The 110,764-nt window shown below is 70.2% G+C and carries 106 protein-coding genes, 4 tRNA genes and 1 pseudogene (1 of these 111 cut by a window edge); 60 read left to right on the top strand and 51 right to left on the bottom strand.

The window, feature by feature from the left end; all coding sequences use genetic code 11:
- Positions 1-437, top strand: the 3' end of a protein-coding gene (locus ACZ6TI_RS04735; RefSeq protein ID WP_465343640.1) for a hypothetical protein. The gene continues 448 nt to the left of window position 1, outside the view; the window shows 437 of its 885 coding nt (coding positions 449-885); its start codon lies beyond the left edge, outside the window; the stop codon is at positions 435-437.
- A gap of 5 nt (positions 438-442) precedes the next feature.
- Here the strand turns inward: ACZ6TI_RS04735 and ACZ6TI_RS04730 are convergent, their stop codons facing one another.
- Together ACZ6TI_RS04730 and dcd are read right to left on the bottom strand one after the other, a co-directional pair.
- Positions 443-1,648, bottom strand: coding sequence for a helix-turn-helix domain-containing protein (locus ACZ6TI_RS04730; RefSeq protein WP_465343639.1), 1,206 nt, complete (start codon positions 1,646-1,648; stop codon positions 443-445).
- A 205-nt stretch (positions 1,649-1,853) separates the two neighbouring features.
- On the bottom strand, positions 1,854-2,432 hold the full coding sequence (gene dcd, locus ACZ6TI_RS04725; RefSeq protein ID WP_465343638.1) for a dCTP deaminase: 579 nt from the start codon (positions 2,430-2,432) through the stop codon (positions 1,854-1,856).
- A gap of 54 nt (positions 2,433-2,486) precedes the next feature.
- Here dcd and ACZ6TI_RS04720 point away from each other — a divergent pair, with 54 nt between their 5' ends.
- Both ACZ6TI_RS04720 and ACZ6TI_RS04715 read left to right on the top strand, forming a co-directional pair.
- Positions 2,487-2,987 carry a pyridoxamine 5'-phosphate oxidase family protein gene (locus ACZ6TI_RS04720; protein WP_465343637.1) on the top strand — a complete coding sequence of 167 codons (501 nt, stop codon included), beginning with the start codon at positions 2,487-2,489 and terminating at the stop codon, positions 2,985-2,987.
- A 25-nt stretch (positions 2,988-3,012) separates the two neighbouring features.
- A tRNA-Gly gene (locus tag ACZ6TI_RS04715) sits at positions 3,013-3,083 on the top strand.
- A 141-nt stretch (positions 3,084-3,224) separates the two neighbouring features.
- Here the strand turns inward: ACZ6TI_RS04715 and ACZ6TI_RS04710 are convergent.
- Both ACZ6TI_RS04710 and ACZ6TI_RS04705 read right to left on the bottom strand, forming a co-directional pair.
- Entirely contained in the window at positions 3,225-5,282 is a 2,058-nt protein-coding gene (locus ACZ6TI_RS04710; protein ID WP_465343636.1) for a P-loop NTPase, read from the bottom strand.
- 26 nt (positions 5,283-5,308) lie between these two features.
- Positions 5,309-5,701 (bottom strand): hypothetical protein, encoded by a 393-nt coding sequence (locus tag ACZ6TI_RS04705; RefSeq protein ID WP_465343635.1) that lies wholly within the window; start codon positions 5,699-5,701, stop codon positions 5,309-5,311.
- Positions 5,702-6,680: 979 nt separating this feature from the next.
- On the opposite strand from ACZ6TI_RS04705, the gene ACZ6TI_RS04700 reads away from it, so the two are divergent.
- From ACZ6TI_RS04700 to ACZ6TI_RS04675, 6 genes are read left to right on the top strand one after another with little or no spacing between them, the layout of a single operon-like run.
- Entirely contained in the window at positions 6,681-7,064 is a 384-nt protein-coding gene (locus tag ACZ6TI_RS04700) for a transposase (protein WP_465344281.1), read from the top strand.
- The gene (locus ACZ6TI_RS04695; protein ID WP_465343634.1) at positions 7,052-7,618 is read left to right on the top strand and encodes a dihydrofolate reductase family protein; all 567 of its coding nucleotides are present in this window, start codon (positions 7,052-7,054) and stop codon (positions 7,616-7,618) included. The genes ACZ6TI_RS04700 and ACZ6TI_RS04695 overlap by 13 nt, the downstream gene beginning before the upstream one ends.
- Positions 7,615-8,112 carry a hypothetical protein gene (locus ACZ6TI_RS04690; RefSeq protein WP_465343633.1) on the top strand — a complete coding sequence of 166 codons (498 nt, stop codon included), beginning with the start codon at positions 7,615-7,617 and terminating at the stop codon, positions 8,110-8,112. Before ACZ6TI_RS04695 ends, ACZ6TI_RS04690 begins: the two co-directional genes overlap by 4 nt.
- A 13-nt stretch (positions 8,113-8,125) precedes the next feature.
- Entirely contained in the window at positions 8,126-9,022 is an 897-nt protein-coding gene (locus ACZ6TI_RS04685) for a prenyltransferase/squalene oxidase repeat-containing protein (RefSeq protein ID WP_465343632.1), read from the top strand.
- 18 nt (positions 9,023-9,040) lie between these two features.
- Positions 9,041-10,405, top strand: coding sequence for a D-glucuronyl C5-epimerase family protein (locus ACZ6TI_RS04680; protein WP_465343631.1), 1,365 nt, complete (start codon positions 9,041-9,043; stop codon positions 10,403-10,405).
- A 28-nt stretch (positions 10,406-10,433) separates the two neighbouring features.
- A complete protein-coding gene (locus tag ACZ6TI_RS04675; protein ID WP_465343630.1) occupies positions 10,434-10,700 on the top strand; it encodes a YciI family protein in 267 nt (88 codons plus the stop codon).
- Here ACZ6TI_RS04675 and ACZ6TI_RS04670 read toward each other — a convergent pair.
- The gene (locus ACZ6TI_RS04670) at positions 10,697-11,245 is read right to left on the bottom strand and encodes a phosphoribosyltransferase family protein (protein ID WP_465343629.1); all 549 of its coding nucleotides are present in this window, start codon (positions 11,243-11,245) and stop codon (positions 10,697-10,699) included. The two genes, ACZ6TI_RS04675 and ACZ6TI_RS04670, sit on opposite strands and share 4 nt — an antisense overlap.
- Before the next feature lie 140 nt (positions 11,246-11,385).
- Between ACZ6TI_RS04670 and ACZ6TI_RS04665 the strand changes: the two genes are divergently transcribed.
- Entirely contained in the window at positions 11,386-12,498 is a 1,113-nt protein-coding gene (locus ACZ6TI_RS04665; protein ID WP_465343628.1) for a PP2C family protein-serine/threonine phosphatase, read from the top strand.
- A gap of 7 nt (positions 12,499-12,505) precedes the next feature.
- Here the strand turns inward: ACZ6TI_RS04665 and ACZ6TI_RS04660 are convergent, their stop codons facing one another.
- Positions 12,506-12,661: a hypothetical protein gene (locus tag ACZ6TI_RS04660; RefSeq protein WP_465343627.1), complete on the bottom strand. Its 156-nt coding sequence runs from the start codon at positions 12,659-12,661 to the stop codon at positions 12,506-12,508.
- A gap of 283 nt (positions 12,662-12,944) precedes the next feature.
- Between ACZ6TI_RS04660 and ACZ6TI_RS04655 the strand changes: the two genes are divergently transcribed.
- Positions 12,945-14,801: an acyl-CoA dehydrogenase gene (locus ACZ6TI_RS04655; RefSeq protein WP_465343626.1), complete on the top strand. Its 1,857-nt coding sequence runs from the start codon at positions 12,945-12,947 to the stop codon at positions 14,799-14,801.
- Positions 14,802-14,846: 45 nt separating this feature from the next.
- Here the strand turns inward: ACZ6TI_RS04655 and ACZ6TI_RS04650 are convergent, their stop codons facing one another.
- Positions 14,847-15,362 carry a SixA phosphatase family protein gene (locus ACZ6TI_RS04650; protein ID WP_465343625.1) on the bottom strand — a complete coding sequence of 172 codons (516 nt, stop codon included), beginning with the start codon at positions 15,360-15,362 and terminating at the stop codon, positions 14,847-14,849.
- Between the two features lie 116 nt (positions 15,363-15,478).
- Between ACZ6TI_RS04650 and ACZ6TI_RS04645 the strand changes: the two genes are divergently transcribed.
- On the top strand, positions 15,479-15,754 hold the full coding sequence (locus ACZ6TI_RS04645; protein WP_465343624.1) for a DUF6458 family protein: 276 nt from the start codon (positions 15,479-15,481) through the stop codon (positions 15,752-15,754).
- Between the two features lie 42 nt (positions 15,755-15,796).
- On the opposite strand, the gene ACZ6TI_RS04640 is transcribed toward ACZ6TI_RS04645, so the two are convergent.
- On the bottom strand, positions 15,797-16,633 hold the full coding sequence (locus ACZ6TI_RS04640; protein WP_465343623.1) for an NAD(P)H-binding protein: 837 nt from the start codon (positions 16,631-16,633) through the stop codon (positions 15,797-15,799).
- Positions 16,634-16,748: 115 nt separating this feature from the next.
- Here ACZ6TI_RS04640 and ACZ6TI_RS04635 point away from each other — a divergent pair, with 115 nt between their 5' ends.
- Complete coding sequence (locus ACZ6TI_RS04635) at positions 16,749-17,102, top strand: winged helix-turn-helix transcriptional regulator (RefSeq protein WP_465343622.1); 354 nt, start codon at positions 16,749-16,751, stop codon at positions 17,100-17,102.
- Here the strand turns inward: ACZ6TI_RS04635 and ACZ6TI_RS04630 are convergent.
- Positions 17,050-17,655 (bottom strand): chloramphenicol phosphotransferase CPT family protein, encoded by a 606-nt coding sequence (locus ACZ6TI_RS04630; protein ID WP_465343621.1) that lies wholly within the window; start codon positions 17,653-17,655, stop codon positions 17,050-17,052. The two genes, ACZ6TI_RS04635 and ACZ6TI_RS04630, sit on opposite strands and share 53 nt — an antisense overlap.
- Positions 17,656-17,808: 153 nt before the next feature.
- Here ACZ6TI_RS04630 and ACZ6TI_RS04625 point away from each other — a divergent pair, with 153 nt between their 5' ends.
- A complete protein-coding gene (locus ACZ6TI_RS04625; protein ID WP_465343620.1) occupies positions 17,809-18,141 on the top strand; it encodes a YciI family protein in 333 nt (110 codons plus the stop codon).
- On the top strand, positions 18,138-19,358 hold the full coding sequence (locus ACZ6TI_RS04620) for an RNA polymerase sigma factor (protein WP_465343619.1): 1,221 nt from the start codon (positions 18,138-18,140) through the stop codon (positions 19,356-19,358). The genes ACZ6TI_RS04625 and ACZ6TI_RS04620 overlap by 4 nt, the downstream gene beginning before the upstream one ends.
- 6 nt (positions 19,359-19,364) lie before the next feature.
- On the opposite strand, the gene trhA is transcribed toward ACZ6TI_RS04620, so the two are convergent.
- The 6 genes from trhA to pdhA all read right to left on the bottom strand — a co-directional run bounded on the left by trhA (position 19,365) and on the right by pdhA (position 30,176).
- Complete coding sequence (gene trhA, locus ACZ6TI_RS04615; protein ID WP_465343618.1) at positions 19,365-20,042, bottom strand: PAQR family membrane homeostasis protein TrhA; 678 nt, start codon at positions 20,040-20,042, stop codon at positions 19,365-19,367.
- A gap of 48 nt (positions 20,043-20,090) precedes the next feature.
- Positions 20,091-21,917 (bottom strand): NHL domain-containing thioredoxin family protein, encoded by a 1,827-nt coding sequence (locus tag ACZ6TI_RS04610; protein ID WP_465343617.1) that lies wholly within the window; start codon positions 21,915-21,917, stop codon positions 20,091-20,093.
- A 5-nt stretch (positions 21,918-21,922) separates the two neighbouring features.
- On the bottom strand, positions 21,923-25,585 hold the full coding sequence (locus ACZ6TI_RS04605; RefSeq protein WP_465343616.1) for a DNA polymerase III subunit gamma/tau domain-containing protein: 3,663 nt from the start codon (positions 25,583-25,585) through the stop codon (positions 21,923-21,925).
- A 750-nt stretch (positions 25,586-26,335) separates the two neighbouring features.
- On the bottom strand, positions 26,336-28,009 hold the full coding sequence (locus ACZ6TI_RS04600) for a dihydrolipoamide acetyltransferase family protein (protein WP_465343615.1): 1,674 nt from the start codon (positions 28,007-28,009) through the stop codon (positions 26,336-26,338).
- A 5-nt stretch (positions 28,010-28,014) separates the two neighbouring features.
- On the bottom strand, positions 28,015-29,037 hold the full coding sequence (locus ACZ6TI_RS04595) for an alpha-ketoacid dehydrogenase subunit beta (RefSeq protein ID WP_465343614.1): 1,023 nt from the start codon (positions 29,035-29,037) through the stop codon (positions 28,015-28,017).
- Positions 29,037-30,176: a pyruvate dehydrogenase (acetyl-transferring) E1 component subunit alpha gene (pdhA, locus tag ACZ6TI_RS04590; protein ID WP_465343613.1), complete on the bottom strand. Its 1,140-nt coding sequence runs from the start codon at positions 30,174-30,176 to the stop codon at positions 29,037-29,039. The genes ACZ6TI_RS04595 and pdhA overlap by 1 nt, the downstream gene beginning before the upstream one ends.
- 413 nt (positions 30,177-30,589) lie before the next feature.
- On the opposite strand from pdhA, the gene ACZ6TI_RS04585 reads away from it, so the two are divergent.
- Positions 30,590-32,449: a hypothetical protein gene (locus tag ACZ6TI_RS04585; protein WP_465343612.1), complete on the top strand. Its 1,860-nt coding sequence runs from the start codon at positions 30,590-30,592 to the stop codon at positions 32,447-32,449.
- Between the two features lie 4 nt (positions 32,450-32,453).
- Here the strand turns inward: ACZ6TI_RS04585 and ACZ6TI_RS04580 are convergent, their stop codons facing one another.
- From ACZ6TI_RS04580 to ACZ6TI_RS04565, 4 genes are all read right to left on the bottom strand, one after another.
- Positions 32,454-33,074: a Uma2 family endonuclease gene (locus tag ACZ6TI_RS04580; protein WP_465343611.1), complete on the bottom strand. Its 621-nt coding sequence runs from the start codon at positions 33,072-33,074 to the stop codon at positions 32,454-32,456.
- A gap of 98 nt (positions 33,075-33,172) precedes the next feature.
- Positions 33,173-34,390 (bottom strand): hypothetical protein, encoded by a 1,218-nt coding sequence (locus ACZ6TI_RS04575; RefSeq protein ID WP_465343610.1) that lies wholly within the window; start codon positions 34,388-34,390, stop codon positions 33,173-33,175.
- 35 nt (positions 34,391-34,425) lie between these two features.
- Positions 34,426-36,099 carry a GTPase gene (locus tag ACZ6TI_RS04570; RefSeq protein ID WP_465343609.1) on the bottom strand — a complete coding sequence of 558 codons (1,674 nt, stop codon included), beginning with the start codon at positions 36,097-36,099 and terminating at the stop codon, positions 34,426-34,428.
- The gene (locus tag ACZ6TI_RS04565; protein ID WP_465344280.1) at positions 36,096-37,844 is read right to left on the bottom strand and encodes a GTPase family protein; all 1,749 of its coding nucleotides are present in this window, start codon (positions 37,842-37,844) and stop codon (positions 36,096-36,098) included. The genes ACZ6TI_RS04570 and ACZ6TI_RS04565 overlap by 4 nt, the downstream gene beginning before the upstream one ends.
- Before the next feature lie 768 nt (positions 37,845-38,612).
- On the opposite strand from ACZ6TI_RS04565, the gene dnaK reads away from it, so the two are divergent.
- The 4 genes from dnaK (at position 38,613) to ACZ6TI_RS04545 (ending at position 42,850) form a co-directional block, all read left to right on the top strand.
- Entirely contained in the window at positions 38,613-40,493 is a 1,881-nt protein-coding gene (dnaK, locus tag ACZ6TI_RS04560; RefSeq protein ID WP_465343608.1) for a molecular chaperone DnaK, read from the top strand.
- Positions 40,490-41,149 carry a nucleotide exchange factor GrpE gene (grpE, locus tag ACZ6TI_RS04555; RefSeq protein WP_465343607.1) on the top strand — a complete coding sequence of 220 codons (660 nt, stop codon included), beginning with the start codon at positions 40,490-40,492 and terminating at the stop codon, positions 41,147-41,149. The genes dnaK and grpE overlap by 4 nt, the downstream gene beginning before the upstream one ends.
- A gap of 76 nt (positions 41,150-41,225) precedes the next feature.
- The gene (gene dnaJ / locus ACZ6TI_RS04550) at positions 41,226-42,422 is read left to right on the top strand and encodes a molecular chaperone DnaJ (RefSeq protein ID WP_465343606.1); all 1,197 of its coding nucleotides are present in this window, start codon (positions 41,226-41,228) and stop codon (positions 42,420-42,422) included.
- Between the two features lie 11 nt (positions 42,423-42,433).
- Positions 42,434-42,850 carry a heat shock protein transcriptional repressor HspR gene (locus ACZ6TI_RS04545; protein WP_465343605.1) on the top strand — a complete coding sequence of 139 codons (417 nt, stop codon included), beginning with the start codon at positions 42,434-42,436 and terminating at the stop codon, positions 42,848-42,850.
- On the opposite strand, the gene ACZ6TI_RS04540 is transcribed toward ACZ6TI_RS04545, so the two are convergent.
- The 4 genes from ACZ6TI_RS04540 to ACZ6TI_RS04525 all read right to left on the bottom strand — a co-directional run bounded on the left by ACZ6TI_RS04540 (position 42,837) and on the right by ACZ6TI_RS04525 (position 46,329).
- On the bottom strand, positions 42,837-43,283 hold the full coding sequence (locus ACZ6TI_RS04540) for a hypothetical protein (RefSeq protein ID WP_465343604.1): 447 nt from the start codon (positions 43,281-43,283) through the stop codon (positions 42,837-42,839). The genes ACZ6TI_RS04545 and ACZ6TI_RS04540 overlap by 14 nt on opposite strands.
- 122 nt (positions 43,284-43,405) lie before the next feature.
- Positions 43,406-44,611 carry a cation:proton antiporter gene (locus ACZ6TI_RS04535; protein WP_465343603.1) on the bottom strand — a complete coding sequence of 402 codons (1,206 nt, stop codon included), beginning with the start codon at positions 44,609-44,611 and terminating at the stop codon, positions 43,406-43,408.
- Positions 44,612-44,614: 3 nt separating this feature from the next.
- On the bottom strand, positions 44,615-45,112 hold the full coding sequence (locus tag ACZ6TI_RS04530) for a cation:proton antiporter regulatory subunit (protein ID WP_465343602.1): 498 nt from the start codon (positions 45,110-45,112) through the stop codon (positions 44,615-44,617).
- A gap of 14 nt (positions 45,113-45,126) precedes the next feature.
- Positions 45,127-46,329 (bottom strand): sugar efflux transporter, encoded by a 1,203-nt coding sequence (locus tag ACZ6TI_RS04525; RefSeq protein WP_465343601.1) that lies wholly within the window; start codon positions 46,327-46,329, stop codon positions 45,127-45,129.
- Between the two features lie 95 nt (positions 46,330-46,424).
- On the opposite strand from ACZ6TI_RS04525, the gene clpB reads away from it, so the two are divergent.
- The 3 genes from clpB (at position 46,425) to ACZ6TI_RS04510 (ending at position 51,487) form a co-directional block, all read left to right on the top strand.
- Entirely contained in the window at positions 46,425-49,016 is a 2,592-nt protein-coding gene (gene clpB, locus ACZ6TI_RS04520) for an ATP-dependent chaperone ClpB (RefSeq protein ID WP_465343600.1), read from the top strand.
- Positions 49,017-49,577: 561 nt separating this feature from the next.
- Positions 49,578-50,504: a hypothetical protein gene (locus ACZ6TI_RS04515; RefSeq protein WP_465343599.1), complete on the top strand. Its 927-nt coding sequence runs from the start codon at positions 49,578-49,580 to the stop codon at positions 50,502-50,504.
- 53 nt (positions 50,505-50,557) lie between these two features.
- Positions 50,558-51,487 (top strand): hypothetical protein, encoded by a 930-nt coding sequence (locus tag ACZ6TI_RS04510; RefSeq protein WP_465343598.1) that lies wholly within the window; start codon positions 50,558-50,560, stop codon positions 51,485-51,487.
- A 14-nt stretch (positions 51,488-51,501) separates the two neighbouring features.
- Here the strand turns inward: ACZ6TI_RS04510 and ACZ6TI_RS04505 are convergent, their stop codons facing one another.
- Positions 51,502-51,717, bottom strand: a complete 216-nt coding sequence (locus ACZ6TI_RS04505) for a hypothetical protein (RefSeq protein WP_465343597.1) — start codon at positions 51,715-51,717, stop codon at positions 51,502-51,504.
- A gap of 653 nt (positions 51,718-52,370) precedes the next feature.
- On the opposite strand from ACZ6TI_RS04505, the gene ACZ6TI_RS04500 reads away from it, so the two are divergent.
- Positions 52,371-52,748 (top strand): ArsR/SmtB family transcription factor, encoded by a 378-nt coding sequence (locus ACZ6TI_RS04500; protein ID WP_014440216.1) that lies wholly within the window; start codon positions 52,371-52,373, stop codon positions 52,746-52,748.
- A 79-nt stretch (positions 52,749-52,827) separates the two neighbouring features.
- Positions 52,828-53,517, top strand: a complete 690-nt coding sequence (locus ACZ6TI_RS04495) for a class II aldolase/adducin family protein (protein ID WP_465343596.1) — start codon at positions 52,828-52,830, stop codon at positions 53,515-53,517.
- 59 nt (positions 53,518-53,576) lie between these two features.
- On the opposite strand, the gene ACZ6TI_RS04490 is transcribed toward ACZ6TI_RS04495, so the two are convergent.
- Genes ACZ6TI_RS04490 through ACZ6TI_RS04480 form a run of 3 tightly spaced genes read right to left on the bottom strand, consistent with a single transcriptional unit; the run spans position 53,577 to position 58,271 of the window.
- Positions 53,577-54,371, bottom strand: coding sequence for a DedA family protein (locus ACZ6TI_RS04490; protein ID WP_465343595.1), 795 nt, complete (start codon positions 54,369-54,371; stop codon positions 53,577-53,579).
- Between the two features lie 55 nt (positions 54,372-54,426).
- Positions 54,427-56,874 (bottom strand): polynucleotide kinase-phosphatase, encoded by a 2,448-nt coding sequence (locus ACZ6TI_RS04485; RefSeq protein ID WP_465343594.1) that lies wholly within the window; start codon positions 56,872-56,874, stop codon positions 54,427-54,429.
- Positions 56,871-58,271 (bottom strand): 3' terminal RNA ribose 2'-O-methyltransferase Hen1, encoded by a 1,401-nt coding sequence (locus ACZ6TI_RS04480; protein ID WP_465343593.1) that lies wholly within the window; start codon positions 58,269-58,271, stop codon positions 56,871-56,873. Before ACZ6TI_RS04480 ends, ACZ6TI_RS04485 begins: the two co-directional genes overlap by 4 nt.
- 136 nt (positions 58,272-58,407) lie before the next feature.
- On the opposite strand from ACZ6TI_RS04480, the gene fbaA reads away from it, so the two are divergent.
- Both fbaA and ACZ6TI_RS04470 read left to right on the top strand, forming a co-directional pair.
- A complete protein-coding gene (gene fbaA / locus ACZ6TI_RS04475; RefSeq protein WP_465343592.1) occupies positions 58,408-59,433 on the top strand; it encodes a class II fructose-bisphosphate aldolase in 1,026 nt (341 codons plus the stop codon).
- Between the two features lie 87 nt (positions 59,434-59,520).
- On the top strand, positions 59,521-60,036 hold the full coding sequence (locus ACZ6TI_RS04470) for a hypothetical protein (RefSeq protein WP_465343591.1): 516 nt from the start codon (positions 59,521-59,523) through the stop codon (positions 60,034-60,036).
- Here the strand turns inward: ACZ6TI_RS04470 and ACZ6TI_RS04465 are convergent.
- Positions 60,033-61,196 (bottom strand): LOG family protein, encoded by a 1,164-nt coding sequence (locus tag ACZ6TI_RS04465; protein WP_465343590.1) that lies wholly within the window; start codon positions 61,194-61,196, stop codon positions 60,033-60,035. The two genes, ACZ6TI_RS04470 and ACZ6TI_RS04465, sit on opposite strands and share 4 nt — an antisense overlap.
- 19 nt (positions 61,197-61,215) lie before the next feature.
- Between ACZ6TI_RS04465 and ACZ6TI_RS04460 the strand changes: the two genes are divergently transcribed.
- Positions 61,216-61,638 (top strand): DUF3151 domain-containing protein, encoded by a 423-nt coding sequence (locus tag ACZ6TI_RS04460; RefSeq protein ID WP_465343589.1) that lies wholly within the window; start codon positions 61,216-61,218, stop codon positions 61,636-61,638.
- Here ACZ6TI_RS04460 and ACZ6TI_RS04455 read toward each other — a convergent pair.
- The 3 genes from ACZ6TI_RS04455 to ACZ6TI_RS04445 are packed head-to-tail and all read right to left on the bottom strand — an operon-like array spanning position 61,635 to position 65,795.
- Positions 61,635-63,518, bottom strand: a complete 1,884-nt coding sequence (locus ACZ6TI_RS04455; RefSeq protein WP_465343588.1) for a MinD/ParA family ATP-binding protein — start codon at positions 63,516-63,518, stop codon at positions 61,635-61,637. The two genes, ACZ6TI_RS04460 and ACZ6TI_RS04455, sit on opposite strands and share 4 nt — an antisense overlap.
- A 31-nt stretch (positions 63,519-63,549) precedes the next feature.
- Complete coding sequence (locus ACZ6TI_RS04450; RefSeq protein WP_465343587.1) at positions 63,550-64,506, bottom strand: diacylglycerol kinase family protein; 957 nt, start codon at positions 64,504-64,506, stop codon at positions 63,550-63,552.
- 5 nt (positions 64,507-64,511) lie between these two features.
- On the bottom strand, positions 64,512-65,795 hold the full coding sequence (locus tag ACZ6TI_RS04445; RefSeq protein WP_465343586.1) for an adenylosuccinate synthase: 1,284 nt from the start codon (positions 65,793-65,795) through the stop codon (positions 64,512-64,514).
- A gap of 164 nt (positions 65,796-65,959) precedes the next feature.
- Between ACZ6TI_RS04445 and purD the strand changes: the two genes are divergently transcribed.
- Complete coding sequence (gene purD, locus ACZ6TI_RS04440; RefSeq protein WP_465343585.1) at positions 65,960-67,201, top strand: phosphoribosylamine--glycine ligase; 1,242 nt, start codon at positions 65,960-65,962, stop codon at positions 67,199-67,201.
- Here the strand turns inward: purD and ACZ6TI_RS04435 are convergent.
- A complete protein-coding gene (locus ACZ6TI_RS04435) occupies positions 67,198-67,650 on the bottom strand; it encodes an SCP2 sterol-binding domain-containing protein (RefSeq protein WP_465343584.1) in 453 nt (150 codons plus the stop codon). The genes purD and ACZ6TI_RS04435 overlap by 4 nt on opposite strands.
- Before the next feature lie 131 nt (positions 67,651-67,781).
- Between ACZ6TI_RS04435 and ACZ6TI_RS04430 the strand changes: the two genes are divergently transcribed.
- Genes ACZ6TI_RS04430 through purB form a run of 3 tightly spaced genes read left to right on the top strand, consistent with a single transcriptional unit; the run spans position 67,782 to position 71,412 of the window.
- Entirely contained in the window at positions 67,782-68,306 is a 525-nt protein-coding gene (locus tag ACZ6TI_RS04430) for a helix-turn-helix domain-containing protein (protein WP_465343583.1), read from the top strand.
- Positions 68,303-69,994: an MFS transporter gene (locus ACZ6TI_RS04425; protein ID WP_465343582.1), complete on the top strand. Its 1,692-nt coding sequence runs from the start codon at positions 68,303-68,305 to the stop codon at positions 69,992-69,994. Before ACZ6TI_RS04430 ends, ACZ6TI_RS04425 begins: the two co-directional genes overlap by 4 nt.
- Positions 69,991-71,412, top strand: a complete 1,422-nt coding sequence (gene purB, locus ACZ6TI_RS04420; protein ID WP_465343581.1) for an adenylosuccinate lyase — start codon at positions 69,991-69,993, stop codon at positions 71,410-71,412. Before ACZ6TI_RS04425 ends, purB begins: the two co-directional genes overlap by 4 nt.
- A 56-nt stretch (positions 71,413-71,468) precedes the next feature.
- On the opposite strand, the gene ACZ6TI_RS04415 is transcribed toward purB, so the two are convergent.
- The gene (locus ACZ6TI_RS04415; RefSeq protein ID WP_465343580.1) at positions 71,469-72,155 is read right to left on the bottom strand and encodes a S1 family peptidase; all 687 of its coding nucleotides are present in this window, start codon (positions 72,153-72,155) and stop codon (positions 71,469-71,471) included.
- A gap of 280 nt (positions 72,156-72,435) precedes the next feature.
- Between ACZ6TI_RS04415 and purS the strand changes: the two genes are divergently transcribed.
- The 3 genes and pseudogenes from purS to purL form a co-directional block, all read left to right on the top strand.
- The gene (gene purS, locus ACZ6TI_RS04410; RefSeq protein WP_465343579.1) at positions 72,436-72,690 is read left to right on the top strand and encodes a phosphoribosylformylglycinamidine synthase subunit PurS; all 255 of its coding nucleotides are present in this window, start codon (positions 72,436-72,438) and stop codon (positions 72,688-72,690) included.
- Positions 72,691-72,692: 2 nt separating this feature from the next.
- Entirely contained in the window at positions 72,693-73,403 is a 711-nt protein-coding gene (gene purQ, locus ACZ6TI_RS04405) for a phosphoribosylformylglycinamidine synthase subunit PurQ (RefSeq protein WP_465343578.1), read from the top strand.
- Positions 73,400-75,886 (top strand): annotated as a pseudogene (gene purL / locus ACZ6TI_RS04400) (phosphoribosylformylglycinamidine synthase subunit PurL); the annotation flags it as partial. The gene purQ and the pseudogene purL, both read left to right, overlap by 4 nt.
- A gap of 804 nt (positions 75,887-76,690) precedes the next feature.
- Here the strand turns inward: purL and ACZ6TI_RS04395 are convergent.
- Positions 76,691-78,568 carry a carboxypeptidase-like regulatory domain-containing protein gene (locus tag ACZ6TI_RS04395; RefSeq protein WP_465343577.1) on the bottom strand — a complete coding sequence of 626 codons (1,878 nt, stop codon included), beginning with the start codon at positions 78,566-78,568 and terminating at the stop codon, positions 76,691-76,693.
- A 268-nt stretch (positions 78,569-78,836) separates the two neighbouring features.
- Between ACZ6TI_RS04395 and ACZ6TI_RS04390 the strand changes: the two genes are divergently transcribed.
- The 5 genes from ACZ6TI_RS04390 to amcA all read left to right on the top strand — a co-directional run bounded on the left by ACZ6TI_RS04390 (position 78,837) and on the right by amcA (position 83,515).
- A complete protein-coding gene (locus ACZ6TI_RS04390; protein WP_465343576.1) occupies positions 78,837-79,202 on the top strand; it encodes a sterol carrier family protein in 366 nt (121 codons plus the stop codon).
- 79 nt (positions 79,203-79,281) lie between these two features.
- Positions 79,282-80,844, top strand: a complete 1,563-nt coding sequence (gene purF, locus ACZ6TI_RS04385) for an amidophosphoribosyltransferase (protein ID WP_465343575.1) — start codon at positions 79,282-79,284, stop codon at positions 80,842-80,844.
- A 41-nt stretch (positions 80,845-80,885) separates the two neighbouring features.
- A complete protein-coding gene (gene purM, locus ACZ6TI_RS04380; protein ID WP_465343574.1) occupies positions 80,886-82,037 on the top strand; it encodes a phosphoribosylformylglycinamidine cyclo-ligase in 1,152 nt (383 codons plus the stop codon).
- 178 nt (positions 82,038-82,215) lie between these two features.
- Positions 82,216-83,319: a cyclophane-forming radical SAM peptide maturase AmcB gene (gene amcB / locus ACZ6TI_RS04375; protein WP_465344279.1), complete on the top strand. Its 1,104-nt coding sequence runs from the start codon at positions 82,216-82,218 to the stop codon at positions 83,317-83,319.
- Complete coding sequence (gene amcA, locus ACZ6TI_RS04370) at positions 83,288-83,515, top strand: multiple cyclophane-containing RiPP AmcA (RefSeq protein ID WP_465343573.1); 228 nt, start codon at positions 83,288-83,290, stop codon at positions 83,513-83,515. Before amcB ends, amcA begins: the two co-directional genes overlap by 32 nt.
- A 142-nt stretch (positions 83,516-83,657) precedes the next feature.
- On the opposite strand, the gene ACZ6TI_RS04365 is transcribed toward amcA, so the two are convergent.
- Together ACZ6TI_RS04365 and ACZ6TI_RS04360 are read right to left on the bottom strand one after the other, a co-directional pair.
- The gene (locus ACZ6TI_RS04365) at positions 83,658-83,873 is read right to left on the bottom strand and encodes a DUF3073 domain-containing protein (protein WP_465343572.1); all 216 of its coding nucleotides are present in this window, start codon (positions 83,871-83,873) and stop codon (positions 83,658-83,660) included.
- A gap of 147 nt (positions 83,874-84,020) precedes the next feature.
- Positions 84,021-85,100 carry a Glu/Leu/Phe/Val family dehydrogenase gene (locus ACZ6TI_RS04360; protein ID WP_465343571.1) on the bottom strand — a complete coding sequence of 360 codons (1,080 nt, stop codon included), beginning with the start codon at positions 85,098-85,100 and terminating at the stop codon, positions 84,021-84,023.
- 133 nt (positions 85,101-85,233) lie between these two features.
- Between ACZ6TI_RS04360 and ACZ6TI_RS04355 the strand changes: the two genes are divergently transcribed.
- Together ACZ6TI_RS04355 and ACZ6TI_RS04350 are read left to right on the top strand one after the other, a co-directional pair.
- Entirely contained in the window at positions 85,234-86,073 is an 840-nt protein-coding gene (locus tag ACZ6TI_RS04355; protein ID WP_465343570.1) for a DUF8083 family protein, read from the top strand.
- 281 nt (positions 86,074-86,354) lie between these two features.
- Positions 86,355-86,564, top strand: coding sequence for a BldC family transcriptional regulator (locus ACZ6TI_RS04350; protein ID WP_014687221.1), 210 nt, complete (start codon positions 86,355-86,357; stop codon positions 86,562-86,564).
- Between the two features lie 56 nt (positions 86,565-86,620).
- On the opposite strand, the gene ACZ6TI_RS04345 is transcribed toward ACZ6TI_RS04350, so the two are convergent.
- Positions 86,621-87,022 carry a PPOX class F420-dependent oxidoreductase gene (locus ACZ6TI_RS04345; RefSeq protein WP_465343569.1) on the bottom strand — a complete coding sequence of 134 codons (402 nt, stop codon included), beginning with the start codon at positions 87,020-87,022 and terminating at the stop codon, positions 86,621-86,623.
- A 54-nt stretch (positions 87,023-87,076) separates the two neighbouring features.
- Between ACZ6TI_RS04345 and ACZ6TI_RS04340 the strand changes: the two genes are divergently transcribed.
- The 3 genes from ACZ6TI_RS04340 (at position 87,077) to ACZ6TI_RS04330 (ending at position 90,074) form a co-directional block, all read left to right on the top strand.
- Complete coding sequence (locus tag ACZ6TI_RS04340; RefSeq protein ID WP_465344278.1) at positions 87,077-87,817, top strand: class I SAM-dependent methyltransferase; 741 nt, start codon at positions 87,077-87,079, stop codon at positions 87,815-87,817.
- A 20-nt stretch (positions 87,818-87,837) separates the two neighbouring features.
- Positions 87,838-88,395 (top strand): hypothetical protein, encoded by a 558-nt coding sequence (locus ACZ6TI_RS04335; protein ID WP_465343568.1) that lies wholly within the window; start codon positions 87,838-87,840, stop codon positions 88,393-88,395.
- Between the two features lie 446 nt (positions 88,396-88,841).
- A complete protein-coding gene (locus ACZ6TI_RS04330) occupies positions 88,842-90,074 on the top strand; it encodes a PrsW family intramembrane metalloprotease (protein ID WP_465343567.1) in 1,233 nt (410 codons plus the stop codon).
- On the opposite strand, the gene ACZ6TI_RS04325 is transcribed toward ACZ6TI_RS04330, so the two are convergent.
- Positions 90,075-90,323 (bottom strand): hypothetical protein, encoded by a 249-nt coding sequence (locus ACZ6TI_RS04325; RefSeq protein ID WP_465343566.1) that lies wholly within the window; start codon positions 90,321-90,323, stop codon positions 90,075-90,077.
- Positions 90,324-90,409: 86 nt separating this feature from the next.
- On the opposite strand from ACZ6TI_RS04325, the gene ACZ6TI_RS04320 reads away from it, so the two are divergent.
- Positions 90,410-90,805, top strand: a complete 396-nt coding sequence (locus tag ACZ6TI_RS04320) for a PaaI family thioesterase (RefSeq protein ID WP_465343565.1) — start codon at positions 90,410-90,412, stop codon at positions 90,803-90,805.
- A gap of 57 nt (positions 90,806-90,862) precedes the next feature.
- Positions 90,863-91,255, top strand: coding sequence for a hypothetical protein (locus ACZ6TI_RS04315; RefSeq protein WP_465343564.1), 393 nt, complete (start codon positions 90,863-90,865; stop codon positions 91,253-91,255).
- Here ACZ6TI_RS04315 and ACZ6TI_RS04310 read toward each other — a convergent pair.
- Positions 91,252-91,566 (bottom strand): hypothetical protein, encoded by a 315-nt coding sequence (locus ACZ6TI_RS04310; RefSeq protein ID WP_465343563.1) that lies wholly within the window; start codon positions 91,564-91,566, stop codon positions 91,252-91,254. The genes ACZ6TI_RS04315 and ACZ6TI_RS04310 overlap by 4 nt on opposite strands.
- Positions 91,567-91,860: 294 nt before the next feature.
- Between ACZ6TI_RS04310 and ACZ6TI_RS04305 the strand changes: the two genes are divergently transcribed.
- On the top strand, positions 91,861-92,034 hold the full coding sequence (locus ACZ6TI_RS04305; RefSeq protein WP_465343562.1) for a CsbD family protein: 174 nt from the start codon (positions 91,861-91,863) through the stop codon (positions 92,032-92,034).
- Between the two features lie 66 nt (positions 92,035-92,100).
- Here the strand turns inward: ACZ6TI_RS04305 and ACZ6TI_RS04300 are convergent, their stop codons facing one another.
- Positions 92,101-92,535 (bottom strand): YybH family protein, encoded by a 435-nt coding sequence (locus ACZ6TI_RS04300; RefSeq protein ID WP_465343561.1) that lies wholly within the window; start codon positions 92,533-92,535, stop codon positions 92,101-92,103.
- Between the two features lie 102 nt (positions 92,536-92,637).
- Here ACZ6TI_RS04300 and ACZ6TI_RS04295 point away from each other — a divergent pair, with 102 nt between their 5' ends.
- The 3 genes from ACZ6TI_RS04295 to ACZ6TI_RS04285 are packed head-to-tail and all read left to right on the top strand — an operon-like array spanning position 92,638 to position 95,111.
- Positions 92,638-93,009, top strand: a complete 372-nt coding sequence (locus tag ACZ6TI_RS04295) for a YciI family protein (protein ID WP_465343560.1) — start codon at positions 92,638-92,640, stop codon at positions 93,007-93,009.
- Positions 92,997-94,208, top strand: a complete 1,212-nt coding sequence (locus ACZ6TI_RS04290; RefSeq protein WP_465343559.1) for an RNA polymerase sigma factor — start codon at positions 92,997-92,999, stop codon at positions 94,206-94,208. Before ACZ6TI_RS04295 ends, ACZ6TI_RS04290 begins: the two co-directional genes overlap by 13 nt.
- 15 nt (positions 94,209-94,223) lie before the next feature.
- Positions 94,224-95,111 carry a DUF817 domain-containing protein gene (locus tag ACZ6TI_RS04285; RefSeq protein WP_465343558.1) on the top strand — a complete coding sequence of 296 codons (888 nt, stop codon included), beginning with the start codon at positions 94,224-94,226 and terminating at the stop codon, positions 95,109-95,111.
- Here ACZ6TI_RS04285 and ACZ6TI_RS04280 read toward each other — a convergent pair.
- Positions 95,084-95,434 carry a hypothetical protein gene (locus ACZ6TI_RS04280; protein ID WP_465343557.1) on the bottom strand — a complete coding sequence of 117 codons (351 nt, stop codon included), beginning with the start codon at positions 95,432-95,434 and terminating at the stop codon, positions 95,084-95,086. The genes ACZ6TI_RS04285 and ACZ6TI_RS04280 overlap by 28 nt on opposite strands.
- Positions 95,435-95,508: 74 nt before the next feature.
- Here ACZ6TI_RS04280 and ACZ6TI_RS04275 point away from each other — a divergent pair, with 74 nt between their 5' ends.
- Positions 95,509-96,288, top strand: a complete 780-nt coding sequence (locus tag ACZ6TI_RS04275; protein ID WP_465343556.1) for a DinB family protein — start codon at positions 95,509-95,511, stop codon at positions 96,286-96,288.
- 78 nt (positions 96,289-96,366) lie between these two features.
- A complete protein-coding gene (locus ACZ6TI_RS04270; RefSeq protein ID WP_465343555.1) occupies positions 96,367-96,582 on the top strand; it encodes a hypothetical protein in 216 nt (71 codons plus the stop codon).
- Between the two features lie 676 nt (positions 96,583-97,258).
- On the opposite strand, the gene ACZ6TI_RS04265 is transcribed toward ACZ6TI_RS04270, so the two are convergent.
- From ACZ6TI_RS04265 to ACZ6TI_RS04235, 7 genes are all read right to left on the bottom strand, one after another.
- Positions 97,259-97,332 (bottom strand) — tRNA-Phe (locus ACZ6TI_RS04265).
- 13 nt (positions 97,333-97,345) lie between these two features.
- A tRNA-Asp gene (locus ACZ6TI_RS04260) sits at positions 97,346-97,419 on the bottom strand.
- A gap of 24 nt (positions 97,420-97,443) precedes the next feature.
- Positions 97,444-97,516, bottom strand: a tRNA-Glu gene (locus ACZ6TI_RS04255).
- A gap of 133 nt (positions 97,517-97,649) precedes the next feature.
- Positions 97,650-98,588, bottom strand: coding sequence for a MerR family transcriptional regulator (locus ACZ6TI_RS04250; protein WP_465343554.1), 939 nt, complete (start codon positions 98,586-98,588; stop codon positions 97,650-97,652).
- Positions 98,578-99,177 carry an isopentenyl-diphosphate Delta-isomerase gene (gene idi / locus ACZ6TI_RS04245; RefSeq protein WP_465343553.1) on the bottom strand — a complete coding sequence of 200 codons (600 nt, stop codon included), beginning with the start codon at positions 99,175-99,177 and terminating at the stop codon, positions 98,578-98,580. The genes ACZ6TI_RS04250 and idi overlap by 11 nt, the downstream gene beginning before the upstream one ends.
- On the bottom strand, positions 99,174-100,619 hold the full coding sequence (gene crtI, locus ACZ6TI_RS04240; RefSeq protein ID WP_465343552.1) for a phytoene desaturase family protein: 1,446 nt from the start codon (positions 100,617-100,619) through the stop codon (positions 99,174-99,176). Before crtI ends, idi begins: the two co-directional genes overlap by 4 nt.
- A 31-nt stretch (positions 100,620-100,650) precedes the next feature.
- Positions 100,651-101,751, bottom strand: coding sequence for a polyprenyl synthetase family protein (locus ACZ6TI_RS04235; RefSeq protein WP_465343551.1), 1,101 nt, complete (start codon positions 101,749-101,751; stop codon positions 100,651-100,653).
- Between the two features lie 66 nt (positions 101,752-101,817).
- Between ACZ6TI_RS04235 and ACZ6TI_RS04230 the strand changes: the two genes are divergently transcribed.
- Both ACZ6TI_RS04230 and ACZ6TI_RS04225 read left to right on the top strand, forming a co-directional pair.
- The gene (locus ACZ6TI_RS04230) at positions 101,818-102,705 is read left to right on the top strand and encodes a phytoene/squalene synthase family protein (RefSeq protein ID WP_465343550.1); all 888 of its coding nucleotides are present in this window, start codon (positions 101,818-101,820) and stop codon (positions 102,703-102,705) included.
- The gene (locus tag ACZ6TI_RS04225) at positions 102,702-104,027 is read left to right on the top strand and encodes a cryptochrome/photolyase family protein (RefSeq protein WP_465343549.1); all 1,326 of its coding nucleotides are present in this window, start codon (positions 102,702-102,704) and stop codon (positions 104,025-104,027) included. Before ACZ6TI_RS04230 ends, ACZ6TI_RS04225 begins: the two co-directional genes overlap by 4 nt.
- Before the next feature lie 115 nt (positions 104,028-104,142).
- Here ACZ6TI_RS04225 and ACZ6TI_RS04220 read toward each other — a convergent pair whose 3' ends face one another.
- On the bottom strand, positions 104,143-105,009 hold the full coding sequence (locus ACZ6TI_RS04220) for a hypothetical protein (RefSeq protein ID WP_465343548.1): 867 nt from the start codon (positions 105,007-105,009) through the stop codon (positions 104,143-104,145).
- Between the two features lie 66 nt (positions 105,010-105,075).
- The gene (locus ACZ6TI_RS04215) at positions 105,076-106,110 is read right to left on the bottom strand and encodes a serine hydrolase domain-containing protein (protein WP_465343547.1); all 1,035 of its coding nucleotides are present in this window, start codon (positions 106,108-106,110) and stop codon (positions 105,076-105,078) included.
- Between the two features lie 38 nt (positions 106,111-106,148).
- Here ACZ6TI_RS04215 and ACZ6TI_RS04210 point away from each other — a divergent pair, with 38 nt between their 5' ends.
- Genes ACZ6TI_RS04210 through ACZ6TI_RS04195 form a run of 4 tightly spaced genes read left to right on the top strand, consistent with a single transcriptional unit; the run spans position 106,149 to position 108,687 of the window.
- Complete coding sequence (locus ACZ6TI_RS04210) at positions 106,149-107,501, top strand: dihydrolipoyl dehydrogenase family protein (RefSeq protein WP_465343546.1); 1,353 nt, start codon at positions 106,149-106,151, stop codon at positions 107,499-107,501.
- 57 nt (positions 107,502-107,558) lie between these two features.
- A complete protein-coding gene (locus ACZ6TI_RS04205) occupies positions 107,559-108,206 on the top strand; it encodes a serine/threonine-protein kinase (protein WP_465343545.1) in 648 nt (215 codons plus the stop codon).
- 11 nt (positions 108,207-108,217) lie between these two features.
- On the top strand, positions 108,218-108,439 hold the full coding sequence (locus ACZ6TI_RS04200) for a hypothetical protein (protein ID WP_465343544.1): 222 nt from the start codon (positions 108,218-108,220) through the stop codon (positions 108,437-108,439).
- Positions 108,409-108,687, top strand: coding sequence for a hypothetical protein (locus ACZ6TI_RS04195; protein ID WP_465343543.1), 279 nt, complete (start codon positions 108,409-108,411; stop codon positions 108,685-108,687). The genes ACZ6TI_RS04200 and ACZ6TI_RS04195 overlap by 31 nt, the downstream gene beginning before the upstream one ends.
- A gap of 263 nt (positions 108,688-108,950) precedes the next feature.
- On the opposite strand, the gene ACZ6TI_RS04190 is transcribed toward ACZ6TI_RS04195, so the two are convergent.
- On the bottom strand, positions 108,951-109,334 hold the full coding sequence (locus ACZ6TI_RS04190; protein WP_465343542.1) for an ATP-binding protein: 384 nt from the start codon (positions 109,332-109,334) through the stop codon (positions 108,951-108,953).
- Positions 109,335-109,515: 181 nt separating this feature from the next.
- On the opposite strand from ACZ6TI_RS04190, the gene ACZ6TI_RS04185 reads away from it, so the two are divergent.
- Positions 109,516-110,367, top strand: a complete 852-nt coding sequence (locus tag ACZ6TI_RS04185) for a Rieske (2Fe-2S) protein (RefSeq protein ID WP_465343541.1) — start codon at positions 109,516-109,518, stop codon at positions 110,365-110,367.
- Positions 110,368-110,764: the final 397 nt, after the last annotated feature.

Here is a 110,764-nt window from a genome sequence, read left to right as displayed (position 1 = left end):
GCTTCCCGACCCCGGACTTCTGGCAGTTCCCGCCGGCCGTGCTGCTCCTGCTGGCGCTGTGGAAGCATCGCCCGGCGCCGGTGGCCGGGGTCCTGCGGTTCGTCCCGGCGATCCCGTTGATCCTGGTGGCCGCGGACTACCTGATGCCCTATGCCTTCCCGGCCATCTCCGGGATCCTGACCAGGGCGCTTCCGCTGGCACTGTGCGCGGCGGCCCTGCTGCGGCTGGCGATCGACGAGCGGGTGGCGATGGCCCTGGGCCTGCTGTTCGCCGCCACCCTGCTGGTCCAGACCGCGATAATCCTGACGTACATCCTGGGCGACGGCGGACTCGAAAGCCCAGCGGCAGCCATCCTCTCCACCGCGGTGGCCGCCCTGCCGGCCACGGCTCTGCTGCTGTCCAGTGCCACCGCGGCCCGCCGCCAGGCAAGCCCCTGACCCGGTCAGGTGAGCTGCATGCGTTCGTAGAGGCCGCGCACCTCGGTGCCGCCGGCCGGGCGGCGGGAACGGTCCAGCAGGACCCGGACTGTTTCCGCCAGCACGGCCGACGTGCGCACGTGCTGCGGGGCGATGCGTTCCGCGGTGAGCAGGAAGCGGATCGCCTCGCGGTCACGGCCGCCGATGCGGGCCAGCGCCCGGGCCGTGTCGGCGTAGTAGAAGACCTGCCGGACGCCGGCCGTGATCGCCGCCGGATCGGTGCGGCGCGCGATCTCCACGACCAGACCCGGGTCACCGTCGTCGACCTCGATGCTCATCCGCCAGATGTCCACGTTGGTGGGGCCGAAGAACATGCCCATCGCGTCGCTCTCGCCGGTGCGGCCGGCCAGCAGGCCCGCCTCGTCCAGCCAGTCCCGGCTGTCGTCGAGTCGCTGCCGGCACCGGCTGGCCAGCGCGGCGACCAGGTGCAGCGAGCCGAGCAGCTCCGGTCCGCCGGCCCGGCCGAGTCTCCGGCCCAGGTCGTCGACGGCCCGCTCGGCGATGGTCTGTCCCCGCTGGAAGGACCCGCAGGCGGTGGCCGCCCGGGCCTGGGCATAGGCCGCGTAGGCCCGCAGCACCGGGTCGCCGACCACGTCCGCCGCGTCGCGGCACCGCTCCGCGGCCAGCCAGGCGTCCGCCGGATGCCCGAGGCTGCGTAGCACGGTGGAGGCGATGTGGGTCGTGTCGCAGAGCAGCCGCAGCGCTTTGCGGTGGTCCGGGCCGGCCGTCTCGGTGTGCAGGTCGCGCAGCAGATCCGGCAGCAGCCGGGTGGCGCCGGCGTAGTCGCACGCCTGGTACAGGGCGTCGGTCAGGGCGACGCCGCGGGCCAGCTCGGCGAGCGGCGGCGCGGGTCCGGCGGGCGGCTCGGTCAGGTCGACGTCGATCAGGGCCCGGCGCACCCCGAGCACGCCCGCGTGCGCCGCCGCGGTGGCCCGATCGGCGGCCGGCACGCCGGTGCCCGCCAGATCGGCCGGCGCACACTCCAGCGCCCCGGCGATGTCCGCCAGCATGAACCGGTTGTCCGTCGCCTGCAGCCCCCGTTCGATGCGACTCCAGGTGGCGTGCGAGACACCGGCCCGGCTGGCCGCATAACGAACACTCCACCCCCGCAGGAGCCGCCGCGCCCGAATCCGCTCGCCGACCGCCGGATCAGAGCTCCGTCGTGGGTTCATGACGCCGACGCTAACCCCGCCGCCCCTGGGGGTGGTGCATCCACGTACCACCGGAGCCGAAGTGGGTGGGAAGTGAGGGTGAGTCGCGACTGGAATGAAGGGTGGGCGCATCGGTCTGGACGCGTCAGCGGCCTTGATGTGCCCGCCCGGCCTCGGCGGGAGCTGCGGCGCGCAACCACCCACCCGGGTGCGACCTCAAAGATCTTTAGGTGGTTGGCCAGATCCGCCAGTTGTGCGCCGAGCGGCTCGCCGTGGGTCCGCGTTGTCCCTGGTAGCGGCTGCCGTAGACGGCGGAACCATAGGGGTGCTCGGCCGGGGACGACAGGCGGAAGATGCAGAGCTGGCCGATCTTCATGCCGGGCCAGAGCTTGATCGGCAAATTGGCCACATTGGACAGCTCGAGCGTCACGTGGCCGGAGAAGCCGGGGTCGATGAAGCCCGCCGTCGAGTGGGTGAGCAGGCCCAGGCGGCCCAGGCTGCTCTTGCCCTCGAGGCGGCCGGCCAGCTGATCGCCCAGGGTGATCACCTCGAGCGTCGACGCCAGCACGAACTCGCCCGGGTGCAGCACGAAGGCCTCGCCGTCGGTCACCTCCACGGCGGCGGTCAGGTCGTCCTGCTGCACGGCCGGGTCGATGTGCGTGTAAAGGTGGTTGTTGAAAACCCGGAAGAAGCGGTCCAGGCGCACGTCGATGCTGGACGGCTGCATGAGCTCCGGCGCGAACGGCTCGAGAGCGAGGTTGTCCGACTTGATCTCGGAGACCAGGTCACGGTCGGAGAGCAGCATCGCAACACCATACTTCGGTGGTTCTTTCGTACGTGTGTTCGATATGATCGCGGGATGGCAACCTGGTCCGCGTTCGTCGCGTCATCGCCCGCTCTCGCCGCCGGCGTCCGAGCGCTGCTGCAGCAATATGGCCCCGGCCTGGCATATCTGGCCACCGTGCGGGCCGACGGCGGCCCGCGGATCCATCCGGTGTCGCCGGTGATCACGGCGGACGGCCTGTTCTGCTTCGTGGTGAGTTCCCCCAAGCGGCGTGACCTGGAGCGGGACGGCCGCTATGCGCTGCATTCGTTCCCGCCGGAGGAGTGCGACGACGAGGCGATGATCACCGGCCTGGCCACGCCGGTGGACGATCCGGCGGTGATCGCGCGGCTGGCGACGGCGCTGCACGCTTCGCCGCTGATCGACTGGCGCGTGTTCGAGCTCTCCGTCGAGTCAGCGATGCTGCGCCGCCACGGCGAGTCGGGCGCACTGCCGTTCGCCACATCCAGGCCACCGATCACCCGCACGTGGAAGGACCCGGCGGCCCGCTTAGGCCGTTCACTGGTGGCAAGCTGATCCTGTAGAGTGACGACGCACCATCGCGGGTGTAGTTCAATGGCAGAACATCAGCTTCCCAAGCTGAACATGCGGGTTCGATTCCCGTCACCCGCTCTACCGAGCTTCGCCGTTAGCAGCGTTGGTGGCGGGGTACGCCTTTTGGTCTCTGGGCCGTCCAGAGGGCCTGCGGCAGCACTCGACGAGGGCTGCGTTCGCCATCTTGCGCGGACTGCGCCTCCGCGGAGCCCGGAGCCCTCACTTAGCTAAGCGGGAGACTAGGTTTGTCAACTTGACAAGAGAGTCATCCCTCGGGTCAACAGCTCGGGCACACCAGGATAGCGTTGGCTGCGTGGCCTTTAGGCCTCTTGATACTCGTAACAGCGCCGACCTCAAAGCCTCCGCACCGCCAAACTCTCTAGGCGTGATGCCGAGTTCTTCAAGGCAGCGCGTCGGATAGCGGTATTCGTCGTAGAAAGCCGATCCAATCTGGCTTGTCAATGCCGCTACCTCTGTCAATAAAGTACTGAGATCGTCTTGATTACTTGCGTGCTCAAAGGTTCGCATCGCGTTGAGAGAAATGAGACTTAGTGATACTACAACCTGATGCGGGTCGAGCTTGTTTTGAGGACGGTCCGATATAGAGACCTGCGCGGCCCAGAACGCTGGCCACCACTTCTTGCAAGTTCCGAGTGCAGTAGCCAGTTCGCACCAGGAGCCCCGGGTGTACTCGGCGTAGTCACTCCACTGAGTCACGTCATCTAGCCGAGCCGTAGTGTCCTCCCAAACTTCTCTCAACGAGGCCTCCGGCTGCTGTTGCTCCCGAAGCACCTGCGACAAAGCCGTGAAGCTGCTGAGGTCGCAAGGAGCGACGACGCAGGCCGTCCGGCACAAGTTAAGGGCTAGCTCGCCAATCAGATCATGCGAGACGCCACTGAAGGCCAATCGCCGCCCGAGATCTTTGAGCTTTCCGAACCCGCCGCGAAAGCCATTGCTTCTCCCGATGTACTGGACGTCGCCAATGAGCTTCTGCAAGCTTGACTCTACCCGTACGCCATACTCGTCACTGAGGCTCAACTCCACTAGAGCCTTCGAGATACTGGGGTGTCGAGCAAAGAATTCGCGCGACGATGTGCTTAGGAAGAATTCTCGCTTCATCGGCACTTCGACCAGTGGCCGCAAGTCCGATTCGGCAATTCCAAGAAAACGTGCGGCGACATCTCGCGGGACACCCTCAATGCCGCTGATGTCCACGGCACCAAGCGCGACAATGAATTCCGCTAAGGAAATGCCCGGCTCGCCCGAGTGTATCGTCGCCAACCTAGACAACAATGAGGACAATCTAGATCGAAGGCGTTCGGAGTCGAAACGCATGGACAGGACGCCACCCATGAATGCCTGCCGTCCTTCTGAGGCTCTGCTCGCATCCACCATCTCTCGCGCTATTGACCTAATGTCGCCAGTAGCGAGCCGCGCGGGTCGGCTTGATGAGCAGTGAACCCAATTCTGAGCAACCACTAAAGCATCGGCTGGATCAACCACGCCTACCTGAATGGGTGAACTTACTCGGAAGGAAGCTGCCCATCGGTCGGCAACGCTTCCTTTCCAGCCGAGCCGGTCGCGCTCTGCATTCCAGTCGACGTCACGACTGGCCAAAAGGAAGTGCACGAATACTTCCTCCTCGTGCAACTTCATTTTTTCGTAAGAATCGATGTCCGCCAGCAGGGCCTCGGCGTCGTCGGATGCAATCAAAACAGTCCGCTGGCATTCACGCATCGCGGCTACGACATCTGGCGTGAGTCTGGCATCCGCCGTGCTTCGCCAGAATATTGTGCCGAAGCGATCTTCTTGCGCAAGCAGGACAACGGCCTGAAGGAGGATCGTGGACTTGCCGTCGCCAGTAGCTCCACCAATGCGGACCAGAATGCTGCGGTCTTCTAGATCATCAGGCTGGAAGGCCTGGACAATCTTCATCAATGCCGGGCGAGGGCGCAATTCGGGATGGCATATGTCCTTCCAGTCTGGCGCTAGGCCGTCGAAGAAGTCCGCAAGATCTGCACGCGGCTTTCGGGTGGTTAAGAATTGCCTTGTGACACGCACCCATCCGGGCAACGGAGCCGGCGATCCCACCGGTCGCGACTTGAGAGCCTGAGCAACGTGCTCGACGAGTTTGGCGGTTTCATCCTGATCCAAGCCTGAACTCGCATAGAAGTGGTTGTGCTGAGTTCCGCCGTCACCGGTGTAGACGCCGCCGGCTCGCGACGCATCCACGCTGTAACTTTGTTCCTCGCTGTTCGAGGGCTTGCCGGTGTTCATTCGCCAATGACCAATCCTGCGGTGGGTCAGGAGAAGGTGTTCGTCTGCGTTCCGCCGTCGCCTACGTAGAGGCCTTTGGCTTGCGACGCATCGACCTTGAACTTGCCTGCCTCAGCGCTGGCAGGGTCCATGAGCGTCAGCAACCGCTGAGCAGCCGCCACAATCTCGGCATCAGCGTCGACCTGCGCCCGCGTTAGCGCCTGATGCAACCGGGCCTGCCTGATCTCAGGCTCAAGATGGTCGGCGTCGAGGATCTCAACGACTTCTGTCTCCTGCGGCGAGCCCGAGACCCGACGTACCACCAGTCCGCGCAGACCGGCGTAAGCATCCTTGACGGCCGCTGTTGCCACGTCCTTCGCCCCAGCCACCCCGCCAGCAGCCAACGCCCCCACAATCACCGACATTGCATCTACTGCCATGATCACCCTCCGTACGCTTTGCCTGACACCAGTGTGACTCGCTGACACTAGACGGCCAGCGGCCGTTCGGAGCGGACCTCCTAACCTCCAGCGGGAATTACTCGCAGAACCCGGGCAGCGTTCCTTGCCGGTGAGGACCGTCGCGCGGGCCATCTATGGGCCATTAGTTCAGGCTTCGAGAGGTCACTCCAGGCCACACGGTGCCGCCGTGACCTGCGGTGAGAGGGTTAAGGCAGGAGATCTTGTACGGTTCCCAAGCTGACAGTGCGGGTTCGATTCCCGTCACCCGCTCGTCGGCGGGGGCCTGTGTCTGCGGAGAGCGCAGACCTGGGCCTTCTCGCATATCTGCTTGGGGGCCGAGCCCCCAAACCCCCACGGTGCGGTGATTGCGGTGGGTGAGCTGCTGCCGGGTTTGGTGCCTCCTTTGACTGCTTGGGTACGGGCGGCTTTGCGCTGGGCGGTCGGGATTGTGTCGGCCGGTGGAATGGCTCGGTAGTGGTCGGCGGAGCGCTTGCTTGGGCTCGCTTGCTTGTGGGGCTTGATCTCGAGTGACTTTGGCGTTTGTTGACTGCCTGGTCCGGCGTTGGTTGCGGGGATCGCTCTTCTCATTGATTGGCATCTGAGCGGGGATCTGGGCCGCTGGTAGCGGTGTGCTTTCTTCGTTGGCAGGCGCGCTGAGCGGAACACCGCGGCGACCTTGGTCCGCTCGCGCGCCCAGACCGTCAACCGTCTACACGTCCTTCTCGCTCAGCTCATCGCGTCCGGCCTTCCTCGCAAGCTGACCGCCGAGTCCGCAGCTGCCGCTCTGCGCACGATCCGGCCGCGCACCTTGGCCCGCACAGTGCGCAGGTTGGCCGTCGAACTGCTGGCTGAGCTTCGCCGGCTCGATCGGCGCATCGGCGAGACCACTGCCACGTTGGGTGCCGCGGTCGCCGCCAGCGGCACGACACTGACCGAGCTGCACGGCATCGGTGACGTCATGGCCGCCGAGATCCTCGCCCGGACCGGGCCTGTCAGCCGGTTCCGATCCGAGTCCGCCTTCGCGTCGTTCTGCGGCGTCGCGCCGATAGAAGTTTCCTCGGGTGACGTCCAGCGGCATCGTCTTTCGCGGGCCGGTGACCGTCAGCTGAACTACGCGCTGCATGTGATGGCCATGACGCAGACCCAGCGAGGGACTACTACCAGCGCAAACGAGCCGCCGACAAGACTCACAAGGCAGCCATGCGCTGCTCAAGCGTCGGCTCGCCGACGTCGTCTTCCGAGCCATGATCAAGGACGCGGAGACGGGGCGGGGATCGGTGTCTGGCTGGGGCGGGGTTGGGGCAGGTGGGTGGCGGTCATGATGGGGTCATGCGGAAGCTGATCTACTACATCGCTGTTACGCCGGATGGGTTTATTGCTGGGCCTGATGGGGGGTTTGAGTTCTTTCCCGTTGAGGCTGACATGGTCGAGTGGGTTGTTGGGCACTGTCCGGAGACGTTGCCTACGCATGTGCGGCGGGGGATCGGGATCGATGAGCTTCCCAATCTGATGTTTGACACCGTCGTCATGGGGCGGGGGACCTATCAGCCCGCGCTCGATCTGGGGATTGCGAGCCCCTATGCGCATCTGCGGCAGGTTGTCTTTGCGCACGGGCTCGAAGCCGACGGGGTCACCGTCGTCGAGGGGGATCCCGTCGAGGTTGTGCGGGGGCTCAAGGCCGAGGACGGGCTTGATGTCTGGCTCGCCGGAGGTGGGAAGTTGGCCGCGCAGCTGCTCGATGAGATCGATGAATTCGTGATCAAGGTCAGTCCGGTTCTCGCCGGGGCCGGGATTCCGGTGCTGCCTCGCGAGTTCGCACCGCGGCGGCTCACACTCGCCGGCGTGGAACCCCTGCCCAGTGGGGTTGTCGTGTTGCGCTACGGTGCTGCCGCGTGACTGACGAAACGAGCGGCGTTCTGATTCTCGGGTCTGCCGACGCCGGCGGGGACGAGATCGCCCGGGCGCTCGGGCGGCTCGATTCTCGTTATGTCACCAGCATTCCGGTGCTGTTCGCGGAGGACGCCGCTGCCGTTTCGGCGGTCAAGGAACTCCGGCCGGACGTGGACTGGACCGTGGTGCGGTTGTGGTCCGCGCAGCGGCCGTCGGAGGACGCCGAGGCCGACCTCTGGCTCAACACCGACCACGTCAGCCCGGAGGAGGCGGCCGCCGCCATCCGGGAACCCGCGCTGACCGTCTGGTACGAGATCCTCGACAGCGCGCTGGTCGGCGGAACCGGGCGCCCGCTCGCGCATGCGGCGGACAATGGGCAGCGGCCGGACTGCCTTCCGGAGGCGAGCAAGGTCCAGCCCAGCGACGATCTCTGGGCCTGCCCGCCCGATCGCCAGGTCGACCGCTGTCCCCAATGCCTCAAGGCGCACCCGCTTCCCTGACCAAAGGAGCACGATGTCCGCGATTGCCTGGCTGCTGGAGTCGGACGAGCCGGCCGTGCGAGCCCTGGCGCGGCGTGACCTCCTCGGGGAAGAGGTCCCGCCGGTCGAAAGCGGGCCCAAGGTTGATGCGCTGCTGAACGCGCCGATCGAGGGGCATCCCTATCGGAAGTGGACGGGTGTCCATTGGCGACTCATCTCGCTCGCCGAACTCGGCGTCTCGCCCGCGCTGCCACGTGTCACAGAGCTCACCGACTATGTGCTGGAGTGGCTTTCGCACAACACGTACCCGAAAAGCAAAGGTCTTCCGCTGCGGCACGCCTCCATTGAGGGCAACGCATTGGCCGCCTGCTGCCGGCTCGGGCGCCGGGACGATCCGCGGGCGCGGCGGCTGGCCGATCTGCTCGAGGAATGGCAATGGCCGGACGGCGGATGGAACTGTGACCAGCGCGCATCCGGGCGGCGCTCGTCGTTTCATGAGACGTTCGGGCCGATGTGGGGGCTGCACGAGATGGGCCGGGCGGAACCGGCTCGCAAGGCCGCGGAACTGTTTCTCGACCATCGGCTGTTCAAGAGCGGCGATCGGGTGATCAAGAAGCAGTTCCTGGACTTCCGGTACCCGCCCTACTGGCATTACGACATCCTGCAGGGCCTGCTGCTGTTGTCGCGGATGGGATTGGCGACCGACCCGCGCGCGGCCGACGCCCTGGACGAGGTGGAGCGACGCCGGCGGCCGGACGGCAGGTGGCAGGCGAACGGCTACTGGTGGAAACCCGGAAACCCCGACGTCTATCCCGAACTGGTCGATTGGGGACGCGGCGGGCCGAACGAGATGATCACCCTCAATGCGTTGCGTGTCCTCGAGGCGGGAGGCCGGGCAACTCGCACGTCCGGCGGTGATCCTGTGCGTTAATCAAGTGTGCGTCGAAATATGGCTCTTGCCCTGATTGCGCTCCTGCTTGTTGTCGGGCCGGCCCCGGCGAAAGCCACCGCGGCGCCGGGTGACATGCCGCCGTTCAGCGACGACTTCGCGGCGATCGCCACGAGCTTCTATCGGATCGCCTGGACCGCCGATCACTACCCGGCCCGCCGCGAGCCGGACGGCTCACTCTTCGAGCACCCGATCTATCCGACGTACGTCATCGCGGACTACATCGACCAGTACGAGGCGACGCCGACCACCGAGCTCCGAAACGCCGTCGGCATCGTGGCGCACGCCGCGATCCGCCGGATGAAGGTGCACGAGGGCGGCCTGGTCTTCTGGTACGCCGAGGCCGGCACCGCCCGCGCGACCCGTCGCTACTACTCGGGCCTCACCACCGCCTACTACGCCGATCAGCTCCAGCAGGCCGCCGATCTGACCGGCGACGACACGATCGCCACCGCCGCCCGGCAGGCCATGGACGCGCTGCTGGTGCCCAATGAGCGCGGCGGCGTCCTGTTCACCGACCGCAACGGCGTGTCGATCGCCGAGGTGCCGCAGCGCCCGAACAGCTACGTCCTCAACGGCTGGCTGTCGACGCTGTTGTCGATCTGGAACTACGGGCGCCTCTCCGGCGACTCGCGGGCCCGCGACGTGGTGCTGAAGTCCACCAAGGCGCTGGTCAAGGTGCTGCCCAGGTATGACGACCCGGTTCGCCACCTGTCCCGCTACGGCCTGACCGGATACGTCGCCGTGCGGGTGGTCGGCACGACGTACAGCTCGTTGTCGGTGACGGTGCCGGGGGAGGGGACCTTCGGGCCGGCGAAGAAGCCGTACCGCTGGGAGGTCCATCGGATGAGCCCGAGCCAGGCGAACATCGTGATCTCGTACGCGTCCTGGCCGACCGCCAACACGCTCACCATCAAGCCGGCCCGCCCCGCCCGCGTCCAGGCCCTGATCGGCCGGTACGACCCGCTCACCGCCGCGCCGAACTACCTGAAGTGGGTGGACATCGGCGCGGTGACCCCGCAGCAGCCGACGATCAAGGTGCCGTGGCGGATCTTCGACACCGTGGTCTATCAGACGAACTTCGCCAAGAAGATCGACGGTCACCAGGTGAACATCTATCACACGGTGCACGTCAACCAGCTCGCCCGGCTCTACGCCCTCACCGGCGACGCGGCGCTGCAACAGTGGTCGCAGCACTGGCGCGCGGACATGTGCACGTGGGGCGGATCACCACTCTTCCGTGGTCTCTACGCGGCCCGTCCCGAAGGCGGCATGCCGCGGATCGTACCGGTGGGCCAGCTTTGCACGGAACGTCGCGCACACACTCCGGCACCCGATTCGGACCCGTTCTTCTATGGCGCGTAGGTCCGCAGTAGACCCATAGGATGGCGACATGTACCTGATGATCTCCACTTACACAGCGCCGGCGGACGAGATCGACAAAGCGCGCGAGGCGCACCTGCAGTTCCTCGACGGGCTGGGCGACGTCGTCATCTCGGCCGGCCGGCAGGACCCGCCCAAGGGTGGCGTCGTGCTGCTCCGCGCCGACTCGGAAGAGGAAGCCCAGCGGATCATGGCCGACGACCCCTACGTGCAGGGCGGCCTGGCCGACTACGTCGCCACCGGCTGGAAGCCGACCCGCGGGGTCCTGGCCGGCTAGGTCGGCTGAAAATCCAGGTCGGCGCCGGTGAGCAGCCCGCGAATGGTCACGTTCTGCGGGCACTCGTCGACGATCACCGCGGTGCCCAGCGGGATCGCGCCGAGCTCGGAGACGACCTGATAGAGCGCCCGGGACTGTGCGCCGGTGGCCGCCCAGTCGTCCACCACCAGCACCCGGTCGCTCGGCCCGATCAGCCGCGAGCGCAGGCCCAGCCGCTGCGGTTCGCCGCGATGGTCGGCGGCCACGTCGGCCCAGGTCATCGGCTCGGGGATGGGCCGCCGGGCGCGGTCTCGGTAGGCCTCCACAAAGCCGACACCGAGTGCCCGGGCGACCAGCGGGCCGACCAGGAAGCCGGTCACCTCGGGGGAGACCACCACGGTCGGCTGCTCGTTGGCGAAGAGGCTGCCGAGCGCCAGGCCGAGGCCGTCCAGAATGTGCGGATCACGCCACCAGCCGGAGCGATCGCTGACCAAGACCTCGCTGTCCGGCCCTGGGTCCGTCCACCGGAACGCGGCGATCAAGCGGTCACGCAGGTCGGATGTCACCGGGACATCCTGTCATCGAGGTGCGGGGGTTCCGCCGCCGACTGAATGAGGCCGATCTGCCGCGTGGTCAGAACCTCATCAGACTACGGGACAAGTTGATGCAGTCCATCGCCTCGATCAGGCATGCTGTGCGCGTACCCATGGCTATCTTTTCCGCGTCGGGCCGCCGCCTGTTGAGCCCAGCTTCCCGCGCCGGTCTCGGCGCGGCCCTTGTGCTGCTCACCGTCGTGTCCGCCGTGGAGCTGGTCGACAACCGCCGGGCCAGTTTTGTGGGCCTGTTCGCGGCCGTTCCGTTCCTCGCCGCCGTGTTCGCCTCGTGGCAGACCGTGCTGGGCATCGGCGCGTTGGCCACCGTGGTCGGCATGGTCTTCGCCGGCACCGACCCGGACCACGGCGTCTCCGGTGTGGTCAACGTGGTCGGCATCATGCTGGCCACCGGCATCGCGGCCGCGGTGGCGACGATCCGGCAACGCCAGGCGGCCCGCATCACCGAACTGCTGCGGCTGGCCGCGGTGACCCAGCAGGCGGTGCTGCGCCCGCTCGGCCCGCAGGTGGGTTCGCTGGCGGTGGCCGGGCGATACATCTCCGCGACCGCGGCCGCGGACATCGGCGGTGACCTGTACGAAGCGCTGGACACGCCGTACGGGGTGCGGATCATCATCGGCGACGTGCGCGGCAAGGGGCTGGACGCGGTCCGGCTGGCCAGCATCGTGCTGGGGTCCTACCGGCACGTGGCATATGAGCGGGCCGATCTGCGCGCCATCGTGACCGATCTGGATCGTGCGGTGGCCCGCAGCGTGGGTGACGAGGACTTCGTGACCGCGGCCCTGGTCGAGGAGCGCGGCGGCACCCTGACCATCGTCAACTGTGGACATCCGTCGCCGCTGCTGCTGCGCCGCGGCCAGGTGATCGCTCTGGATCCGCCGGCCACCGCCCCGCCGCTGGGTTTCATGCCGGTCGCTCAGCCCCGCGTGGAGCGGCTCGAGCCGGGCGATCGCATTCTGCTCTTCACCGACGGCCTGGGCGAGGCGAGGCGCGACGGTGAGTTCTTCCCGACCACCGACCGGGCCTGGCGACTTCTCGGGCACGGCACGGTGGGCGACGGCCTCGCGTCCCTGGAGACCGCCCTGGTCGACTGGGTGCACGGGCACCTGGACGACGACATCGCCCTGGTCCTGCTGGAATATGCGGGTCCGGGCGTCGACCCGGCTCAGCCGATGCCGAGCTGGGAAGTCGGAGCCGCGGGCTCCTAGCGGTGACTCAGACCGCGGCGGGCTGGGTTTCCTCGGCGGTCGGAGTCTCCGGCGCGGGTTCGGGCGCCGGGACGGGCTCGGGCAGTCGGTGCTTGCCGACGTACCGACGGGGTTGGTCCGCCTGGCGAGGCTCCGGAATCAGGCTCTTGATCGTGGCGAACACGGTGACCTCCTGGCCTCTGGCATACGTCCTTCGCGTACATCGGGAGCAACGACTCGATCCGACGGTCGATACGACGTTTGCGGCGCGGCAACTTGCAAATGGCCGAACGGTTGTCCCGCTTCCCACCGATCGGAGACGTTTGAGACGCGGATCGACGGACAACCACCCCCAATCTCGAGGTTTCTCACAGATCGACTCGCCGCTTGTCGACGTCTACCCGTGGGTAATACAGTGTGTGTTACTGACGGGTAACTCACGTCCGGGAGAAGCGGGGCAGTCACCCATGACGCATTACAAGAGCAACCTGCGCGACCTCGAGTTCAACCTCTTCGAGGTGTTCGGGGCCGACCAGGCGTTCGGCCAGGCGCCGTTCGACGAGATCGACGTGGACACCGCGCGCGACGTGCTGCGCGAGGTCAACCGGCTGGCTCGCGAGGACCTTTCGCTGAGCTTCGCGGACGCGGACCGGAACCCCCCGGTCTTCGATCCGGAGACGCACACCGCGCCGCTGCCGGAGTCGTTCAAGCGGGCCTATGCCAAGTTCATGGCCTCCGAGTTCTGGCGGCTCGACCTGCCCAGCTCGATCGGCGGCACGCTGGCGCCGCGGGCGCTGTGGTGGGCCATCGCCGAGCACGTCCTGGGTGCCAACGCGCCGGTCTGGCTCTATGCCAACGGCCCGTCCTTCGCCCACGTGCTGAAGGCCGAGGGCACCCCTGAACAGCAGCAGTGGGCCGAGCTGTTCGTGGAGAAGCAGTGGGGCGCCACCATGGTGCTGACCGAGCCGGACGCCGGCTCGGACGTCGGCGCCGGCCGCACCCGCGCGATCCCGCAGGCGGACGGCTCGTGGCACATCGAGGGCGTCAAGCGCTTCATCACCTCTGGTGAGCACGACCTGACCGACAACATCATCCACTACGTGCTGGCCCGCCCGGTCGGCGTCGAGGGGGTGGGCGGCCCGGGCACCAAGGGGCTGTCGTTGTTCCTGGTGCCCAAGTTCCACTTCGACCCACAGACCGGCGAGCTGGGCGAGCGCAACGGCGTCTTCGCGACCAACGTCGAGCACAAGATGGGCATCAAGGTCAGCAACACCTGCGAGATGACCTTCGGCGAGCACGGCACCCCGGCCAAGGGCTGGCTGCTGGGCGACGTGCACCAGGGCATCCGCCAGATGTTCATGATCATTGAGTACGCGCGGATGATGGTCGGCACCAAGGCCATTGCGACCCTGTCCACGGGTTACCTGAACGCTCTGGAATACGCGAAGGAGCGGGTCCAGGGCGCCGACCTGCTGCAGCAGATGGACAAGGCGGCCCCGCGGGTCACCATCACGCACCACCCCGACGTGCGGCGCTCACTGATGCTGCAGAAGTCCTACGCCGAGGGCCTGCGGGCGCTGGTCACGTTCACGGCCACCTGGCAGGACAAGGTCGCGATCGCGGACGCGGCCGGCGACACCGAGGCGGCGAAGGCCGCCGGCAAGGTGAACGACCTGCTGCTGCCGCTGGTCAAGGGCGTCGGCTCGGAGCGGGCCTACGAACTGCTCAGCCACGAGTCGCTGCAGATCTTCGGCGGCTCCGGCTTCCTGCAGGACTACCCGCTGGAGCAGTATGTGCGGGACGCCAAGATCGACACGCTCTACGAGGGCACCACCGCGATCCAGAGCCTCGACCTGATCTTCCGCAAGATCGTGAAGGATCAGGGGCAGGCGCTCGGCGTGCTGGCCGGCGACATCCAGGCCTTCATCGAGACCGAGGCCGGCAACGGTCAGCTCAAGGTGGAGCGGCTCGCCCTGGGCAAGGCGCTGACCGAGCTGAACACCATCATGGGCATCCAGATGGGCTGGCTGATGGCGTCGCAGAGCGGCGAGCCCCGCGAGCTCTACAAGGTCGGCCTCACGTCGCGTCGCGTGCTGCTCGCGCTCGGTGACGTGATCCTTTCGTGGCTGCTGCTGCGTCAGGCCGAGGTCGCCCTTAAGGCGCTCGGCACCGACGTCAAGCCGTCCGACAAGTCCTTCTACGAGGGCAAGGTGGCCGCCGCCCGGTTCTTCGCACGCGAGGTGCTGCCGCGGATCGGCTCGGACCGCCGGATCATCGAGAACACCACGCTCGACGTGATGGACCTGTCCGAGGACGCGTTCTGACCGAAAGACCGTGAGGGCCGGCTGCGAAAGCAGCCGGCCCTTTCGCTATCCCCGCGCGGTGTGCCTCAGCACCAGGTCCATCGACCCGGGCTCGGTGCCGGACCAAGGACCAGATGCCTTGTGTATGGCCAATCCGCACGTTTTGAGCCCCTCGAAGCCGTGTTCCTCCTCGTCCGGTCGCAAGAGGACAGACACATCGGACATCGTCGGGTTGTGCCCCACGACGAGCACCGTGGCCACGTCGTCCGGCACCGCCCGCAGCAGGTCGATCACCTCGGTCCGGCCGCCGTCATAGAGGCCGAGTTCGTAGTGCGCCTCCGCGGCCGGCTTCTCCGGGGCGGCCTGGGCCAGCGCGACCGCCACGCCGTGCCAGGTCTGCCGGGCGCGCTGCGCCGACGAGCAGAGCACCAGCCGCGGAACCAGCCCCTCGTCCGCCAGCCAGGCGCCCGCCGCGTCCGCGTCCGCCTCGCCCTTCTCGGTCAGTCTGCGGTCGAAGTCGCGCAGCTCACCAGGGGTCTCCGCCTTGGCGTGCCGCAAGAGGATCAGGGTCCGTTCGGTCATGCGGATCACTTTGCCTGATTACGGATTCGCTCGCCGGGGTAAACACGCCCATCGACGAACGACCCCGGTTCACCATGTCGCCTCATCCCTCGGCGGCATCCAGCTAGGAGGGCCCGATGGGCATCGGCGGAAGCATTTTCCTACTCGCGCTGGGGGCGATCCTCGCGTTCGCCGTCAATGCGGATATCAGCGGCCTCGACATCAACGTCGTCGGCTACGTCCTCATGCTGGCCGGACTGGTCGGCCTGATCGTCACGGTCTGGTTCTGGAACAGCCGCCGCCGCACGGTGGTCGAGGAGCGGCAGCCGATCATCCGCAGCGACGGTCGCGTCGTGGACGAGGTCCGGACCGTGCGCCGGGAGGACCCGCCGCCCCCCACCTACGGCAGGTGAGCAAGCCGTCCGCCTAGGCGGACAGAGCTCAGGCGACAGGGCTCAGGCGGACAGGGCCGCTCGGATCGCGTCGGACACCGGCGTGGCCGGGCGGCCGAGCAGTTCCTCGAGGTCGGCGGGGCTGACCTCGAGAGCCCCCTGCGCGGCGCCGCGGTCGGCGTCCGACAGCACCACCGCGGCCACCTCGGGCAGACCGACGCTGATCAGGAACTCCTTGTGCTTCTCCGGCGACAGGTCGGTGTAGGTCACCTCGGTGCCGGACACCGCCGAGATCTCGGCGGCCAGCCCGGCCAGCGTGAAGCCCGGGCCGCCCAGCTCGTAGACCCGGCTCTCGCCACTGATCAGCGCGGCGGCCGCGGCCTCGGCGAAGTCCGGGCGGGCGGCGGCGCTGATCCGGCCGTCCTGTGCGGCCCCGAAGATCCCGCCGTTCTGCACGGCGCCGGCGAAGTCGTAGTTCTCGTGGTACCAGCTGTTGCGCAGGAACGCGTGCGGCAGACCGGACTCCTTGATCATGGCCTCGGTCGCCTTGTGCTCGCCGGCCAGGATCAGGTCGGTGGTGTCGGCGTTCACGATGCTCGTGTAGAGCAGCAGCCCGACGCCCGCCGCGGTGGCCGCGTCGACCACGTTGCGGTGCTGGGGGATGCGCTGGCCGGCCTCGCTGCCGGAGACGAAGAGCACCTTCTCCGCCCCGTCGAAGACCCGCTTGAGGTCCTCGGGGTTGTTGTAGTCGGCCTGCTCCGCGCGTACCCCGAGGTCTTGGATCTTTTCGATCTGGCGACCGGTGGCGAGGATCTGGTCGGCGGGCACGCCCTTGGCCAGCAGCGCCTCGACGGCGTGACGTCCGAAGGGGCCGGTGGCGCCGGTGACGACGATGGTCATGGAATCTCCTAGGTTTGTCGGGTCCACTCGGCAGCAACCGCGCTGATCGAGGATCACTTCCCCACAGAGAGTGGGCACCTTGAAGTGCCATACGCACCTGAGGGATAGTGTCCTGGTGAAGACGACGCCCTATGCCAAGGATTGCCCGAGCCGGCAGGTTCTGGACCGGATCGGTGACACCTGGAGTGTGCTGATCGTCATGCTGCTGGCCGACGGGCCGGAGCGTTACACGTCGCTGCAGCGCAACATCGAGGGCATCAGCCCCAAGATGCTGACCCAGACGCTGCGCGCGCTGGAACGCGACGGCCTGATCACGCGCACGGTGCACGCGGTGGTGCCGCCGCGGGTGGACTATGCGCTGACCGATCTCGGCGAGAGCCTGTTGTCGCTGGTCGAGGCGCTGGAGAAGTGGGCGGTCAACCACATGGACGACGTGCTGGCCGCGCGGGCGACCTACGACGCAGCCTGAGCCGGTCGAAGGCCTTCGGCGCCCGGAGCCGGTCGAGGGCCTGCACGATCGTCCGCGCGCACGCTTCCGGGCCGGTCTCCGTGGTATCCACGACGATGTCCGAGTCGCCGTGGGCGAAGATCTCCGCCGCCTGGGAGCGGGCCAGGCCGACCGGCCGATCCCCGCGGGCCCGCTCACGCCGGTCGAGCTCCTGCTGATCGCAGCGGACCTCGACGAGGGTGACGTCGTGGTCACGCAGCACGTCGAGCAGATCCGTCAGCCGCCACCGCTCGCTCAGCGGGTAGTCCATGATCACGTCATTGCCGGCCGCGGCGAGACCCGCCACCGCCCGGTGATAGCCGAGCCGGGTCCTTCGCAGCATCTCGGCGACCTCCCCGTCGTCCAACAACCGGGTGTGCACGGTGGAGCGCATGGCGCCGATGGCGTCGCCCGGGACGAAGAACCAGGGATCGGGCAGCAGTGCGAGCAGTGCGTGGCCGATGCTGCTCTTGCCCGCGCTCGAGGCGCCGTTGAGCAGGAGGATCCGGCCCCTCGCCCCAGTGAGTTGATCCATCTCGTGCGACAGTCCTTCCTTGGGAGGCGGCGGCTGTGCCGCGCGGCGTACCAGAAAATCTCGGACGGCCTGTCGGATCCGGGCCGAAGCGTTCGTAGCACGGGTGAAGGGCGGCCCGAAGGGGCGGCCGCACGACGACTGGAGATGATCCCGATGGCGCAGTATCTGATGTCCGTGCTCGACAGCCGGTCCAACTCCGGCACCGAGGACGAGATGACCGCGATCCACGCCTACAACAAGCAGCTCCAGGCCGACGGCCACTGGGTCTTCGCCGGCGGGCTCGCGGCGCCCGCCACGGCCACCGTCGTCGATGGCCGGCCCGAGGAAGCGATCTTCACGGACGGGCCCTACCTGGAGTCGAAGGAGTACATCGCCGGGTTCTGGATCATCGAGGCGGCCGACCTCGACGTCGCGCTCCGGATCGCCGCCGGCGCGTCGAAGGCCTGCAACCGGCGGCTCGAGCTGCGGCCGTTCCTGGAACTGTGACCGGCCTCGACGAGCTGATCACCCAGGTCCACCGCGCGGAGTGGGCCCGGGTGGTCGCGACCCTGTGCAAACGCTTCGGCGATCTCGACCTCGCCGAGGAGATGGCCGCCGAGGCGTTCGCGACCGCCGTCGAGCGCTGGCCGGCCGACGGCGTGCCGCCGAATCCGGGCGCCTGGCTCACCACCACCGCCAACCGCAAGGCCATCGACCGGCTCCGGCGCGAGGCCAGGCGCGAGGAAAAACACAAGGCGGCGCTCATGCTGTCCGACATCCCGGAACCACTCGGCGCCGTCGACGACGATCGGCTCCGACTCGTCTTCACCTGCTGTCACCCCGCCCTCGCCATGGAGGCACGGGTCGCACTGACCCTGCGCATGGTCGGCGGGCTGACCATGCCCGAGATCGCCCGCGCGTTCCTGGTGCAGGAGGCCACCATGGGCCGCCGGATCACCCGCGCCAAAGACAAGATCAAGGCGGCCCGGATCCCCTATCGCATTCCCTCCCGGGAGGACCTGCCGGCCCGAATCACCGGAGTGCTCGCCGTCCTCTTCCTGATCTTCAACGAGGGCTACCTGACCTCGGACCCGGAGAAGGAGGCGGTCCGCGGCGACCTGACCGCCGAGGCGATCCGGCTCACCCGGCTGGTGCGCGAGCTGATGCCGGACGACGGCGAGGTCGCGGGGCTGCTGGCGCTGATGATCCTGACCGAGGCCCGGCGGACCGCACGGGTGTCGGCGAGCGGTGAGCTGGTCGCGCTCGGTGAGCAGGACCGCGGCGCCTGGGACCGGGAGCTGATCGCCGAGGGGCACGCCCTGGTCCGCGCGCGTCTCGCCTCCGGCCAGGCGCCGGGGCGCTACCAGATCCTCGCCGCGATCAACGCCGTGCACACCGACGCGCCGGACGTCCGGGACACCGACTGGTCGCAGGTCGTCGCGCTCTATGACCAACTGGTCCGCCTCGACCCGTCGCCGATCGTGCGGCTCAACCGGGCCATCGCGGTCGCCGAATTCGACGGTCCGCAGGTCGCGCTGGCGGAGCTGGACGGCCTCCCGCTGGACGGTTACCACGCGTTCCACGCGACCCGCGCGGAGCTGCTGCGCCGGATCGGCCGGAGCGGGGAGTCGCGGGCGGCGTACGACCGGGCGATCGAGCTGGCCGGCAACACCGCGGAGACGGCATATCTCATCCGGCGCCGCGACCAGCTGGGCGGCGCCTGAACCGGACTATGCGAAGAGGGCGAAGTAGATCGCGATGTGGTGGCAGAGCGCGGCGACCAGCGTGCACGCGTGGAAGAACTCGTGGTGGCCGAAGACCGTGGGCCACGGGTTGGGGCGGCGCAGCGCATAGAAGACCGCGCCGACGCTGTAGATGACGCCGCCCGCGCAGAGCAGGACCAGGGCGGCGGCGCCGCCGTTGTGCAGGATGTCCGGAAGGATGGCCACCGCACCCCAGCCGAGGGCCAGATAGAGCGGCGCGCCGACCCAGCGCGGCAGGTGTGGCCAGATGCTCTTCAGCGCCACGCCGCCGATCGCGCCGACCCAGATCAGGGCCAGCATCACATTTTGCTTCGTGCCGTCGAGCAACAGCACGATGAACGGCGTGTATGTCCCGGCGATGAAGATGAAGATCATCGAGTGGTCCATGCGGCGCATGATCTGGTAGCCGCGCTCCGACCAGATCCGCCGGTGGTAGAGGGCGCTGATGCCGAACAGGCCACAGACCGTCAGGCTGTAGATCAGGCAGCTCAGGAAGGGGCTGAAGCCCGGCCGGCTCGCCGCGATCGAGCACAGCACGATGCCGCCGGCGAGCGCGACGAAGAACGCGTACTGGTGCAGCCGGCCGCGCAACCTCGGCTTTCCGAGGTCGGCCGGCTCCATCCGGAAGGGCGTCGAAGTCGTCACGACCTCCAGGTTACGACACCGTAGGTTACTCGTGGGTAGTGAAGCTGCTCACCCGTCCAGGCCACGCAAGATCAACGGCAATCGCGTCTCGCCACCGGCGGTCACGACCACCGGCACACCCCAGTCCTGCCGGGTGAGATGGCAGGCGGCGTGCTCGACTTCAGCATCGCAGGTCGCGGCCTGAGCCACCACCGTCAGAACGCCCTCACCCTGCGCGAGGACCAGAGGACGGGACAGGTCGGTGGTCACGCCGGCGCCCTCGGCGAGCAGTTCGGGAGGCGACGCGGAGACCTCGAGGCGGGTCGACGGGCCGAACGTCTCGTCGAGCTTCTGACCCGGCGCCGGGGTGAAGACGATGTCGAGTGTCACAGCGCCGGGAGCCAGCCGGGTGGCCGGCCGCTCGGTGCGATGGCGCTCGCCGGTGACCGTTCTCACCGCGCCGGGGCTCACCGCGCCGTGGCTCACCGCGCCGTGGCTCACCGCGCCGTGGCTCATCGTGCCGGGCGCGAGCCGGGTCAGTCGGTGCGCGCCGGATTCCACCACGAGCACGTCGCCGGCGGCGGTGACCAGGATGTCGCTCGGCTCGGCGAGACCGGAGTCGACCGTCGACACCGTCTCGGTCGCCGGGTCGTACCGCCGGATGGCGCCGTTGTACGTGTCCGCGACCAGCACATCCCCGTCCGGCAGCACGGCCACCCCGAGCGGATGCTGGAGCAGCGCCTCCCCGGCCGGCCCGTCCACGTGCCCGAAGTCGAAGAGGCCCTGGCCGACCGCGGTGTGCATCTCGCCGTGCTCGATCCAGCGCAGCGCGGACGTCTCGCTGTCCGCGATCCACAGCCGGTCGCCGGCCGCGGACAGTCCGGACGGTTGCGCCATCCACACGTCCGGCAGCGGGCCGTCGCGCAACGACTCGACCGTGGTGCCGGCATAGACGCCGACCGTGCGGCGCACCGGGTCGAACCACCACAACTGGTGGATGCCGGCCATCGCCACGATCACCTTGTCGTCGAACCAGGCCAGATCCCAGGGCGAGGACAGGTCGGCGGCCAGCGCGTCGTGCGCGTGGTCGTCCACCGTGGACCGCCACGGGCGCCCGCTGCCGGCCACCGTGGTGACCTCGCCGGTCTCCAGCACGAGCCCGCGCAGCAGGTGGTTGACGGTGTCCGCGATCAGCACGTCGTAGCCGGCCACCTCGGCGGTCTTGGAAGGCAGCAGCAGGAGGCCCTGGGGCTCGGCGAAGCCCGCCTCGATCCGGCGGATCACCCGGTCGCCGTCCGGGGTCAGCTCGACGATCGAGTGCCGCGCCGAGTCGGAGACCAGCAGGTTGCCGCCGGCCAGCTCGATCGCCTTGCCGGGGAAACGCAGCGTGGTGTCGGCCGGCGCGGACGGCACGTAGGGCGAGTCGCCGATCCGCAGACCGCCCTCGGCGATCAGCTCGTCGATCAGCCGGGACAGACCCTCGGCGTGCCCCTCGCCGGCCATCGACGCCACCAGATAGCCGCGCTGGTCGACCACCGCGAGCGTGGGCCAGGCCTTCGCCGCGTACTGCTGCCACATGATCATGTCGGTGTCGTCGAGCACCGGGTGGTGCACGCCGTAGCGCTCGACCGCGGCGGCCAGCGCCTCCGGATCACGCTCGTGCTCGAACTTCGGCGAGTGCACGCCGATCACCACGAGCACGTCGCCGTACTTGTCCTCGAGTGGCCGCAGCTCGTCCAGGACGTGCAGGCAGTTGATGCAGCAGAAGGTCCAGAAGTCGAGCAGCACGATCTTGCCGCGCAGCTCGGCCAGGGTGACCGGCTTGCCGCCGGTGTTCAGCCAGCCTCTGCCGCGCAGCTCAGGGGCCCGCACCCGCGGGCCTTTCTCCACTGCCATCGGCGTCAGCTGCGTGGTTTGAGGCAGAGCACCTGGGTACGCCCGTCGCTGGTCGGGTTCAGCACATATGGCTGACCCGGGTCGGCGCACTCCTCCTTGGTGTTCGCGACCGACACCACCTCGAAGGCGCCCGCGTCGGTGCACGCCGCCTTGACCGCCTCGTCCCCGTTCCGCTTGACGCACTCGCCGGCCGCGACAGCGAATCCGCCGCCCTCGCCCGAGTCGTCGCCGGAGAACAGGTAGACCAGACCGAGCGCCAAGCCGACGATCAGCGTGGCGGCGATGGTCACACCGATCAGGATCGGCAGCATCCGGACGTGCGTGGTCTCCGGTTTGGCCACCGGGGCGGCCTCGGCCTCCGGCCGGAACTGCTCGAACCGGCTCTGGTCACCCTCCGGACCGCCCTCGGCCGTGCCCGGCCAGCTGGCCGTGTCGTCCGGCGGGGGCGGGGTGACCGTGCCGCGAGTGGGCGGGCCGGGGAAGACGCCGCCCATGCGGGGGCGGTCGCCCTCGACGCCGGGCGGGGCCTGGCGGTTCGCGGGCGGGAAGCCGTTCTCCAGAGGCGGCGACGCGTGCATGGACGGCAGCGCGGCGGCCGGGACGTAGGGCTGGTCGGGTCGGCCGCGACCGGAGATGTCGGTGGTGTGCTCGCCGTAGTGGTCGGCCGGGTTGGGCCCACCGGGCAGGGGCCCGGGCGCGCCGGGCGGGAACCCGCCGTGCTGGGGTCCGCCCTGTTGGGGTCCGCCGTGCTGGGGTCCGCCGTGCTGGGGTCCGCCCTGTTGGGGAACGCCCTGTTGGGGAACGCCGTGCTGAGGTCCGCTCTGTTGGGGAACGCCCTGCTGGGGGCCGCCATATTGAGGTCCGCCGTGCTGGGGCTCGCCGTGTTGGGGTCCGCCTTGTTGGGGTCCGCCGTACTGGGGTCCGCCGTGCTGGGGCTCGCCGTGTTGGGGTCCGCCTTGTTGGGGTCCGCCGTACTGGGGTCCGCCGTGCTGCGGCTCGCCGTGCTGGGGTCCGCCGTATTGAGGGCCGCCGGGCTGGCCGCTGGTCGGGGCGCCCATCGGCGTGCCGGGCTGGCCGCCCATCGGGCCGCCGGGCTGGTTGCCCGGCTGGCCGCCCTGGTATGGGTTGCCCTGGAACGGACCGCCGGAGCTGGGGTCCGGGCGCCCGCGGCCGGCGACGTCGGCGGTGAACTCGCTGAACGGCGGGCCGCTGTGCGGGGCGGCGTCCTGAGCCGGCGGGCCGGACGGCGGGGCGACGCGGGCACTGGCGCTCGCGCGGCCCGAGGCGCGACCCGGCGACTGCGGCGCGGCGGCCGGCGGTTCGGGGTCGCGCTGGTACATCGAGTGGTCCGGCTGCTGCTCCTTGGCGCGGTCCCAGGGCCAGGCGCCGTCGCCGGGCGGCGCGCTCTGCGGCTGCTCGTCGGGCTCATCGGCCGGCGGCGGGGTGGCCGGACGGCCGTAGACCCGGGCCTGCGGCGCCGCGACTGGCGGCGGGACCTCGTCGGGGTCGACCGGGCCGCTGCGGTTGGGCATCGGCACCGACGCGCTGGCCGAGACCGGGCGGGCGGTGCCGGTGGCCGCACCGCCGGAGCCGGGACCGCCCTGTTCACCGGGGTTGCGCGGCTGCGGGAAGGCGCCGTTGCGGGGGTCGCCGGACACCTGTGCGGCGCCGAATTGCCCGTTTCCGCCAAAGGCCGGGCTGGGACCGCCGTATGCGGGGCTCGTGCCGCCGAAGGGCTGCGGCGGGGCAGCCGGGGTGCCGCCGAGGCTGCCGGGCGGCGTGGTGCGGTCGGAATCGGTGGCGGGCGAGGTGCCACGGCCGAAGGCGCCGTCGGCGTCGGCCGAGTCACGGCCGAACGGGTCGGACTCGTCGGCATCACGGTTGCCGAACGCACTCGGCCGGCTCGGGCTGCCGTAAGCGCCCGGGCTCCCGAAGGCACCGGACTGCTGGTCGGAGCCGGACCGGGCACCGAAAGCGCCGGGCTGCTGGTCAGAGCCCGGCCGCGCACCGAAGGCGCCGGGCTGCTGGTCGTCCTCGGGCCGGGTGCCGAAGGCGCCAGGCTGCTGGTCGGAATCGGGCCGGGTGCCGAAGGGGGCACCGGACCGCTGTTCCAAGCCGGACTGCGGCTCAGCGCCGGGCCGGGCGCCGAACGGTCCGCCCTCGGGTCGCCCGCCGAATGTGCCGGGCTGCTGGTCGGAATCGGGCCGGGCACCGAAGGCGCCGGGCTGCTGGTCAGAGCCCGGCCGCGCACCGAAGGCGCCGGACTGCTGGTCGTCCTCGGGCCGGGCGCCGAAGGGGGCACCGGACCGCTGTTCCAAGCCGGACTGCGGCTCAGCGCCGGGCCGGGCGCCGAACGGTCCGCCCTCGGGCCGCGCACCGAAGGCGCCAGGCTGCGGGTCAGCGCCGGGTCGAGCACCGAAGGCGCCGGACTGCGGGTCGGAACCGGGCCGGGCACCGAAGGCGCCGGACTGCTGGTCAGAACCAGGCCGCGCACCGAACGGAACGCCCTCGGACCGGCCGAACGCTGCGGACTGGTCATCGGACCGACTGGTCTGATCCGGCACGGGCGCGTCACCGAACGCCGGCGGCGACGTCGGCGCGCCACTGGCCGCGAACGACGCCCCCGGCACCCGCTGCGCGTAGCCACCCGCCGCGGGCTGACCGGGCGCCTGCCGCGGCAACCCGCCGCCGGCCTGATCGTCGGTGGCAGAGCCGGGCCGGACGCCGAACGGGCTCGCACCCGAAGCCGGCTCGCTGTCGGCGGGCGACTGGAACGCCTGACGCTGCGGCAGCGGGCTCGACTCACCCGGCGCGGCGCTGCCGAACGTCGCCCCGCCCGAGGTCGGCCGCCCGAACGGCCCGGAGTCCGGCCCCGAACTCGGCTGGCGCGACGGCAGCGCGGGCGACTCGTCCGGCGCGGCCGCGCCGCGGTGCCCGAACGGCGACGAGCTGCCCCCGAAGGGCTGCCGGGTCGGCAGCGGTGTCTGGCCGCGCCCACCCGGAGGCTCGCCGAACGGCGACTCCGCGGGCGAGGACGTCGGCTGGGAGGGCACGTCGAAGATCGAGGGCTGGCCGGGCTGCGGGGTCGCCGAGGGCGGCGGCGCCGGTGTGCGGCGGGGCAGCGGCGCCTCGGACGGGCCGGTCTGCAGCGACGGCAGCGGCGGGCCCTGGCCGGGAGGCGTGTTCTCCGGGAGCCCGGTCAGGGTGGCACCCGGGACGCGGACCTGCTGGTCACCGAAGGCGGACCGGCCCGCGGGACGCTGACCGGCCTGGCCACGGTTGGGCGAGCCGGCCGCGAAGCCGTGGAAGTCGCCGTTTCCCTCGGCGGAGGGCGGCGGCGGAGAGGCGGAGGGCGGCGGCGCCCACACCGACTCGGGTCCGGAGGGACGTTGCGGGCCGGGCTGCTGAGGCTGCTGGGGCTGCTGCGGCTCGGCCGTGGGCACGCCGTAGCGGTTCGCGGGCGCGTCGGGGAAGGAACGCCCGGACGGCGGCACTGCGGGAACCACGAACGGCGAGCCGCCGTTGGGTGTGGCCGTTGGTGGAGGACCGTACGAGCTCGGCTCGCGACCGTCGTCCGAATCCGGCGGGAAGCCGTCGGGGGTCGCGGGTCCGCTGCCCGACGTGGCCTCGGCCGGTTGCCGACCGGCGTGCTGCCCCTCGGACGTCATATCCGCCTCCTCCGTCGCCCTTCGGCCTGCCAGCTTCGCACGAACGCGGAGCCGCCGTGATCCGTGCTCCCGGCCTGTGGACAGGGAGGCACTGGCGGCCGTGCCACTCGACCGGCCTGGCCGTGCGGGACCGCCGGCCCGTGGGGAGAGGGCGCCGGTCCCGGTCACCGGCCCGGCGATGTGACCCCCGGGCAGCGACCGGACCCAACCGTACCGGGCGTTGCGGCCGCTCGGAACTCCGGTGTACGCCCAACGGCGTCACCCGGCTCACCACATGGCGCACCGGCGGGATTCCCGGCGGAAACCGTGTCGAAGGGCATATGCCGAGGTCAGCGCCGTGCCCCGAAAGAGGTACGGCCCGCCCGGGGTGGGCCGGGCGGGCCGTGGTGCTGCGGATCGCAGCTGGGGGAGAGATAAGTCAGTCAGTTGGTGCTTCGCAGCAGCAGCTCGGCTCAGTAGGGCCGGCGCTGGGCGAAGAGCGCGATCTCGTCACGCATCGACTGGGTCGGCGCGGACTGCCAGGCGCGGTCGATCGCGCGGTTCTGACGGTTGATCAGTCGGCGGTGACGCATGCGGTCGATCATCTTGCTCATGGTGGTGCTCACATCCCTTTGGGCCTGGTCGGGCCCGGTTTGAAGCTCGCTTTCCGGTGCACCACGAGTGTGCCGCACCGGAAGGCGAGTCGCCAAACGATTAAGGGGTGATCCGGCGCACCCGCCGAAGGATCGAAGGTTGGGAAAACAATTTGCTTTACGTCCAGGCGAGCATGGCCTCTTCCGGGTCCTCCAGGAAGCGTCCGATGTCGCGCAGGAACCTGGACCCGAGCTCGCCGTCCACGATCCGGTGATCGAAGGACAGCCCGAGCGTCGTGACCTGGCGAATCTTGATCTTTCCCTTGTGCACCCACGGCGTCGGCCGGATCGCGCCGAAGGCCAGGATGGCGGCCTCACCGGGCGGCAGGATCGGCGTGCCGGTGTCCACCCCGAAGACCCCGACGTTGGTGATCGAGAAGGTGCCGCCGGCCATGTCCGACGGCGGGGTCTTGCCCGACTTCGCGACCTGGACCAGGGCGTTCAGCGCCTCGGCCAGCTCGTGCAGGGTGAGCCGGCCGGCGTCCTTGACGTTCGGCACGATCAGCCCGCGCTCGGTCGCCGCGGCGATGCCGAGGTTGACGTACTCCTTGACGACGATGGTGTCGCCGGCCCAGGTGGAGTTGACCATCGGGTGCCGCCGGACCGCGAGCAGGACCGCCTTGGCCACCAGCAGCAGGGGCGAGATCCGCAGGTCACGGAACTCGGGGCGGGACTTGAGGCGGTCCAGCGCCTTCATCGAGCGGGTCACGTCCACGGTGAGGAACTCGGTGACGTGCGGCGCGCTGAACGCCGAGGCCACCATGTTCTCCGCGGTGAGCTTGCGCACGCCCTTGATCGGGACGCGCTGCTCACGGGACTCGTCGAAGACCGCGGTGGTCGCCCTCGCCGCGACGGCGGGCGCCGGCGGAGCAGCAAGATCAAGAGCCTTCTGCTGTACGTCGGCACGCGTCACGGATCCGGCGGGGCCGGTGCCGGCCACCGTGGACAGGTCGATGCCCATGTCGCGGGCCAGTTTGCGCACCGGCGGTTTCGCCAGCACCTTGCCGGAGTGGTGCCCGTTCGCCTGCCCGCCGTCGGCCGCGGTGCCGGTGTCGGCGGGAGCCGTCGCGGAGCTGTCGCGACCGGCCTGGGCGCCCGGGGGGGCCGTGGTGCTGCCGGAGCCGGCCCGGGTGCCCGTGTGGTCGGGACTTTGTGCTGGGCTGGGCGACTGGGGGGCGGCCGTCGTAACCAGGGCGGTGGGTCCCGGCGGGGCGGCCGGAGGACGGGCTTCTGGCTGGTGGCGCGTCTCCGGTGCTGCGGTTGTGGAGGCTGTGGGCGTACCCGAGCGGGGTCTTCTCTTGGCAGTTGCGGTTTTCGGGCCGTAGCCCACCAGCACGGCCGTGCGGCCCCCCGGAGCCGGACCACCGATCATGCCGGGCTCGATCGCGCCCTCGGCCGGCGCGATCTCGACCGCGGCGAGCGACTCGGCCGACGGCACCGGACCGGAGCCCTGGGCCTGACTCGAACCCTGGGCCTGACTCGAACCCTGGGCCGCACTCGAACCCTGGGCCGGATCGTCCTGCGGGGACGGAAGCGGCCCTGCCGACGGGTCGGTGTCGATCGCCACGATCGGCGAACCAACCTCGACCGTCGTCCCGGCCTCCACGAAGATCCGCGAGATGCGCCCCGCCCACTTGGCCGGGATCTCGACGGCTGCCTTGGCGGTCTCCACCTCGACGATCGGCTGGTTGAGCTCGATGATGTCACCGACCTTGACCAGCCAGGACAGGATCTCGCCCTCGGTCAGACCCTCGCCGAGGTCGGGCAGGTTGAACTCCTTGATCCGCGACATCGGCCTCACCAGCCGAACGAGCGGTCGACGGCGTCCAGCACCCGGTCGAGATCCGGGAGGTATTCCTCCTCGACGCGCGCCGCCGGGTAGGGGATGTCGAATCCCGTGACCCGCAGCACCGGCGCCTCGAGTGAGTAGAAGCACTCCTCGCTGACCCGCGCGGCCACCTCGGAGCCCATGCCCAGGTTGCCGGGTGCCTCGTGCACCACGATGCACCGCCCGGTCTTGCGCACCGATGCAAAGACCGGACCAAGATCCAGGGGCGAGAGCGTACGCAAGTCGATGACCTCCAGACTCCGGCCGTCCTCGGTGGCCGCCTGAGCGGCGTCGAGTGCCGTGCGGACCATCGGGCCATAGGCGACGATCGTGGCGTCGGCGCCTTCCCGAACCACCCGCGAGGCGTGCAGCGGGAAGTCCGGCGCGGCGTCCAGGTCGACCGCGCCCTTCTCCCAGTAACGCCTCTTGGGCTCGAAGAACACGATCGGGTCGTCGGAGGTGATCGCCTGCCGGATCATCTGGTAGGCGTCCACCGGGTTCGAGCAGGCCACCACCTTGAGTCCCGGGGTGTGCGAGAAGAGCGCCTCGGGCGACTCGGAGTGGTGCTCGACCGCGCCGATGCCGCCGCCGAACGGGATCCGGATGACGATCGGCAGCCGCACGTTGCCCAGCGAGCGGTAATACATCTTGGAGACCTGGCTGACGATCTGGTCGAACGCGGGAAACACGAACCCGTCGAACTGGATCTCGCAGACCGGCCGGTAGCCGCGGATGGCCAGGCCGATCGCGGTGCCGATGATGCCCGACTCGGCCAGCGGCGTGTCCATCACCCGGTTCTCGCCGAAGTCCTTCTGCAGCCCGTCGGTGATCCGGAAGACGCCGCCGAGCTTGCCGACGTCCTCACCCATGATCATGACCTTGGGGTCGTTCTCCAGCGCGCGGCGCAGCCCGTGGTTCAGGGCTTTGCCCAGGGAAATCGTCTCGCCAACGGGGTTCTTCTGGGGTTTTCCGCTGCGGGTCAGCTCAGTCATCAGTGGGCACTCCCCTCGAACGAGGCCTGGTAGCGCTCGAACTGCGCGCGTTGCGCGTCGATCTCGGGCGAGCCGCCCGGATAGACGTTGTCGAACATCGTGACAGGCGCCGGGTCGGGCATGGCGAGCACGCGTTCGCGCAGGTCGAGGGCCAGCCGCTTGGCGGTCTCGTCGACCTCGCCGAAGAAGTCGTCGCCGGCCAGCTGTTGTTTCTCGAGGAACGTCTTCATCCGTGCGATCGGGTCCTTGGCCTTCCAGGACTCCACCTCGCTGGCGATCCGGTAGCGCGTCGGGTCGTCCGAGCTGGTGTGTGCGCCCATCCGATAGGTGTACGCCTCGATCAGCGTCGGGCCCTCGCCGTTGCGCGCGTGATCGAGCGCGGCCCGGGTGACCGCATAGGTGGCCAGCACGTCGTTGCCGTCGATCCGGACGCCCGGGAAGCCGTAGCCCATCGCCCGCCGGTAGAGCGGAACCCGGGTCTGGCGCTCCAGCGGCTCGGAGATCGCATATTGGTTGTTCTGGCAGAAGAACACGATCGGGGCGTGGAAGACGCTGGACCAGACGAACGCCTCGTGCACGTCGCCCTGGCTGGTGGCGCCGTCGCCGAAGTAGGCGATCACCGACTCGCCGTCCGCGTTGCCGGTCTTGCCGTCCATCGTGATGCCCATGGCATAGCCGGTCGCGTGCAGCGTCTGCGCGCCGATCACGATCGTGTACGTGTTGAATTTGAACTCGTTCGGGTCCCAGCCGCCCTGGTCGACACCCCGGAACAGGCCGAACGGCATGATCGGGTCGATGCCGCGGGTGTAGAGCACACCGTGCTCGCGGTAGGTCGGGAAGGCCATGTCCTGCGGCCGCATCGCCCGGCCGGAACCGACCTGCGCCGCCTCCTGACCCAGCAGGCTCGCCCAGATGCCCAGCTCACCCTGCCGCTGCAGGGCGGTCGCCTCGGCGTCCAGCCGCCGCACCGTGACCAGATCGCGGTAGAGCTCGCGATATTCGTCGTCGGTGAAGTCGACGGTGTAGGTCACGCCGTCGTCGGTGGTGAAGCTGTCGACGCGCTCCCCGCCGGGGGTGAGCAATTGAACGAAGCCGCCGGCCGGGACGTCTGCCCCGGGTTCGCTATCGCCGTTCGCCATCGTGTCTCCCTGTTCATCTCTGTGCCCACGGCGGGGTTGGCCCGTCCGCGCGGCGTGCCGCTGCGGGTTGTGCCGCGCCTGACCCTGGTGAGGCTGCCGCGCGGCTCGTCGGCGCGGGCGTGACCCCCGCCGGGGAGTGACGACCCGCACCTCGCGCCGCTGGTTGGCGACCGCGACGGCGGCGGTGCCGTCGTCCCCATCCTGACAGAGAACGTGAGCGTCATTACAGGTCGGGTCGATCACACTAAGGAAATTCTGCTGTTACGTCACGGAGGACTTTTGTCCGGGTACGCCGTTTTTGGCCTCTGCCTTCTGCGCGAACCCGTAGCGATCGCCGCAGCCTCTCCCCGCCCCCGTCGTTCACCCCGATAGCTGAGACAGATCTATGTTGATCTTTATTCGGGGGTGCAGTGGTGGAGCGGGAGCCGGCCGACGACGGATTGGTGCCGCCGATCAAGGTGCTCCGCAAGCGGGTGAACGGCGTCTACCGGGCCGACGGCTTCCGCGGTCCGACCCGGCGATATGTGTTGATCGTGGCACTGCTGGTCGGCCTCGCGTCACTGCCGACGCTGGCCGCGATCACGGCCGGCTCCAACGAGCTGGACGAAGGCACGACCGGCGCGATGGACGTCCCATTCCTGCCGTTGCCGTCATCGGGCCCGGTGAGCCCCACGTCGCCGTCAACTCCCGCTCTGCCCGCCCCCTCGTCGTCCTCGGCCCCGATCCGCCCGGCGCCGTCGACGGACGAGGCCCCCGGCGACGAACCAAACGGACAGGCCCAAAAACAAAACTCCAAACCCGGGTACGCAGACCCCACCCGCCCCGGTTCCTCATCCCCGAGCGGCGAGTCCTCCGGTGCCTCGTCCAGCGGCGGTTCGTCGTCGGGCGGTTCGTGGTCCGGTGGCTCGTCCAGCGGCGGCTCGGCTTCGGGTGGCTCGTCCAGCGGCGATTCCTCCTCCGGTGGTTCGTCCCCAGGTGGCTCGTCCCCAGGTGGCTCGTCCCCAGGTGGCTCGTCCCCAGGTGGCTCGCACCCGGGTGGTTCATCGTCAGGCGGCTCGTCGTCCGGTGGCTCGCAGCCAGGTGGTTCGTCCTCGGGCGGTTCGTCCGGCGGCTCAAAGCCGGGCGGCTCAAAGCCGGGCGGCACTCAGCCGGGTGGCTCGCCGTCGGGCGGCGCTCAGTCGGGCGGCTCAAAGCCGGGTGGTTCGCCGTCGGGCGGCGCTCAGCCGGGTGGCTCGCCGTCGGGTGGCGGCGACTCGCCGCAGGAGCCGTCGTCGCCGGACTCGGAGGAGCCGGAAGCCGCGGACCGCGAGTGGACCTGGCCGCCCGGCCACTCGTCCCCGCAGAACAACGCCGACGGCGACGAGCCAGGCGACTCGGACGGTGACGAGCCAGGCCACTCGGACGGCGACGACTCCGATCACGAGCCCCCCTCCACCCGCCCCCAGGAAGCACCCCGCGACCGACACGACCAAGGCTCCGACTCCGAAGACCCCGACGACGCCGACGACGCCGAGCACTCCGAAGACCCCGAGGGCTCCGAAGACCCCGAGGGCTCCGAAGACCCCGAGGGCTCCGGCGACTCCGGGAACGACGACGACCGCGGCCACCGCAGCCACCCCGGCAGCGGCTCCGCCCCCGGCTGGCACTCCGGCAACGTCTCCTGGCCCGGTTTCCCTGGCAAACCGGTCGGCGACCGCCCACCACCCAGCAAGAACCGGGACCGACCGATCCGCCAGGCCCAACCGTCCTGCCAAGACCGCAGCAAGTGCGGCGCCCGCCCGTCGCACCACCACCGCCCGGACTGGTCCCGCCACAAGCAGGCCGACAACGCCGCCCACCGCGCCCACTGGTCCCACCACCGCGAAGGCCGCGACCGCTCGATCACCGTCCACATCGAAGCGACCGGCCGCCACGGTTACGACTTCACCATCCGCGAGCGCCCGTCCGACCGTGACCGCAGCATCGCCCTGCGCCGCGACCGCACCCCGGGTTTCACCGTGAGCAGCCGGTCCACGGACCGGTCCGAATCCAGCCGGAGGTCTTCCGTGGCCGAGCGCCCGCAGAATGTTCGTCCCGCCCGCGTCGCCGAGCGGACCCACAACAGCCGCCGGCACCACACCACCGAGGCGCGCACCGACGAGCCACAGTCGGGCGGTCGTTCCTATCGCGGACACCACCGCGCCGAGCGCCAGCACCGCGCCGAGGACGCGATGGACGGCAACCGCGGCTCCCGCGCCGGTCGCCACCAGTCGGACCGCACCGGCCGCTGGTGAGCGGTCACATGTGGCCGGCCCGTTTCGCGGACAGCGCCGGCAGGTCGATCCGGACCGGCCACGGCACCTTGGTCTCGAAGACATCCGCCGTGTAGTGCGTGACGAACTCGTATCGACCCTCGTCCGGGTCGAGGATCAGCTCGGCCAGACGGATCGCCGGGTCGTCGCGACCGGCCACGATGATCCAGTAGGCCGGGACGCCGGCGCGGGCATAGAGAGCACGTTTGGTCTCGGTGTCACGCAGCACCGAGGTGGGCGACACCACCTCGCCCACCAGCGGAGAACCCTGCAACGGGAACGGGCTGTCGAAGAGGTGCCGGGTGGAGGTCACGATGAGATCCGGACGCGGCTCGCTGTGCCGGTCGATGGTCGCGGACTGATCCGTGCTGACCAGCAGATCTTTGTGCGGGCAGGAGTCCTCGAGGATCTGAGCGATCCAGCGGGCGATGATGTTGTGGTCGGTGGTCGCCGACGGCGACACTTCCAGGCTCCCCTCGATGAGCTCCCAGCGACGTCCGTCCTCCGGCAGAGCGTGCAGGTCGTCGATCGTGAACCCGTTCTCGTCGGGCAGATCGAGGGCCGGCAGCGCGGAGGCGGTCATCGGGGAGACCTCGGGAGTGGCCATGCGGAAAAGGTTACGGCGCAGCGGTTCATGCCGGGAACGCTAGAGAAATCGAAGTCTTCCCGCGGCGTGCCCTGTGGATAACTTGCCGCTGTGGATAACTACGAGGGGTCGTCGTTCAGGCGGTGGCGGTTCTGGTCTATCCAGGCGTCGATGGCGTCCGTGTCGTTCGGGTCGACGCCCTCCGAGATGAGCTGGGCCACCGCCGCCGTGGCGGGGCTGCGTCGCTCGCCCGTCGCATAGAGCCGGGCGAACTCGGGGATCATCTCCTCGACCACCGTGTCGATCTGCTCGGCCGCGAGATCCGGCAGCCCGCGCCGCCGGATCGCATAGGCCGACCAGGCCCGGGTGACCCGGGGCAGCATCGCGGCGTCGTCCATGTCCAGCACCGCGCGCCGGTGCACCCAGTCGAGCAGGAACAGCCCGGCCACCGCCGGACTCCAGCGCAGCGGGTCGGCGTCCGGCAGCCCGGCCGCGTGGTCGATGATCAGACTCAGACAGAAGTGCAGGCTGGCCAGTTCGTCGTCGGCGTGCACCTGGTCGAGGCCGAAGCGGGCCGCCTCCGGTGACGACAGGAAGTCGCGGAGCAGCTCGGGGCCGGGGCTCGCGGGCGGCTCGGTCAGCGCCGGCGTGGTGGACGCCGGCAGCAGATGCAGCCGGGACACGGCCAGCGCGCGATCGGTGGCCAGCGAACCGTCGGCGGGCAGGTCGGTCAGGCCGTCGGTGATCTCCAGGTGCCGATCGACCTCGTGCCGCAGCCGGCCCGGGTCCTCCGCGCGGAACCAGGTCAGCTCGTCGGCCGCGCACATCTCCTTGACCTGGTCCAGGATGCGCGCCGCCGGACTGCCCACATAGAGGTCCTTGGTGATGCCGATGTTGTGGTCGACCAGGGCCACCAGCGCGTGGTCGGAGCCACCCTCGGCACTGTCCTCATATGCATAGGTGACCAGGTAGGACGTCTGATCTCCGTACACGTCGCCGTAGGCATAGCAACCGGTGGCCCGGACCCGGCCGACCTGGCCGGTCCACGCCGGAGCCTGCGCGCCCACCTTGACGTCGCGGGCGCCGTCGGCCTCCGGGACCAGCGCGGCGAAGACGGATCGGATCGTGATGGCCGACGCGGTGCGCCGCCGGTTGGTCGCGCCGAGGAAGGCGCCGACGAAGTCCCGCACCGCGGAGGCACGATCGTTCTCGGCCACCGCATAGACGCTGCCGAGCAGCGCGGTGGCCAGCATCTCGGCGTCCAGGGCGCAGTCGAGCTTCGCCACGTCGCGGGCCGCGTGCAGGACCGCTTCGTACGGAGTCTGGGGAGCCGGCATGCCGCGAGCGTACCCGTCCGGTGGCAGGACAGACCCTAGTCGGAACGGACTGCGGCCAGAGCTTCACGCGCCTGTGCGTACGCGTTCAGCACCTCGCGCACCGGCGCCACCACCAACTCCCTGGCCACCCCGGTCACCGCCACCTGCAACCGCTGCTCAGCACGTCGCCGGGCGCGCCGGGCACCCCAGTTCACGATCGGTTTCAGCAGCAGCCACAGCAGCAGCCCGACGGCCAGCCCGCCGAGCAGCAGCACGGTCGGCATCGGGACGTCGCCGATCTGGGGATGGCGCAGCTCGGGCAGGCCCAGCGCGCGCACGCCATAGCCCGCCAGCAGCCACAGCAGCCCACCCACCGCGGCGAACGTCAGCATCCACTGCAGCACGCCGACCAGCCGCCACCAGATCGGCGTGCGGTTCATCCCGATGTCGGTGGAGGCGACCGCCCGGTCCAGCGCGTCCGGCAGATCCGCCACCCGGGACCGTGCCGCGTTGTTCAGCGCCGGCGCCCACACCTCGGGGATCGGCGCCGCGGCCCGGCTGGCCACCGCCCGCACGCTGAGCCCCACCGCGGACTTCTGCGCGGCGTCCGCGGTCGGCAGCGAAGTGCGCGGAACGACTTCGCCCTCGATCGTGGCGGACGAGTCGATGTGCAGCCGCTTCAGCGGATCCGGTCGCAGTTTCCGCAGCCCGCGCACCACCGGCCACCCGGTCGAGGCGGCCGCCCGATGCCGGTACGCGTTCCCCGCCGCCTCGGCCACCGCCGGCACCCCGGCCGATGCGGCCAGCGCCTCGGACAGCTGCCGCACCGTGGCCCGGTCCACCTCGTCCTCGGCGGCCGGCGGCCCGATCATCTCGGCCAGCGGCTCGCTCACCGCGTCGAGGTCACCGGAGAGCCGGCGCAGCGCGGCCTGCCGCTCGGCCACCGTCTTTTCCAGCGCCTCCCGCAGCTCGGTCAGCATGCCGGGCTGCTTGGCCGAGGTGGCCAGCACCGGCGCGCCCTCCAGCCCGTCCTCCTCGAGCAGCCGCTTGAGGTCGGCCAGCACGATCTCGGTGTCCGCGGCGGAGAGCCGGTCGGCCTGGTTGAGCGTCACGATGGTGATCTCGGCGTGCTGCTTGAACTGCTTGAGATAGGCGTTGTGCAGGATCCGGTCGCCGTACTTCTGCGGGTCGACCACCCAGATCACCTGGTCGACCAGGCCCAGCAGGCGGTCCACCTCGAGCCGGTGGCCGCGTTCGACGGAGTCGAAGTCGGGCAGGTCGAGCAGCACCAGGCCGCGCAGCGCGGCCTCGTCGTCGCCGTCCAGCGCGCTCTCCCGCACATAGCGCTGGCGTGGCAGCACCCCGACCCAGTCGAGCAGCCGGTTGGCCGGTTCGAGCGGACCCCAGACGCAGGCGTGCGCGACGCCGGTGGTCGGCCGGCGCACCCCGACCGGCGACAGCTTGAGCCGCGCCAACGCGTTGAACATGCTGGACTTGCCGCTGCCGGTGGACCCGGCGAGCGCCACCACGGTGTGGTCCTGGGACAGCTTGAGCCGCGTGCCGGCCCGTTCCACCAGCGTGTGCGCCGCGACCAGGTCGCCGTCCGGCAGATAGGGGTCGGTCACCCGCAGGAACCGCGACAGCGACTCCAGCCGGCCGACCAGCCGATCCACGTCGATCCGGCCGTCGTCCGGGGTCAGCGCGTCGCGCACTTTCTCCACGAGGCTCATGTCAGCGCGAGCTCCCCCCTGGCTCGTTCCACCTCTGCGCCGGCCCGGCGCAGGCCGGCCGCCGGCTCCAGCTCCAAACCGACCGCGGCGGTGCGCTGCGTGAACCGCGCCGCCTCCGCGTCGAGCAGCTCATCCACCCTGGTGAGCAGGTTTTCCCGGGCGCGTGCGGCGAGCGTGCGGATGGCCTGATCCCCGAAGATCGCCTCGAGCAGCTTCTGCGCCGCGATCGTGGTGCCGGCCCCGACCGCGACCTCCGCGCCGGTCGGGATGAAAGCGGTCGACGTGAACACCGCGATCATCACCGCCAGACCAACCCCATTGACGGCGTACGCGCCGGCCCGCGCCACGAACCGCTTGTCCCCGGCCTCTTCCCGGACCAGCTCGAGCACCCAGTGCTGCCAGTCGCGCACCAGGCGGTCGGCGCGCTGCGGCAGGTCCTTGGCCGGCTGTTGCAGCGTGGGATCGAGCAGCGCCGCCCCGGCCGGGTGCGCGTGCCACGCCGAGTAGGCCTGCTCGGCGGCGTCCGCGGCCACCCCGCGCAGCAGCGTGACCAGCTGGGACTCGAGCGCGGCCTGCAGATTGCGGCCGGGTGCGGGCCGGCCGGTGACCGCCGCGATCAGCCTGTCGCGCAGGTGCCCGACCCGTGACTCCAGCGCGCGCAGGAACTCGCCGGTGCCGACGAACTCCTGCCAGCGGGCCAGCACCTCGCCGCGGAGCAGCCGGCCGTCCTTGAGCCCGTCCGCCACGGTCCGTTTCGCCGTGCGGTAGGCCGCCGACACCCGCTCGTCCAGCGCCGCGGCCGCCAGCGCCTGGTCGTCCGCCGCGTCGGCCAGGCCCTCGACCGCGGGGCCGAGCGCGGCCAGGGCGCCGTCCAGCGTCTGCTTGACCACGGCGGCCCGCGCGCTCGAGTCGGCGGCCAGCTTGCCGAACCAGTCGTGCAGCGGCCGGACCACGTCCTCGGAGAGCAGGCCCTGACCGTCCAGCGTGGTCTCCGGCAGCACGAACAGCGGCGCCGCGGCCATGTCGTGCGCGGCCAGCATCTCGCCGAGGTGCGCGGAGATCTCGCCGGCCGCATCCCCGGGCACCCGGTTCAGCACCAGGGCGATCACCGTGCCGCGCAGGCGGGCGGTGGTCAGCAGCTCCCACGGCACGGCGTCCGCATAACGCGCCGCGGTGGTGACGAACAACCACAGGTCGGCGGCGGCCAGCAGCTGCGCGGCGAGCCGGCGGTTGCGGTCCACCACCGAGTCGATGTCCGGCGCGTCCAGGAAGGCCAGCCCCGGACCCAGGGCGGGCGCGGTGACCAGTTGCAACGTCTCCGGGTCCGAACTGGACACCGTGGTGCGCACCAGCCCCGGCAGCAGCTCGCCCTTGCGGAACCAGGGCATGTCGTCGGCGTGCCCGACCAGCACCGGCGAGCGGGTCGTCGGACGCAGCACGCCGGCCGCGCTCACCGGCGCCCGGACCAGGCTGTTCACCAGGGTGGACTTGCCCGCGCCGGTGGATCCGCCGACGACCACGAGCAGGGGCGCGTCAAGCCGCGCCAGGCGCGGCAGAAGATAATCGTCCAACTGCGACACGAGCGCTTTGCCGATCCGTCGCGCTTCGTCCGCCGAGGGCATCACCAAGGGGTACGCGGTGCCGCCGATCGCCGCGCGCAGCGAACTGAGCCCCGTCGCGAGCGCCCCGACGGCCGGCGGCGCCTCGACGAGTGTCGGCTCCTCCGCCGCGGGCGGCTCGACCAGCGTCGGCTCGGGCGTCTCCACCACCGCGGTCGGCTCGTCCTCGATCACCGCGGTCGGCTCATCCTGGACCGCCGCGGTCGGCTCGTCGTCGATCACCGCGGTCGGCTCGTCCTCGGCCGGCGGCTCGACGACGGTCGGCTCGTCATCCGCGACCTCGGCGGTCGGCGGCTCCGGCTCGGCCTCAGCCGGCGGTGAGACCTCGGCGGTCGGTGCGACCTCGGCGGTCGGCTCGGCCTCCGCGGAAGGTTCTACGGACGGTTTCTCGTCCGAAGGCAAGGATTCGGCGGCTGTCGATGCTCCGGCCGGCTCGGCGGCCACCGTGGGTTTGTCCTCCGGCGCCTTGCCCGGGCCGGGCTCCGGCCCGGCGGCGGGGTGCGGCCCGGCCTCCGCAGCGACCTCGTCCTCTGACTGACTGGACTTTTCGGCGCGCGTATCCAAGGCATTGGAGTTTTTGGACGGCGAGGAGTCCGCGGCGTCGGTCTCGGCGGGAGCGGCCGCGACGTCGTGTTTCTCCAGATCTGGCGCGGCAGCGGCGGCGGAGGCCGACGGACCGACCGCGTCACCGTGCGTCGTCACGGCTAAAGGGTGCCCGATCCGCCCGACTCAGACAACAGGTACCCGTGTGCCGTGACCGGACAGGTATGTAGACAGGTGACTTGCGTCCAGTCCGCTCAACTTCGAGTTGACGACTAGATCGGCCGTGGCATGATTGAGCCTGGTCCGCTCAACTTGTGGACCCGACGACATGAAGAAGCGAGGGCTACCAACATGGCACGTGCGGTCGGCATCGACCTCGGCACCACGAACTCCTGCGTCAGCGTTCTGGAAGGAGGCGAGCCCACCGTCGTCGCCAACGCGGAGGGCTCCCGGACCACCCCGTCCATCGTCGCTTTCGCGCGCAACGGTGAGGTCCTGGTCGGCGAGGTCGCCAAGCGGCAGGCGGTGACGAACCCGGACCGGACCATCCGCTCGGTCAAGCGTGAGGTCGGCACCAACTGGTCCATCGACATCGACGGCAAGAAGTACACCCCGCAGGAGATCTCCGCGCGGGTGCTGATGAAGCTCAAGCGCGACTCCGAGGCCTACCTGGGCGAGACGGTCACCGACGCGGTGATCACCGTCCCGGCCTATTTCAACGACGCTCAGCGCCAGGCCACCAAGGAGGCCGGCGAGATCGCGGGCTTCAACGTCCTGCGCATCGTCAACGAGCCCACCGCGGCCGCCCTGGCCTACGGCCTGGACAAGGGCTCCAAGGAGCAGACCGTCCTGGTCTTCGACCTCGGCGGCGGCACCTTCGACGTCTCGCTGCTGGAGCTGGGCGAGGGCGTCATCGAGGTCAAGTCGACCTCGGGTGACAACCACCTCGGCGGCGACGACTGGGACCAGCGGGTCATCGACCACCTGGTCAAGACGTTCCGCGGCGCCAACGGCATCGACCTGGGCCAGGACAAGATGGCCCTGCAGCGGCTGCGTGAGGCCGCCGAGAAGGCCAAGATCGAGCTGTCCGCGGCGACCACCACCAGCATCAACCTGCCCTACATCACGGCCGGCCCGGACGGGCCGCTGCACCTGGACATGAGCCTCAGCCGGGCCGAGTTCCAGCGGATGACGCAGGACCTGCTGGACCGCTGCAAGGGCCCGTTCGAGTCGGCCATCAAGGACGCCGGGGTCAAGGTCGCCGATGTCGACCACGTGATCCTGGTCGGCGGCTCGACGCGCATGCCCGCCGTGTCCGACCTGGTGAAGAGCCTGACCGGCAAGGAGCCCAACAAGGGCGTCAACCCGGACGAGGTCGTCGCCGTCGGCGCCGCGCTGCAGGCCGGTGTGCTCAAGGGTGAGGTCAAGGACGTCCTGCTGCTCGACGTGACCCCGCTGTCGCTGGGCATCGAGACCAAGGGCGGCATCTTCACCAAGCTGATCGAGCGCAACACCACCATCCCGACCAAGCGCTCCGAGGTCTTCACCACGGCCGACGACAACCAGCCGTCCGTGCTGATCCAGGTCTTCCAGGGCGAGCGCGAGATCGCGGCATACAACAAGAAGCTCGGCACCTTCGAGCTGACCGGCCTGCCGCCGGCGCCGCGCAACGTGCCGCAGATCGAGGTCACCTTCGACATCGACGCGAACGGCATCGTGCACGTGGCCGCCAAGGACATGGGCACCGGCAAGGAGCAGAAGATGACGATCACCGGCGGCTCCGCGCTGCCGAAGGACGACATCGAGCGCATGATGCGCGACGCTCAGGACCACGCGGACGACGACAAGAAGCGCCGCGAGGACGCGGAGACCCGCAACCTGGCCGAGCAGCTCCAGTGGCAGACCGAGAAGTTCCTGGCGGAGAGTGGCGACAAGCTCCCCGAGGAAAATCGCGGCAAGATCCAGGAGGCGCTGGGCGACCTGCGCGGCGCACTCGGCGGCAACGAGATGGAGAAGATCAAGACGGCTCACGAGAACCTGGCCAAGGTGTCCCAGGAGGCCGGCTCGCTGCTCTACTCGCAGCAGCAGGCCGACGGCACCCAGGGCGCTCCCGGCCCGGACGGCACCCAGGAGCCCGGCCCGGCCGGCGCCTCCGGTGGGCCGACGGCCGGTGCCGCCGGCGGCCAGGACGACGTGGTCGACGCCGAGATCGTCGAGGACGACAAGAAATGAGCCGCGCGGAGGACGAAAACGACGGTCAGGCGACCGAGCGGGTCGTCATCCGTGATCGGCGCAAGATCAACCCGAACGGTAAGGCAACAGGGGAGTCCGTGAGCGACGCCAAGGAAGACACGGCGAAGGAGCCGGTGAAGGGCGGTGCGCATCGAGCGGCCGACCCGGAGGAAGGTGCCACGGTGACCACGGAGGATGCCGACGCCAAGCCGCCGGTGCTCGGCGCCGAGCTCGAGGCGTTGCGCACCGAGCTGGAGGAGCGCACGCGCGACCTGCAGCGGGTGACGGCGGAGTACGCGAACTATCGCAAGCGGGTCGACCGGGATCGCGGCGCGGCCGCCGAGCAGACCACCGGCGCGGTGCTCTCCGCGCTGCTGCCGGTGCTCGACGACGTCGACCGGGCCCGCGAGCACGGCGACCTGGTCGGTCCGTTCGCGACGGTGGCCGAGTCGCTGACCGCGTCCACCGGCAAGTTCGGTCTCGTGCCGTTCGGTGAGAAGGGTGATCCCTTCGACCCGACGCGGCACGAGGCGGTCGCGCACCTGACGTCCCCGGACGTCACGGAGCCGACCTGTGTCGAGGTCATGCGCCGTGGTTACACGCTGGGCGAGCGGCTGCTGCGGCCCGCCCTCGTCGCGGTCGCCGACCCCGAGTGACGCCGTCGTCGATCGTCCCGCCCGCCGGATCTCCGGCGGGCGGGGCGGCAGCCATGTGCAGAAGGAGGTGGATGAGTTGAGTTCGAAGGACTGGCTGGAGAAGGACTTCTACGCCGTCCTCGGGGTGAGCAAGTCCGCCTCCGCCGACGAGATCAAGAAGGCATACCGCAAGCTGGCGCGCGAGCTGCACCCGGACCGCAATCCGGGCAACGCCGAGGCGGAGGAGAAGTTCAAGGCCGCCTCCGAGGCATACGACGTGCTGTCGGATGACAAGAAGCGCAAGGAGTACGACGAGATGCGCTCGTTGTTCGGCTCCGGCGCGTTCCGGCGGGGCGCCCGCTCCGGCACCGGCGGCCCCGGGTTCGACCCGTCCGACCTGTTCGGTGGCTTCTCCGGCAGCGGCGCGTCGGGCGGCGCCGGTGATCGCCGGTTCGGCGGCGCCGGCTTCTCCGACATATTCAGCTCGATCTTCTCCGGCGGCGGGGCCGGCCCGGGCGTGCGGCGCACCGGACCACAGCGCGGCCGTGACGTCGAGGCCGAGGTGACACTCGACTTCGTGCACGCCGTGCAGGGCACCACCCTGCCGCTGACCCTGCGCTCGCCGGGGGTCTGCGACACCTGTCACGGCGACGGCGCCAAGCCGGGCACCACGCCGCGCACCTGCCCGCAATGCGCGGGCAGCGGGCTGATCTCCCGCAACCAGGGGTCGTTCAGCTTCTCCGAGCCGTGCCGCGAGTGCCAGGGCGCGGGCACGATCGTGGACGAGAAGTGCCCGGAGTGCCGCGGCACCGGCGGGGTCACCAAAAACCGCACGATCAACGTCCGGTTCCCGGCCGGGGTGGCCGACGGGCAGCGGATCCGGCTCAGCGGGCGCGGCGAGCCGGGCGAGCGCGGCGGCCCGGCCGGCGACCTCTATGTGCAGGTCAAGGTGCGGCCCGACGACCTGTTCGGGCGCAGCGGCGACGACCTCACCCTGACCGTGCCGATCACCATGGCCGAGGCCGTGCTCGGCACCGACCTGCGGGTGCCCACGATGGACACCCCGGTCACGTTGCGGGTGCCGCCGGGCACCCCGAGCGGGCGCAAGCTGCGTGCCCGGGGCAAGGGCGTGTTGCGCCGCAACGGCGAGGCCGGCGATCTGATCGTCACGGTCGACGTGCAGGTGCCGGCGCAGATATCGGACGAGGCCCGGGACGCGCTCGAGCAATTCGCCAAGCTGACTCCGCCGGCCGGACGGGAGCGCCTGGACGCCCGCCTGCGGCGGTTCGGGTAGGAGGTGGGCAGATGTACGACTCCGATGCGAAGGTGCTGATCATCTCGGTCGCCGCCCGGCTGGCCGGCATGCACCCGCAGACCCTCCGGCAGTACGACCGGCTCGGGCTGGTGCAGCCCGGCCGGTCCGGCGGGGGCGGCCGCCGCTACAGCGAGCGGGATGTCGCGTTGCTGCGCGAGGTGCAGCGGCTGAGCCAGGAGGACGGCGTCAACCTGGCCGGCATCAAGCGCATCATCGGCCTGGAAAACCTGGCCGGCGACCTGCAGCAGCAGGTCGCCGAGTTGCAGGCGCAGCTGGCCGACGCATATGAGCGGATCGCCCAGCTCGAGGCGATGAGCCCCTACCCGAGCCGGGACCTGGTCCGGCAGGAGCGCCCGTCCACGGCCCTCGTGGTCTGGCGCCCTCGTCGAGGTCCTAGCGGCGGTTGAACAGACCGAGGCGTCGGGGGTGGCGCACGAGGCCGCCCTCGATCCACTCCTCGTAGTCGAACAGCTCGGGGCGGGTCATCAGCACCCGGCAGTTGTGCGCCCAGATCGACATCGGCTCGTCGCCGACCTCCTCGGCGCGCTCGACATACTTCTTCAGCCGGCGCTTGCGCTGCGACGACGCGTTCGGTCGCACGCCGTCGGCGGCATAGATGTACATGCAGTGCTGCGCGAAGCGGCGGGCCGGGCACTGCCGGTCCATGGCCAGCTCGAAGAGAGTGGGCCCGAGGACGTCGCCGGCGATCAGCAGGTCCCAGTCCGGCGGCATGGCGTCGAGCGGAACAGCCTCGGGGTGGTATGCCCAGGCCTGCAGCTCCTCCGGACGAGGGTCCACCGGGTTCGCGAATCCGAAGAATGTCGATTCACGCAAGCTCACGTTCGCCGCCTGAGTGTCCTATAACACGAAACTGTCGAGCGGAACGCTAGCGCGCGGAAACGGCCATGCGAAAGGTCTACTCGTTCACATTCTGATACTGGTCAGTAGCTGGTTGATCAGGTTCAGTCGGTTGCGGCCAGCGGCGCCGGCGTCGCGGAGAGTGCCATCCGACGCCGGACAGCGGCCTTGAACCAGGGGTAGTCGGGCAGCCGGGCCAGCATCGGACCGCTCACCACGGTGATCAAAACGTACGCGGTGGCCAGCGGCGCTAGCTCCGGCTCGACCCCGGAGGCAACCGCCAAACCGGCGATGACCACGGAGAACTCGCCGCGCGGCATCAGCGCGAGACCGGTGCGCAGCCGGCCGGGCAGCGCGATCCGGGCCCGTTTCGCGGCGAGGTAGCCGGTCAGCACCTTGGTGGCCATGGTCAGCACGGCCAGCCCGAGGGCGGGCAGCAGCACCGGCGGCATGTCGACCGGATCGGTGGAGAGCCCGAAGAAGACGAAGAACACCGCGGCGAACAGATCCCGCAGCGGCGACAGCATTTGTGTCGCATGATGCGCAACCGGACCGGACAGCGCGATGCCGACCAGGAACGCGCCGACCGCGGCGGAGACGTTGAGCTCGGCCGCCACCCCGGCGACGAACAGGGTCAGGCCGAAGACGCTGAGCAGCAGCGCCTCCGGGTCGCGGACCGACATGAAGCTGGAGATCGTGTTGCCGTACCGGATCGCCACCACCAGCACCGCGATCACCGTGACCACCGCGACGGCCAGCGCCTCCAGGCCGCCGACCAGGCCGACACCGGCCAGCACCGCGGTGACCAGCGGCAGATAGAAGGCCATCGCCAGGTCCTCGATGACCAGCACGGACAGGATCACCGGGGTCTCCCGGTTGCCGAGCCGGCCCAGATCGCCGAGCACCTTGGCGATCACCCCGGACGACGACACCCAGGTGATGCCGGCCAGCACGATCGCCGCTTCCCAGCCCCAGCCGAGCAGGAACGCGAAGCCGGCCCCGGGCAGGGCGTTGAGCAGCATGTCCAGCACGCCGGCCGGTGCCGAGGCGCGAAGGTTGCCGACCAGCTCCGACGCGGAGTACTCGAGGCCGAGCATGACCAGCAGCAGGATCACGCCGATCTCGGCGCCGACCTCGATGAACTCCTCGCTGGCGTTGAGCGGCAGCAGGCCGCCGTGCCCGAAGGCGAGGCCGGCCAGCAGATAGAGCGGGATGGGCGAGAGACCGATGCGCCGGCCCAGGCGGCCGAGCATGCCGAGCGCGAACAGCAGCGCGCCGACCTCGATCAACAAGACGGTGGTCTGGTGCACCGCTCAGCCGTCGGTGTCGCCGGCGAGGATGGCGGTCACGCCACTCAGGCCGTCGCGGGTGCCGACCGCCACCACCACGTCGTTCGCCTCGAAGACGAAGGACGGCCCGGGGGAGGCGATCACCTCGCGGTCGCGCAACACCGCCACGATCGACGCGCTGGTGCGGGTGCGCGCGCGGGTGTCACCCAGCTTGCGGCCCACGAAGGGCGAGCCGGCCGGCAGCGCGATCTGCTCGGTGAGCAGCCCGGCCGCCTGCTGACGCAGCCCGGCGAGCTGGCCCAGCATCAGCGAGGCGCCGAGGACGTCGGCCAGCGCCTCCGCCTCGTCGTCGGTGAGCGGGATCGAGGCGAGGCACGAGTCGGGGTCGTCCACGTCGTAGAGCACCAGGTCGCGACGACCGTTGCGGTGCGAGACCACCCCGACCGTCCGGCCGGAGGAGGTGATCAGATCGTGCCGGACGCCGATGCCCGGCAGTGGAGTTTGCTCTACCCGTGCGCGCACACCACCACGCTAACTCACTGTGAGCCCTGCTTTCGCAGACCCAGCAGGAACAGCAGGCCCACGGCGCACAGCCCGGCACACATCACATATGCCAGCCGGTAGTCGTAGCGCTGCGCGATGCCGAACAGTGGCCCGGCCAGCATCGCGCCGATCGGGAACGTGTTGGTGAACAGTGTCGTGGCCCGGCCCGGCTGACTCGGCAGCATGTCCTGCACGAAGCTGATGCTCGGCCCGGAGATGGCCGCGATGAACAGGGCGTTGAGCACCTGCGCCGCGAGCAGCATCCAGACCGTCGAGGTGGTGACGGCGACCAGGAAATAGACCACCCCGATGGCGGCGCCGGCCAGGATCACCCGGCGGACCGGGACGCGCGTGGTCAGCCAGCCCATGCCGAGCAGCAGCGGAATCTCCAGCGCGGCACACAGGCCGAGGATCAGCCCGGCGTCGGACACCTGACCGCCCAGCTCGCCGCGCACGAACAGCGGCAGCGCCTGCACGCCCAGGGTCAGCGGGCACTGCAGACAGGTGAACGCGACGGTGATCAGGATCACCGTGCGGCGGGAGATGCCGGCCGGCGGCTCGACCACCACACCCGCTTCCGGAGCGGCCGGCGCCGGCGCCCGCACCTCGGGCAGGAAGAACGCCGCGAGCAGGGCGGCCAGCCCGTACATCGCCGCGGCGACGGCGTAGACCAGGCGGAAGCCGCCGGTCTCGACCAGCAGCGCGGCCAGCGGCGGGCCGGCCACCCAGGCGATCGAGAACACCGTGCGCAGCGAGGTGATGCCCATCGCGGCGCGGTCCGGCAGGTCGCGCTGCAGCACCTCGCGGGCATAGGCGAACGACTGCGGGAACAGGGACCCGGCGAGCGCGATGGCGGTGACCTGCAGGGCGAGCAGCACCCAGTAGTCCCGGATCACCGCCGTCAGGGCGCAGCCCAGCACGCCGATCAGGGCGGCGCCGATCAGCAGCCGCCGCCGGATCGGCCGCCGGTCGGAGAGCCGCGCGATGCCCGACGCCACCAGCACCCCGGCCAGCGGGCCGCCGACCAGGAACGCGGTGACCTGCAACGGGCCGGCGTCGACCTCGGTGCTCAGGAAGAGCGACAGGAACGGCACGACCAGCGCGACCGAGACACCGACGGCGAGAAAGACCAGGCCGAGCGGCAGGAAGACCCGAACCAGACCGGCGCGCGTCACGGTGGCGGTGTCGGTTCCCATGGCCGGAACGCTACGGCGTACCCCCGACATTGTGTCGACGGTCTAGGGTTGAGCGGGCTAGGCTCAAGTCTGCGGAAACTTGATCTGGGGAGCACATGAACGCCGAACGTCTGACCACCAAGAGCCGCGACGTCATCACCGGGGCGGTCGCCGACGCCAACCAGCGTGGGCACGCCACCGTCGAGCCGTGGCACATGCTGCTGTCGCTGCTGGACACCGGCGGCTCCACCGCTCCGGGCCTGCTGCGCGCGGTCGGCGCCAATCCGGCCGACGTGCGTCGCGTCGCCGTCCGCGCGGTCGAGCAGTTGCCGTCCGCCCGGGGCTCGAGCATCGCCGAGCCCAGCCTGTCCCGTGAGTTCGTGAACGCGATCGGCGAGGCCGAGCTGATCGCCAAGCCGCTCGGCGACGAATACGTCTCCACCGAGCACCTGCTGGCCGGCCTGGCCCGGGTCGGCGGTGCGGTCGGCGCGGCGCTGCGCAACGCCGGCGCCACCGAGGAGGCGCTGGTCGCGGCGTTCCCCGAGGTGCGTGGCGGTGACCGGCGGGTGACCACGGCCGAGCCCGAGCAGACCTACAAGGCGCTGGAGAAATACAGCGTCGATCTGACCGCGCTGGCCCGGGACGGCAAGATCGATCCGGTGATCGGGCGGGACACCGAGATCCGCCGTGTGGTTCAGGTGCTCTCCCGGCGTACGAAGAACAATCCGGTTTTGATCGGTGAGCCCGGCGTCGGGAAGACCGCGATCGTCGAGGGGCTGGCCCAGCGCATCGTGGCCGGTGACGTGCCGGAGACACTGCGCGACAAGAAGCTGGTGTCACTGGACCTGGGCGCCATGGTGGCCGGCGCGCAATATCGCGGGCAGTTCGAGGAGCGGCTCAAGTCGGTCCTCGAGGAGATCCGCAACTCCAACGGGCAGGTCGTCACGTTCCTCGACGAGCTGCACACGGTGGTCGGCGCCGGCAAGGGCGAGGGCTCGATGGACGCCGGCAACATGCTCAAGCCGATGCTGGCCCGCGGCGAGCTGCGCATGGTCGGCGCGACCACGCTGGACGAATACCGCGAGCACATCGAGAAGGACCCGGCGCTCGAGCGGCGCTTCCAGCCGGTCGTGGTGGGCGAGCCGACGGTCGAGGACACCATCGGCATCCTGCGCGGTCTGAAAGGCCGCTACGAGGCGCATCACCGGGTGCAGATCACCGACGGCGCACTGGTCGCCGCGGCGGCGCTGTCCGACCGCTACATCACCGACCGCTTCCTGCCGGACAAGGCCATCGACCTGATCGACGAGGCCGCCTCCCGGCTGCGCATGGAGATCGACTCCCAGCCGGTCGCGCTCGACCAGCTGCAGCGCCAGGTGGACCGGATGCGGGTGGAGAGGCTGGCGCTGGCCAAGGAGACCGACCCGGCGTCGGTGGCCCGGCTGCAGAAACTCGAGCGTGACCTGGCCGATCGGGAAGAGGAGCTGACCGCGCTGACCGCCCGCTGGGAGCGCGAGCGCGGCGGCCTCAACCGGGTCGGCGAGCTGAAGAAGAACCTCGACGAGGCCACCGCCGAGCAGGAGCGCGCCCAGCGCGACGGCGATCTGGAAAAGGCGTCCCGTCTGCTCTACGAGATCATCCCGGCGCTGAAGAAGGAGATCGAGGCCGCCTCCGCGGTCGAGGACGAGGCGGAGAAGGAAGAGCCGATGGTCGGCGAGGAGGTCGGCGCCGACGACATCGCCGAGGTGATCTCCTCGTGGACCGGCATCCCGGCCGGCCGGATGCTCGAGGGCGAGACCGCCAAGCTGCTGCGCATGGAGGAGTCCCTGCAGGGCAAGGTGGTCGGCCAGGCCGAGGCGGTGGCCGCGGTCTCCGGCGCGGTGCGGCGCGCGCGGGCCGGTGTCGCCGACCCGGACCGCCCGACCGGCAGCTTCCTGTTCCTGGGCCCGACCGGCGTCGGCAAGACCGAGCTGGCCAAGGCGCTGGCCGGCTTCCTGTTCGACGACGAGCGGGCGATGGTCCGGATCGACATGAGCGAATACGGCGAGAAGCACTCGGTCGCCCGGCTGGTCGGCGCCCCGCCCGGATACGTGGGTTACGAGGAGGGCGGGCAGCTGACCGAGGCGGTGCGCCGGCGGCCATACAGCGTGGTGCTGCTGGACGAGGTGGAGAAGGCTCACCCGGACGTGTTCGACGTGCTGCTGCAGGTGCTCGACGACGGCCGGCTCACCGACGGTCAGGGCCGCACGGTCGACTTCCGCAACGCGATCCTGGTGCTCACGTCGAACCTGGGCTCGTCGGTGATCTCCGACTTCACGCTCGGCGAGGAGGAGCGCCGTGAGGAGGTCATGGCGACCGTCCGCTCGCACTTCAAGCCCGAGTTCCTCAACCGGCTCGACGACATCGTGGTGTTCCACGCGCTGACCTCGAAGGATCTGGCGGCCATCGTGGACATTCAGCTCGGCCGCCTGCGCACCCGGCTGGCCGACCGGCGACTGTCCCTCGAGGTCTCCGAGCCGGCCGTGCTCTGGCTGGGCGAGCACGGTTACGACCCGATCTACGGCGCACGCCCGCTGCGCCGGCTCGTGCAGTCCGCGATCGGCGATTCGCTGGCCAAGGCGTTGCTGGCCGGGGACATCACCGACGGCGACACGGTCCAGGTCGACCTCGGCGAGGACAAGGACCACCTTCGGGTACGCCGCGCGTGAAAAGCAGAACGGCCCCGGGTCGTCCCGGGGCCGTTCTGTCAGTCCGTCGCTTCCCGCTGCCGGTAGGCGTGTGTCATGAGGATGTCCGTGAAGGCGTGTTCCCCTTCATCGGACCAGATCCTGATCCCGTCTCTGACCAACTGGTAGCGAACGTCTTTGTATCGGGTTCTCGTATCGTCGTGGTGAACGACGGTCAGGGTGTCTGCGTGCGGCATGGGATGCACCGGTCCTTTTCAAGTCTGAGGCGGCCGCGGATTGGTCACGCGGCCTGCGCAATCGGATGGGTGCCCGGATCCGGTCTGCCTGCTCCCCAGCGTCTTTGTTGCGCGGGCGGCGACTCGGTCGGGCACGGGTGACCGCTGGAGGTCTCTGCTGCCAGCTTGGGGCCACGGGATCGAAGTGTAGGTGGCGGGATCGACTCCTGTCGCCCCCTGAAAGGGCGACCTTTTCGGGGGTTTTCCTCCATCGCTGACCGATATTGCCACACCGGTGCGACGCATGAGGTCTGGTCGCGAAGCTAGCGCCCGACCGATACCGTGAGTAGATCAACGAGGGGGGATCGTGGCTTATCCGACGTATTCGGGGCCGGCATCATCGCCGCCGCCGCGGCCGGGAACGGTCACCATGTCGACCTACCTGCTCTGGATCGCCGCCGCGATCGCGTTGGTCAGCGGCATCCTGACGCTTTCCACGGTGGGCCGCACCAACGAGGCCTACAGGGATCTGTTCGAGGGCACCCCGTCCGCCGGCACCGAGTCGATCGTGGTCGGCGCCAGCGTCTTCGCCGTGGTGCTGAACATCCTGCTCGCGGCCGGCCTGGTGATCCTCGCCATCTTCAACAACCGTGGCCGGCAGGGTTCCCGGATCACCACCTGGGTGCTCGGCGGCCTGATGCTCTGCTGCAGCGGCGGCGGGCTGGCCAGCGCCGGCCTGACCTCCTCGATGAACCTGGACTCGGCCGGCGGACCCTCCCAGGAGGAGATCCAGTCCCGCCTCGACGCGGTGCTCCCGTCCTGGTACGAGCCGCTCAGCATCCTGCTCACCGTGGTCTCGCTGCTGTCCATCCTGGGCGCGGTGATCCTGCTCGCGCTGCCCGCGTCGAACGCGTTCTTCCGGCGGCCGGCCACCGGGGGCTTCGATCCGTCGGTGCCCTACCCGTCATATCCGGGCGGTCAGCCGCCGTTCCCGGGCGGGCCGTCGCCCTATCCGACCTATCCGCCGCCCCCGGGCGGCCAGCCCGGCTACCCGCCGGCGGGATATCCGCAGTCCGGCCCGCCGGCCGGCTACCCGCAGTCCGGCCCGCCGCAGTCCGGTCCGCCGGCCGGCTACCCGCAGTCGGGCCCGCCGCAGTCGGGCCCGCCGCAGTCGGGGCCGCCGGCCTATCCGCCGCAGGAACAAGCGCCGCCGACGCCGCCGAGCTCGGATCCGTGGGGCAAGCCGGAGGGCGGCGAGCAGAAGCCGCCGACCGATCCGACCGCGCAGCCGTGATCCGTCCCGCACACGGGTAGGTTCGTCCGCAACGGATCATCCCGGGAGTCCACATGACCTACGCCGCCGCCCCGCCGAGCGTCGCACCTCCGCCTGCGGAGGCGCCGCGCCGGCCCGTGCCGGTGCAGCTCGCCGCCGTCCTGCTGGCCGTGATGGCGCTGGTCGGGCTCGGCTACGCCGTCACCACCCTCGCGGTCACCCCGGGCGTGGTGTCCCGCTTCCGCGACGCGGCCGGCAACGCGGACACCTCCGACGTCGACGGCTACGTGACGGTGGTGTGGACCGTGGCGGCGATCGGCGCGGTGCTCGCGGTCGTGTTGTTCGCGCTCTACATCGTGCTGGCGCTGGGCCTGCGCCGTGGCAGCCAGGGCTCCCGGGTGGCCACCTGGGTGGTCTGCGGTCTCGGCCTGCTTCTCGGCTGCGGCTCGGCGGCCACGGTCGGCGCCCAGCGCGCGGGCGACGGCACCCCCGGCACCCTGGGCTACGCGCTCACCTCGGCCTATCCCGGCTCCTGGATCGAGCTGAACGTCGGCCTGGTGATCGCGCAGATGGTCGGCTATCTGATCGTCGGCATCCTGCTGGTGACGAGTCCGGGCGCGTTCTTCGGCCGCGGGCAGTCCACTTCCGGGCGACCGACGGCCTATGTCGCATTGCCGACATACGGCGGCCAGCCGGCGGCCCAGCCCTATCCGCAGCCCGGCGGATACCCGGCCCAGGCGCCGACGCCACCATCCGGATTCCCAGCTCAGCCGGGCTATCCGGCGGCCGATTACCCGACCTCGGCGGCGCCCTCGGCGAGCTACCCGGCCACTCCGCCGGGTGGTCACCCGCCGGTGTCCGCCGAGGATCACGCGGCGTGGGCGAGGCCGGCCCCGGCGGCGCCCGAGGCGCCCGTGCCCACGCACCACGACCACTCGTCGTCCGGCGACGCACCGAGCTCGGATGGATCGGCGGCCTCCGATGGGTCGTCTTCTTCGGACTAATTGCCCTCTAACGGTTACTCGTCGCGTTCACCGAGCTGAAAGCGCGTGTCGGGGTTCACCCGTCCGTGAGCGGACATCGATGGTTGTGCGTCACCCGAACGGGTACCGTTGAACGCCGAGGATGGGTCGTAAACGCGCCGTCCGGCCGCCTCGAGCCGGGCTTTAGGGCGCGGTTTTGCTGACGGACGGCCAAAGGTGTTATCGAAGCGTGCGCAGGCTTCGATCGCCATGCTCGACGGCCTGATCCCGGTCCTGACCCGCGGATTGGGGCGTTGAGCTGCGTCTATCCCTCGCGGATCAACCTAAATCGACAGCCATTTAGTAAACAATATTTCCAATATCTTGGGGCAGCGTCGTGGGTCAATAGTTCCTTTTCCGCCCGGCGGGGCGGAACGGCCCGGTTTTTAGATGCAAGTACGCTCGAAGGCAGGGAAGAACGCTACGACCTGCGTAAATTCATCGACGTTCGGTCGTTGCACAGAGTCGTGGCGTGCTTTCATCGGGTCGTGAAGTCAGGGGATGTCGACGGTGCCGGCGCAGCACCCCGGCCGATCTTCACGACACGGGTATGGCAGAGGGCCGCTACGGCAACGCCGCCGTATGGATCGACAAATCGACAATGTGAAGCGTCTCACTCCGAGGTGGCGGATCGAGAGCTTGACGAAGTTGGGCAGCGACCAGACGGCGACTGAGGCGTTGCAGGAGGCAGAGACCGAAGTCGGTACCAAGTAATGGTCGGGTCGGTAGTCGAACGGAACCCGCAAGGGCGACGGGCAGTCGAACCCGACAGACCAACAAGGTGATCGATGTCGGCCTTACGGCCCGAAAGTCAGCCGGTTCGTTCCTGCGCACATGCAGGAGAATCGATGCAGTTGGTGGAAGGATGGAGATCGTGGGAACTGCGTTGGCGGAAATGACAATGCCTCAGATCTCGCCGCTAGCCGGCGAGCCTATTGAACGTGCCGACGCCGAGCGTCTGGCGGGAGTGCTGAAAGCACTTGCCGACCCGGCCCGGCTTCGGCTGCTGAGCCTCATCCAGTCCGCGACGGACGGTGAGGCCTGCGTCTGTGACCTGACGGCCCCGCTCGGTCTCTCGCAGCCTACGGTGAGTCATCACCTGCGGATCCTGACTGAGGCCGGCCTTCTCGAGCGCGAGAAGCGCGGTGTGTGGGCGTACTACCGCCTCGTGCCGACGGCGATCGCGACCATTGCCGATCTGTTGACCCCGCCTCGGAAGCGGGCGACCAAGAAGGCACGCTGAGCGCCGATTCACAGCGCATCGCCTGGCGTCACCACGTCTGAGGCGTGACGCCAGGCCCGAGGACCTTGGAGTTAATCGGGTGAACTACGTCTCCGGCGATCTGCGCGACGAGCTCGCGCACGTGGGATACGACGTGGTCCAGGCCGGACTGGTCAGTGGTTCGGGCGGCAATCTGTCCGCACGAATCCCGGACGAGGACGCCTGCTGGGTTACCGCTCGCGGTTCCTGGTTGGCCCGGCTCAGCCGTGCCGACTTCGCGGCGGTTCGCATCGCCGACGGCTCGCCCGCCGCCGTCGGCCCGGCGCAGTTCGGAGCGGTGCCGGCGCCACGGGTCGAACCGACCAGTGAGCTGGCTCTGCACCTCGCCCTCTATCGAGCGCGGGAGGACGTCAACGCGATCGTCCACCTGCACCCGCAGACGGCGTTGCTGCTCGACGCGCTGGGCGAGCACATCCGCATCGTCACCACCGACCACGCCTTCTACCTGAGGCGGGTGTCGACGGTGCCGTTCCGGTTGCCCGGCAGCACCGAACTGGCCGCGTTGACCGCGGCGATGGCCGCCGACGGCACCGACTGCCTGGTGCTGAGCCAGCACGGTTCGGTCGTCATGGCGGACAGCGTCGAGTTGGCGCACAAGCGGGCACGCAACCTCGAAGAGGCCGCGCTGCTCACGTATCGGGCACTGACCGCGGGCCGGCTCGAAGGCCTGCGCGAATGCCCGGAGGAGTTCCTGGACCGTCTCCACTCGTCAGCGGTCGTCACCGTCTGACGGCCCCTCTGCCACGAAAAAGGCGCCCACCTTGCCGGTGGGCGCCTTTCTTGTGCCGGTCACTGGTGGTGGTGCGGCTTGTGCTCCTCGATCTCGTCGTGGATCGCGTCGGCGATGCCGGCCACGGTCGCCGCGGCGACGACGCCGATCGCGGTCGCGGGGCCCGCCTCCGCGGCCCGCTTCTTCGCCTTCCGCTCGCGCAGGATCTCGATCAGGATCGGCAGCACCGAGATCAGCACGATCAGCGCGACCACCGGCAGGATGTAGTGGTCGATGTCCTCGCCGATGGCTTCCCAGATCTGGCGGGCGAGCAGGTAACCGATCAGCAGGATGCCGTCGGTCCACAGGATGCCGCCGACGATGTTCCACAGCAGGAACTGCCGGGCCGGCATGCCGAGGGTGCCGGCCACCGGGTTGAGGAAGGTGCGCACGATCGGGATGAAGCGGGCGAGCACCACGGCCTTGGCCGGGCCGAACTTCTCGAAGTAGTACTCCGCCTTCTCCACGTACTCCTTCTTGAAGAGCCGGGAGTTCGGCTTCTCGAACATCTTGCGGCCGTAGCGCGCGCCGAGGAAGTGGCCGAGCTGGGCGCCCACGATCGCGCAGATCGGGGCGCCGATCAGCAGGCCGACGATGGACACCCGGCTGCCGGCACCGAAGATCGAGTCAGCCACCGGGGACGCCGCGACGCCGGCCAGGAACAGCAGCGAGTCACCGGGGAAGAAGAAGCCGACCAGCAGGCCGGTCTCGGCGAACATGATCGCCCACACCCCGTACAGACCCAGGGTCTGCACCAGATCCTTGGGATCCAGCGGGTTGAGGGCGAGCTGATCGGTCAGCGCACGGGTATCCACGAGGAGCCAGGGTACCGGCCGCGTCACGGGGCACGGCTGTGCAACCGCTGTGAGATCAGAGCCGGGGGTCGACCGGTTCGGACTCGCAGGCCAGAACGGCGAAAACCAGCTCATGGATCCGCCAGGTGGGCGCCCCCTCGGCCAGCCGGTCCAGCGCCGCCAGGCCAAGCCCGTGCTCGCGCAGGGCCAGGTTGCGCTTGCGGCCGAGCGATCGCCTGCGCAGCCCGCCGAGCTGGTCCGGGCGGGTGTACTCCGGGCCGTAGATGATCCGCAGGTATTCCCGGCCACGGCACTTCACGCCCGGCTGTATCAGCCGGCCGCGGTCGTCGGTGACCTTGAGCCCGGCGTACGGCTTGACGACCATGCCCTCGCCGCCGGCCTCGGTCAGCGCCATCCACCACTCGACCGCGGCCGCCTCCGAGGCCTCGTCGCCGAGGTCGACCACGATCCGGCGGGTCGGCGTGAACAGCTCGGGGTCGGCCGCCACCAGCCGGTCGGCCATCGCCAGGTGCCAGCCGTGGTCGCGGTCGGCGAACGAGACGCCCTCGCCGGCCAGCACCGCGAACGGCGCCAGCGTGACCGGGTCGGTGGTCGCGTACGTGCGGTAGGCCGCCGAGTAGCCGGCCACCTCCGCGACCCGCAGCTCCAGCCGGTCGCGCAGCGCGGCCACCTCGAGCCCGCGCCCGGCGGCGGCCTCCAGCACCGAGAGCGCGGCGGGCAGCGCGGCCCGGCCGGCCGCGCCGACCCCGGCATAGCGCTGCCGGATCAGCTCGGCGGCCTTGGCCGACCACGGCAGCAGCTCGGTGTCGAGCAGCAGCCAGTCGGTGTTGAGCTCGTCGAAGAGCGGCTCGGCGGCCCGGCGCACGCGAGCCAGCAGCGGCTCGACGTCGGTGAAGAACGGCCGGCCGGTGCGGGTCCAGATCGCGCCCCCGTCGCGCGACACCTTGACCACCGCGCGCGAGCCCATGTGCTTCTCCTCGCAGATCACCCGGCCGGCCTCGCGCAGGTCGCCGAACGCCCCGGACGGGTGCTCCAGGTAGCCGTCCAGGGTCGAGGTGGAGCACGGCGCCATGGTCGGCGGCAGCCACACCAGCGTCGGCGGGTCCAGCGCGAACCGGCCCATCACCTCGAGCGCGGCGGCGGCGTTCTCGGCGGCGACGGTGATCCGGCCGTACCCGTAGTCGAGGTGCCGGCGGCCGGTCACGTCCGCGAGGTCGAGTTCGTCGTCGGCCCGCGCCGCGGCGTGCAGCGGCTTGGCCGGCGCGTAGTACTCCCGCGCGGCCGGCACCGACACCAGCTCGCGGGACGGCCAGCGCAGCGCGGTCAGAGCGCCGCCGAAGACGCAGCCGGTGTCCAGACAGATGGTGTTGTTGATCCACTCGGGCGTGAGGGTGGGCGTGTGGCCGTAGACCACGGCGGCCGACCCTCGGTAGTCGCGGGCCCACGGGTAGCGGACCGGCAGGCCGTATTCATCGGTCTCGCCGGTGGTCTCGCCATAGAGCGCGAAGGCCCGCACCCGGCCCGAGGCGCGGCCCTGGTAGGCCTCCTTGAGCCCGGCGTGCGCCACCACCAGGTTGCCGCCGTCCAGCACGTAGTGGCTGATCAGGCCGTCGATGAAGGCGCGCACCTCGGCCACGAAGGCGTCGTCGGTGCGTTCGAGCTGGGCCAGCGTCTCGGGCAGGCCATGGGTCAGCTGCACGTTTCGGCCGTTCAGCTTGCGGCCCAGCTTCTGCTCGTGGTTGCCGGGCACGCACAGCGCGGTGCCGTCGGCCACCATGTTCATCACCAGCCGCAGCACGCCCGGCGAATCCGGCCCGCGGTCGACCAGGTCGCCGACGAAGACCGCGGTGCGGCCCTCCGGGTGCTCGGCCCGGTCGTCCTTGACCAGGTAACCCAGCTCGCCCAGCAGCGCGTCGAGCTCCACCCGGCAGCCGTGCACGTCGCCGATGATGTCGAACGGTCCGGTCCGGTCGCGCAGGTCGTTGTACGAGCGCTCATATCGGATCGTCGCGTTCTCGATCTCCTCCACCCCGCGCAGCACGTGCACCTTGCGGAAACCCTCGCGAGCCAGCCGGCCGACGGATCGTCGCAGGTCACGGCTCATCCGGGCGAGAACCGGGCGGCCGAACGTGCGGTCCGCGCGCTGCTCGGTGCGCTCCCAGGCCACCGACTCGGGCACGTCCAGCACGATCGCCACCGGCAGCACGTCGTGCTCGCGGGCCAGCTGGACCAGGCCGGCCCGGGCGGCGGTCTGCAGGTTCGTCGCGTCCACCACGGTGCGCCGGCCGGCCTCCAGGCGCTTGCCGGCCACGAAGTGCAGCGCCTCGAACGCAGGGGTCGAGGCGGACTGGTCGTTTTCGTCGTCGGCCACCAGGCCCCGGAAGAAGTCCGAGGACAGCACCTGGGTGGGCCGGAAGTGCTTGCGGGCGAAGGTGGACTTGCCGGATCCGGAGATGCCGACGAGGGCCACGAGGGACAGCTCGGGGATGTCGATCTCGGTCATGCGGGGTCCTCCTTCCGGAAGAGGGCGAGCTGGGTCGGCGTACCCGTCTCGGGGTTGTCGTCGCCGACGCCGCGGAAGGTGACCGCGTAGCCGAACGTGGTGGCCACCCGGGTGGCCCAGGTCTGGAACTCGGCGCGGGTCCACTCGAAGCGATGGTCCGAGTGCCGCATGCCGGTCAGACCCTCGTAGTGCACGTTGAACTCGCTGTTCGGGGTCGTCACGATCACCGCGTCGGGCTTCGCGTGGCCGAAGACGCTCGCTTCCAGAGCGGGCAGCCGCGACGCGTCCAGGTGCTCGATGACCTCCATCAGCACCGCCGCGTCATAGCCGCGCAGCCGGTCGTCGCGGTAGGTCAGCGCGGACTGCCAGAGCTTGACCCGGTCGCGCTGTCGCTCGGGCAGGCGGTCCAGCCGCAGCCGCCGGGCGGCCACCTCGAGCGCGCGGGTGGAGACGTCGACGCCGGTGATCTCGCGGAACCGCCGGTCCGCGAGCAGTGCGGTGAGCAGGGCGCCCTGGCCGCAGCCGAGGTCGAGCACCTTGCTCGCGCCGACCTCGTGCAGCGCGGCCAGCACCGCGTCGCGCCGCTGCTCGGCCAGCGAGCGCTTGCGGACCACCGGCAGCTCGGCGTCCTCGTCCGTGCTCAGGTCGGGCGGCGTGTCGACGCTGTCCGGGTCGCTGCGGTCGAGCTGTTCGAGCGCGGTGGCCGCCAGCGACCGCCGGTGCGCCAGGTATCTCCGGGTGATCAGCACCTTCTCCGGGTGCTCGGCGAGCCAGCCCTCGCCGGAGCGCAGCAGCTTGTCGATCTCGTCCGGGGCGACCCAGTAGTGCTTGGCGTCGTCGAGCACCGGGAGCATCACGTAGACGTGGTTGAGCGCGTCGGCCACCCGCAGCGTGCCGGTCAGGGTCAGGTCCACATATGCGCTGTCGCCGCTCAGCGGGTGGCCGGCGGGCACGTCGTCCAGCGGGATCGGCACGGCGGTGACCTGCCAGCCGAGCGGCGCGAACAGCTTTTCCGCCAGCTCGGGGGTGCCGCGCAGCACCGGGACCCGGATCTGCAGCGGCAGCGGCTCCCCGGCCAGCTCGGGGCGGTCCTTCGAGCGGCCGCGCAGGGCCGAGCGGAACACCGTGTTCAGCGCGCCGGCGAGCAGGCTGGAGGCGGTGTACGGGCGATCGTTCACGTACTGACCCAGCGCGAAGGTGTCGCTGCGCGCACGCAGGCGCTGCGGGTCGACGTCCACCAGCAGCGCGGCGGTGCACCGATCCTCGGTCGCCTCCGGATAGAGCACGTATGCCGTGCCGGTGGGCAGGTCGAAGGAATGCACCTTGTCCGGATGCTTGACCAGCAGGTAACCGAGGTCGGTGGCCGGCCGGTGGGTGGTGGTCAGGGTCAGCAGCACTCGGCAATGGTCTCAGCGGCGTCACTGCTCGGCGACCCCAATTGCCAGGGTGGAATACTGCCTGCTGGGGGACAGCGCGGTCCTGCCTCCTCGCCAAACGCAAGATAGTCGCTCGGAAGATCAAGGAGCATTCCCGATGCCCATCGCGTCCCCTGAGGTCTACCGCGAGATGCTCGACCGTGCCAAGGCCGGCGCGTTCGCGTACCCCGCGATCAACGTGACGTCCTCGCAGACCCTCAACGCCGCCCTGCAGGGCTTCACCGAGGCGGGCAGCGACGGCATCATCCAGATCTCCACCGGCGGCGCGGAGTACGTCTCCGGCCCGACCGTCAAGAACATGGTCACCGGCTCGGTCGCATTGGCCGAGTTCGCGCACGAGGTGGCCAAGAACTACCCGGTCAACATCGCGCTGCACACCGACCACTGCCCGAAGAACAAGCTGGACGGCTTCGTCCGCCCGCTGATCGCCGTCTCGCAGGAGCGGGTCAACCGCGGCCAGGCGCCGCTCTTCCAGTCGCACATGTGGGACGGCTCCGCGGTGCCGGTGGACGAGAACCTGGAGATCGCCGAGGAGCTGCTGGCGCAGTGCAACAACGCGCACATCGTCCTCGAGATCGAGGTCGGCGTGGTCGGCGGCGAGGAGGACGGCGTCTCCGCCGCGATCGACGACAAGCTCTACTCCACCGTCGAGGACGGCCTGGCCACCGCGGCGAAGCTGGGCCTGGGTGAGAAGGGCGTCTACATGACCGCCCTGACCTTCGGCAACGTGCACGGGGTCTACAAGCCGGGCAACGTCAAGCTGCGTCCCGAGATCCTCAAGGAGATCCAGGACGCGGTGGGCGCGAAGTACGGCAAGGAGAAGCCGTTCGACCTGGTGTTCCACGGCGGCTCCGGCTCGCTGCTCTCGGAGATCCGGTCGGCGCTGGACTTCGGCGTGGTGAAGATGAACATCGACACCGACACGCAGTACGCGTTCACCCGCCCGGTCGCCGACCACATGTTCCGCAACTACGACGGCGTCCTCAAGGTCGACGGCGAGGTCGGCAACAAGAAGGCGTACGACCCGCGGGCCTGGGGCAAGCTCGCCGAGGCCGGCCTGGCGACGCGCGTCGTCGAGGCGTGCGAGAACCTGCGCTCGACCGGAACCACTCTCTCGAAGTAGTCGGCTGCTCACGGCCGGTCTACTGCGTGGTAGTAGACCGGCCGTTCTGGGTACGATCGTCCTCTTCTCCGTCGGTAGGGGGTGATCGTGCTAGGTATCGATGGTTATGAGCCTGTCTGGCATCACGACGCCGAAGCCCTCGCCGCCGTCCACCGCCTCCGGTTCGCCCGGCTGATCGGGCGCCCGCTGCGGGCCGGCTGGCTGATGTGGGACATCGCCGAGCGCGGCTGGTTCGCCGACGGCCCGGTGATCCTCGACTTCGGCCGCACCCGCGTCGAGATCACCCACCGCAAGTTCGACGAGTGCGCGATCACCTGGGACCAGATCGACATGGGCGTGCCGATCGACTGGTACGAGCACTTCGACTGGCGCCCCGACCCGCACGTCGCGCTGCGCAACGCCCGCGGCAAGACGCTGCGGGCGGTGAACATCATCGAGCTGGTCACGGTGGCCGAGTGGCGGCCGCGCATCCTGCACGCCGTCGAGTTCCTCTTCACCGGCGCGCGGCTGGCCGTCTACAACGCGATGGACGAGAACGGCCTCACCGACGTGCCCGAAGTGGACCTGCCCCTGCACAGCTTCCGCCGCGTCCACGTGGCCTAGCCGAGGGCCGCCATCGCCTCGTCGAGCGAGTCGGTGACGACGATCAGGCCGGACTGGTCGCCGTGCGGTGAGCGGGCCAGCAGCGGCCGCAGCAGCGCCTCGACCGGCAGCTGCGCCCAGTGCTCGACGCCCAGGAAGACGAAGGCGCCGGACGGCCCGTCGGTGCGATAGAACGTCTTGGTCGCGGCCTGGAAGATCTCCTGCACGGTGCCGGCCCAGCCGGGCGCGAAGACGATGCCGCCGCGGGACAGCCGCAGGATCGAGTCCTCGCGCACCGCGTTGGAGAAATACTTGCCGATCTGACCGGCGAAGAGATTCGCCGGCTCGTGCCCATAGAGCCAGGTGGGCAGCGCGAGGCCACCACGGGTCAGCCCGGCCTTCTCGGGGTACGCCGCGCGCACCGCGATCGCCGCGCCGGTATAGGGATCGTGGTCCAGGAAGTCCGGCGCTTCCTGCAGCACGTCGATCGCGGCGGACAATTCGGATCCATCGCGCCCCGAGAAATAGGCGCCGAGATTGGCCGCCTCCATCACGCCCGGCCCGCCGCCGGTGACGATCAGCCGGCCCGCGCCGGCCAGCCGCCAGGACAACTCAGCCGCCATCCGATAGGCCGCCGACCCGCGTGGCTGCGCGTGCCCGCCCATGATGCCGACCGGCAGCGGCGAACCGGTCCAGGCGGTCAGGGCCTTGCCCAGCGCGTTGTCGATGCCGGCGTCGTGCAGCCGCTGCGCGATCGCCTCCCGGATGTCCGGCGCCGCCCCGCCATGGTCCAGAAAGTGCCGGTAGACGATCGTGTCGTACATGCCGGCGAAGCCCGCCTCGGCGAACCCGAAGGACAGGTCGTCGGGGGTGTAGAGGGTGGCCGGATGCGTCGGGTAGGGATGCTCCTCGAACGGCGGCACCACGTGCGCGCCGCGCCGGGTGAGGTCGATCTCCACCTCGTCGGAGGCCATCCGGCAGCCGATGAACAGCGTCTCGCGCACGTCCACGCCGGTGAAGTCGGGCGGGTCGACGTCCAGCCGCAGCCCGAGCACCACCAGGCCGGCCAGCGAACGCTTGCCGTGGTGGCTGTCGAACTCGGCACGGGACTCGATCTCGTCGGCGGTGGCGTCGAACGGCACGTCCCCGCCGAGCATGGGCTGTAAGGGGTCACCGGGCATGCCGGTAGGTTATCGAGTCATGCACAACCTCCTTCCCGAGCCGCCCGCCACGCTGTTGCCCGCCGACGCGGAGGCCGACAAGGCTTTGGCCGAAGCCGCCGAGACCGGCACCGACGAGGCGTTCGCCGCCGCGGCGGCCCGCTTCCCGGCATACAGCGCGGTCTGGGCGCCACTCGCGGCCAACGCTCTCGCCGCCGGACAGCCCGTCATGGCCTATGCCTACGCCCGCACCGGTTACCACCGCGGCCTCGACTCGCTGCGCCGCAACGGCTGGAAGGGGCACGGCCCGGTGCCCTGGGCGCACGTGCCCAACCAGGGCTTCCTGCGCTGCCTGCACAGCCTGGCGCTGGCCGCGGCGGCGATCGGCGAGTCGGACGAGGCGGCCCGGTGCGCGCAGTTCCTGCGCGACTCCGACCCGGCCGCCGCCGACGCCCTGGCCTAAAGGCCTTCGGCGACCGCGGCCGCGATCTTCAGCCAGGAGTCGCGGGTGTTGCTGGACAGCCCGCCGTAGCGGATCGGCTCGCCCGAGTCGATCAGCTTCTCGTAGGGCGCCAGCAGCACCGCGCGGGTGCGGGCGGCGAAGTGTCGCTGGATGGCCGGCAGGTCGATGTCCTTGCGGGTGGTCGGCATGGTGACCACGCTGACCGCCTGACGCACCAACCGCTGCCGGCCGCTCTGCTCGAGGTGGTCGAGCATCCGGGCGGCGGTCTCGGCCGAGTCGTTCCGCGCCGACATGGTGATCACCAGCTGGTCGGTGGCGTCCATCGCGGCCTGCCAGTTCTGCGCGCGCACGTTGTTGCCGGTGTCCACGAAGATCAGCTTGTAGAACCGGCTGACGATCTCGCGGATCTCGGCGAACGCGCTCGCGGTCAGCATCTCGCCCGCGGTGGCGGACTCGTCCGAGGCGAGCACGTCGAACATGCCCTCGCCCTGGGCCCGCACATATTGCGACAGGTCACCGACTCGGCCGTGCGAACCGCGGAACAGATGCAGGTCGCGCATCATGTCGCGGACCGTGCGGGCATGGAAGTCCTGCTGGGCGCGCATGCCGAGGGTGCCCTGGGTCTCGTTGTTGTCCCAGGCCAGCACGTATCCGCCGCGCTTCTGCCCGAAGGTCATCGCGAGCAGCAGCACGGCCACCGTCTTGCCGGCGCCGCCCTTCGGGTTGACCACGGTCACCTGCCGCAGCCCGCCGAAGTTGCGCCGGACCATTTCGACGTCCTGCTTGTACTCCTTCTCGAACTTGCCCGGCGCCAGCCGGACCAGGCCCATCGTGCTCTTCTGCAGGATCGCGCGGGCGCCCATCGTCGCGGTCGGCTCGGCCGGTTTGGCCAGCCGCCGGCGGGCGAACTCCTCGGCGGTCGGGGTGCCGTCCGACACCCACGGCATCTGCTGGTAGGGGTCCGTCGGCGGCGCCTGATCCGGGCGCGGGCCGGGCGCCGGCGGCGGCGCCTGCTGCTGACGTGCCCGCGGGTCGACCGCCGGCGGATATGGCCCCGGCGGGGTCGGCTTCGGCGGCTGCGGCTGGGGCGGCGGACCCGGCGGACGGTAAACCGGCCCGGTGCCGTTCTCGGTGCTCTGCCGCGGCGCCGGCGCGGGACCGGGCACCGGTGCGGGACCAGGCCCCGGTGCGGGAGCAGGGCCGGGTGCGGGAGCAGGGCCGGGTGCGGGCGGCGTGGGCTGCTGCCGCACCTGCGGAGGCTGCGGCGGAACGCCGGCCCGGCCGCGGCTGCCGAGCGGCTGCCCGTCCACCCCGGCGTCCGGCGGCGGCGTCGGGCGCTGCGGCGGCGGCTGCGCCCACGGCGACTCCGGCGGCCCGTCCTGCGGCGGCGGCGCGGGCGGGCTCACCTGCTGCTCGTCGGCCAGGCTCGCCCAGGGCTGGGTGCGCGGCTCCTCGTCAGGACGCGGTGCCGGGGCCGGCTGGGCGGAGACCTGCTGTGGCGTGATCGGGTGCACCGGCACCGGCTGCTGCGGAATCGGGTGCGGCGTCACCGGCTGCTGCGGGACCGGGTGCGGCGCCACCGTCTGCTGGGGCATCGGGTGCGGCGGGACCTGCTGGTGCGGGTGCGGCTGCACCGGGACCGGCGGTGGTGGCGGAGGTGGGACCACAGTGGTGTCCGGCGACGGCGGTGGTGGCGCCGGCACGGTGGCCGAACCCGATGCGACCTGCCTGGGTGGGCCGGACTCGTGCGGCACCGGCCGGCCGCCGTGGACCGGGGCGTCCAGCTCCTCCGGCGGCCAGAACGGTTCCACGTCCCGGGCGGGCGGCGTCGGATTGTTGGTGCCCGGGACGTAGACGCGGTCGGCGTTCTCGTCCTCCACTGGTGGTTCCTCCCCGTCGATGCCTACTCATTCAGCCTTGCACAGGCGGTCGTGGTGCGTACACCGCCCAGGCGCCGGGCTCGGTCCACCACGAGCGCTTGCGGGTCGTCGAGCCGCCCACGCCGTCGTCGAGGAACTGGACCTCGCCGTCGCGGGGCAGCACAGACACGGCTCGGCCGCGGGCGCGGCGCACTTCGACGCGTACCCGGGAAGATCGGAACCTCCGGCGCTCCACCACCGGGACCGCCACCGCGACCTCGACCCGCCCGTCGGTGGGGTTGCCCTCGGTGAGCAGCGGCAGACCGTCGAAGGTGGCGTAACCACCGGCGTTGCCGACCGCGCAGGCCAGGATCGGGTCGGTGCCGTCGGAGAGCAGCGCGTCGTCCACCTCGATGCGACCGCGCCACGGCACCGCTCGGCCGTCGTCGTCCGCGCCGCCGATCAGCGCGCCGTCGATGGTCACCGAACCGCCGTCGTTGCGCAGCAGGTCGAGGCGGCGGGTGGTGCCCTCCAGCACGGCGGCGGCGACCTGCTCGGGGGTGCGCGGCAGGCCCAGCTGGGCGGCGAGATCGCCGGTCGCGGACGGGTCGAGCGGCAGGATCGCCAGCGGCGGCAGGTCCGGGACGGTGCGGTTGTCGGCCAGGTCGGCGGGGCGTTTGCTGGGCGGTGGCGCGTACCGCCGGACCAGGCGGCGCACGACGGCGCGCAACTGGCCGTCGGTGGCCGTGGCGACGATCAACCTCTGCTTGCTGTCCGGGTCGGGCCAGGTCAGGCCGTCGGGCCTGGGCCCGCCGTCGAAGCGCGCCAGCACGGCGTCGATCTCCGCGTCCGATCCGGCCACGACGGTCTCGACGCGCGCGCCGGCCTTCTGCAGGGCATCGGCACAAATCAAGACCGGGGTACGCGGTGAGCACGCCGTCTCGCACCCGCCGCAACCCGAGCCGCAACCGCCACCTTCAGAGAGGCTGAGCACCACGACGTCATACATGCTGGTCAGATCACCTTGTGCCGCTCGATGACCGCCTCGCGGCCGGCGCCGACGCCGACGATCGAGATGCGCGCGCCGATCCGTGCCTCGACGAACTCGATGAACCGCTGGGCGTCCTTGGGCAGGTCCTCGAACCGGCGGCAGCCCGAGATGCTCTGCTTCCAGCCGGGCAGCGTCTCGTAGATCGGCACCGCGTGGTGGAAGTCGGACTGGCTGAGCGGCATCTCGTCGTGCCGGACGCCGTTGACCTCATAGGCCACGCACACCGGGATCTCGTCGAGCTCGTCGTAGTTATCGATCTTGGTGAGGGCGAAGTCGGTGACCCCGTTGATCCGCTGCGCGTAACGGCCCATCACCAGGTCGAGCCAGCCGATCCGGCGCGGGCGGCCGGTGGTCGTGCCGTATTCCTGACCGACCTCGCGCAGGTAGTCGCCGAACTTGTCGTGCAGCTCGGTGGGGAACGGGCCCTCGCCGACCCGGCTGGTGAACGCCTTGAGCACCGCGACCACCCGGTCGATCCGGGTGGGCGGGATGCCGGCGCCGGTGCAGGCGCCGCCGGCGGTCGCGTTGGAGCTGGTCACGAACGGGTAGGTGCCGTGGTCGACGTCGAGCAGGGTGGCCTGGCCGGCCTCGCAGAGCACGACCTTGCCCTGGTCGATCGCCTGGGCCAGCTCGAGCGCGGTGTCGGTGACCATCGGGCGCAGCCGATCGACATAGGAGAGCAGCTCGGTGATCACCTCTTCCGGCTTGATCGCCGAGCGGTTGTAGATCTTGGTGAGCACCTGATTTTTGAAGGAGAGCGCGGCCTCCACCTTCTGCCGCAGGATCGACTCGTCGAAGAGATCCTGGATGCGGACGCCGAGGCGGTTCATCTTGTCCGCATAGGTCGGGCCGATGCCGCGGCCGGTGGTGCCGATCCGGCGTGCGCCCAGATAACGCTCGCTGACCTTGTCGAGCGAGCGGTTGTAAGACGCGATCACGTGCGCGTTGGCGCTGATCCGCAGGCGGGAGGTGTCGAAGCCGCGGGCCTCGAGCCCGTCGATCTCCTCGAACAGCACGGCCAGGTCGATCACCACGCCGTTGCCGATGACCGGGGTCACGCCGGGCGACAGGATGCCGCTGGGCAGCAGGTGCAGCGCGTATTTCTGGCCGTCGATGACGACCGTGTGCCCGGCGTTGTTGCCGCCGTTGAACTTGACCACGTAGTCGATGCGGTCGCCCAGCAGGTCAGTGGCCTTGCCTTTGCCTTCGTCGCCCCATTGGGCTCCGACCAACACGATCACCGGCACTGTTCTTGACGCCTTCCCTCACGCACCTCGTACGCGGGAGTGCCCGGGTACTGCCGAAGTTTACGCGAATACGCAGCGTGCGGCTTGGTCGAAGGGGTGCCGAGGTTGGTTTACCGGGTCCTCCTCGCTGTTCGCGGGACCGGGCGTCGGTAGCATCACCGTCCGTGCGCATCCTCCTGATCGGGTCCGGCGGGCGGGAACACGCCCTCGCCGTCGGCCTCTCCGCTGACCCCGCCGTGGACCTGCTGGTCGTCGCCCCCGGCAATCCCGGCATCGGCCAGATCGCCGAGCTGCGGGAAGTCACCGCCACCGACCCGGCCGCAGTGGCCGCGCTCGCTGTCGAGCTCGCCGCCGACCTGGTCGTGATCGGTCCCGAGGCGCCGCTCGTGGCCGGCGTCGCGGACGCGGTGCGCGCGAAGGGCATCGCCTGCTTCGGCCCGTCCGCCGCGGCGGCCCGGCTGGAGGGGTCCAAGGAATTCGCCAAGGACGTGATGGCCGCGGCCGGCGTGCCGACCGCCGGTTACCGCGCGTCCACCACTGAGGCCGAGGCGCGGGCCGCGCTCGAGGCGTTCGGGGCGCCGCACGTGGTCAAGAACGACGGTCTCGCGGCCGGCAAGGGCGTGGTGGTCACGTCGTCGATGGACGAGGCGCTGGCGCACGCCCGGGAGTGCGGCCGGGTGGTGATCGAGGAGTTCCTGGACGGACCCGAGGTGTCGCTCTTCGTGGTCACCGACGGGACCGCCGCGGTGCCACTCATGCCGGCCCAGGACTTCAAGCGGGTGGGCGACGACGATCAGGGCCCGAACACCGGCGGCATGGGCGCCTATGCGCCGCTGACCTGGGCGCCCGCCGATCTGGTCGAGCGGGTCATGCGGGAGACCGTGGAGCCGACGCTGGCTGAAATGCGCCGCCGGGGCACACCGTTCGCCGGGTTGCTCTACGTCGGGCTGGCCCTGACCCCGGACGGCCCGAAGGTGATCGAGTTCAACGCCCGCTTCGGCGACCCGGAGACCCAGGTGGTGCTCGCGCTGCTGGCCACGCCGCTGGGCGGGCTGCTGCACGCCGCGGCCGTCGGCACCCTGGCCACGCACCCGCCGCTGGTCTGGCGGCCGGGCGCGGCGGTCACGGTCGTGGTGGCCGGCCACAACTACCCCGGTGTGCCGCGGACCGGCGACGTGATCACCGGCGCCGAGCGCCCCGGCGTGATCCATGCGGGCACCGCCCGGCGTGCGGACGGCGCCCTGGTCTCGGCGGGCGGGCGCGTTTTGAGCGCCACCGCCACCGGCGCCGACCTGGCAGCGGCCCGCGACGCCGCATATGCCCTGGTCGACGGCATCACCCTGGACGGCTCGCACCACCGCACCGACATCGCGCTGCGGGCCGCCCAGGGAACGATCGGCTATTAAGCCTTGGGGATGTCGAACAGCTTCGCGACCTGGGCCGCCAGGCTCAGGTCACCCTTGGCCTTGATCTTGCCGGTCATGAACATCATCATCGGGTTCCCGTCGCCGGAGACGACCTTGAGGAACGTCACCGGGTCCATGGTCATGGCCAGCTTCGGCTCGCGCGCGGGCTGATTGGTGACCGTGCAGGCGCCGTCCTCGATCACGGTCTCGTAGGTGTCGGTGCCGCCGCCCGCGCCGCCGGTGATGATCCAGTGGATCACCGCCTGGGTGCTGCCGGCACGGTCCGCGCGGAACAGCGTGGGCATCCGGTTGAAGATCTCGTCGAGGATCTTGCCGCGGCCGTCGCCGGCCATGACCTCCGCGATCTTCGCATCCGGCGTGGTCTTGACCGCCTGCGCGAACTCCTTGGGCCCAAGCGTGGCGAGGGCCTCGGGGGTGAAATCAGTCATCGTGGGACCTTTCGGAATGAACGCCAGACCTACTCACCGGTAACCCTAGCGAGAAGTCGCTTTCTCCGCGCAGTTTGCCACCCCCCAATAACCATTGGACAGTCGAGGGTGGTTGTGCCAGACTCCCCAACATGTCTTTGGGGGATGGCAAACAGAAGAGCGCGCTTCGCGCCATGGCCCATCCGGTACGGCTACAGATCCTGTCCCTGCTCACCGGCGCCTCGCTGACCGCCGCCGAGGTCGCGCGGGAGCTCGGCCTGACCCACGCCAACGCCAGCTATCACCTGCGCAACCTGCTCGCCGCCGAGGTGATCATGCTGGCCGGCGAGGAGAAGATCCGCGGTGGCGTGGCCAAGCGCTACCGCTACAACGCCGAGCGCGAGAAGACGCTGAAGCCCAGTGGCGACGAGAACGTCGCTCTCTTCCACGCGGTCGCCAACGAGCTGATCCGGCGCACCGCCCAGGGCGACTGGTCCGGCCGCAAGTCGATGTCCGACGCCGAGCTCTGGGTCGAGCCGGAGACCTGGCTCGAGATGCGCGACCGCATCGCCGAGCTGTCCCGCGAGCTGCACCGGGCGGCCCGCCCCCCGCGCACCCCAGGCACCATCCGCACGTCGACCACGATCGCGATGTTCCAGATGGAGGCCGAGTCATGATCCGGGAGTCCCTCGCCCCGCTGCAGCTGAAGGGCTACCGCGCGTGGCTGGCCGGCCGCACCGTGAACGCCCTCGGCAACGCGGCCGCGCCGATCGCGCTCGCCTTCGCGGTGCTCGACCTGACCGGTTCGGCCACCGACCTCGGCATCGTGGTCGGCGCCCGCATGGTGATCAACGTTATCTTCCTGCTCTTCGGCGGCGCACTGGCCGATCGCATGCCCAAGCACCTGCTGATGGTCGGCGCCGCGATGGCCGCGGCGGCCACCCAGGGCATCGTGGCGGTCCTGGTGCTCACCGACACCGCGACCGTGCCGCTGCTGGTGCTCTTCGGCGGCATCAACGGCATGGTCGCGGCGCTATCCATGCCGGCCTCGGCTTCGATCATCCCGCAGCTGGTGCCGGCCGAGCTGCGCCAGCAGGCCAACGCTCTCGGCCGCCTCTTCCTGAACGGCGCGATGATCATCGGCGCGCCGGTGGGGGCGGCGCTGGTGGCGGCGGTCGGGCCGGGGTGGGGCATCGCGGCGGACGCCGCCACGTTCCTGGCCTCCGCCCTGCTTTTCAGCCTGATCCCGCGACCCGCTCCCGCTCCGGCCGGTCCGGCGCCGGCCGTTCCCGCTCCGGCTGGTTCGTCTACGGCTGGTTCGTCTCAGGCTGGTTCGTCTCAGGCCGGTTCGACTCCGGCCCCTTCCTCTCAGGCAGCAGAGCGCTCTGCGGCCTCTGCGCCAGCGCTGGGCTCCGCGGCCTTGAAGGAAGCAGAGCGCTCTGCGGCCTCTGAGCCAGCGGCCGGCTCCGCGGCCTTTGAGGAAGCAGAGCGCTCTGCGACCTCTGAGCCAGCGCCCGGCTCCGCGGCCTTTGAGGAAGCAGAGCGCTCTGCGACCTCTGAGCCAGCGGCCGCCTTCGCGGCCTTCAAGGAAGCAGAGCCCTCTGCTTCCTCTGGGGCAGCGGCCGGTTCCTCTGGGGCAGCGGCCGGCTTCGGATCCGGCTCTGCTCCCGCTGCGGAAGCGGTCGTGCTCGCGCCGCCGGAGCCGGCCCCGGCCGCCGCGCCGGCTCGGGCGAGCATTCTCACCGACCTGCGCACCGGTTGGTCCGAGTTCAGTTCGCGCACCTGGCTGTGGGTGGTGGTGGCCGGCTTCTGCGTGGTGAACGGCTCGCTGGCCGGCGGCCTGATGGTGCTCGGGCCGCTGGTCGCCGACCAGACGATCGGGCGGCAGGCCTGGGGCTTCGTGCTCGCCGCCGAGACCGCGGGCATGATCATCGGTGCGCTCATCGCGATGCGGCTGCGGCTGCGGCGGTTGCTTCTCGTCGGTGTCGTCTGCACGGCCGGCGAGGCGCTGCCGATGTTCGTCCTCGGCGTACGGCCGCAGGTCTTTCTCTTGATCTTCGCGGGTTTCGTGGCCGGCGTGACGCTCGAGCAGTTCGGCATCGCGTGGGAGACGACCATGCAGGAGCACGTGCCGGAGGACAAGCTGGCCCGGGTCTACTCCTATGACATGGTCGGCTCCTGGGTCGCGATGCCGATCGGGCAGGTGCTGGTCGGGCCGATCGCCGAGAAGGTCGGGCTCGAGCCCACGCTGATCGGGTTGTCCGTGCTCGTGCTGATCGCGGTGGCCGGCATGTTGAGCAGCCGGGACGTGCGCAACCTCCGGCACGAGCTGCCGTCGCGCGAGGTGAAAGAATCGGTCGCGTGACGATCCCCGATGTGCTCGCCGCCCGCTATGCGTCCGCCGACCTGGTGGCCCTCTGGTCGCCCGAGGAAAAGGTGCGGATGGAGCGCCGGCTCTGGCTGGCGGTGCTGCGGGCGCAGCGTGACCTCGGGGTGGCGGTGCCGGCGGGGGCCGTCGAGGCGTACCAGAAGGTGTTGGATCTTGTTGATCTTGATTCGATCGCGGCGCGTGAGCGGGTCACCAGGCACGATGTGAAGGCGCGGATCGAGGAGTTCAGCGCGCTGGCCGGCTTCGAGCAGATCCACAAGGGCATGACGTCGCGTGACCTCACCGAAAACGTGGAGCAGCTGCAGATCCGGGCCTCGCTCGAGCTGATCCGCGACCGGGTGGTGGCGACGCTGACCCGGCTGTCCGCGCTGGCCGTCGAGCACTCCGACCTGGTGCTGACCGGTCGTTCGCACAACGTCGCGGCGCAGGCCACCACGCTCGGCAAGCGGTTCGCGTCGGCGGCCGAGGAGCTGCTGATCGCGTTCGAGCGGCTGGAGGACCTGATCGCCCGCTACCCGTTGCGTGGCATCAAGGGGCCGGTCGGCACCGCCGCCGATCAGCTCGATCTGCTGGACGGCGATGCGGGCAAGCTGGCCGAGCTCGAGCGGCGGGTGGCCGAGCATCTCGGCTTCGCGCGGGTGCTGACCAGCGTCGGGCAGGTCTATCCGCGGTCGCTGGACTTCGACGTGGTGTCCGCGCTGGCCCAGATCGTCGCCGGGCCGTCGTCGCTGGCCACCACGATCCGCCTGATGGTCGGGCAGGAGCTGGTCACCGAGGGCTTCAAGCCCGGTCAGGTGGGCTCGTCGGCGATGCCGCACAAGATGAACACGCGGTCGTCCGAGCGGGTCAACGGGCTGGCGGTGATCGTCCGCGGCTACCTGTCGATGGTCGGCGAGCTGGCCGGCGACCAGTGGAACGAGGGCGACGTCTCCTGTTCGGTGGTGCGCCGGGTGGCCCTGCCGGACGCGTTCTTCGCCACCGACGGGCTGTTCCAGACCTTCCTCACCGTGCTGGACGAGTTCGGCGCCTATCCGGCCGTGATCGCCCGCGAGCTCGATCGCTTCCTGCCGTTCCTGGCGACCACCAAGATCCTGGTCGGCGCGGTGCGCAAGGGGGTCGGGCGCGAGGTGGCGCACGAGGTGATCAAGGAGCACGCGGTCGCCGTGGCGCTGGCCATGCGGGAGAAGGGCGCGCCCGACAACGACCTCTTCGACCGGCTGGCGGGGGACGAGCGGCTCGGGCTGTCCCGGGCCGAGATCGACTCGCTGGTGGCGGATCGGGCGGCGTTCGTGGGGGCGGCGCCGGCCCAGGTCGCGGCGATTGCGGCGCGGGTCTCCGACGTCGCTGCGCGTCATCCCGCGGCCGCGGGTTACGCACCCGCGCCGATTCTCTGAAGTGAGCCGCCGGGACGCGGCGGATCGTGGGTCACACCGCGTCCCGACGGAGCTTTCTAGATGCCCGTGACCTGCGTGATCCAGGCCCGGTTGTAGGCGACGCTGCCGTAGTACTGCGCCGCCTGGCCGTCCGCCGTCGAGGCGACGCCGACCTGCTGGCCGTTGTAGACCTGCGGACCGCCGGAGTCGCCGCGCCACGCGTTTCCGGTGATCTCGGTGCTCGCGATCGCCCGGCCCCCGTAGTAGTCGGTGGCGTTGGTCGAGGTCACCCGCACCGTTGCGGTCTTCAGCACGGTGGAGGCGCCGCATCCGCTGTAGCAGGTCATGCCCCAGCCATAGATCGAGTTCGTCGAGTTGACGGGCGGGTACGAGCTGCTCAGCGCCATGTAGGTGGTGCTGACCGGGCTGCTCAGCCGCATCAGGGCCAGGTCGCTGCGGACCGAGGTGGAGGTGACCGAGCGGGTGACGCCGCCGGAGCCACGGTTGACGCTGCCGACGCGTACCGACATGGTGCCGCTGATGCAGTGCCGGGCGGTGAGCACGTAGTTCGCCGAGATGATCGTGCCGGAGCAGGTGAAGCTGCCACCGCTGAAGACGGCGGCGGCCCAGGGCGCGGAGGCGACGGTGCCGCCTCCGATGATGTTGGGCCCGATCGGCGGTTCGGCGGCCTGGGCGGTGGCGGGGATGGCCAGGGTGCCGGTGAGCGCTGCGGCCAGTGAGGCGACGACGATGCGGATACGCACGCCGGGCTCCTTCCGGAAGGGGGGACGGCTTGGTTGCCTGACGCTATGTGTCGGCGTCGATGCCTGCCTAACCCCAGTTGACCCCTATCACCGTGTGATGACCCCGAGGTGATGAGTAGCCGGGTGGCGGAGATCACCGTCAACATGTGCTGCTCAGCGGCGTACGGGTCGGCTGCGCGACACCTGCCGATGGGTCGTTCAGGAAGTCGGCAGGGTAGGCTTCGGCTGCTCGCCCCTTCTTCAGGGGCACCCAACTGCGCACCTACAGTCAGGAGTGCCCGTGGCTCGCGTCGTCGTCGACGTCATGCTCAAGCCGGAGATCTTGGATCCGCAGGGCCAGGCGGTCGCGAACGCGCTGCCGAGGCTCGGCGTAACCGACGTCTCCTCGGTCCGCATCGGCCGTCGCATCGAGATCGAGTTCGCCGGTGAGCCGGACCTCGACACGGCCCGCGAGATCGCCGACAAGCTGTTGGCCAACCCCGTGATCGAATCATTCGAGATTCACGTGGACGCCCCTGCCGCCGAGGTTTCCTAACCATGCGTATCGGTGTGGTCACCTTCCCGGGGTCGCTGGACGACGGGGACGCGGCCCGCGCCGCGCGCATCGCCGGCGCCGAGGTGGTTCGGCTGTGGCACGGCGACCCCGAGCTGCACGACGTCGACGCCGTGGTGCTGCCCGGTGGCTTCTCCTACGGCGACGCCCTGCGCTGCGGCGCCATCGCCCGGTTCGCACCGGTGATGGAGACGATCGCCGACGCGGCCCGCGGCGGCATGCCGGTGCTCGGCATCTGCAACGGCTTCCAGATCCTCTGCGAGGCGCACCTGCTTCCCGGCGCGCTCACCCGCAACCAGCACCTGCACTTCCGCAACCGCGACCAGTTCCTGCGCATCGAGTCGACCTCGACGGCGTGGACGAACGGCTTCACCGAGGGCCAGGAGATCCTGATCCCGGTGAAGAACGGCGAGGGCTGCTTCGTGGCCGACGAGCGCACCCTCGACGCGCTGGAGGCGGACGGCCGGGTGGTGGCCCGATACATCCGCGGCAACCCGAACGGCTCGCAGCGCGACATCGCCGCGATCACCAACGAGGCCGGCAACGTCGTCGGCATCATGCCGCACCCGGAACACGCGGTGGAGGCGCTGACCGGCCCGTCGCTGGACGGCCTCGGCTTCTTCACCTCCGTCCTGCGGGCCCTGGCCGGGGTGTCCGCGGGCGGACGGCTCGCAGCAGGGGGACAGGACCGATGACCACGCAGCCCGACACTGCTTTGGAAAAGCCGAAGCAGTCCGGCTTCGCCGCCACCGACGTTCTGATCGACGAGTTCGGCGGCGGGCCGGACACGGTCGAGCGCGCCGCCAATTCGCCCGAGGAACTGCAACCGCACACCGAGCTCGGCCTCAAGGACGACGAGTACGACCGCATCCGGCAGATCCTCGGCCGCCGCCCGACGGCCTCCGAGCTGGCCATGTACTCGATCATGTGGAGCGAGCACTGCTCCTACAAGTCGAGCAAGGTGCACCTGCGCCAGTTCGGTGAGAAGACGCCGCAGAACACCCGGATGCTGGCCGGCATCGGGGAAAACGCGGGCGTCGTGCAGATCTCCGACCAGCTCGCGGTGACCTTCAAGGTCGAGTCCCACAACCACCCCAGCTTCGTGGAGCCCTACCAGGGCGCGGCCACCGGCATCGGCGGCATCGTGCGCGACATCCTGGCGATGGGCGCCCGGCCGATCGCGGTGATGGACCCGCTCCGCTTCGGCGCGGCCGACCACCCGGACACCGCCCGGGTGCTGCCCGGCGTGGTGGCCGGCATCGGCGGTTACGGCAACTGCCTCGGGCTGCCCAACATCGGCGGCGAGATCGTGTTCGACCCTTCCTACCAGGGCAACCCGCTGGTCAACGCGCTGAGCATCGGCGTGCTGCCGGTCGAGCGGTTGCAGCACAAGGAAGCCGCCGGCATCGGCAACATCGTGGTGCTGCTCGGCGCGCGCACCGGCCGCGACGGCATCGGCGGCGTGTCCGTGCTGGCGTCCGCCACCTTCGCCGAGGGCGAGGAGAGTCGCCGTCCGTCGGTGCAGGTGGGCGACCCGTTCATGGAGAAGCTGCTGATCGAGAGCTGCCTGGAGCTGTACGACGCCGGCCTGGTGGTCGGCATCCAGGACCTCGGCGGCGCCGGCCTGACCTGCGCGCTCACCGAGACCGCCGCGGCGGCCGGCACCGGCATGCGGGTCTACCTCGAGCGGGTGCCGCTGCGCGAGCCGTCGATGTCACCTACCGAGATCCTGGCCAGCGAGTCGCAGGAGCGCATGCTGCTGATCGTGGCCCCTGAGATGCTCGACCGGGTGCTCGCCGTCGCCGACAAGTGGGGCGTCTGGGCCACCGCGATCGGCGAGGTGACCCCGAGCGAGAGCGAAGGACTGCCCGGCCGCCTGGTGATCAGCTGGAACGATCACATCGTGGTGGACGTGCCGCCCGGCTCGCTCGCCGACGACGGTCCGGTCTATGCCCGCCCGATCCGCGAGCCCGCCGACCTGATCCTGCTGCAGGCCGACCGCGCCGAGACCCTGCCCCGGCCGGCCACGCCGGACGAGCTGCGGGCCACCGTGCTGCGGATGGTCGCGTCGCCCAACCTCTGCGACAAGAGCTGGGTCACCGAGCAATACGACCGCTATGTGCTCGGCAACACCGTGCTGGCCCAGCCCGAGGACTCGGGCGTGCTGCGCATCGACGAGCGCACCGGCCTCGGCGTGGCGCTGTCGGTCGACGGCAACGGGCGTTACGCCCGCCTCGATCCCTATGAGGGCGCGCGGCTGGCGCTGGCCGAGGCATATCGGAATGTCGCGGTGACCGGCGCCGAGCCGGCCGCGGTGACCGACTGCCTGAACTTCGGCTCGCCCGAGGACCCGGCCGTGATGTGGCAGTTCGCCGAGGCCGTGCGCGGTCTCGCGGACGGCTGCCAGCAGCTCGGCATCCCGGTGACCGGCGGCAACGTCAGCTTCTACAACCAGACCGGCGCCGCGGCGATTCATCCGACTCCGGTGGTCGGCGTGCTCGGCATCTTCGACGACGTGGCCCGCCGCGTGCCGATGGGCTTCCCGCCGCCGCCGACCCCGGAGGGCGATCTGCTCTTCCTGCTCGGCGACACCAGGTGCGAGCTGTCCGGCTCGGAGTGGGCCTGGGTCGAGCACGGTCACCTCGGCGGCCGCCCGCCGGTCGTCGACCTGGCCCACGAGATGGCGCTGGGCCGGCTGATGGCGAAGGCGTCCGAGGCCGGGCACGTGAGCGCGGCGCACGACCTGTCGGACGGCGGGTTGGCGCAGGTGCTGGCGGAGAGCTGCCTGCGGCGCAACATCGGCGCGCGGGTGGCGCTGCCGGACGACCACGCGGCCTTCGTCTGGCTCTTCAGCGAGTCGGCCGGCCGGGTGGTGGCGGCGGTGCCGCGAGGCCACGACAAGGCCTTCGTGGCGCTGGCCCAGGACCACAACATTTCCTGTACGCCGATCGGCACGACCACCGAGGAGCCGATCCTCGACGTGCGCGGCGAGTTCTCGATCGAGCTGGACGAACTCCGGGCGGTCCACACCGCGACGATGCGCGACCTGTTCGGCGGTCCGGGCGAGCTGGCCAACCGCCACGGCGACCCGGACAAGGCCGCCCACCCCGACGAGGACGAGACCGATTCGGCCCAGGCCGGGGACGTTGTTGTCGAGCCGGTTCTGGTCGACGAGGACGAGGAGTCCGGGGCGGCGACCTTTGCGTCGCAGGCGGCCGAGGCTTCGACGGACGAGTCGCCGACCACGGCCATCGGCACAGCGCCGACTTCGCCGGCCGCGCCGATTTCGCCGGCCGCGCCGATTTCGCCGGCCGCTCCGGTGACCGCGCCGATTTCGCCGGCCGCTCCGGTGACGGCGACCGCGACGCCGACCGCGACCCCGACGGCACCGTTGATCGCGACGCCCGCACCGCCGATGCCGGCCTCGCCGGCGTCCGCGGCGACGCCCGCGCCGAACAGTGCCGCGACCGCTCCGGTCCCGGTGACATCTCCGGTGTCGCCGGCCGCACCCACGTCGCTCGCCGAGCCTTCTCCCACGCTGCCATCGGCGCCGATCCCGGCAATGTCGCCGACGTCGCCCGCGCAACCGGACGGCTTCGTTCCGACGATGCCCCCGTCCCCGGCAACCGGCGGCGACGATCAGGACGCAGAGCAGACCCCGGCGAGTGCAGTGACAGACAGCCCCACGGCGAACCCGGCCCCGACCTCAACACCAGATGGCGACGCGGCCGAAGTCCAGCCCCCCACCGCCACCGGCACCGCCGCGGTCCACAGTGACCCGACGCCGGTGACCGCTGCCGATCAGGACACCCCGGCACCGGGCGGCCCGATCGCGCCGGACACCCCGCCGGACAATTTCCCCACCGCGGATCTCCACACCAAGAACCGCCCGGATCTCGACAAGTAACCCTCCGCCACAACGCCAGCGAGAGAGGCCGGACCCATCGGGTCCGGCCTCTCTCGCATATCGGTTCAGGTCGGGTCAGTCGTCCATCCACGGGAGGCGACGCTGGCCCGGTTGGGCCGGCTCCTCCGGCGGCTGCGGCCGCGGAGGCGGGCCACCGTGCCGGCCGCCGCTCTGCTGCTCGGCGCCGTAATAACCACCCTGGTCGCCGCGCTGGTCATAGCCACCACCACGCTGGTCGTATCCGGACGGCTGCTCGTAACCACCCTGGTCATATCCGGCCTGGTCGTAACCGCCCTGGTCATAGCCCTGGCCGCCGTAGGCCTGGCCGCCGCCGCGCGTCGGTGCGCCACCGCGAGCGGGAGGCTGACCGCCCTGCTGCGGTGCGCCGTAGCCGTTTCCGGCCGGTGGCGCGCCGTAGTCGTAGCCACCAGGCTGCTGCTCATAGCCGGGCTGCTCGTAACCGCCCTGGTCGTAGCCGCCCTGGTCGTAGCCACCGCCGCCGCCATAGGTCCCGCCGCCGTAGGCACCGGCCGGAGCCGGCGCGCCATAGGCGTTGCCGTTGTCGGCCGGCGCGTCCCACGCCTGCTGCTGTCCATAACCCGGGTCCGGCGCCTGCGGCGCGCGCCCATAGGTGCCACCGCCGGCCGGCGCCTGATAACCCGGCTCCGGCGGCGCGGCATAGTCGTCGTCCGGCGGCCGGTACATGCCGGTCGGCTCGTCGAAGCGCTGCTGCGCCTCCTGCTGCCCGGCGCCGTAGTACTGCTGCTGCTGATCGTCGGCGTAGTAGCCGTCGTCATAGCCGCCCTGAGCGGGCACCGCCGCCGCGCCATACGTCTGCGTGGCCGGTCCCGGGTTCGCATATGGGTTCGGCGCGCCGCCATACGTGTTCTGCTGCGGCCGCACCGGTGCGCCGTACGGATCGGGGAACTCGTCGTCCGCCGGCACCGCCTGGTGCAGCATGGTCGGCGCGTCCGAAAGGGACGCCGCGCCCGCGCCGGCCACCATCGTGGCGTCGTTCGCCCGGCCGCCGACCGGAGCCGCGATCCGGGTCTGGTCGCCATAGGCCCCGCCGCCGCGGCCCGGGGGCATCGGCCCGCTGGGCACCGCACCCTGGTCGTCATCGTCGTCGCCGTTGTTGTTCCGCCGGCGCATCAGCACCAGCACGATCGCGCCGATGCCCGCCGCGACCAGCAGGCCGCCCAGGATGATGAACAGCATCGAGCTGCCACCGTCGGAGTTGTTCGCCGCGTTGTCGGCGTTCACGCCCGCGGTGGTCGCCGCGTCGGTCGCCTCGTCGGTGGCGTCGTCCACCGGCGGCGCGCTGGCCTCCTCGGTGGCCGACGGCGTCGCCGAGGGGGTGACCTTGGCGGTCAGCTTCAGCGGCACGTTCACCGACTTGCCGGCCACGCCGACCGCGTTGACGGCCGCGGGTTCGTAACCGTCCTTGCCGGCCCCGACCGAGAGCGTGCCCACCGCGATGGGCTTGCTGTCCGACGAGCGGAAGGAATAGCCGCCGTCGCCGTCGCTCGTGGTCTCGTACCGGTGGTCGGCACTGTCCTGCATGATCACCTGGGCGCCGGAGACCGACTTGCCCTTGGTGTCCTTGACCGTGCCGGAGACATTCGTCACCGTCTGTGGCTTGTCCGGCCCGCTCACCTTGATCGAGTCGCTGGCCGACCCGGTGAACCGCCCCGACTGCGCGGTGATCCGCACCTGGACGTTACGGCTCTGACCAGCGCCGACGGAGGGCGCGGTCAGGGTGGCCTCGAAGTTCTCGGTCTCGTTGGGCCCGATCGGGGTCAGCGGCGTGCACTGGCCCGAGCAGGGCATCCCGCTCACGGTGATGCGGATCGGGTTGGCGTCGGGCAGGTCCACCGAGTTCTTGTTGGTGACGCTGAACTTCAGTGTGATCTTGTCACCGGAACTGGCGTCGGTCGATGACAGGCTGGTCACCTGAACCGAGGGCTCCACCGCCTGCGCGGGTGCCCCAGCGATCGCGATAATGCCTGCGACCAGCGCCGTTAACGCACCGGCCTGGGCCGCTCGGGCTCGTAGGTGCGTCGTCACGTCCACCGCCTTCCGGTCGCACGGTCTCCGGCCGCTGAAGTGTCCGGTAGATCCGGCGACGATTACACCGTCGGCCACTATGCCCTGTCGCGGGTCCATTGCGCGACCCAGGGCCGCCGGGAGTTCTCTCCGAGTGGAGTCGTAATCTCCCGACGTGTCTTATCCGCACAATAAATCCGAGTCGGTCCGAGAGGCGTTGGACGCGCTGGACCGCGGTGCCGAACCCGACCGTACGGTGCTGCGCGACGCGGTCCGAGCGCTGCTCGCGGAGTTGGCGCGAGTTGCGCCGGGCCGTTCGGTTGAGGTCCGGATTCCACCGTTCGGAGCTATTCAGTGTGTCGCGGGTCCGCGGCACACCCGCGGCACACCGCCCAATGTGGTCGAGACCGATGCGATCACCTGGCTGCTCGCCGCGACCGGACGGCTGACCTGGGCCGACGCGGTTTCCGACGGCCGAATCCGGGCGAGCGGCATCAGGACCGATTTGTCCGAGTGGTTGCCCCTGACCGAGGGTGGCTGAACCGAGCCCGCACCGGGTGGACCGCGTACACTCGGCGGTTGAGCAGCGCCCGACTAATTGAGCATGAGGGAGCAAGTCTGTGCCCCGAGGCGACGGCCGGCTGACCGGTGATCTCGACCCCCAGGAGCGCGGCCCCCAAGATGCCTGCGGCGTCTTCGGTGTCTGGGCGCCCGAGGAAGAGGTTGCAAAGCTCACATACTTCGGACTTTACGCATTGCAGCACCGTGGCCAGGAAGCGGCGGGCATCGCCGTGAGTGACGGCTCCGGCGTGGTGGTCTACAAGGACCTCGGCCTGGTCTCCCAGGTCTTCGACGAGCCGACCCTGGCCAGCCTGCGCGGCCACCTCGCGATCGGCCACACGCGTTACTCGACCACCGGCGGGTCGAACTGGGAAAACGCCCAGCCGACCATCCGTGCCACCACAGCCGGCACCACCATCGCGCTGGCCCACAACGGCAACCTGGTGAACACCACCGAGCTGGCCCGTGAGGTGGCCGACCGCGGCCTCGAAGTCGACCTCGGCACGTCCGACACCGCGCTGGTCACCACGCTGCTGGCGGCCAAGCCCGACCTTTCGGTCGAGGCCGCGGCCCTGGAGGTGCTCCCGCGTCTGCGCGGCGCCTTCAGCTTCGTCTTCATGGACGAGACCACGCTGTACGCGGCCCGCGACGCGCAAGGAGTCCGGCCGCTGGTCCTGGGCCGGATGGAGCGCGGCTGGGCGGTCGCCAGCGAGACGGCGGCGCTGGACATCGTCGGCGCCAGTTTCGTCCGTGAGGTCGAGCCCGGCGAGATCCTGGCGATCGACGAGCACGGCCTGCGGTCCACCCGGTTCGCCGCGCCCGAGCCGAAGGGCTGCCTTTTCGAGTACGTATATCTGGCCCGTCCGGACACCACGATCGCCGGCCGCAACATCTATTCGGCCCGCGTCGAGGTCGGCCGCCGGCTGGCCAAGGAGCATCCGGTCGAGGCCGAGCTGGTGATCGGCGTCCCGGAGTCGGGCATCCCGGCCGCGATCGGTTACGCGGAGGAGTCCGGCATCCCCTACAGCGCCGGCTTCATGAAGAACGCCTACGTCGGCCGCACCTTCATCCAGCCCTCGCAGACGATCCGGCAGCTGGGCATCCGGCTGAAGCTCAACCCGCTGCGCGAGGTGGTCCGGGGCAAGCGGATCGTGGTGATCGACGACTCGATCGTGCGGGGCAACACGCAGCGTGCACAGGTGCGCATGCTCCGTGAGGCGGGTGCGCTCGAAGTGCACGTGCGCATCTCTTCTCCGCCGGTGAAATGGCCCTGTTTCTACGGCATCGACTTCGCCACCCGGGCCGAGCTCATCGCCAACGGCCTGGAGATCGAGGGCATCCGGCGCTCGATCGGCGCGGACTCCTTGGGTTACGTTTCCCTGGACGGGTTGGTGCAGGCCACCGAGCAGCCCAAGACGCGACTGTGCATGGCCTGCTTCGACGGCGAATACCCGATCGAACTGCCGGCCGGCAACCTGATCGGCAAGCACGTGCTCGAGGGTGTCGGACGGCGGGCTTCGATGCCGGCCGCCACCCCTCAGGAGGCGTCGGCCGCAGTGGCCGAGCTCGAGACGGAGTACGAAGTGCGCGAAGCCGCCGTCGACGCACTGCAGCGCCCGTAACAACCGGATCCAACGGCAGCACCAGTAGCAAGGGGAGAATCGTGACGCACGTGTCCGAGCGCAACAGTGCCGGATCGAACGACGCCGAGGGCACGGACCGCAAGCCGTGGGTGGCGAGCGGTGGACGCCCGGGGCGTAAGCGCACGGTGACCTATGCGGACGCAGGGGTCTCGATCCACGCCGGGGAGAAAGCGGTCGAGCTGCTCCGGTCAAAGGTCAAGAAGACCACTCGGCCCGAGGTGATGGGCGACCTGGGCGGCTTCGCGGGCCTGTTCAAGCTCAACGCGCACAAGTACAAGAGCCCGATCCTGGCCTCGTCCACCGACGGTGTGGGCACCAAGCTGGTGATCGCCCAGCAGCTCGACATCCACGACACGATCGGCATCGACCTGGTCGCGATGGTCGTCGACGACCTGGTCGCCTGTGGCGCCGAGCCGCTGTTCCTGCTCGACTACATCGCCTGCGGCGAGGTCGTGCCGGACAAGGTGGCGGAGATCGGCGCGGGCATCGCCGACGGCTGCCGTTATGCGGGCTGCGCGCTGCTCGGCGGCGAGACGGCCGAGCACCCCGGTGTGCTTCGCCCGGACGAATACGACGTGTCCGCGACCGGCGTCGGCGTGGTCGAGGAGAGCGAGATCCTCAGCCGCGACCGGGTCGAGATCGGCGACGCGATCATCGCGATGCGCTCCTCCGGCCTGCACAGCAACGGATACTCGCTGGTCCGGCACGTGCTGCTGGGCGCCGGCCGGATGCGCCTGGACACGGTGGTCGACGACTTCGGCGGCCAGCGCACCCTGGGCGAGGAGCTGCTCACCCCCACCAAGATCTATGCCAAGGACTGCCTCGGCCTTATCGAGGAGACCGACGTGCGCGCGTTCTCGCACGTCACCGGCGGCGGCATCCCGGGCAACCTGTCGCGCATCCTGCCCGAGCACGCCGACGCGGTGGTGGACCGCGCGTCCTGGCGCCCGCAGTCGATCTTCGATCTGATCCAGGCCAAGGGTCGGATCGAGGACACCGAGATGGAGGCCACGTTCAACATGGGCGTGGGCATGTTCGCGATCGTCTCGTCCGACGACGCCGACCGCGCGATGGCATATCTGACCGGCCGCGGCGTCGAGGCGTGGCAGGTCGGCGAGGTCATCGAGGGCGACGGCCAGGTGCAGATGGTGGGCCAGTACACCCGCGGCTGAGCGGGTCGGCACAAACATCACAAAACACCTGTCTTGTGTGAAATGATCCGCGTGCGTCGATTCGTCGGCTCTGCGGATCTTCCCTGCGCGCCCGGCGGTGGGCACACTCAGGTGGTCCGACGCGCTTAGCCTGGCCTTGTCGAGGCGGACGGGGGTGGGGCCCATGGCTTGGAGCGGGATGCGGGGCATCTCCTCGATTCCGACCTATGTCGTCATGCAGCCCACGACCCTCTGCAACCTCGACTGCGCCTATTGCTACCTGCCCTTTCGCAAGATCGATCAGCGGATGCCGGTGGCCGTCGCCGAGGCCGTGGCGCAGGCCGTGACGCCGTGGGCGCGCACCGGACGGTTCTCGGTGGTCTGGCACGGCGGCGAGCCGATGGCCGCCGGCCGCGACCATCTCGCGGCGCTTTTCGCGCCCTTCGGCGCGGGGGTGGAGCACCATCTGCAGACCAACGCGACCTTGATCGACGATGCCTGGTGCGATTTCTTCCAAACCCATGGGGTACGGGTGAGCGTCAGCGTCGACGGCCCCGAGGCCCGCAACGGCGAGCGTGTCACCCGAGGCAACCGCCCGGCCTATGACCGCATCGCCCGCGGCATCGCCACGTTGCGTCGCCACGACATCCCGTTCTCCGCACTGTGCGTGGTCGCCCGCCCCGAGCCCGGCCTGGCCACCGAGCTGTACGACTACTTCCTCGACCTGGGCTGCGAGGTGCTCGGCATCAACGTCGAGGAACTCGAGGGCGTCAACGAGCGCACCAACCGCCACCCGGCCGCCGAGGTCACCGCGTTCTGGGCCGAGCTGGTCGCCGCCTGGCGCCGAGACCCGCGGATCCACCTGCGCGAGGTCGAGTGGTCGCTGCGTTATGTGTCCGCGGTGCTGGCCGGCGCCGCCGACGAGGTGCTGCCCCGCGAGCTCGATCCGATTCCGACCGTCGCGCACGACGGCTCGGTGGTGCTGCTCTCGCCCGAGCTGGCCGGCTTCTCCGACCCGCACTACGGCGACTTCACCAGCGGCAACGTGCTGCATACGCCGCTCGGCGAGATCCTCGCCCGAGCCGCCGAGACACCCTGGATCGCGGAGTTTCTCACCGGGGTGGAGGCGTGCCGGCAGACCTGCCCTTATTTCGGCTTCTGCGGCGGCGCGCACGCGGCGAACCGGTTCTTCGAGCTCGGTCGCTTCGACCGGACCGAGACCGATCACTGCCGCAACAGCAAGATTCGCCTACTGGAGGGAGTGCTGGACCATGCCCGAGATCATGAGCCCACGGCCGTCTGACCGCGTGGCGGAAGATCCCGTGACGGCACGGGTGCAGGACGCCCGCAGCGGACTCGCGTCACTGCTGGCCGAGGCCGAGGAGGCACGGCGGCAGCGTGACGAGAGCTCGTCACAGGACGGCGGCACGGCGGTGTGCGCCTGGAACCACTTCGAAAACATCCCCACGTTCTACAACTGGAACAATCGGCCACGCTGAAGCGCGGCACCGGAGCCCCACGCGGTTGGACCGCGTGGGGCTTCCTTGTTGCCGGTGAAGAGACGGGATGCTCGGCTGACCGGTCACACAGGGGAGCACGCGGTCAGCCGCGTGCTCTCTGGATGTGCGAACGGGTCAGCCGTCAGCGCCTTGAAGGCGACCAGGGGTCCTGGTCATCATCCGGATCATCCTCATCGTCGTCGTCAACGAGTTCGTCGTTGTCGCCATCGAAGTGATGATCGGACTTACCAGCACCCGCCAACTCGCGCTGCAAGGCGGTGAGGTCGGTGTTCGGGGAGTGGTACTTCAACTCCCGGGCCACCTTCGTCTGCTTGGCCTTAGCACGGCCGCGCCCCATGGCTCGACCCCCTCGCACAGAATTCGGGGCAGCCCGAAGGCGGGCCCCGATGACGTCAGGCATCTCTCGTGGGTCTTACGGTACATGGATGATGCCGCCTTCGGCACCTCGGGTTGTGTGAGACACGACCGCATGTCGCGGCGTGTCTCAGCGGAGATAGACGCTGCGCAACCGGCCGACCTCGGCCATGCGACGTTCGGCGAGCCGATCGGCCGCCAGGGCCGGCGACACGCCCTCGTCCTCGGCGAGCTGCAGGATGCGGCGAGTGGTCTGGAAGATCCCGGTAGCGCGCAGTTTGGCCCGCTCGAAATTGAAGCCCTCGATCTCGTCGGCCACCTGGATCACGCCGCCCGCGTTCACCACGTAGTCCGGTGTGTAGAGGATGCCGCGCTCCTGCAGCAGCTTTTCGATGCCGGGATGGGCGAGTTGATTGTTGGCGCCGCCGGTGACCACCTTGGCGCGCAGCAGGGCCACCGTGTCGTCGTCCAGGGCTCCGCCCAGGGCGCAGGGCGCGTACACGTCGATCTCGGAGGTGATCAGGGTGTGCGTGTCGGCGACCAGGTCGATCTGCGGGTAGGTGCTGCGCGCCCAGTCGAGCGCCGCCTCGCTGACGTCGGTGGCGACCACCGAGGCGCCGTCCTCGATCAGGTGACCGGCGAGATATTTGCCGACCTTGCCCAGCCCGGCGATGCCCACCCGGCGACCGGCCAGCGACGGCGTGCCCCAGGCGTGCTCGGCCGCGGCCCGCATGCCCTGGAAGACGCCCCAGGCGGTCAGCACGGACGAGTCGCCGGCGCCACCGTGCTCGACGCTGCGGCCGGTCACGAACCGCGTCTCGCGGGCGATCACGTCCATGTCCGGCACGTAGGTGCCGACGTCGCAGGCGGTGTAGTAGCGGCCGTTCAGCGACTCGACGAACCGCCCGTACGCCCGCAGCAACGCCTCGCTCTTCAGCACGGCCGGGTCGCCCCAGATGACCGCCTTGCCGCCGCCGAGGTCCAGCCCCGCCATCGCGTTCTTGTATGCCATCGCCCGGGAGAGCTGCAGCACATCGGCGACCGCGGCGTCTTCGCTCGCGTACGGATAGAAGCGGGTGCCGCCGAGCGCGGGCCCGAGTGCGGTGCTGAAGATGCCGATGACCGCCCGCAGCCCGCTCTGCCGGTCCTGGCAGAAAACGACCTGTTCATGACCGGTGGCGTCGGTGCCGTCGGTGTCGAACACGCCCATCTCGATGCTCCTCGATTGTGCTGACCCTTGTGGGGTGCTGGGGGTGGGGCCGGAAGGGTAATGGCTCCACAGCCGAGCCTAGGTCGTCGTGCGCCTCTCGTCAGTGCGGGTCAGTGCGTGAAAGGATCGCGGCGTGCCGTCACTGTTCGCGTCGTACCTGCGGGTTTACGAGCCCCTGACCGCCTTCGACCGCGACCGGCAGGTTTTCTGGCGCCGGTACGCGCGGGAGGGTCGCGCCCTGGGCCTCGCCGAGGGCCCGGTCCGGCAGCGCACCGCCGTGCTCGAGGCGCTCGGTGCCGGCTGGACCCGGCTGCCCGACCTGCCCGACGAGGCGTACGTGCTGGAGTGGGGCGACACGCTGCTGGTCTGCCCCTGGAACCTGCGCCTGCGGGTCGCCGAGGCGGCTCTGAACGCCCGCGACGGCGTGCCCTCGGTGCTGGCCGACGCGTTCGTCCCGCCGGTGCTCGCCGGCCAGGCCAAGGCCGTGGTCGAGGACTGGCGCAGCGGGGCCAAGGTGCTGGAGCACGGGGTGCCCCGGGTGCACGAGCAGATCGCGACGTGGGGCGTACCCCTGAGGTGGTTTGTGTTCGTCGATCTGGACGAGCGCGAGATCGTGCTCGACGGCGACCGCCGCACACTCCGCTATCGCACCGAGATCTCCAAGGCGCGCCGGCGTGCGCACCGCGGCGTCTCGGTGCTGCGCAAGGCGCTCGGCGACGCCCCGATCACCGAGGCGGTCGAGGAGGGCACCAAGTGGCTCGAGGAGTTCCACCCGCGATCGGTCGTGGAGCTCGACTACGGCGGCCTGACCAGCCTCCTTCCCGAGGAGGATCTGGCACAGGACGATTCACCCGGACTGGTGGCCGCGGGCCTCTCCGCGCTGTCCCGAGGCGACGCCGACGCCGCCACCGAGGCATACGAGAAGATCGTTGCGAGGTGGCGTGCGGTCCAGTTGCTGGAGCGGTGCAACTGACCTGGGAAAAGTGGACGAACGGGCAGTTTTCGCGGTCCCGGAAAGCGCTTTCAAAGCGAACACTCTTCGTGATCGCGGGTGTCCGAAGGGTGATAATCGGACTAAACGAGGCACTATCTGGCGTAGAAAAAACGTAAAAATCGGGCATGCTTCAACCGTCTATCTAGGGACGTTCGGCCGTTCGGCCCATGTCGGACATCGGGGACTAGCCGGACCATGAGAGACGCACCGGCCGGCGGGACCCCGGCCGATGTCTTTAGGTACCTGTGGAGGAGTGACCGATGGCATCGCGTACGCATGACCCAGAGCCGCTACTAACGCCGGCCGAGGTGGCGTCGATGTTCCGTGTCGACCCGAAAACCGTCACCCGGTGGGCAAAGGCCGGCAAGCTCAGCGCTATTCGTACGCTGGGTGGCCACCGTCGTTACCGGGAGTCGGAGGTTCGTGCCCTGCTGCAGGGGCAGATTCCCACGCAGCGTCAGGGCGACTGACCGCAGTCGACCGAAGATCGTTGTCAGGGGCGAGCGCTGGGGAAGGCGATCGCCCCTTACTTCGTTTCCGGGGCTGTGTCGGTTGGCGACACCAGCAGTGCCACGGTGCCGTCCTTGCCGCGGCGGATCCGGCTGCCGACCAGCGTGAGCCGCCCGGTCATCCCGTACTTCTCGCGCAGCGTCGCGGTGATCCGGTGAAAGTCCGCCCGATCGCCGATCCGTGCGTTTCCCTCGATCACGTCAGCACCGGTGACGTTGCCGCGGATGTCGCACGCCTGCAGGGTGACCCGGCCGTTGTTTCGGACCCGCTTCACCTTCCAGCTGTCCGCGACCGTCCACATGGCGACCCCCGGCGCGTCCGGCATCACCCAGATCGGGGTGCTGACCGGGCTTCCGTCCTTGCGAAAAGTCGTGAGCAGGACGTATTTCTCCGAGCCGAGTTGCTCGAGCGTCGTCATGGCTAAAGAGTAGGCCCAGTGGATCAACCGCTGATCGGCGACGTGTTCGGGGAAATGATCAGGGACGCGTACGCGGTGCGGACCGGAATCGGACCACGGCCGCTGGCCGGCGGGCGGGTGCCCCGGCCGGTGATCGAGGTGATCGAGCGGGACGATGGGCTGATCAACGGCGCGCCGGCCGACCACTATCTCGACGAGCCTTCCGCGTGGCAGCCGCACGACCACCGCGCGCTGCGCCTCTGCCGCGGCCACGTGCTCGACATCGGCTGCGGCGCCGGCCGTACGGCGATCGAGCTGCAGCGCCGCGGCGTCGCGGTGACCGGTCTGGACACCTCGCCGGGCGCGATCGAGATCGCCCGCAAGCGCGGGCTGCGGGACACCGTGCAGAACACCGTCGACGGGTACGCGCGCGCGTCCGCCCGCTATGACACCTTCCTGCTGCTCGGCAACAACCTCGGCCTGTTCGAGAGCCGCGAGCGGGCGCCGCAGCTGCTGACCGCCCTGGCCGCCCTGGCGAATCCGGGCGCCCGGATCGTGGCCCAGGGCACCGACCCCTACGGCACCAGCGACCCGGTGCACCTGGACTATCACCGGCGCAACCGGGAGCGCGGCCGGCTGGGCGGCCAGCTCCGGCTGCGGCTGCGCTACCGGAGGCTCGCCACGGACTGGTTCGACTACCTGGCCTGCGCGCCCGCCGAACTGGAGTCGCTGCTCGCCGGAACCGGCTGGCGGCTGTCCACGATCGACGACCAGGACCGTCCGTATTACCTGGCCGTGATGGACCGAATCGGATAAATCACGGTTACGGTGTACGTGTGCGGAGGCTCACTCGGCGTCAGCTGATGAACCTCACCGGTGCGCTCGCGGTTGCCCTCGCGCTAGCCGGGCTCGCCGTGGGACTGCCCGCCGTCGACGCGGCCCTGCCCGCAGATCGACCGGTGCGCACCGACCGGCCCTACCCGGTCACCAGCGGCGTCACCCTCGTCCCACCGCCCGGCGCGGTGCTCGACGTGACCGGCACCCGGCCCGGCGACGACGGGGGCACCGCGCTCTTCCGGATCGGGGCGGTGCGCTACGCGATCGTGGTCCGGCCGTTCGACGGCACGCTGCCGGCCGCGGCCGACCGGCTCCGGCAGCGCATCACCGGCACCCCGGGCTACCAGGTCACCGGTGGCCAGTTCGGGATCGGCACGGACGGCGGGCTGGACGGGCTGCAGGGCGGATATACGGCGCCGGGGCGGGGCGGGCGCTATGCCGTGTTCGTCGCCGGGCGGCGGACCATCGAGGTCACCATCAGCGGGTCGGAGCTCGAGCTCGGGCGGAATCTGCCGGCCGTCGAGGCGGCCACCCGCACCCTGCGGGTCACCTCGTGACCGCTTCCCCGGAGGAAGCAGAGAGCTCTGCTTCCCCAGAGGGTGCGGGCTCTGAGGGCGCAGAGCGCTCTGCTTCCCCAGAGGAAGCGGGACTTCGTGCGGGCTGTGAGGGCGCAGAGCGCTCTGCTTCCCGAGAGGAAGCGGGACTTCGTGCGGGCTGTGAGGGCGCAGAGCGCTCTGCTTCCCCAGAGGAAGCGGGACGTGGTGCGGCCTCAGAGGAAGCGGGACGTGGTGCGGCCTCAGAGGAAGCGGGACGTGGTGCGGCCTCAGAGGGGGCGGGACGTGGTGCGGCCTCAGAGGGGGCGGGACGTGGTGCGGCCTCAGAGGGGGCGGGACGTGGTGCGGCCTCAGAGGGGGCGGGACGTGGTGTGGCCTCAGAGGAGGCGGGACGTGGTGCGGCCTCAGAGGAAGCAGAGCGCTCTGCTTCCCGAGGGGGAGCGGTTGATGTGCGGCCGGCGGTGGGCTCGGCGGTGCAGCCGTCCCTGTGGGTGGTGCTGGTGCTGCTCGCGGCCGGGGCTGCCCGGACCGCGTGGACGCTGGGCGAGTTCGCGGGGTCCTACCCGCGGGCCACGGTCGTCGCGGTCGGGTTGTTCGCGCTGTTCGCCGTACCGTTCTGGATCTTTGTCTCGGAATTGGACTTTCTGGAGCGGGAGCCGGTCGGGCTGCGGATCACGGCGTTCGCGTGGGGGGCGCTGGTGGCCACCGCGGTGTCGATTCCGGGGAGTGCGGCGCTGGTCAACATCACCGCCAAGCTCGGCTCGCCGCACCTGGCCGCGGACTGGGGCGCCGCGCTGGCCGGGCCGACCGTCGAGGAGATCGCGAAGACGCTCGGCATCGTGGCGATCGTGCTGATCGCCCGAGCGCAGATCAACAGCGTGCTGGACGGGGTGGTCTACGGCGCGCTGGTCGGGCTCGGATTTCAAGTGGTGGAGGACATCGTCTTCGCGGTCGGCGCGGTGGCCCTCGCCGGGCGCGGCGACGACCTGCAACCGGTGATCGCGACATTCCTGCTGCGCGGCTTTCTCGCCGGCGTGTGGAGTCACACCCTGTTCGGCGCGCTGGCCGGCGCCGGGATCGGCTTCCTCGTGGTGCGCCGGGACCGGCCCCGATCGCGACGGATCGGCGCCGGGCTGCTCGGGGTGACCGGGGCGTGGGCGTCGCACGTGCTGTGGAACTCGCCCCTGCTCAGCGACGGCCTGGGCAACGGCGCGCCGGCGCTGCTCGCGGTGCTGCTGCTCAAGGGGCTGCCGCCGCTCGTGCTGGCGCTGTGGCTGGTGCGCCGGGCACACGACAAGGAGGCCGACTTTTATGCCGGGCAGCTGGCCGGCCTGGCAGACCCGGAACTGGTCACACCGGGCGAGCTGGCCGTGCTGCGCTCGGGATCACGACGGTCCGCGGCGCGCCGGCATGCCGAGCAGGTGGCGGGACGGGCCGGTCGGGCGGCGGTGCGGCGGCTCCAGGAGGCGCAGGCGCGGCTCGCGGTGGAACTCAGCCGGGGAGTGCCGGTGGACGGTTCGGGTGCTGCCGTGCGTACCCAACGGAAGATCTTGATCGGTCTTGGGCACCCGGAAGCGGTCGCCGGGCCGCGCTCGTGGCGCCGGACCGCCTCTACGGTGGGGACCACTGCGCTGGCGGTCGCAGTGGTGTGGGCCGCGCTCTCGGCCCTCGGCGGCGCCTAGTCAGACCTGGGGCGGCAGGCCGCCGTCGCCGTCCACGATCGCGTCGGGGGTGCCGTCCTGGTCGAGGTCCACCATCGTGATGTCGACCTTGCCGTCGCCGTCGGTGTCGAACTGAAACAGATCGGCCTTGCCGTCGCCGTCGGTGTCGGACACCCAGACGTCGGGCTTGCCGTCGCCACTGGTGTCGGTGGCGAGCAGATCGACGCGGTCATCGCCACGCGTCTCGACGGTCTCCTGCGGCTCGGTCATCTGGGTCCCTTCGTGTGCGGTCGGTTCCTAGGCGACCTTAGGGGCCTGGTGCCAGCGCCGCGACCCGGCACGTAACGTCGGTGATCGTGGAGACGCAAGCGATTGGGCCGGCCGGCGTGCTCGGCGACCGGATGGGCATCACGTTCGTGGAGCAGTCGCCCGAGCGGGTGGTCGGGACGATGCCGGTCGAGGGCAACACCCAGCCCTACGGGTTGCTGCACGGCGGGGCCTCCTGCGTACTGGCGGAGTCGCTCGGGTCGATCGGCGCCACGCTGCACGGGCGTACCGTGAACAGGCCTTTTGCCCTTGGCATCGACATCAACGCGACCCATCACAAGGGCGTGCGCACCGGCACGATCACCGGGGTGGCGACGCCGGTCCATCGAGGCCGCACGATGGCCTGCTACGAGATCGTCATCACCGACGAAACGGGCGATCGGGTGTGCACCGCACGGCTCACGTGTCTCCTGCGTGACGCGTAGTTCACTTTTGAAGGACCGAGCGCTGCGCTGCTTGACGAAACCACGTACGTTCTTTGCGTGACCGATGTACCACAGCATGCGCTCGACGACGCTGCACAGGTGTTGCACTGTGCGCTCAGCGGCGACAGCGATGCCGTGGTCGGCACCTTCGATGCCGTGGTCGACCGATCGGGCGTGGTCGGGGCCTATGACGTGGCCTGGTGCCTGGCCGCCACGATGGTCGGGCAGAACGTGCCGCTCGGCGGCGCCTGGACGCTCGACTTCCCCGGCATCGACGACGCGCGTTACGACAAACGCTGGGTCGCCCGCTTTGTGAGTGCCTATGTCAACGGCGACGTCTCCACCGGCGAGGCGCTCTTCAGCGCCGCGATCACGGACGGCCAGCTGCCCGAGTGTCTGCTCGCGCTGGCCGGCTCGACCGTGGCGACGCTGCGCCACCGCGCCGCTTAGTCGTCGGTGTTCTTCAGGTAGAGCGCCTTCGCATATTGCGCGGCGGCGGCCTCGTTGTACATCGTGGCCTGGCTCATGTACCACCCGTTGTCGGACAGCGCCTTCTTTGCTGCCGTCATGCCGGACCACCGGATGTCCGCGTCGACCTGGGTGAGACCGCGTGCCTTGAACTGGCGGCGCATCTGCATCTTGCCGGACTGGAAGGCCTCGGCGGCCTCCTCGGCCAGCTTCATGCAGGACATGCCCTTCTCGCTCAGCGCCTCGGCGAGTGTCCAGGCAGCCTGCTCGGCGGCGCTCTTGAATTTCAGCAACGTCGCTCCTCCCTCTTGACCGACGATGATGGTCCCGGATAGCGATACGTAATCGGGGTCTCCGACGACGACGCTGCGCGCAGGGTGCAGAAAAGGGCAAACCGTCTTCGACGTTCGGCCCCGTCAACGTATCGATGGTCGCCGCTAGCGGCGACTTCTTTCCCGGTGCGAGATCTGATCATGGCGCTACTCGCTGTCACCGGCGGCCCGCTGCGGACTCGTGGCGCGGAACATGTTGGTTCCGTGCCGGTGGGGGTAATCCGGGACGGACACACGATGACGTGGAGGTGCGCGATGGCTACCGACGACAAGATCGACAACAAGGCCGAAGAGCTGGGTGGCAAGGCCAAGGAAGGCCTGGGCAAGGCCACGGACGATGAGCGTCTCGAAGCCGAGGGCAAGGCCGACCAGCGCAGCTCGAACATCAAGCAGGCCGGCGAGAAGATCAAGGACGCCTTCAAGTCCTGATCTCGTTTCGTCGCGAAGGCACGGTCGGCACTACGCCGACCGTGCCTTCGCCATCTGGGGGACCCCTCAGGGCTCGAGGTTGACCGACGCGGCGAAGCTGCCGTCCATCTCGAAGGGCACCGACTCGTGCTCGTGGGTGATCTGCCAGCGGCCGTCCTGGCGGCGCAGGCCGTGGGTCGTCCGGTACCAGAGGGAGAAGCTCTCGGGGCTGCCCTTCGGGGTGGCGGTCAGGCAGGTCAGCGACGTGCAGAACGCGACGTCGCCGCCGATCGTCACCTCCAGGTCGCGCACCTCGAGGCTCATCGTCTCCTCGAAGGTGGACAGCCACTGCTCCATCGGGACCGGGTCGCGGGCGTCGCGGGGCTGGCGCAGGGGAGGTGCCAGGTTGAAGATCACGGCGCTGGGGGCGTACCCATCGGTCATGGCTTTGGGGTCTTTGGCGCCGATTGCGGCGGCCTTGTGCTCGATCAGATCGCGGATCTGCTGCTCGTCGGAAGTCATGTCGTCCTCCACGCGGTGCGGGTTGATGTCACCGGGGACGTAGAAGCGATGGCCACGGCTTCGACATCCCGATGAAAGAATCTTCTTCCGGGAGGCGCCGCCATGAAGTACATGATCTTGATTCACTCGAACCCGCAGTCGCTGGAGCTGTGGGAGAAGCTGAGCGAAGAGCAGCAGTGGGATCTCGGTCGCGGCCACATGAAGCTGACCGAGCAACTGGCCGAGTCCGGCGAATTGATCGTCTCCGAGGGGCTGGCCGACCCCGCGCTGGCCCGCTGGGTCTCCGTGCGCGACGGCGAGACGGTCACCTCCGACGGGCCGTTCGCCGAGGTCAAGGAGCATCTGGCCGGCTTCTATCTGATCGAGTGCGAGAGCCTCGAGCGCGCCATCGAATGGGCCGCCAAGGTGCCCGACGCCCACCTGCGCGAGGTCGAGGTGCGGCCGATCCTCGACATGAGCGGATGGGAGTTCTGAGCGGGCGCGCGATCGAGGATCTGCTGCGCGAGTGCGCGCCGCAGGTCCTCGGCGCCGTCGTGCGGCGCTACGGCGACTTCGCGACCTCGGAGGACGCGGTGCAGGAGGCGCTGCTCGCGGCCGCTCAGCAGTGGCCGGCCGAGGGCGTGCCCGCGCAGCCCAAGAACTGGCTGATCACGGTGGCCGCGCGCCGGCGGATCGAATTGTTGCGCAACGAGGCGGCGCGGCGCCGGCGCGAGGAGGCGGTGTTCGCCGCCGCCGGAGATCCGCCGCCGGTCACCGAGGTGGACGACTCGCTGACGTTGTTGCTGCTCTGCTGTCACCCCGCGTTGACCGTCGCCTCGCAGGTCGCGCTCACCCTGCGTGCGGTCGGCGGCCTCACCACGGCGGAGATCGCCCGCGCGCTGCTGGTTCCGGAAAAGACCGTCGGCCAGCGGATCAGCCGTGCCAAGGCGCGGATCAGACAGTCCGGCGCGCAGTTCACGTTGCCGCCGGCCGACGAGATTCAAGAGCGATTCTCTTCGGTACGCAAGGTGCTGTACCTGATCTTCAATGAGGGATACACCGCCAGCGCCGGGACGCGATTGCACCGTGTCGAACTCTCCGCCGAGGCGATCCGCCTGACCCGGCAACTCCACGAGCGCCGGCCGCAGGACGGCGAGACCGCGGGCCTGCTCGCGTTGATGCTGCTCACCGACGCGCGGCGACCCGCCCGCCTGCTCGACGACGGCAACCTGGTGCCGCTGGCCGAGCAGGATCGGCGATTGTGGAACCGTTCCGCGATCGACGAGGGCGTCGCGCTGATCACCGAAACCCTGCAGCGCGCGCCGATCGGCCCCTACCAATTGCAGGCCGCGATCGCCGCGGTGCACGACGAGGCGACGCGCGCCGAGGAAACCGATTGGCCGCAGATTCTCCAGCTGTACGGAATGCTGCGACTGCTCGATCCCGGCCCGATGGTGACCCTGAACCGAATCGTCGCGGTAGCCATGGTGGACGGTCCGGAACCGGCGCTGGCCGAGCTCGCCGAAGCCGAGAAAGAGCTGGCCGGGCATCATCGGGTGGCTGCGGTCCGGGCGCATCTGCTGGACATGGCGGGAGATCGCGACGGCGCGCGGGAACAGTTCCGGCTGGCGGCGCGGACCACGCTCAGTTCCCCCGAGCAGCGCTACCTGGAGTCACGGGCCTCGCGCGCCTGACCTACCTTCGGGCGAGTGCGACAGCTGATCCGGTTCACCACGCAGCAGGCGATGAGTTGCGTCTTCGCGTTCGCGGTGTTCGCCATGCTCGCGCTGAGCAGGGTCGTGCACACCCCGCTGCCGCGTTATGACCTGCTGCTCGTCGGTTGCGTCGGGCTGACCCTGGTGCTCTGGGCGACCCGGGTGGAGACCGGGCGCGAGGTGCTGGTGATCACCCTGTTCCACCTGGTCGGGCTGGCGCTCGAGCTGTTCAAGGTGCGGGTCGGCTCGTGGTCCTATCCGGAGGACGCGTACACCAAGATCTTCGGGGTGCCGCTCTACAGCGGGTTCATGTACGCGGCGGTGGGCAGCTACATCTGCCAGGCCTGGCGCCGGCTCGACCTCGGGCTGATCGACTATCGGCCGTGGCCCACGGCGGTCGCGGCCGGGGCGGTCTACGCGAACTTCTACACCCACCACTGGCTGCCCGACCTGCGGCTGCTCGGCGCGGTCGCGCTGGTGCTGGCGACCTGGCGGACCACTGTCACGTTCCGGGTCGGCGAGGTGCGCTACCGGATGCCGCTGTGGGTTTCGTTCGTGCTGATCGGCGGGTTCCTGTGGCTGGCCGAGAACGGCGCCACGTTCCTCGGCGCCTGGCAATATCCGGACCAGGGTGACGTGTGGCGGATGGTGCACGTGTCGAAGTTCGGGTCCTGGGCGCTGCTGGTCAGCGTGAGCTTTGTGCTGGTGGCGGCGCTGAAACGGCTCGACGTGCGGCGGCGCGGGGCGGGGCTGTCCGACTTCGACCCGCCGGCCCTGTCCTCTCAGCCGGACTTGCCCTCGCAGCCGGACTTGTCGTCTGAGCCGGACTTGTCGTCTGAGCCGGTCTCTTCGTCTCAGCCGGTCTTTTCGTCCAGGTATTGAAGGAGCTCGTAGGCGGCTCGTTCCACGTCCTTGTGGCGCCACTCGGCCGCGCGGTAGACGCAGGCGATCAGCCCGGACCGGTGCACGCGTCGCAGGTCGCCGCAGACGAACGCATATCGGGCCTTGGTCTCGTCGTTCGCGCCCTCGGTCAGGCCCAGGAACCACTCGGCGTATTGCTCCCAGGAGTGCTTCTCCAGGAACGCGTTCTCGTCGGCGGCCTTCGGCTGGGCGTCACCCCAGTCGCTGTCCAGCACATACTGTTTGCCGTCGATCAGCTTGCGGGCGTGTGCCACGCCCGCCGGGTTCACCTCGTACGACGCCATGTCAGGCACGTTATCGGACAGCCGGCGAACGACGCGGCCCCACGATCACCCGCCGCCCGGTTAGGGTCTCTCCCGTGACCGCTCAGTACGGACCTCATCGCTACACCGCGGGCTTCGACAGCTCCCACACCGACGCGCATCGCGGCGAGACGTTCCTGGTCAAGGACCTGACCGGCGCCAAGTTCATCGACTGCGACCTGACCGGTGTCAAGATCTCCGACGGCTGGCTGGTCGACGTGAACGTCTCCGGCTATGTGGAGAACATGACGGTGAACGGCGTCGACGTGACGGCGTATGTCGAGGAGCAGCTCGACCGGCGGCATCCCGAGCGGGTGCAGCTGCGCGAGATGAAGAACGCCGACGACTTCCGCGCGATGTGGGCGACCGTCGAGGAGCTGTGGGCGGCCGCGGTGGCGCGCGCCGCGCGGCTCCCCGAGGAGGCCCGCCACCAGCGCGTCGACGGCGAGTGGTCGTTCGTCGAGACGATCCGGCACCTGATCTTCATGACTGATTCGTGGGCGGTCCGCACGGTCCTGGACGAGCCGAGTCCCTTCCACCCGCTGGGTCTCCCGCAGAGCTGGTACCCGCCGGCCGACGCCGAGTCGCTGGGCATGACGCCGGACGCGCGGCCGACCTTCGACGAGGTGCTGGTGGTGCGCGCCGAGCGGATGGCGACGGTCGGCCGGATCGTGGCGGACCTGACGGACGCCGGGCTCGGCCGGCAGTGCCTGCGCTCGCCGGCGCCGAACTATCCGGAGGAGCCGCGGGCGGTCGCCGAGTGCCTGGCGGTGGTCTTCGAGGAGGAGTGCGAGCACTACCGCTTCGCGACCAGAGACCTGGCCGCCCTCGAATAGTCGCGACCCTCGCACGCCGGGTGCGGCTCGTTGCCCGGATGGCAGTCACTGTCATGTCATGACGCTGAGCGAGCAGCGATGATCACGGTGACCGTGCGCTTGAACGACCCGGTCGGGGAGATCCTGGGCACGTTGCAGCGGCCGCGGAGCTTCGGCCCCGACGCGGCCCTGACCCGCCTAGAGGTGAACGGCAACACCTACCTGGTGGTCGGCGGCGACGAGGAGACCCTCTACGTGCGCCTGGTCCAGTCGGCCACCGTCATCGGCGGCGTCGCAAACCACCGCGGCTGGTGATCACCCGGTAGCCGTCCTCGAACTCGATGAGCGCGGAGTTCCGGCTCCCGCGAACGAGCACCCGGCAGGCCTGGCCGGCCCGGTCGACGCCGTCCCCGAACCAGGGCGCCTTGCCCCGCACCCCTAAAAACTCCCAGGTGCGAAACCGCCACACCCACCAATAGGAAAAGTCGGCCACCGCCACAGAACCCCCGCAGCCTGACGAATGAACGCCGCACCCGATCCAAGCCCCGCTTCCAAGCGAAGTGCCCACCGAGCGCAGCGCAGGTTCCGGTCTGAGCCCCGGTTTCAAGCCGAGTGTCCACCCAGCGCAAGTTTCCAGTCCGAGCCCCGGTTTCAAGCGGAGTGCCCGCCCAGCGCAAGTTTCCGGTCTGAGCCGCGGTTTCGAGCGGAGTGCCCACCCAGCGCAAGTTTCCAGTCCGAGCCCCGATTTCAAACCGAGTGCCCGCCCAGCGCAAGTTTCCGGTCTGAGCCGCGGTTTCGAGCGGAGTCCCCGCCCAGCGCTAGTTTCCAGTCCGAGCCCCGATTTAGGGGTGAGTGCCCACCCAGCGCAAGTTTCCGGCAGCGGGGGTGCGGGTGGCGAAGCCCCCGCTCTCGCCGGGCGAAGCCTCGGCGAAAAAGGAACGAGGCTGGCCCGGCCCGCGCTCTCCGCGGGCAGTAGACAGCCCCAGTCTCGTGGCCAGGGGCGGGGTCGAACCGCCGACCTTCCGATTTTCAGTCGGACGCTCGTACCAACTGAGCTACCTGGCCGTGATGTTCGTTGCGGTCCTGACGGGACTTGAACCCGCGACCTCCGCCTTGACAGGGCGGCGAGCACTCCAACTGCTCCACAGGACCTTGCTCAAAACTGCGTAACTACCGTACCCCCAACGGGATTCGAACCCGTGCTACCGCCTTGAAAGGGCGGCGTCCTGGGCCACTAGACGATGAGGGCAACTCCGCCATCATTGCATACCCGCAATGACGTTGGTCGCGTGCCCCAACCGGGCCCCGCCTGAGGCTCCGAAAGCATACGTGATCCCCTGGCCCCCCACCAAACCGGTATCCGCCAACGCCGTGACCAGCCACTATGTCGTGGCCGCGGCGATCAGGCCGCGGACCGCGTCCGCCAGGTCGTTCATCAGCGGGACCTCTTCGGGCAGCATCTCCTTGGCCCAGCCGGGGCCTGCCGCCGCCACCAGCAGGGGGCGTTTCGGGCCGTGCAGGAGGCGTTCGAGTTGGCTCGGGTCTGCGGTCTCGGGGCGATGCGACCAGAGCAGCACGGCGGCGGGTCCGGTGCGCTCGATGGCCTGGGACAGCGCGTCGGGGGGCACCCGCGCGCCGAGCAGGCGGCTCGCCACGCCGGCCTCGGCCAGGGCCGCGGCGATCGCTTCCAGGGGCAGGGTGTGCTGTTCCTCGTCGGCGGCGGCGAGCAGGATGCGGGGCGGGTCGCCGGCGGGAGGGCGAGGCACCCCGCCGAGCGCTTCGGTGACCGCGCGGGAGAGCAGGTGCTCGACGTCGATGTAGCGCAGCGTCGCCGCGTACCGCTCACCGACTCCGACCAGGACCGGGACGATCAGCTCTTCCCACGTCTGCACCACCCCGTGCCGGGAGATCGTCATCTCCAGGATGTCGCGCAGCGCCGGGCCGTCGAGGCGGACCGCCGCGCGGGCCAGGCCGCGCGCGGTCGGCCCGGCCGCGCCGACCGGGATCGCGTGCCCACCTCCGTCGCGGGCGGGAAACTCGCGCGTGGACGTGTCCGGCGGCAAGGCGGGGGGTGGGCCGCCATCCAGCGGTACGGGCACGCGCTTCGCCCAAGCGGCCGCCTCCGCAGGCGTGACCCCCTGCGCGGTCAGCCGCCGCATCACCTGAAGCCGGTCGAGGTCCTCGGGGGTGTACCGCCGATGCTGCCCGGGCACGTGGCTGCTCGGTCCGAGCCCGTACCGCTGATGCCAGGTCCGCAGCGTCGTGACGGCGACTCCGAGGCGTCGCGCGACCGCCCCGGCCGTCAGTGCGTCACCCATCACCGCCGCGCCCCGACAACTCGGGGGATCCTTCGTGCGCGCGCATGCCGGGGATGAGCCGGGCGGAGGTCAGCACTTCGAGCACGCCGCCCAGCCACGGGACGTAGGTGCGGGGGTCGGCGGCCATCGCGTCGCAGAGCACCGGTACCGAGATCCACTGGAGTGCGGCCACCTCGTCCGGGTCGGGGGACACCGGGATCGCGGCCGGCACGTCGGCGACGAGCACGTGGTCGTACTCGTACTCGACGCGGCCGCTCGCCGGGTCCTCGGCGTAGTACGGATAGACGCCGAGCACCCGCAGCGTGACGCCGGATACGCCGACCTCCTCGGCGAGCCGGTGTGCGGCGGCCGACACCAGGTCCTCGCCGGGCGCGGGATGACCGCAGGCGGTGTTGCCCCAGCGCAGCGGGAAGCGCGTCTTCACGCCGGCCCGCTGCTGCAACAGCACCCGGCCGTCGGGGTCGCGCAGGAACACCGAGAAGGCCCGGTGCAGCTGGCCGGGCGCCCGATGCGCCTGGTCGACGGTCGCGGACCCGGTCGGCGCGCCGTCCACGTCGACGAGCTCGACCAGATGGGTCTCCCGCTGGGTCATGACACCACCCGCGCGGCGGCCAGCTTTCCGGAGATCAGCACCATCGGCACTCCGACGCCGGGCTGCGTTCCGGACCCGGTGAACACGACGTTCTCCAGTGCCGGGTGCAGGTTGCTCGGGCGGAACGGGCCGGTCTGCCCGAAGGTGTGCGCGGCGGCGAACGGCGTACCCCCGGCCATGCCCTGTCTTTCCCAATCGGCCGGCGTGACTATCTGCTGCACCTCGACTCCGTCCCGGAAACCGATGTAGCCGCGCCTTTCCAGCTCGGCGAGGAGCTGATCGGCGTAGGCCGGACCGAGCTTGTCCCAGTCGAGCGGCGCCGCGACCAGATTAGGCGTCGGCGCGAGCACGAAATAGGTGGCCGGGTCGGTCGGGGGCCGGGTGACCAGCAGCGACGGGTCGCTCATCAGCACGCCGCGGTGGATCACTTCGTCGAAGGTGCCCTTCCAGGCCCGCCCGAAGTGAATGTTGTGGTGCGCGATCTTCGAATATGTCACCGACGAGCCGATGTGCAGCACCACACAGGAGGGTGAATAGCGCAGCCGCCGCGAATAGGACTGCGGCAGCAGATCGCGGTAGGCCACCGGCAGATCCGGGTTGAGCACCACGACGTCGGCGGGCAGGTGCCGGCCGTCCGAGGTGATGACACCGGTGGCCCGGCCGTTCGCCACCGGGACGGAGGTGACCTCGGTGTCGTAGAGGAAATCGACGCCGTGTTTGGCGGCGGCTCCGGCGAGCGCCTTGGGCACGGCGTGCATTCCGCCGGTCGGGTAATAGACGCCGGCCACCGAATCCAGATAGGCGATGACCGCATAGATCGCCAGCGCGTCGTGCGGCGCCAGGCCGGCATACATGGCCTGGAAGGAGAAGATCCGACGGGTGCGCGGATCCTTGAAGTATTTGTCGATCTTCGCCTGCAGCCGCCCGAAGCCGCCCATCCCGAGCAGTTTCAACAGGTTGAGGTTGACCAGGTCGATCGGGGTGTCCAGGTTCTTGTCGATGAAGTGATCGCGTTCCAGCTGCCACAGCTTGCGCGCGAAGTCCACGAATCGCAGGTAACCGTCCGCCTCGCGGGGCCCGCAGACCCGGGAGATCTCGGCCGCCATCCGGACCGTGTCGGTCTTCACGTCCAGAGTGGACCCGTCGGGATAGAAAGCCCGATAGGCGGGGTCGATCGGCGTCAGGTCGAGCCAGTCGGACAGGCTCTCGCCCACGGCTGCCAGCGGTTCGGCGATGAGCTCCGGCATGGTCAGCACGGTGGGGCCGGTGTCGAACTCGTACCCCTGGATGGAGAGCCGGCCGGCGCGTCCGCCCGGCACCGACTCGCGTTCCACCACCGTGACCTGCCGGCCGGCCGCGGCCAGATGCAGCGCACAGGCCAGGCCGCCAAGGCCGGCGCCGACCACGATGACCCGATCGGTGGGTCCGGTCACCTTGCGCACTACGTCTCCCGGGGGTCGGATGCAGAGGGAATCATGCCGGGCGGTGGGTCGCCGCGACAGCCAGGTGGGTCAGCGCGTCGCGCGCGTCGGGGTGAATCGTCGCCACTTCCAGTGCGGCGAGGCCCTCTTCGACGCGCTCCTGGATCAGTGCTTCGACCTGTTTCGGCGCGCCGGTGTCGGCGATCACCTCGGCCATCTGCTCGACGGTCGAACCGCCGGACAACACCTCGAGCTGCGCCGGGGTGGCCATCGAGCGAGCCAGCATGAGCAGCGCAGTCGGCTTTCCGGTGCGCAGGTCGTCGCTGACCGGCTTTCCGGTGACCGCCGGGTCACCGAAGACGCCGAGCAGGTCGTCACGCAGCTGGAAGGCCTCGCCGACATATTCGCCGTAGACGCTGTACGCGTCGTCGACCGCCGGCGAGACCGACGGCCCGGCCAGCGTCATGCCGAACTGCAGCGGCCGCTGCACCGTGTAACTCGCCGTCTTGTGCCGGGCGACCAGCAGCGCCCGCTCGACCGACCAGGCCTCCGGCTGCGATTCGCCGAGCACGTCCAGATATTGCCCGGCGACCGCTTCGATGCGCATCCGGTCATAGCAGGCCCGGACCGCGAAGAGCGTGGCGGTGGAGACCGGCGCCCGGGCCAGCAGCTGGTCCGCCCAGACCAGGCAGAGGTCGCCGAGCAGGATCGCCGAGGTGGCGCCGAAGTGGGACGCGTCGCCGAGGCGGCCGTCCTGCAGATGCTGGGTGGCGAAGATGCGATGCGCGGTAGGTGCGCCGCGGCGGGTGGCTGATTCGTCCATCACGTCGTCGTGCACCAGCGCGAACGTGTGCATCAGCTCGAGCGCCGAGATGGCCGGCAGCACCGGCTCGATCGGCTCGTCCGGGCCGACGACGCCGCGCCAGCCCCAATAGGCGAAGGTCGGGCGCAGCCGTTTGCCGCCGCCGAGCACCAGGTCGCGCGCCGTGCGGGAGAACAGGCCGAGGGCCGGATCGACGTTGTCCAGCGCGGTCACCTGGGTAGTCAAGAAGTCGGCCAGCGTCCGCTCGATCGCGCTGGTCAGCGCGATCTCCCGCCCGGTCTGGCGCGGGATCCCGCGGCGCGGGCGTCCTTCGAGAGTGTCATTGGCCACGAGGTGGAGCGTACCGTAGAATCGGCGGTTGCGTCGATTCGTGAGTCGATTTAGGGAGTGCAGCGCGTGGAGATCGATCTGCCGGCGGCCTACGAACGCTGTCGTGAGCTGCACCGCCGCCATGGACGCACCTACTATCTGGCGACCCGGCTGCTGCCCGCGTGGAAGCGGCGTCATGTGCACGCTCTCTACGGCTTCACCCGATATGCCGACGAGATCGTGGACCGCACCGAGGAGCTGCCGCCGGCCGAGCGCGCCGCCCAGCTGACCGCCTGGTCCGAGCGCTTCCTGGCCGGTCTGCGCGGCGAGGAGATCGGCGATCCGCTGCTGCCGGCCGTGCTGCACACGATCGCGGTGTTCGACCTCGACCTCGAGGACTTCGACAAGTTCCTGCGCAGCATGGCGATGGATCTCACGGTCACGTCTTATGCGACGTACGACGACCTGCTCGACTACATGGAGGGCTCGGCGGCGGTGATCGGCACGATGATGCTGCCGATCCTCGGGTCCGACGACCGCGCCGCCGCCCGCGAGCCGGCCCGCCAGCTCGGCCTCGCCTTCCAGCTCACCAACTTCATCCGGGACGTCGCCGAGGACCTCGGCCGCGGCCGCACCTACCTCCCCGACGAGCATCTGGCGCGTTTCGGCGTGACCCGCGCCGACCTCGAGCGCCGCATTTCCACCCCCGAGATCAAAGACCTGATCCGGTACGAGGTGAGCGTCGCGAAGCAGCACTATGCGATGGCCGCTCCGGGCATCCCGCTGCTGCACCCCGCCTCGCAGGCGTGCATGCGCACCGCGTTCCGGCTCTACGGCGGCATCCTCGACGAGGTGGTGGCCGCCGACTACGACGTCTTCACCCGCCGCGCCACGGTGCCCAACTCGCGCCGCGCGTCGGTCGCCGTCCGTTCGCTGCTGACCCGGCCCGGCACCCCGATGGAGGTTGCCGCGTGAAGGCCGCGGTCGTGTTGTTCACCCGTGACCTGCGGGTGCACGACAACCCGGCGCTGGCCACCGCGTGCGCGAACGCCGAGCAGGTGGTTCCCCTGTTCGTGCTCGACTCCAGGTTGCAGGACCTCTCGCCGAACCGGACCCGCTTCCTGCATGAGTCGCTCGCCGACCTGCGGGAGTCGCTGCGCGCCAGGGGCGGCGACCTGGTGATCCGGCTCGGCGATCCGGTCGCCGAGACCATCAAGGTCGCCCGCGAGGTGAACGCCGAAGGGCTGGCGATGGCGGGCGATGTGAGCGCCTATGCCCGCCGGCGAGCCGACGCCTTCGCGAAGGAACGCCTGTCGCTGCGACTCTTCCCGGGCACGACCGTGGTCGACCCCGGTGACGTGCGGCCGGGCGGCGGCAGCACCGATCACTACAAGGTGTTCTCGCCCTATCACCGGGCCTGGGCGGCGGCGAAGTGGCGCGACGAGGTGGCCACCCCGCGCAAGATCCAGCTGCCGCCCGGGCTCACGGCCGGGCGGATGCCGGCCACTCCGGGCGGGGAGTCGCCGGATGCGCTGGCGGGCGGGGAGACCGAGGGGCAGCGCCGGGTCGCGGCTTGGCTCGGGCACGTCCGACCGTACGACGATCTGCACGACGACCTGCAGGCCGACGGGACTTCGCGGCTCAGCGCGTACCTCAGATTCGGTTGTGTCTCGCCCTTGGCCCTGGCCAACGCAGTGCGCGGCAAAGAGGGGCCGGGCCCGGACGCGTTCGTGCGGCAGCTCTGCTGGCGGGACTTCTATTACCAGGTGGTCGCCGCGTTCCCGAAGATCTCCACCGAGGCCTATCGCAAGGCCGGTGACCTGGGGTGGCGGGACGATCCGAGCGCGCTGCGGCACTGGCAGGACGGCACGACCGGGGTGCCGGTGGTGGATGCCGGGATGCGCCAGCTGCGCGCCGAGGGCTACATGCACAACCGCGCCCGCCTGATCACCGCGGCGTTCCTGACCAAGCACCTGGGCATCGACTGGCGGCCCGGCGTGCAGTGGTTCTTCCGCTGGCTGAACGACGGCGACGTGCCGAACAACTCCGGAAACTGGCAGTGGGTGGCCGGCACCGGCAACGACACCAAGCCCTACCGACGCTTCAACCCGATCCGGCAGGCCGAGCGCTTCGACCCGGACGGCGTGTACGTTCGTCGCTACGTACCCGAACTGAAGTCGATCGAGGGCAAGGCCGTGCACCAGCCGTGGCGCCTGCCCGAGAGTCAGCGGCGCGGCCTCGACTACCCGGGGCCCCTGGAGTCGCATCGCGACGAGGCGGTTTGGTTGCGCCCATAGATTTCCCGGCGGTTCGGCCGGCGGGAAAGCGGGTCCTGCCGACCTGTTGCGTTCGTCCGTTCGGCCGGCAGGACCCGCGAGAACTTTCCCACCGGGCAACCCCCAAAACCCAGGTTCAGGCGGGCAGGGATCGCCAGGTGCCGTAGCGGTGGATCGCGATGCCGGCGAAGGCCGGGGTGGCCCGGGTCGCCGCATCCACCTTGGCCAGTTCGGTCGTCAGGTGGGATGCGCCCTCCTCGTGGAAGGTGCAGTGCGTGCAGTCCGGCAGCGGCACCGTCTCCGCGCCCAGCCGCACCTTCTTACCGGCCGTCTTTCCCCGGGCCAGCCAGTCCTGGCTGATCGCCACGATCGAGTTCGGGCCGGTGCCGGTGTCCCGGTAGCTCATGATGGTCACCGCGGACACCCGCCGCAGGACCTCATCCGCCAGGTTCTTGCTGCCGACCTGATATTCGCCGAACCAGAACGGCACGTCCGCCTCGAGGGGCAGACTGCTCGCGACGCGCATCTTGTCCAGCAGGGCCAGGTAGGACTTCTCGGTGGCCAGCAGGTCTTGGCTCCAGCCGGTCAGCAAATAGGGCTCCACGTCCAGGTGGATGCCGGCGAAGATGCCGGTCCGCAGCACCGTTCGCTGCCAGGCCAGGGCCGCCCCATGGTCGGTCACCCAGGCGGGGTCGCCGCCCAGGGCGGTCAGCTTGATCCTTGCCATGTCGGCTCGCATCCGCATCTCCTGCAGGCGCGCCAGGTCCCCGTTGACCAGGACCGACGGGCTCACGTGCACGAAGATCTCGGAGACGCCCTGCGCCGCGGCCCAGGTGACCACCTCGGCCGCCGGATCGTCGCCCCACAGCCACATCGCCCGGGTGTTCGCCGGCGCGGCGGTCATGCCGGCCCTGCCCGCGGTCGACACGTCGGGCAGGGCCAGCGCGGCGGCGACCATCATGAGAATGGCGGTTACCAGCCCGGACCGCCATCGCCCTCTCATGAACTGCCCCCTCCGCCGTGTTCCTTCTTCTGCGGGGGTTCAGAATCGGCAGCCGGCCGGGAAGGTTTAGGGCAGTGCCCCCTCGATCCGGTCGACGGTGTCGAAGTCGCCGAGCCGCCGCGTGGCATAGGCGATCGCCAGCCCGCGTGCCGGATCCGCCCAGGCCGCGTTCCCGCCGAGCCCGCCCATGCCCCACGAGCCGTCCGGTTCGACCTGCACGCCCAGGCCCCACACCACCTCGCTGCCGATGAACCGATCCACCCCGGAGAACTGGGCGGTCGCCATCATCGCGCCGACCGGCCGGCGCATCAGCTCGTCATAGAACCGGGCCAGCCCGACCGCGGTGGCGTGCAGATTGACCGCCGGGATCGAAGCCGAACGCCACAGCGCGCTGTTCACCACCGCGAGATCCCGGGCACCCAACGGGTTCTCCACCGCGCGCGCCTTCACCGAACCGGGCTCGCCGGTGTTGCGGGCCGGCCAGTCCGGCGCGTCGAACTCCAGGTCAGCACAGCGCGCCTGATCTTCCGCGCTCAACCCGAAGGCGAAGTCGGCCCGGAACGGCCCGGCGATCTCCTCGGCCACGAACCGCGCCGGCGCCCGGCCGTCGACCCGGCGGACGAGCTCGCCGAGCAGGTGGCCATAGGTGAGCGCGTGCTCGGCGGCGACGGTGCCGGGCGGCCACTCGGGTGCGGCCGCGGCCAGGTCGGCGCAGAGCACACCCCAGTCGGCCCAGGCCTCGGCCGGACGCGGCACCGGGAACGCCGGCAGGCCCGCGGTGTGCGTCAGCAGCTGGCGTACCGAAGCATCGGTTTTGAACTCCGGCCAATGCCGCGCGACCGGATCGTCGAGGGCGATCCGCCCGCGCTCGACCAGCAGCAGAACCGCCAGCGCGATCACCGGCTTGCCCACCGAATAGACGTTGACCAGGGTGTTCGCGTCCCAGGGCACGGTCCGGGCCGGATCGCGCCAGCCCTCCCGCAGATCCACCACGAGCTGCCCGTGCGAGATCACCGCGAGCGCCGAACCGCCTCGCGGATCGACCGCGAACGCCTCCCGCACCGCCTCGAACCCGGGCGTGACGAAGCCATCCATCGACATGGCCGCAACCTAACAAGCGAAAGTGCGAAGCTGAGGCCATGGAAGCAGATGTGGTGGTGGTCGGGCTCGGCGTCGGCGGCGAAGAGGTGGCCGGGCGGCTGGCCGAGGCGGGCCTCACGGTGGTCGGCATCGAGCACACCCTGGTCGGCGGCGAATGCCCCTATTGGGGGTGCATCCCGAGCAAGATGATGATCCGGGCGGGCAATGCGCTGGCCGAGGCGCGGCGCATTCCCGGGCTGGCCGGCGGTTCGACCGTGCAGCCGGATTGGGCGCCGGTCGCCAAGCGGATCCGGGACGAGGCGACCGATAGCTGGGACGACAAGGTCGCGGTCGATCGGTTCACCGGCAAGGGCGGTCATTTCGTACGCGGGACCGCCACGGTCACCGCCCCCGGCCGGGTCCGGGTCGACGACCAGGAGTTCACCGCGTCCCGTGGCCTGGTGATCGCCACCGGCACCGCCGCCGTGATCCCGCCGATCGACGGCCTGGCCGGCACCCCGTACTGGACCAACCGGGAAGCCATCGAGGCCGCCAACCTGCCGACCAGCCTGATCGTCCTCGGCGGCGGCGCCATCGGCCTCGAGTTGTCGCAGGTGATGGCCCGGTTCGGCGTCGACGTGACGGTCATCGAGGGCAGCGAGCGCGTGCTCGCGATGGAGGAACCGGAGTCCTCCGACACCGTCAGCAAGGCGTTGACCAGCGATCAAATCAAGATCCACACCGGGGTACGCGCCCAGCACGTCACCCACGACGACACCGGCTTCTCGGTCACGCTCTCCGACGGTTCCGTGCTGACCGCCGAGCGGTTGCTGATCGCCACCGGCCGCGCCGCCCGCCTGCAGGGCCTCGGCCTGGAGACGCTCGGCCTCGACCCGTCCGCCCGCTTCCTCGACACCGACGAGTGGATGCGCGCCGCCGACCGGGTCTGGGGCGTCGGCGACGTCACCGGCAACGGCGCCTTCACCCACATGGCGATGTACGAGGCCGACATCGCCGTCCGCGACATCCTGGGCCAGGGCGGTCCGGCCGCGGACTACCGGGCGCGCCCGCGGGTCACGTTCACCGACCCGGAGATCGGAGCGGTCGGCCCGACGGAGAAGCAGGCCCGCGACTCCGGCGTGGACGTCCAGGTCGGCTTCGCGCCGCTGCCGTACACGTCCCGCGGCTTCATCCACGGCCCCGGCAACGACGGCTTCATCAAGCTGATCGCCGACCGCGAGCGTGGCGTGCTGATCGGCGGCACGACGGCGGGCCCGTCCGGGGGCGAGATGCTGGGCGCGGCGTCGGTGGCGGTGCACGCCGAGGTTCCCCTGGCGACGCTGCGCAGCACGATCTGGGCGTACCCGACCTTCCACCGAGGCCTGGGCGACGCCCTGAAGGCCCTTGAATAGTTCCTGAAGATTGCTTCAAGTCCCGACGCAATCCCGGCGGTGGCATCGATGATGCCGGTGACGAGCAGAGTCGCGAATCGATATCGGCTGCTCGACCAGCTTGGCGTCGGGTCCCTGTCGGTGGTGTGGCGCGCACTGGACGAAGCGCTCGACCGCGAGGTGGCGGTCAAGATCGTTTCGCCCGGGGCGGCGAGCAGTGCGCGGCTGCTGAATCAGGCCAAGGCTCTCGTCCGGCTGCGTGACCAGCACGTGGTCGAGGTGCGCGACTGCGGCGAGACCGAGGCCGGCCTGCCGTCCGTGGTGATGGAACTGGTCGACGGCCCGTCGCTGGCCGAGCTGCTGACCCAGGGCGCTCTGCCGCAGCGCACGGCCTTGACGGTCGGCGCGCAGGTGGCCTCCGCGCTGTCCGCCGCGCACCTCCGCGGGATCGTGCACCGCGGCGTGCGGCCGACCAACGTGCTGATCACCGCGGACGGCGTGAAGGTGATCAGGTCCTTGCCCCCGCCGAGGCAGCTGGCCTCGGTCGCTGCTGATGTTGCCCCCGGGGCAGCGCATCGGGCGCCCGCGAAGCGGAGGTCGGCGTGGCGCGCCTCAGTGCGTCGACGGCCCCGGCGCCCGGTGCTGATCGCGGGAGTGGCCGCGGCGTTGGGCGGCCTGGTCGGCTTGAGCTGGTGTATCACTCGCATCGCCAGTCGTCGGTGGTGACACCCGCGGTCATGGCGCAACCGCCGGCGGCGACCTGCACGGTCGCCTATGCGATCCGCGAAGCCGCAGCCGGCCGGTTCTCCGCCGCCGTGCTGGTCGCCCGCACCGGCCCGGCACGGACCTGGCGCCTCTCCTTCGATCTGCCCGACGGCCAGCGACTGCTGAAGGTCTGGGGGACGGCTGGGCCCAGGAGGGAAAGTCGGTGCGGCTCAGCGGCACGGGCGCTTCGCTGAACAGCGGCTTCGAGGCCAGCTTCGAAGAGGTCGCCGCATTGCCCGGCGCCTTCAGCGTCGACGGCACCGCTTGCCAGGCACAGACCTCGGTGACCGAAAGCGCTCCGACCCCGGCCGCCGTCGAGCCGGAGCCCGACTCGGCGGACTCCAGCGACTCCGACGACTCCAACGACTCCAACGACTCCAACGACGCCGACCCGCACGGACCGGATTTGCGACCTGAGTCTTCTGTGAATCGCCAGACCTGAGTGTTTCGTGAGTCGCCGGACCTGAGTGTTCTGTGAATCGCCGGCGATCGCCGCATGCCGGTGGATGTGGGCGTTCTGCGGGACGGCGTCCGGCCTCGTCCGGCTCGATGTCGTCGATTGGGGCGGGCCGCTTGCGCGCTGGCCGGCTTCTCGTGCCGGTTTGCCTGGCCGGGCCGGATGGCGGGGGACGGCCTCGAGTCGCGCCTCGGCCGCCGTGTGGCCACGGGACTTTGTGTCCTGCGTACTTGAAAAAGGGGTTTTGGTTATGGAAGTGGGACTTCGGCGGTGACGGTGGTGCCGGAATCGGTGCTGTCGATGCTCAGGGTGGCGATTCGGCGGGCCAGCCATAAGCCGCGACCGCCCGGGGAACGTGCGGACGGCAGTGTGGCGCCGGCCCCGAGGTCGGTCATGCCCGGGCCGTTGTCGCTGACGCGGCACAGGAGGCGGTGATCGTCGCGCCAGATCTGCAAATGGCCGGCGCCGCCGCCGTGTGCGATCGCGTTTCCGCACAGCTCGTGCGCCAGCAGCACCACGTCGTCGAGCTTTTCGTCACCCGCGCCCAGCTCGGCCGCATACGCCGTGACCAGCGCACGAAGCTCGGTCAGGCCGCCCGTGCGGAAATGCCGGTCCAGCACCGGAACGCTCACCGCACGATTGGTCGGCATCCGGCCGGCCGCTCGCGGAGGACCATTCGGCCGACGCGACTTCTGCCGGGTCCTCGGCGCGTTCAGTCGCTCGGGCGCAGCAGCCATGTCCGAGTTATACCCGTTCCGGCAACTGCTCAAGCGTGGTTTATCGAGGTGCTCGCCGGGCACGCAGCAAGTCATGATGCGACAGTTGGTTGCGCGGCTCGAGCAGGCCCGTTCGCTGGACGCGATCAGCGACAAACTGCAGAAGATCGTCTATTCCGCGGTACGCCCACAGGCGGTGAAAGACGCGCTGCACGGCACGTGGCTGGGGCATCCGCTGCACCCGGTCCTCGTGCAGGTGCCGGTCGGGGCCTTCCTGTCCGCGGCGGTGCTCGACGCGCTTCCGGGCGGTCGCCGGTCCGCGACCACACTGATCGCCATCGGGGTGGCGAGTGCGCCGCCGGCCGTCGCCGCGGGCTGGGCCGACTGGTCCGAGATGACGCACGACCGGCGCCGCGTCGGTCTGGTGCACGCCGCGGCGAACGCGGTGGGAGTCAGCCTCTACCTCGGGTCCCTGGCCGCCCGCCTGTCCGGCCGGCCCGCACGTGGCAGGGCGCTCGCCTATGCGGGGCTCTCCGTGATGGGAGCCGGCGCCTACCTGGGCGGGCACCTCGCCTATGCCATGAGCGGCGGGACGAACCAGGCCGCCCCGGACGTCGTGCGTATTCCCGAGGAGTGGACGGCGATCGGTGACCTGGCGTCGCTGCCGGAGGGCAAGCCCACCGTGCGTACGGTCGGGGACGTGCCGGTCCTGCTCTTCCGGGAGGGCGACCGGGTGACCGCGATGATGGAACGCTGCTCGCACGAGACGGGCCCGCTCGGGGAGGGCGAGGTCGTCGGTTCCGGGGACGACGCGTGCGTGGTGTGCCCGTGGCACGGCAGCACGTTCCGCCTGCGGGACGGCGTGGCGGTGCACGGCCCGGCGGCGAACGACCAGCCGGTGCTGCGCTCGCGGGTGACCGCCGGCGTCGTCGAGGTGGCCCAACCTTAGGGAAATCGGCCACCTGACCTGGGGTAATGAGCGACACTGGGGGCCGATTTGGAGGCCCGGGGGACGTGCGGGTAGTGTTCTTTCTCGGCAGGGAAACGGGCGAGCTTGCGGTTCAGATCGCAGCGGCCGTCCTGCAAGTCCTCCTTCTTAGAGCGCGAAGCGATGCTGCGCGCTGTGGGTTGAGGGCGCACTGGAACAGATGGGTATGAACCGGGATATACCGGTTGACACAGCCCAGACGAGACAGTAAAGTTGAACGAGTGCCCCGAGGGCGGGCCGCCTGAGACAGGTGGTCAATCAGCGGTGTGTGGTTGTTCTTTGAGAACTCAACAGGGTGCTAGATAAGCCAGTGCCAATTAGTTATACCCCGGCCAGGGCGTTTTTGTTCTGGTTGTGG

The sequence above is a fragment of the Actinoplanes sp. NPDC051388 genome (assembly GCF_055586225.1).
The sequence above is the reverse complement of the archived record's forward strand: the minus strand, read 5'-3'. Positions and strand labels throughout refer to the sequence as shown.

Bases quoted from the DNA above. Each gene is read 5' to 3' on its own strand.
- ACZ6TI_RS04510 (WP_465343598.1), top strand. From the start codon at position 50,558: ATGACCTACGCCGCCGCCCCGCCGAGCGTCGCACCTCCGCCTGCGGAG.
- ACZ6TI_RS04350 (WP_014687221.1), top strand. From the start codon at position 86,355: ATGGCATCGCGTACGCATGACCCAGAGCCGCTACTAACGCCGGCCGAG.
- ACZ6TI_RS04295 (WP_465343560.1), top strand. From the start codon at position 92,638: ATGAAGTACATGATCTTGATTCACTCGAACCCGCAGTCGCTGGAGCTG.
- ACZ6TI_RS04465 (WP_465343590.1), bottom strand. From the start codon at position 61,196: ATGCCCGGTGACCCCTTACAGCCCATGCTCGGCGGGGACGTGCCGTTC.
- ACZ6TI_RS04720 (WP_465343637.1), top strand. From the start codon at position 2,487: ATGGCAACCTGGTCCGCGTTCGTCGCGTCATCGCCCGCTCTCGCCGCC.
- ACZ6TI_RS04675 (WP_465343630.1), top strand. From the start codon at position 10,434: ATGTACCTGATGATCTCCACTTACACAGCGCCGGCGGACGAGATCGAC.
- ACZ6TI_RS04280 (WP_465343557.1), bottom strand. From the start codon at position 95,434: ATGGCGTCGTACGAGGTGAACCCGGCGGGCGTGGCACACGCCCGCAAG.
- ACZ6TI_RS04220 (WP_465343548.1), bottom strand. From the start codon at position 105,009: ATGAGAGGGCGATGGCGGTCCGGGCTGGTAACCGCCATTCTCATGATG.
- ACZ6TI_RS04505 (WP_465343597.1), bottom strand. From the start codon at position 51,717: ATGGCGATCGAAGCCTGCGCACGCTTCGATAACACCTTTGGCCGTCCG.
- purQ (WP_465343578.1), top strand. From the start codon at position 72,693: ATGCGTATCGGTGTGGTCACCTTCCCGGGGTCGCTGGACGACGGGGAC.
- idi (WP_465343553.1), bottom strand. From the start codon at position 99,177: ATGACCCAGCGGGAGACCCATCTGGTCGAGCTCGTCGACGTGGACGGC.
- ACZ6TI_RS04650 (WP_465343625.1), bottom strand. From the start codon at position 15,362: ATGACCGAACGGACCCTGATCCTCTTGCGGCACGCCAAGGCGGAGACC.
- ACZ6TI_RS04695 (WP_465343634.1), top strand. From the start codon at position 7,052: ATGCGGAAGCTGATCTACTACATCGCTGTTACGCCGGATGGGTTTATT.
- ACZ6TI_RS04625 (WP_465343620.1), top strand. From the start codon at position 17,809: ATGGCGCAGTATCTGATGTCCGTGCTCGACAGCCGGTCCAACTCCGGC.
- ACZ6TI_RS04685 (WP_465343632.1), top strand. From the start codon at position 8,126: ATGTCCGCGATTGCCTGGCTGCTGGAGTCGGACGAGCCGGCCGTGCGA.
- ACZ6TI_RS04305 (WP_465343562.1), top strand. From the start codon at position 91,861: ATGGCTACCGACGACAAGATCGACAACAAGGCCGAAGAGCTGGGTGGC.
- amcB (WP_465344279.1), top strand. From the start codon at position 82,216: ATGCGGGGCATCTCCTCGATTCCGACCTATGTCGTCATGCAGCCCACG.
- dcd (WP_465343638.1), bottom strand. From the start codon at position 2,432: ATGCTGCTCTCCGACCGTGACCTGGTCTCCGAGATCAAGTCGGACAAC.
- ACZ6TI_RS04485 (WP_465343594.1), bottom strand. From the start codon at position 56,874: ATGACCGAGATCGACATCCCCGAGCTGTCCCTCGTGGCCCTCGTCGGC.
- amcA (WP_465343573.1), top strand. From the start codon at position 83,288: ATGCCCGAGATCATGAGCCCACGGCCGTCTGACCGCGTGGCGGAAGAT.
- ACZ6TI_RS04600 (WP_465343615.1), bottom strand. From the start codon at position 28,009: ATGTCGCGGATCAAGGAGTTCAACCTGCCCGACCTCGGCGAGGGTCTG.
- ACZ6TI_RS04575 (WP_465343610.1), bottom strand. From the start codon at position 34,390: ATGCCGGCTCCCCAGACTCCGTACGAAGCGGTCCTGCACGCGGCCCGC.
- dnaK (WP_465343608.1), top strand. From the start codon at position 38,613: ATGGCACGTGCGGTCGGCATCGACCTCGGCACCACGAACTCCTGCGTC.
- ACZ6TI_RS04365 (WP_465343572.1), bottom strand. From the start codon at position 83,873: ATGGGGCGCGGCCGTGCTAAGGCCAAGCAGACGAAGGTGGCCCGGGAG.
- ACZ6TI_RS04200 (WP_465343544.1), top strand. From the start codon at position 108,218: ATGGCGCAACCGCCGGCGGCGACCTGCACGGTCGCCTATGCGATCCGC.
- ACZ6TI_RS04610 (WP_465343617.1), bottom strand. From the start codon at position 21,917: ATGGCAGTGGAGAAAGGCCCGCGGGTGCGGGCCCCTGAGCTGCGCGGC.
- ACZ6TI_RS04215 (WP_465343547.1), bottom strand. From the start codon at position 106,110: ATGTCGATGGATGGCTTCGTCACGCCCGGGTTCGAGGCGGTGCGGGAG.
- clpB (WP_465343600.1), top strand. From the start codon at position 46,425: ATGAACGCCGAACGTCTGACCACCAAGAGCCGCGACGTCATCACCGGG.
- ACZ6TI_RS04730 (WP_465343639.1), bottom strand. From the start codon at position 1,648: ATGAACCCACGACGGAGCTCTGATCCGGCGGTCGGCGAGCGGATTCGG.
- grpE (WP_465343607.1), top strand. From the start codon at position 40,490: ATGAGCCGCGCGGAGGACGAAAACGACGGTCAGGCGACCGAGCGGGTC.
- ACZ6TI_RS04325 (WP_465343566.1), bottom strand. From the start codon at position 90,323: ATGACCGAGCCGCAGGAGACCGTCGAGACGCGTGGCGATGACCGCGTC.
- ACZ6TI_RS04185 (WP_465343541.1), top strand. From the start codon at position 109,516: ATGCGACAGTTGGTTGCGCGGCTCGAGCAGGCCCGTTCGCTGGACGCG.
- ACZ6TI_RS04680 (WP_465343631.1), top strand. From the start codon at position 9,041: ATGGCTCTTGCCCTGATTGCGCTCCTGCTTGTTGTCGGGCCGGCCCCG.
- ACZ6TI_RS04630 (WP_465343621.1), bottom strand. From the start codon at position 17,655: ATGGATCAACTCACTGGGGCGAGGGGCCGGATCCTCCTGCTCAACGGC.
- ACZ6TI_RS04345 (WP_465343569.1), bottom strand. From the start codon at position 87,022: ATGACGACGCTCGAGCAACTCGGCTCGGAGAAATACGTCCTGCTCACG.
- ACZ6TI_RS04340 (WP_465344278.1), top strand. From the start codon at position 87,077: ATGATCAGGGACGCGTACGCGGTGCGGACCGGAATCGGACCACGGCCG.
- ACZ6TI_RS04525 (WP_465343601.1), bottom strand. From the start codon at position 46,329: ATGGGAACCGACACCGCCACCGTGACGCGCGCCGGTCTGGTTCGGGTC.
- ACZ6TI_RS04705 (WP_465343635.1), bottom strand. From the start codon at position 5,701: ATGGCAGTAGATGCAATGTCGGTGATTGTGGGGGCGTTGGCTGCTGGC.
- ACZ6TI_RS04460 (WP_465343589.1), top strand. From the start codon at position 61,216: ATGCACAACCTCCTTCCCGAGCCGCCCGCCACGCTGTTGCCCGCCGAC.
- ACZ6TI_RS04665 (WP_465343628.1), top strand. From the start codon at position 11,386: ATGGCTATCTTTTCCGCGTCGGGCCGCCGCCTGTTGAGCCCAGCTTCC.
- ACZ6TI_RS04500 (WP_014440216.1), top strand. From the start codon at position 52,371: ATGGAGATCGTGGGAACTGCGTTGGCGGAAATGACAATGCCTCAGATC.
- ACZ6TI_RS04710 (WP_465343636.1), bottom strand. From the start codon at position 5,282: ATGAACACCGGCAAGCCCTCGAACAGCGAGGAACAAAGTTACAGCGTG.
- ACZ6TI_RS04580 (WP_465343611.1), bottom strand. From the start codon at position 33,074: ATGGCCACTCCCGAGGTCTCCCCGATGACCGCCTCCGCGCTGCCGGCC.
- ACZ6TI_RS04425 (WP_465343582.1), top strand. From the start codon at position 68,303: ATGATCCGGGAGTCCCTCGCCCCGCTGCAGCTGAAGGGCTACCGCGCG.
- ACZ6TI_RS04545 (WP_465343605.1), top strand. From the start codon at position 42,434: ATGTACGACTCCGATGCGAAGGTGCTGATCATCTCGGTCGCCGCCCGG.
- fbaA (WP_465343592.1), top strand. From the start codon at position 58,408: ATGCCCATCGCGTCCCCTGAGGTCTACCGCGAGATGCTCGACCGTGCC.
- ACZ6TI_RS04270 (WP_465343555.1), top strand. From the start codon at position 96,367: ATGATCACGGTGACCGTGCGCTTGAACGACCCGGTCGGGGAGATCCTG.
- ACZ6TI_RS04595 (WP_465343614.1), bottom strand. From the start codon at position 29,037: ATGACTGAGCTGACCCGCAGCGGAAAACCCCAGAAGAACCCCGTTGGC.
- ACZ6TI_RS04605 (WP_465343616.1), bottom strand. From the start codon at position 25,585: ATGACGTCCGAGGGGCAGCACGCCGGTCGGCAACCGGCCGAGGCCACG.
- ACZ6TI_RS04290 (WP_465343559.1), top strand. From the start codon at position 92,997: ATGGGAGTTCTGAGCGGGCGCGCGATCGAGGATCTGCTGCGCGAGTGC.
- ACZ6TI_RS04640 (WP_465343623.1), bottom strand. From the start codon at position 16,633: ATGACCATCGTCGTCACCGGCGCCACCGGCCCCTTCGGACGTCACGCC.
- ACZ6TI_RS04430 (WP_465343583.1), top strand. From the start codon at position 67,782: ATGTCTTTGGGGGATGGCAAACAGAAGAGCGCGCTTCGCGCCATGGCC.
- ACZ6TI_RS04300 (WP_465343561.1), bottom strand. From the start codon at position 92,535: ATGACTTCCGACGAGCAGCAGATCCGCGATCTGATCGAGCACAAGGCC.
- ACZ6TI_RS04360 (WP_465343571.1), bottom strand. From the start codon at position 85,100: ATGGGCGTGTTCGACACCGACGGCACCGACGCCACCGGTCATGAACAG.
- ACZ6TI_RS04435 (WP_465343584.1), bottom strand. From the start codon at position 67,650: ATGACTGATTTCACCCCCGAGGCCCTCGCCACGCTTGGGCCCAAGGAG.
- ACZ6TI_RS04700 (WP_465344281.1), top strand. From the start codon at position 6,681: ATGGCCGCCGAGATCCTCGCCCGGACCGGGCCTGTCAGCCGGTTCCGA.
- ACZ6TI_RS04645 (WP_465343624.1), top strand. From the start codon at position 15,479: ATGGGCATCGGCGGAAGCATTTTCCTACTCGCGCTGGGGGCGATCCTC.
- pdhA (WP_465343613.1), bottom strand. From the start codon at position 30,176: ATGGCGAACGGCGATAGCGAACCCGGGGCAGACGTCCCGGCCGGCGGC.
- ACZ6TI_RS04210 (WP_465343546.1), top strand. From the start codon at position 106,149: ATGGAAGCAGATGTGGTGGTGGTCGGGCTCGGCGTCGGCGGCGAAGAG.
- ACZ6TI_RS04450 (WP_465343587.1), bottom strand. From the start codon at position 64,506: ATGTATGACGTCGTGGTGCTCAGCCTCTCTGAAGGTGGCGGTTGCGGC.
- ACZ6TI_RS04655 (WP_465343626.1), top strand. From the start codon at position 12,945: ATGACGCATTACAAGAGCAACCTGCGCGACCTCGAGTTCAACCTCTTC.
- ACZ6TI_RS04570 (WP_465343609.1), bottom strand. From the start codon at position 36,099: ATGAGCCTCGTGGAGAAAGTGCGCGACGCGCTGACCCCGGACGACGGC.